General features: G+C 67.1%; 101 protein-coding genes, 4 tRNA genes and 1 riboswitch (2 of these 106 only partly in view). Of the genes, 67 read left to right on the top strand and 38 right to left on the bottom strand.

Going from position 1 to position 114433, the window contains the following annotated elements:
• Positions 1-145 carry the beginning of an amino acid permease gene (locus tag AC4EEV_RS03150; RefSeq protein ID WP_491330125.1) on the bottom strand. The gene continues 1253 nt to the left of window position 1, outside the view, so the window shows 145 of its 1398 coding nt (coding positions 1-145); it begins with the start codon at positions 143-145; the stop codon falls past the left edge of the window.
• A gap of 277 nt (positions 146-422) precedes the next feature.
• Between AC4EEV_RS03150 and AC4EEV_RS03145 the strand changes: the two genes are divergently transcribed.
• Genes AC4EEV_RS03145 through AC4EEV_RS03125 form a run of 5 tightly spaced genes read left to right on the top strand, consistent with a single transcriptional unit; the run spans position 423 to position 6286 of the window.
• Positions 423-1133 carry an NUDIX hydrolase gene (locus AC4EEV_RS03145; RefSeq protein WP_026264229.1) on the top strand — a complete coding sequence of 237 codons (711 nt, stop codon included), beginning with the start codon at positions 423-425 and terminating at the stop codon, positions 1131-1133.
• Positions 1130-2434: a quinolinate synthase NadA gene (gene nadA, locus AC4EEV_RS03140; protein ID WP_018760075.1), complete on the top strand. Its 1305-nt coding sequence runs from the start codon at positions 1130-1132 to the stop codon at positions 2432-2434. The genes AC4EEV_RS03145 and nadA overlap by 4 nt, the downstream gene beginning before the upstream one ends.
• Positions 2434-4209 (top strand): L-aspartate oxidase, encoded by a 1776-nt coding sequence (gene nadB, locus AC4EEV_RS03135; RefSeq protein WP_491330124.1) that lies wholly within the window; start codon positions 2434-2436, stop codon positions 4207-4209. The genes nadA and nadB overlap by 1 nt, the downstream gene beginning before the upstream one ends.
• A complete protein-coding gene (gene nadC, locus AC4EEV_RS03130) occupies positions 4202-5116 on the top strand; it encodes a carboxylating nicotinate-nucleotide diphosphorylase (protein ID WP_491330123.1) in 915 nt (304 codons plus the stop codon). The genes nadB and nadC overlap by 8 nt, the downstream gene beginning before the upstream one ends.
• Before the next feature lie 3 nt (positions 5117-5119).
• A complete protein-coding gene (locus tag AC4EEV_RS03125; RefSeq protein WP_491330122.1) occupies positions 5120-6286 on the top strand; it encodes a cysteine desulfurase family protein in 1167 nt (388 codons plus the stop codon).
• Positions 6287-6304: 18 nt separating this feature from the next.
• Here the strand turns inward: AC4EEV_RS03125 and AC4EEV_RS03120 are convergent, their stop codons facing one another.
• Together AC4EEV_RS03120 and AC4EEV_RS03115 are read right to left on the bottom strand one after the other, a co-directional pair.
• The gene (locus AC4EEV_RS03120) at positions 6305-6793 is read right to left on the bottom strand and encodes a GtrA family protein (RefSeq protein WP_018760071.1); all 489 of its coding nucleotides are present in this window, start codon (positions 6791-6793) and stop codon (positions 6305-6307) included.
• 100 nt (positions 6794-6893) lie between these two features.
• Positions 6894-7556: a DUF1684 domain-containing protein gene (locus AC4EEV_RS03115; protein ID WP_491330121.1), complete on the bottom strand. Its 663-nt coding sequence runs from the start codon at positions 7554-7556 to the stop codon at positions 6894-6896.
• Positions 7557-7703: 147 nt separating this feature from the next.
• Between AC4EEV_RS03115 and AC4EEV_RS03110 the strand changes: the two genes are divergently transcribed.
• Positions 7704-8510, top strand: a complete 807-nt coding sequence (locus AC4EEV_RS03110) for a hypothetical protein (RefSeq protein WP_491330120.1) — start codon at positions 7704-7706, stop codon at positions 8508-8510.
• Between the two features lie 71 nt (positions 8511-8581).
• Positions 8582-9388: a transglutaminase-like domain-containing protein gene (locus AC4EEV_RS03105; RefSeq protein ID WP_491330119.1), complete on the top strand. Its 807-nt coding sequence runs from the start codon at positions 8582-8584 to the stop codon at positions 9386-9388.
• A gap of 28 nt (positions 9389-9416) precedes the next feature.
• Here AC4EEV_RS03105 and AC4EEV_RS03100 read toward each other — a convergent pair whose 3' ends face one another.
• From AC4EEV_RS03100 to bcp, 8 genes are all read right to left on the bottom strand, one after another.
• Complete coding sequence (locus AC4EEV_RS03100) at positions 9417-9884, bottom strand: MarR family winged helix-turn-helix transcriptional regulator (protein ID WP_491330118.1); 468 nt, start codon at positions 9882-9884, stop codon at positions 9417-9419.
• Positions 9884-10993, bottom strand: coding sequence for an LLM class flavin-dependent oxidoreductase (locus AC4EEV_RS03095; RefSeq protein ID WP_285319898.1), 1110 nt, complete (start codon positions 10991-10993; stop codon positions 9884-9886). The genes AC4EEV_RS03100 and AC4EEV_RS03095 overlap by 1 nt, the downstream gene beginning before the upstream one ends.
• 187 nt (positions 10994-11180) lie before the next feature.
• On the bottom strand, positions 11181-14414 hold the full coding sequence (locus AC4EEV_RS03090; protein ID WP_491330117.1) for an efflux RND transporter permease subunit: 3234 nt from the start codon (positions 14412-14414) through the stop codon (positions 11181-11183).
• A 66-nt stretch (positions 14415-14480) separates the two neighbouring features.
• Positions 14481-15983 (bottom strand): malate:quinone oxidoreductase, encoded by a 1503-nt coding sequence (locus AC4EEV_RS03085; RefSeq protein ID WP_018760064.1) that lies wholly within the window; start codon positions 15981-15983, stop codon positions 14481-14483.
• 79 nt (positions 15984-16062) lie between these two features.
• Entirely contained in the window at positions 16063-17730 is a 1668-nt protein-coding gene (locus tag AC4EEV_RS03080; RefSeq protein WP_240617732.1) for an ABC transporter substrate-binding protein, read from the bottom strand.
• 163 nt (positions 17731-17893) lie between these two features.
• On the bottom strand, positions 17894-18586 hold the full coding sequence (locus AC4EEV_RS03075) for a fasciclin domain-containing protein (RefSeq protein WP_109045029.1): 693 nt from the start codon (positions 18584-18586) through the stop codon (positions 17894-17896).
• A gap of 231 nt (positions 18587-18817) precedes the next feature.
• Positions 18818-18899, bottom strand: a tRNA-Leu gene (locus AC4EEV_RS03070).
• A 96-nt stretch (positions 18900-18995) separates the two neighbouring features.
• Positions 18996-19469 carry a thioredoxin-dependent thiol peroxidase gene (gene bcp / locus AC4EEV_RS03065; RefSeq protein WP_491330116.1) on the bottom strand — a complete coding sequence of 158 codons (474 nt, stop codon included), beginning with the start codon at positions 19467-19469 and terminating at the stop codon, positions 18996-18998.
• A 96-nt stretch (positions 19470-19565) separates the two neighbouring features.
• On the opposite strand from bcp, the gene AC4EEV_RS03060 reads away from it, so the two are divergent.
• A complete protein-coding gene (locus AC4EEV_RS03060) occupies positions 19566-20021 on the top strand; it encodes a MarR family winged helix-turn-helix transcriptional regulator (protein ID WP_018760060.1) in 456 nt (151 codons plus the stop codon).
• 135 nt (positions 20022-20156) lie between these two features.
• Here the strand turns inward: AC4EEV_RS03060 and AC4EEV_RS03055 are convergent, their stop codons facing one another.
• The 4 genes from AC4EEV_RS03055 to AC4EEV_RS03040 form a co-directional block, all read right to left on the bottom strand.
• Positions 20157-20786: a hypothetical protein gene (locus tag AC4EEV_RS03055; protein ID WP_491330115.1), complete on the bottom strand. Its 630-nt coding sequence runs from the start codon at positions 20784-20786 to the stop codon at positions 20157-20159.
• Positions 20787-21132: 346 nt separating this feature from the next.
• Positions 21133-21208: transfer RNA gene (locus AC4EEV_RS03050), tRNA-Lys, on the bottom strand.
• A gap of 115 nt (positions 21209-21323) precedes the next feature.
• Positions 21324-22397 carry a PQQ-dependent sugar dehydrogenase gene (locus AC4EEV_RS03045; RefSeq protein WP_491330114.1) on the bottom strand — a complete coding sequence of 358 codons (1074 nt, stop codon included), beginning with the start codon at positions 22395-22397 and terminating at the stop codon, positions 21324-21326.
• Positions 22398-22416: 19 nt separating this feature from the next.
• Positions 22417-23406: a sunset domain-containing protein gene (locus tag AC4EEV_RS03040; RefSeq protein WP_020608496.1), complete on the bottom strand. Its 990-nt coding sequence runs from the start codon at positions 23404-23406 to the stop codon at positions 22417-22419.
• A gap of 257 nt (positions 23407-23663) precedes the next feature.
• Between AC4EEV_RS03040 and ilvD the strand changes: the two genes are divergently transcribed.
• The 8 genes from ilvD (at position 23664) to metG (ending at position 36283) form a co-directional block, all read left to right on the top strand.
• On the top strand, positions 23664-25382 hold the full coding sequence (gene ilvD, locus AC4EEV_RS03035; RefSeq protein ID WP_109045024.1) for a dihydroxy-acid dehydratase: 1719 nt from the start codon (positions 23664-23666) through the stop codon (positions 25380-25382).
• Positions 25383-25674: 292 nt separating this feature from the next.
• Positions 25675-27582 (top strand): acetolactate synthase large subunit, encoded by a 1908-nt coding sequence (locus AC4EEV_RS03030; protein WP_018760056.1) that lies wholly within the window; start codon positions 25675-25677, stop codon positions 27580-27582.
• A 2-nt stretch (positions 27583-27584) separates the two neighbouring features.
• Positions 27585-28097, top strand: a complete 513-nt coding sequence (ilvN, locus tag AC4EEV_RS03025; RefSeq protein WP_018760055.1) for an acetolactate synthase small subunit — start codon at positions 27585-27587, stop codon at positions 28095-28097.
• 83 nt (positions 28098-28180) lie between these two features.
• The gene (gene ilvC / locus AC4EEV_RS03020) at positions 28181-29206 is read left to right on the top strand and encodes a ketol-acid reductoisomerase (RefSeq protein ID WP_026264226.1); all 1026 of its coding nucleotides are present in this window, start codon (positions 28181-28183) and stop codon (positions 29204-29206) included.
• 125 nt (positions 29207-29331) lie between these two features.
• Positions 29332-30921: a phosphoglycerate dehydrogenase gene (gene serA / locus AC4EEV_RS03015; protein WP_109045023.1), complete on the top strand. Its 1590-nt coding sequence runs from the start codon at positions 29332-29334 to the stop codon at positions 30919-30921.
• 216 nt (positions 30922-31137) lie between these two features.
• On the top strand, positions 31138-33936 hold the full coding sequence (locus tag AC4EEV_RS03010; RefSeq protein WP_491330113.1) for an ABC transporter permease: 2799 nt from the start codon (positions 31138-31140) through the stop codon (positions 33934-33936).
• The gene (locus AC4EEV_RS03005) at positions 33933-34688 is read left to right on the top strand and encodes an ABC transporter ATP-binding protein (RefSeq protein WP_018760051.1); all 756 of its coding nucleotides are present in this window, start codon (positions 33933-33935) and stop codon (positions 34686-34688) included. Before AC4EEV_RS03010 ends, AC4EEV_RS03005 begins: the two co-directional genes overlap by 4 nt.
• 35 nt (positions 34689-34723) lie before the next feature.
• Positions 34724-36283, top strand: coding sequence for a methionine--tRNA ligase (gene metG, locus AC4EEV_RS03000; protein WP_491330112.1), 1560 nt, complete (start codon positions 34724-34726; stop codon positions 36281-36283).
• A gap of 86 nt (positions 36284-36369) precedes the next feature.
• On the opposite strand, the gene AC4EEV_RS02995 is transcribed toward metG, so the two are convergent.
• The 4 genes from AC4EEV_RS02995 to AC4EEV_RS02980 all read right to left on the bottom strand — a co-directional run bounded on the left by AC4EEV_RS02995 (position 36370) and on the right by AC4EEV_RS02980 (position 41703).
• Entirely contained in the window at positions 36370-38898 is a 2529-nt protein-coding gene (locus tag AC4EEV_RS02995) for an FtsX-like permease family protein (RefSeq protein WP_491330111.1), read from the bottom strand.
• Positions 38899-38900: 2 nt separating this feature from the next.
• On the bottom strand, positions 38901-39677 hold the full coding sequence (locus AC4EEV_RS02990; protein ID WP_026264225.1) for an ABC transporter ATP-binding protein: 777 nt from the start codon (positions 39675-39677) through the stop codon (positions 38901-38903).
• Between the two features lie 101 nt (positions 39678-39778).
• Complete coding sequence (locus AC4EEV_RS02985; protein WP_285247618.1) at positions 39779-40507, bottom strand: response regulator; 729 nt, start codon at positions 40505-40507, stop codon at positions 39779-39781.
• A gap of 2 nt (positions 40508-40509) precedes the next feature.
• A complete protein-coding gene (locus tag AC4EEV_RS02980) occupies positions 40510-41703 on the bottom strand; it encodes a sensor histidine kinase (protein WP_109045019.1) in 1194 nt (397 codons plus the stop codon).
• A gap of 142 nt (positions 41704-41845) precedes the next feature.
• Here AC4EEV_RS02980 and AC4EEV_RS02975 point away from each other — a divergent pair, with 142 nt between their 5' ends.
• A complete protein-coding gene (locus AC4EEV_RS02975) occupies positions 41846-42898 on the top strand; it encodes a 3-isopropylmalate dehydrogenase (protein WP_018760045.1) in 1053 nt (350 codons plus the stop codon).
• Positions 42899-43002: 104 nt separating this feature from the next.
• Positions 43003-44115, top strand: a complete 1113-nt coding sequence (locus AC4EEV_RS02970) for a branched-chain amino acid aminotransferase (RefSeq protein ID WP_491330110.1) — start codon at positions 43003-43005, stop codon at positions 44113-44115.
• Positions 44116-44191: 76 nt separating this feature from the next.
• Here the strand turns inward: AC4EEV_RS02970 and AC4EEV_RS02965 are convergent, their stop codons facing one another.
• On the bottom strand, positions 44192-44785 hold the full coding sequence (locus AC4EEV_RS02965) for a hypothetical protein (protein ID WP_491330109.1): 594 nt from the start codon (positions 44783-44785) through the stop codon (positions 44192-44194).
• 138 nt (positions 44786-44923) lie between these two features.
• On the opposite strand from AC4EEV_RS02965, the gene AC4EEV_RS02960 reads away from it, so the two are divergent.
• The 4 genes from AC4EEV_RS02960 to AC4EEV_RS02945 are packed head-to-tail and all read left to right on the top strand — an operon-like array spanning position 44924 to position 48851.
• Positions 44924-45751: an MBL fold metallo-hydrolase gene (locus tag AC4EEV_RS02960; protein ID WP_018760041.1), complete on the top strand. Its 828-nt coding sequence runs from the start codon at positions 44924-44926 to the stop codon at positions 45749-45751.
• A 5-nt stretch (positions 45752-45756) separates the two neighbouring features.
• Complete coding sequence (locus tag AC4EEV_RS02955; protein ID WP_491330108.1) at positions 45757-46533, top strand: fumarylacetoacetate hydrolase family protein; 777 nt, start codon at positions 45757-45759, stop codon at positions 46531-46533.
• A 57-nt stretch (positions 46534-46590) separates the two neighbouring features.
• Positions 46591-48105 carry a glutamate--tRNA ligase gene (gene gltX, locus AC4EEV_RS02950; protein ID WP_491330107.1) on the top strand — a complete coding sequence of 505 codons (1515 nt, stop codon included), beginning with the start codon at positions 46591-46593 and terminating at the stop codon, positions 48103-48105.
• Positions 48105-48851, top strand: coding sequence for an HAD family hydrolase (locus AC4EEV_RS02945; protein ID WP_018760038.1), 747 nt, complete (start codon positions 48105-48107; stop codon positions 48849-48851). Before gltX ends, AC4EEV_RS02945 begins: the two co-directional genes overlap by 1 nt.
• A 22-nt stretch (positions 48852-48873) precedes the next feature.
• Here AC4EEV_RS02945 and AC4EEV_RS02940 read toward each other — a convergent pair whose 3' ends face one another.
• Entirely contained in the window at positions 48874-50433 is a 1560-nt protein-coding gene (locus AC4EEV_RS02940) for a hypothetical protein (RefSeq protein ID WP_491330106.1), read from the bottom strand.
• A 299-nt stretch (positions 50434-50732) separates the two neighbouring features.
• Here AC4EEV_RS02940 and AC4EEV_RS02935 point away from each other — a divergent pair.
• Both AC4EEV_RS02935 and AC4EEV_RS02930 read left to right on the top strand, forming a co-directional pair.
• Positions 50733-50804 (top strand) — tRNA-Gln (locus tag AC4EEV_RS02935).
• A gap of 128 nt (positions 50805-50932) precedes the next feature.
• Positions 50933-51008: transfer RNA gene (locus tag AC4EEV_RS02930), tRNA-Glu, on the top strand.
• 141 nt (positions 51009-51149) lie between these two features.
• On the opposite strand, the gene AC4EEV_RS02925 is transcribed toward AC4EEV_RS02930, so the two are convergent.
• Together AC4EEV_RS02925 and AC4EEV_RS02920 are read right to left on the bottom strand one after the other, a co-directional pair.
• Positions 51150-51698, bottom strand: a complete 549-nt coding sequence (locus tag AC4EEV_RS02925) for a DUF1697 domain-containing protein (RefSeq protein ID WP_109045014.1) — start codon at positions 51696-51698, stop codon at positions 51150-51152.
• 55 nt (positions 51699-51753) lie between these two features.
• On the bottom strand, positions 51754-52473 hold the full coding sequence (locus AC4EEV_RS02920) for an IclR family transcriptional regulator (protein ID WP_009356552.1): 720 nt from the start codon (positions 52471-52473) through the stop codon (positions 51754-51756).
• Between the two features lie 113 nt (positions 52474-52586).
• Between AC4EEV_RS02920 and leuC the strand changes: the two genes are divergently transcribed.
• From leuC to AC4EEV_RS02890, 6 genes are all read left to right on the top strand, one after another.
• Complete coding sequence (leuC, locus tag AC4EEV_RS02915; protein ID WP_491330105.1) at positions 52587-54059, top strand: 3-isopropylmalate dehydratase large subunit; 1473 nt, start codon at positions 52587-52589, stop codon at positions 54057-54059.
• Between the two features lie 9 nt (positions 54060-54068).
• Positions 54069-54671 (top strand): 3-isopropylmalate dehydratase small subunit, encoded by a 603-nt coding sequence (leuD, locus tag AC4EEV_RS02910; RefSeq protein ID WP_018760034.1) that lies wholly within the window; start codon positions 54069-54071, stop codon positions 54669-54671.
• 147 nt (positions 54672-54818) lie between these two features.
• Complete coding sequence (murA, locus tag AC4EEV_RS02905) at positions 54819-56144, top strand: UDP-N-acetylglucosamine 1-carboxyvinyltransferase (RefSeq protein ID WP_026264222.1); 1326 nt, start codon at positions 54819-54821, stop codon at positions 56142-56144.
• 9 nt (positions 56145-56153) lie between these two features.
• A complete protein-coding gene (locus AC4EEV_RS02900; protein ID WP_026264221.1) occupies positions 56154-56921 on the top strand; it encodes a lysophospholipid acyltransferase family protein in 768 nt (255 codons plus the stop codon).
• On the top strand, positions 56918-57967 hold the full coding sequence (locus AC4EEV_RS02895; protein ID WP_018760031.1) for an NAD(P)H-dependent glycerol-3-phosphate dehydrogenase: 1050 nt from the start codon (positions 56918-56920) through the stop codon (positions 57965-57967). Before AC4EEV_RS02900 ends, AC4EEV_RS02895 begins: the two co-directional genes overlap by 4 nt.
• A gap of 2 nt (positions 57968-57969) precedes the next feature.
• Positions 57970-59118, top strand: a complete 1149-nt coding sequence (locus AC4EEV_RS02890; protein ID WP_491330104.1) for a D-alanine--D-alanine ligase family protein — start codon at positions 57970-57972, stop codon at positions 59116-59118.
• Between the two features lie 49 nt (positions 59119-59167).
• Here AC4EEV_RS02890 and AC4EEV_RS02885 read toward each other — a convergent pair whose 3' ends face one another.
• Complete coding sequence (locus AC4EEV_RS02885) at positions 59168-59671, bottom strand: DUF3515 domain-containing protein (protein ID WP_018760029.1); 504 nt, start codon at positions 59669-59671, stop codon at positions 59168-59170.
• Between the two features lie 69 nt (positions 59672-59740).
• Between AC4EEV_RS02885 and thiL the strand changes: the two genes are divergently transcribed.
• Genes thiL through rsmD form a run of 4 tightly spaced genes read left to right on the top strand, consistent with a single transcriptional unit; the run spans position 59741 to position 64713 of the window.
• Positions 59741-60787, top strand: coding sequence for a thiamine-phosphate kinase (gene thiL, locus AC4EEV_RS02880; protein WP_018760028.1), 1047 nt, complete (start codon positions 59741-59743; stop codon positions 60785-60787).
• 22 nt (positions 60788-60809) lie between these two features.
• Entirely contained in the window at positions 60810-61796 is a 987-nt protein-coding gene (locus AC4EEV_RS02875; protein WP_018760027.1) for a DAK2 domain-containing protein, read from the top strand.
• The gene (locus tag AC4EEV_RS02870; RefSeq protein WP_133830856.1) at positions 61786-64056 is read left to right on the top strand and encodes an ATP-dependent DNA helicase RecG; all 2271 of its coding nucleotides are present in this window, start codon (positions 61786-61788) and stop codon (positions 64054-64056) included. Before AC4EEV_RS02875 ends, AC4EEV_RS02870 begins: the two co-directional genes overlap by 11 nt.
• A 42-nt stretch (positions 64057-64098) precedes the next feature.
• Positions 64099-64713 carry a 16S rRNA (guanine(966)-N(2))-methyltransferase RsmD gene (gene rsmD / locus AC4EEV_RS02865; protein ID WP_018760025.1) on the top strand — a complete coding sequence of 205 codons (615 nt, stop codon included), beginning with the start codon at positions 64099-64101 and terminating at the stop codon, positions 64711-64713.
• A gap of 9 nt (positions 64714-64722) precedes the next feature.
• Here rsmD and AC4EEV_RS02860 read toward each other — a convergent pair whose 3' ends face one another.
• Both AC4EEV_RS02860 and AC4EEV_RS02855 read right to left on the bottom strand, forming a co-directional pair.
• Entirely contained in the window at positions 64723-65511 is a 789-nt protein-coding gene (locus AC4EEV_RS02860) for a spermidine synthase (RefSeq protein ID WP_018760024.1), read from the bottom strand.
• Positions 65511-66740 (bottom strand): aminotransferase class I/II-fold pyridoxal phosphate-dependent enzyme, encoded by a 1230-nt coding sequence (locus AC4EEV_RS02855; RefSeq protein ID WP_206073903.1) that lies wholly within the window; start codon positions 66738-66740, stop codon positions 65511-65513. Before AC4EEV_RS02855 ends, AC4EEV_RS02860 begins: the two co-directional genes overlap by 1 nt.
• Positions 66741-66783: 43 nt before the next feature.
• On the opposite strand from AC4EEV_RS02855, the gene coaD reads away from it, so the two are divergent.
• From coaD to AC4EEV_RS02820, 7 genes are all read left to right on the top strand, one after another.
• Positions 66784-67284, top strand: coding sequence for a pantetheine-phosphate adenylyltransferase (gene coaD / locus AC4EEV_RS02850; protein WP_026264218.1), 501 nt, complete (start codon positions 66784-66786; stop codon positions 67282-67284).
• A 122-nt stretch (positions 67285-67406) separates the two neighbouring features.
• Entirely contained in the window at positions 67407-67931 is a 525-nt protein-coding gene (locus tag AC4EEV_RS02845; RefSeq protein ID WP_081624091.1) for a YceD family protein, read from the top strand.
• A gap of 36 nt (positions 67932-67967) precedes the next feature.
• Entirely contained in the window at positions 67968-68171 is a 204-nt protein-coding gene (gene rpmF / locus AC4EEV_RS02840; protein ID WP_009356569.1) for a 50S ribosomal protein L32, read from the top strand.
• 20 nt (positions 68172-68191) lie between these two features.
• Positions 68192-68920: a ribonuclease III gene (rnc, locus tag AC4EEV_RS02835; protein ID WP_109045009.1), complete on the top strand. Its 729-nt coding sequence runs from the start codon at positions 68192-68194 to the stop codon at positions 68918-68920.
• A gap of 5 nt (positions 68921-68925) precedes the next feature.
• Positions 68926-69894 (top strand): bifunctional DNA-formamidopyrimidine glycosylase/DNA-(apurinic or apyrimidinic site) lyase, encoded by a 969-nt coding sequence (gene mutM / locus AC4EEV_RS02830; RefSeq protein ID WP_491330103.1) that lies wholly within the window; start codon positions 68926-68928, stop codon positions 69892-69894.
• Between the two features lie 130 nt (positions 69895-70024).
• Positions 70025-71308, top strand: a complete 1284-nt coding sequence (locus tag AC4EEV_RS02825; RefSeq protein ID WP_491330102.1) for an MFS transporter — start codon at positions 70025-70027, stop codon at positions 71306-71308.
• Positions 71305-72315 carry a TolB-like translocation protein gene (locus AC4EEV_RS02820; RefSeq protein ID WP_285247642.1) on the top strand — a complete coding sequence of 337 codons (1011 nt, stop codon included), beginning with the start codon at positions 71305-71307 and terminating at the stop codon, positions 72313-72315. The genes AC4EEV_RS02825 and AC4EEV_RS02820 overlap by 4 nt, the downstream gene beginning before the upstream one ends.
• Positions 72316-72334: 19 nt before the next feature.
• On the opposite strand, the gene AC4EEV_RS02815 is transcribed toward AC4EEV_RS02820, so the two are convergent.
• The 3 genes from AC4EEV_RS02815 to AC4EEV_RS02805 are packed head-to-tail and all read right to left on the bottom strand — an operon-like array spanning position 72335 to position 77051.
• Complete coding sequence (locus AC4EEV_RS02815; protein ID WP_491330101.1) at positions 72335-73330, bottom strand: NAD-dependent epimerase/dehydratase family protein; 996 nt, start codon at positions 73328-73330, stop codon at positions 72335-72337.
• Positions 73327-76035, bottom strand: a complete 2709-nt coding sequence (locus AC4EEV_RS02810) for an alpha/beta fold hydrolase (protein ID WP_491330839.1) — start codon at positions 76033-76035, stop codon at positions 73327-73329. The genes AC4EEV_RS02815 and AC4EEV_RS02810 overlap by 4 nt, the downstream gene beginning before the upstream one ends.
• Complete coding sequence (locus AC4EEV_RS02805) at positions 76029-77051, bottom strand: 3-oxoacyl-ACP synthase III (RefSeq protein ID WP_026264216.1); 1023 nt, start codon at positions 77049-77051, stop codon at positions 76029-76031. The genes AC4EEV_RS02810 and AC4EEV_RS02805 overlap by 7 nt, the downstream gene beginning before the upstream one ends.
• Positions 77052-77278: 227 nt before the next feature.
• Here AC4EEV_RS02805 and smc point away from each other — a divergent pair, with 227 nt between their 5' ends.
• The gene (gene smc / locus AC4EEV_RS02800) at positions 77279-80866 is read left to right on the top strand and encodes a chromosome segregation protein SMC (protein ID WP_491330100.1); all 3588 of its coding nucleotides are present in this window, start codon (positions 77279-77281) and stop codon (positions 80864-80866) included.
• 83 nt (positions 80867-80949) lie between these two features.
• Complete coding sequence (gene ftsY, locus AC4EEV_RS02795) at positions 80950-82155, top strand: signal recognition particle-docking protein FtsY (RefSeq protein WP_491330099.1); 1206 nt, start codon at positions 80950-80952, stop codon at positions 82153-82155.
• A gap of 63 nt (positions 82156-82218) precedes the next feature.
• Here ftsY and AC4EEV_RS02790 read toward each other — a convergent pair whose 3' ends face one another.
• Entirely contained in the window at positions 82219-83460 is a 1242-nt protein-coding gene (locus AC4EEV_RS02790; protein WP_285319862.1) for an MFS transporter, read from the bottom strand.
• Between the two features lie 225 nt (positions 83461-83685).
• Here AC4EEV_RS02790 and AC4EEV_RS02785 point away from each other — a divergent pair, with 225 nt between their 5' ends.
• Both AC4EEV_RS02785 and AC4EEV_RS02780 read left to right on the top strand, forming a co-directional pair.
• Positions 83686-85041 carry an ammonium transporter gene (locus AC4EEV_RS02785; protein WP_491330098.1) on the top strand — a complete coding sequence of 452 codons (1356 nt, stop codon included), beginning with the start codon at positions 83686-83688 and terminating at the stop codon, positions 85039-85041.
• Positions 85038-85376: a P-II family nitrogen regulator gene (locus AC4EEV_RS02780; RefSeq protein ID WP_018760008.1), complete on the top strand. Its 339-nt coding sequence runs from the start codon at positions 85038-85040 to the stop codon at positions 85374-85376. Before AC4EEV_RS02785 ends, AC4EEV_RS02780 begins: the two co-directional genes overlap by 4 nt.
• 112 nt (positions 85377-85488) lie before the next feature.
• Here the strand turns inward: AC4EEV_RS02780 and AC4EEV_RS02775 are convergent, their stop codons facing one another.
• Positions 85489-86907 carry a glucose-6-phosphate dehydrogenase gene (locus AC4EEV_RS02775; protein ID WP_491330097.1) on the bottom strand — a complete coding sequence of 473 codons (1419 nt, stop codon included), beginning with the start codon at positions 86905-86907 and terminating at the stop codon, positions 85489-85491.
• Positions 86908-86991: 84 nt separating this feature from the next.
• Here AC4EEV_RS02775 and ffh point away from each other — a divergent pair, with 84 nt between their 5' ends.
• Both ffh and AC4EEV_RS02765 read left to right on the top strand, forming a co-directional pair.
• Positions 86992-88575 carry a signal recognition particle protein gene (gene ffh, locus AC4EEV_RS02770; protein WP_018760006.1) on the top strand — a complete coding sequence of 528 codons (1584 nt, stop codon included), beginning with the start codon at positions 86992-86994 and terminating at the stop codon, positions 88573-88575.
• Positions 88576-88617: 42 nt separating this feature from the next.
• Positions 88618-89352 carry an alpha/beta hydrolase gene (locus tag AC4EEV_RS02765; protein WP_018760005.1) on the top strand — a complete coding sequence of 245 codons (735 nt, stop codon included), beginning with the start codon at positions 88618-88620 and terminating at the stop codon, positions 89350-89352.
• Here the strand turns inward: AC4EEV_RS02765 and thiC are convergent.
• Positions 89349-91199: a phosphomethylpyrimidine synthase ThiC gene (gene thiC, locus AC4EEV_RS02760; RefSeq protein ID WP_491330096.1), complete on the bottom strand. Its 1851-nt coding sequence runs from the start codon at positions 91197-91199 to the stop codon at positions 89349-89351. The genes AC4EEV_RS02765 and thiC overlap by 4 nt on opposite strands.
• Positions 91195-91302, bottom strand: a riboswitch (TPP riboswitch). Its footprint overlaps the gene before it by 5 nt.
• An 80-nt stretch (positions 91303-91382) precedes the next feature.
• Between thiC and AC4EEV_RS02755 the strand changes: the two genes are divergently transcribed.
• The 17 genes from AC4EEV_RS02755 to AC4EEV_RS02675 all read left to right on the top strand — a co-directional run bounded on the left by AC4EEV_RS02755 (position 91383) and on the right by AC4EEV_RS02675 (position 104743).
• Entirely contained in the window at positions 91383-92465 is a 1083-nt protein-coding gene (locus tag AC4EEV_RS02755) for an amidohydrolase family protein (protein ID WP_491330095.1), read from the top strand.
• 100 nt (positions 92466-92565) lie between these two features.
• Entirely contained in the window at positions 92566-93441 is an 876-nt protein-coding gene (locus AC4EEV_RS02750) for a VOC family protein (protein WP_491330094.1), read from the top strand.
• Between the two features lie 162 nt (positions 93442-93603).
• Positions 93604-94059, top strand: a complete 456-nt coding sequence (locus AC4EEV_RS02745; RefSeq protein ID WP_018760001.1) for a hypothetical protein — start codon at positions 93604-93606, stop codon at positions 94057-94059.
• A gap of 219 nt (positions 94060-94278) precedes the next feature.
• Positions 94279-94701: a 30S ribosomal protein S16 gene (gene rpsP, locus AC4EEV_RS02740; RefSeq protein ID WP_018760000.1), complete on the top strand. Its 423-nt coding sequence runs from the start codon at positions 94279-94281 to the stop codon at positions 94699-94701.
• Between the two features lies 1 nt (position 94702).
• A complete protein-coding gene (locus AC4EEV_RS02735) occupies positions 94703-94945 on the top strand; it encodes an RNA-binding protein (RefSeq protein WP_018759999.1) in 243 nt (80 codons plus the stop codon).
• A 119-nt stretch (positions 94946-95064) separates the two neighbouring features.
• Positions 95065-95610, top strand: coding sequence for a ribosome maturation factor RimM (rimM, locus tag AC4EEV_RS02730; protein WP_133830843.1), 546 nt, complete (start codon positions 95065-95067; stop codon positions 95608-95610).
• Positions 95611-96423, top strand: coding sequence for a tRNA (guanosine(37)-N1)-methyltransferase TrmD (gene trmD, locus AC4EEV_RS02725; protein ID WP_133830842.1), 813 nt, complete (start codon positions 95611-95613; stop codon positions 96421-96423). It abuts the gene before it with no gap.
• 244 nt (positions 96424-96667) lie between these two features.
• Positions 96668-97027, top strand: a complete 360-nt coding sequence (rplS, locus tag AC4EEV_RS02720) for a 50S ribosomal protein L19 (RefSeq protein ID WP_018759996.1) — start codon at positions 96668-96670, stop codon at positions 97025-97027.
• An 84-nt stretch (positions 97028-97111) separates the two neighbouring features.
• On the top strand, positions 97112-97789 hold the full coding sequence (gene lepB, locus AC4EEV_RS02715) for a signal peptidase I (RefSeq protein ID WP_109044994.1): 678 nt from the start codon (positions 97112-97114) through the stop codon (positions 97787-97789).
• A complete protein-coding gene (lepB, locus tag AC4EEV_RS02710) occupies positions 97790-98617 on the top strand; it encodes a signal peptidase I (protein ID WP_491330093.1) in 828 nt (275 codons plus the stop codon).
• 2 nt (positions 98618-98619) lie between these two features.
• Positions 98620-99408, top strand: coding sequence for a ribonuclease HII (gene rnhB, locus AC4EEV_RS02705; protein ID WP_240617729.1), 789 nt, complete (start codon positions 98620-98622; stop codon positions 99406-99408).
• A gap of 48 nt (positions 99409-99456) precedes the next feature.
• Positions 99457-99783: a DUF2469 domain-containing protein gene (locus AC4EEV_RS02700; RefSeq protein ID WP_018759992.1), complete on the top strand. Its 327-nt coding sequence runs from the start codon at positions 99457-99459 to the stop codon at positions 99781-99783.
• Between the two features lie 102 nt (positions 99784-99885).
• Positions 99886-100242: a YraN family protein gene (locus tag AC4EEV_RS02695; protein WP_018759991.1), complete on the top strand. Its 357-nt coding sequence runs from the start codon at positions 99886-99888 to the stop codon at positions 100240-100242.
• Positions 100242-101786 (top strand): YifB family Mg chelatase-like AAA ATPase, encoded by a 1545-nt coding sequence (locus tag AC4EEV_RS02690; protein ID WP_018759990.1) that lies wholly within the window; start codon positions 100242-100244, stop codon positions 101784-101786. The genes AC4EEV_RS02695 and AC4EEV_RS02690 overlap by 1 nt, the downstream gene beginning before the upstream one ends.
• A gap of 110 nt (positions 101787-101896) precedes the next feature.
• Positions 101897-103030: a DNA-processing protein DprA gene (gene dprA / locus AC4EEV_RS02685; protein WP_491330838.1), complete on the top strand. Its 1134-nt coding sequence runs from the start codon at positions 101897-101899 to the stop codon at positions 103028-103030.
• A 47-nt stretch (positions 103031-103077) separates the two neighbouring features.
• Complete coding sequence (locus AC4EEV_RS02680) at positions 103078-104004, top strand: tyrosine recombinase XerC (RefSeq protein ID WP_491330092.1); 927 nt, start codon at positions 103078-103080, stop codon at positions 104002-104004.
• A 235-nt stretch (positions 104005-104239) separates the two neighbouring features.
• On the top strand, positions 104240-104743 hold the full coding sequence (locus AC4EEV_RS02675) for a DUF3145 domain-containing protein (protein WP_026264214.1): 504 nt from the start codon (positions 104240-104242) through the stop codon (positions 104741-104743).
• Between the two features lie 111 nt (positions 104744-104854).
• On the opposite strand, the gene fabF is transcribed toward AC4EEV_RS02675, so the two are convergent.
• The 6 genes from fabF to aceE all read right to left on the bottom strand — a co-directional run bounded on the left by fabF (position 104855) and on the right by aceE (position 112802).
• Entirely contained in the window at positions 104855-106090 is a 1236-nt protein-coding gene (gene fabF, locus AC4EEV_RS02670; protein ID WP_285247744.1) for a beta-ketoacyl-ACP synthase II, read from the bottom strand.
• 172 nt (positions 106091-106262) lie between these two features.
• Positions 106263-106508, bottom strand: a complete 246-nt coding sequence (locus tag AC4EEV_RS02665; RefSeq protein WP_009359314.1) for an acyl carrier protein — start codon at positions 106506-106508, stop codon at positions 106263-106265.
• 76 nt (positions 106509-106584) lie between these two features.
• Positions 106585-107646, bottom strand: coding sequence for a beta-ketoacyl-ACP synthase III (locus AC4EEV_RS02660; protein ID WP_018759985.1), 1062 nt, complete (start codon positions 107644-107646; stop codon positions 106585-106587).
• Complete coding sequence (locus AC4EEV_RS02655; RefSeq protein ID WP_206073900.1) at positions 107643-108572, bottom strand: ACP S-malonyltransferase; 930 nt, start codon at positions 108570-108572, stop codon at positions 107643-107645. Before AC4EEV_RS02655 ends, AC4EEV_RS02660 begins: the two co-directional genes overlap by 4 nt.
• An 88-nt stretch (positions 108573-108660) precedes the next feature.
• Positions 108661-109905, bottom strand: coding sequence for a PucR family transcriptional regulator (locus AC4EEV_RS02650; protein ID WP_491330091.1), 1245 nt, complete (start codon positions 109903-109905; stop codon positions 108661-108663).
• 155 nt (positions 109906-110060) lie between these two features.
• A complete protein-coding gene (aceE, locus tag AC4EEV_RS02645) occupies positions 110061-112802 on the bottom strand; it encodes a pyruvate dehydrogenase (acetyl-transferring), homodimeric type (RefSeq protein WP_491330090.1) in 2742 nt (913 codons plus the stop codon).
• Positions 112803-113227: 425 nt separating this feature from the next.
• On the opposite strand from aceE, the gene AC4EEV_RS02640 reads away from it, so the two are divergent.
• The 3 genes in view from AC4EEV_RS02640 to AC4EEV_RS02630 are tightly spaced (at most 5 nt apart) and all read left to right on the top strand, a layout consistent with a single transcriptional unit that may run on beyond the window.
• Complete coding sequence (locus tag AC4EEV_RS02640; RefSeq protein ID WP_026265207.1) at positions 113228-113647, top strand: DUF3052 domain-containing protein; 420 nt, start codon at positions 113228-113230, stop codon at positions 113645-113647.
• Positions 113644-114138: a peroxiredoxin gene (locus tag AC4EEV_RS02635; protein ID WP_018763968.1), complete on the top strand. Its 495-nt coding sequence runs from the start codon at positions 113644-113646 to the stop codon at positions 114136-114138. Before AC4EEV_RS02640 ends, AC4EEV_RS02635 begins: the two co-directional genes overlap by 4 nt.
• Before the next feature lie 5 nt (positions 114139-114143).
• Positions 114144-114433 carry the 5' portion of an NAD-dependent protein deacetylase gene (locus tag AC4EEV_RS02630; protein ID WP_133832861.1) on the top strand. The gene runs 631 nt beyond the window's last position, so only the first 290 of its 921 coding nucleotides appear in the window; it begins with the start codon at positions 114144-114146; the stop codon falls past the right edge of the window.

The following is a 114433-nucleotide window of genomic DNA, read 5'->3' as shown; positions in this document are numbered from 1 at the left end:
CGCCGGCGCCCGATCCCAGGAACAATCCGGCACCGATGGCGCTGCCCAGCCCCATCATGGTGAGCTGGCGCGGCTTCATGCTGTGGCCTGCCGGAGCCTTGGGTGGCGCTGTGGTGGATGTGGTCGGGGCGGACTTCATCGTCATGGGGCGGTAAACCTTCTTGGGGTTGGTTCGGGGTCCGGTCCCGTGGGCCGGAGGTCCTTGTGGGACCACTTGAATTTACCGCTTCCGGCAGCCGGCCAAAAACGCGCGCCCCGTCCCTGCACCAGGTTGCGGCTTCCCGGGGACGCGGCGGCGCCTGGGCTGCCGGCGCGGAAACATTTCCTTTTCCGTCGGGCTGGCCGTAAAATTAGTTTTGGTCAAAGTGACCATAACTAGGATTTCGGGCCTCGAGAGCGGGGTGGTGGAAGGGGGTGTGACGGTGTACTACAGCTCAGCCAACGTGTCCGAGCGGCAGGCCGCGCCGCCGTCGCTCGCCATTTCCACGGTGATCTTCGCCCTGCGCCCGAGCGCCACCTCGGGCCGTCCCACCTTGTGGCTGCCGCTGGTCCGGCGGATCAGGGAACCCTTCAAAGGCCTGTGGGCGCTGCCGGGCGGGCCCCTGAGCCACGACGAGTCGCTGCAGGACGCCGCATCCAGGAACCTCCGGGAAACCACGGGACTGAGCCCCAGCTACCTCGAGCAGTTGTATGCGTTCGGCGGCCTGCACCGCTCACCCACCCAGCGCGTGGTTTCGATCGTCTACTGGGCCCTGGTCCAGCCCACGGAAGCGGCGCTCGCGGACGAGTCCGAGAACGTCAGGTGGTTCCGGGCCGACCGCCTGGGGGACTTGGCCTTCGACCACAACGCGATCGTCGACTACGCCCTCTGGCGCCTGCGCAACAAGCTCGCCTACGGCTCCATTGCCTACCACCTGCTGGGGGAGTACTTCACCCTGGCCCAGGTCCGCGAAGTCTACGAAGCCGTCCTGGACCGCCAGCTGGATCCTGCCAACTTCCGCCGCCAACTCAAGTCCACCCCGGAAATCGAAGAAACCGGGGAATACCTCCAGGGCGGCAAGCACCGTCCGCCACGCCTCTACCGCTACACCGGCCGGCCAGGCCTTGACCCAGACAACAGGAGCACACCATGAGCAGCGTCAATACGGCAATCCAGCTGATCACGCGCGAACAAGCCGAAAAGGGCGCCGCCGCGGACCGCAGCACTTGCAGCCCGGCACTGGCGAAAGGTCCCTGGGACTACGACCTCGCCGAGGCGCTTGCAGGCATCCCGGCATACGGCCCGGGCGCATCAAGCGCCGACCCCGCTCCCGCTTCCACGCCACGCCAAGGCCAGCTGCCGGAGGAATACAAGCTGGCCGGCGATGCCGAACTGGGTGAACGGATCAGGGCGGCCAAAGCCACCTTGGGTGAGCGTGCCGTCATCCTGGGCCACTTCTACCAGCGCGACGAGGTGGTCCAGTACGCCGATTTCGTCGGTGACTCGTTCCAGCTCGCCAACGCAGCCCTGACCCGGCCGGAGGCGGAAGCGATCATCTTCTGCGGGGTCCACTTCATGGCCGAGACGGCGGACATCCTGTCCACCCCGGAACAGGCCGTCATCCTGCCCAACCTCGCGGCCGGCTGCTCCATGGCGGACATGGCGGACGAAGACTCCGTGGAGGAATGCTGGGAGCAGCTGGCAGAAATCTTCGGCACCGAGCCCGACGCCGAGGGCCGGGTTCCGGTCATCCCCGTCACCTATATGAATTCCTCCGCAGCCCTGAAAGCGTTCTGCGGCGAACACGGCGGCATCGTCTGCACCTCCTCCAACGCCAGGACCGTCCTGGAGTGGGCGTTCCAGCGCGGGCAGCGGGTGCTGTTCTTCCCCGACCAGCACCTGGGCCGCAACACCGCCAAGGCGCTCGGCGTTCCCCTGGACCAGATGCCCATGTGGAACCCGCGCAAGGACCTCGGCGGCAACGACGAACAGGCACTGCTCGATTCCCGGGTGATCCTCTGGCACGGCTTCTGCTCCGTGCACAAGCGGTTCAACGTGGCGCAGATCGAAAAGGCCCGGGCCGACTTCCCGGGCGTGCAGGTCATCGTGCACCCCGAATGCCCCATGGAGGTGGTGGACGCCGCCGATTCAGCCGGCTCCACCGACTTCATCAAGAAAGCCATCGCGGCCGCCACCGAGCCCACCACGTTCGCCATTGGCACCGAAATCAACATGGTGAACCGTCTCGCCGCCGAATACCCGCAGCACACCATCTTCTGCCTGGACCCGGTGATCTGCCCCTGCTCCACCATGTACCGCATCCACCCCGGCTACCTAGCCTGGGTCCTGGAGGAACTGGTCGCCGGCCGAATCGTCAACCGCATCACCGTGGACGAGGATGTGCAGGCCAACGCCAGGACGGCACTCGAGCGCATGCTCGCTGCGAGGCCGTAATGACCCGCGAGCCCGGCACGCCTGCGGGTCGCCTCGCCGTCGTGGGAAGCGGCATCGCCGGCCTCTACGCTGCGCTGCTCGCCGCCGACGCCGGTACGGACGTGGTGCTGCTGACCAAAGGCGCCCTGGAAGACAGCAACACCTGGTACGCCCAGGGCGGTATCTCGGCGGTGCTCGCCGAACCGTCGCCCGGGGACACCGTTGCCGCGCATATCGCCGACACCCTCCGCGCCGGGGCAGGGCACTGCAACGAGGCCGCCGTCCGGCTGATGTGCACCCAGGCGCGCGGGGACATCGCCGGGCTCCAGCGGTACGGTGTCCGCTTTGACGCCGCGCACGACGACGGCCCGGCGCTTGGGCTCGAAGCCGCACACAGTGCCCCGCGCATCCTGCATGCGGGCGGGGACGCCACGGGTGCGCGGGTGGCCGCTGCGCTCATCCAGGCGGTCCGGGACCGGCGTGACCGGGGCACGCTCCGCATTCTTTCCCAAGCCCAGGCAACCGCCCTGGTCATCTCAAGCGGCAGCGTCAGCGGAGTCGAATACCTCCAGGCGGGCCGGCCGGCCGTCCTGGCGGCCGATGCCGTGCTGCTGGCCAGCGGGGGAGCAGGCCAGCTGTTCGCCCAAACCACCAACCCGGCCGTGGCCACGGCGGACGGGCTGGCGCTCGCCGTCCGCGCCGGCGCAGCCGTGAAAGACCTCGAATTCTTCCAGTTCCACCCCACCTGCCTCGTCAGTTCCGCCACCGCCCACCCCGGCCGGCTGGACGGTCCGCTGCTGATCTCCGAGGCGGTCCGCGGCGAAGGGGCCACCCTGCTGGACGCCGGAGGCAGGCGCTTCATGCAGGCCTACCATCCCGACGCCGAGCTCGCGCCCCGCGACGTCGTCTCCCGCAGCATCGCCCTGCACCTGGCCAAGCTCGGCGACGCCAACGGCCACGTCTACCTTGACGCCCGCGCCATCGAGCAGGCCAAGGGCGAGGGCTTCCTCCGCCGGCGGTTCCCCACCCTCACCAGGAAAACCCTTGAGGCCGGCATCGATTGGACCCGCGAACTGGTCCCCGTCGCCCCCGCCGCCCACTACTGGATGGGCGGGGTGGCCACCGACCTCAACGCCCGCACCAGTGTCCCCGGCCTCTACGCCGCCGGCGAGGTTGCGTGCACGGGCGTCCAAGGTGCTAACCGGCTGGCGTCCAACTCGCTCCTTGAGGGACTCGTCTTCGGCCGCCGCGCTGTTGAAGACTTCCTCTTCGGTGACCTCGGCTGGGACGCGCCCCGCGGCAGCGATGCTCCGCGTGCTGCCTCGGCCGCGGGCGGCCTCCGCTTGACGCACGCTTCCGCAGCCCTGCCGCGAAACGCGAGTCCGCGTGTCACCGTCCCTGCTGCTTTAGAAGGCGCGGCGGATCGCTCAGGTGGGCCAGGCGGAAATAGGCCGTCCAGCTTCGGCGGGGCTGGGGAGGTGGGGGAGCCCTTTTCGCGGGGCGCTCTTCGCCGCCTCATGACGTCCCATGCCGGCGTGCTGCGCTCCGGGCATCTGTTGCGGGAGGCTGCCGCCACGCTCGAGTCCTGGGCCGCCGTCGTCCGTCCTGATGCCGGCTCCTCCTCTGCTGACCCCGTGGTGCCTGAGGACCGGAACCTTCTGCTGGCCGCACGGCTGCTGGTGGCTGCCGCGCTGGACCGCACCGAATCGCTGGGCGCCCACTACCGCAGCGATGAAGCCGCCGAACCTGAGAACACCTGCCCTCCGCGCCCGAAAGCGAGCCTGCTCCATGACTGAACCCGCCGTAATCGACCACGCCCCTGCCGTGCGTCCCCTCGACCTGACCCTTCCGGCGGCCCCCGTACGGGAGATCCTGGAACGGGCCTTCGCCGAGGACGCACCCTCCGGGGACATCACCTCCCAACTCCTGATCCCTGCCGGAGCGCGCGCCACCGCCGTCCTCAACGCCCGCGTCCCCGGCATCCTCAGCGGAGCCACCGTCTTCCGGGACGCCATGGAGCTCGTGGACCCTGCCACCCGGGTGGAACTGCTCCTGGCGGACGGCCAGGCTTTCGACGCCGGCACCCACCTGGCCCGGGTCAGCGGATCAGCGCGTTCGGTGCTGCTGGCCGAACGCGTGGCGCTCAACCTGGTCCAGCGGATGTCCGCGATCGCCACCAAGACCGCCGGGTTCGTCCGGCTCACGGAAGGCACCCGCGCCCGCATCACCGACACCCGCAAGACCACCCCCGGCCTGCGCGTCCTGGAACGATTCGCCGTCCGGTGCGGCGGCGGCTCCAACCACCGGTACAGCCTCTCGGACGCCGTCCTGGCCAAGGACAACCACCTGGCCGTGATGACGGGCGGAGACCCTGCCAAACTCACCGGGCTCCTGCTGGCAGCCAAGGCACAGCTGGGACACACCACCCACTTCGAAGTGGAAGTCGACCGGGTGGACCAGATCGAGCCCGTCCTCGCGGCAGGGGTGGACACCATCATGCTGGACAACTTCACGGTGCCGGAACTGCAGGCCGGAGTGGCCCTGGTTGCCGGACGTGCCTTGGTGGAGGCCAGCGGCAACGTCAACCTCGAGACTGTCGCGGCGATCGCCGCCACCGGCGTGGACGTCATCTCGGTGGGGGCCCTCACGCACACCGTGGCCGCCCTGGACCTGGGCCTGGACGTCGAACTGACTGCCGGGTGACCCGTGATCTTCCTTGATGCCGCCGCCACCACGCCCGTCCGCCGCGAGGTGCTGGACGCCATGTGGCCGTACCTCACCGGCGGGTTTGGGAACCCCTCCAGCCACCACACGCTCGGCGAGGCTGCGGCGGCGGCACTGGCCGGGGCACGGTCCGCCGCGGCCGCCGTCCTGGGCTGCCGTCCGGGGGAAGTGGTCTTCACCTCCGGCGGGACGGAAGCGGACAACCTTGCCGTCAAAGGAATCGCGCTCGCCCGGCAGGCCGCAAACCCGCGACTGGACCGGGTGGTGATCAGCGCCGTCGAGCACCCCGCCGTGGAAGAATCCGCCCGTTACCTTGAGCGGTTCCACGGGTTTACGGTGGACGTGGTGCCGGTGGACACGTCCGGCCGGGTCAGCCCGGATGCCCTCGCCGCGCTGCTCGGACTGCGAACAGCCCTGGTCAGCGTCATGTACGCCAACAACGAGGTCGGTACCGTGCAGCCCATCAAGGCCTTGGCGGAACTGGCCCGCAGCCAGGGCATCCCGTTCCACACCGATGCCGTCCAGGCAGCCGGCTGGCTGCCGCTGGACACCAAGGCCCTGGGTGTGGACGCAATGAGCATCTCGGGGCACAAGCTGGGTGCTCCCAAAGGGTGCGGGATGCTCTACGTCCGCAGCCGCACCAGGCTCGAACCGGTGGTCCACGGCGGGGGCCAAGAGCGCGGACGCCGTTCAGGCACGGAGAACGTGGCCGGTGCGGTGGGCCTGGCCACAGCGCTCGCCCTGGCCCAAGCGGGACAACAAAAGCAACGGGAGAGGGTGGCTGCCCTGCGCGACCGGTTCATCGCAGCGGTGCTGGACGCCGTGCCGGACGCCGTCCTCACCGGCCATCCCGCCGAACGGCTGCCGTCGGTGGCATCATTCTGCTTCCCGGGCACCAGCGGCGAATCCGTCCTCCTGGAGCTGGAACGCCGCGGCGTGGTGTGCTCCAGCGGTTCGGCCTGCGCCGCCGGCTCCGATGCTCCCTCGCCGGTCCTCACTGCCCTGGGACTCTCCGCAGAGCTTGCCCAGACCGCCGTCCGCTTCAGTTTCGACGCATCGGTAACCCCGCAGGAACTGGACCAGGCCGCCGCAGCCGTCAGGGGCGCCGTCGCCTGTGTCAAAAACCTCGGCGCGGGCCAGGGACGCTAGCGGATTCGTGCCATCGGGTCAGCGGTGCCGTGCGCGGCGGAAGATCCAGTGCCGCAGCATGCTGAACCGGACGGCGGTGGCCAGGAAGCCGGACAGGGTGGTTGCCACCAGTTCGTCCCCCACGGTGGCGTCCGGGTTGAACCAGTGCAGCACGCCCAGGCTGCTGCCCGTGATTACCAGTGCCACGACGATCACCACCAGGCCGTTGAGGTGGTCGCGGGTGCGCCGCTGTCCACCGGCAATCTTGAACGTCAGCCGCCGGTTCAAGGCCGTGTTCAACAGCGACGTGAGGACCAGGGCCACCGCATTGGCCAACTGCGCGCCCAGCCACGGACGCAGCAGAGCGTACAGCCCAAGTGAGGCGGCGGTGCAGATGATGCCGACCCCTGTGAAGCGGAGCAGTTGCCGGATGACCGGGAAGCGCAGGACTCCGCGGTAGTGCCTGGTGGCGGGAAGACGGCGGGTTGGCGTCTCCTGGACGGCGGGTGCGGATGTACCGTCCCTCACGCGGTCCCACCGGGGGCGCTGTTGGCGCCGGGTTCCGGGGACCGCGGGCTGTCCAGCGGGAACAGGGCATGCCGCATGTACGTGGGGGAGCAAACCATGGTCAGTACAGCTCTCCTACGGGAATTTCCACTGCCAGCCGGTTGGACGGCCCGGGCAGCGGGCAGGCCCAGGCCTCGTTGTAGGCGCAGGAGGGGTTATAGGCGAAGTTGAAGTCGATAACGAACATGGCGTCCGGGCCGGTGCCCTGCACACCATGGAACGCGCCCTTGATGGTGTCCAGCAGGTAGCGGCCGGCCCCGTACGTTCCACCGGGCTGGCCGGCAGTCGCATCCCGGAACGGGACGAAGATGCCGCCGCCGTAGCCGTGGATCTTCCAGACCCCAAGCTGGCCCATCTCGGGCAGGTCGAACGTGCCCAGGCGCACGAAATTGACCACGCCGTCGGTTCCGGTGTCCACGCTCATCTGCCGGCCGGCGCCTTCCTTGGTCAGCGGAACGTGGAACCGGTAGATCGGATCGTAGTCCGCTGTCTTCAGCCCGGAGAAGCGTGCCTTGTCCGCTGCCGTGAGCGCGGACGCAGGGTGGGTGGCAAACATGAGGTCGCGTTGGTGGCGCCAGTACGAGTGCGCCTCGGCCGGGTCCTCCGCAGAGATTCTGCGGACGTTGTCGTAGAGGGCAAAGGTCCTCAGCCGCCAGTCGGCGATGTCGAGGGCGGACATTTCCGCAGGATTCTCTTCGGCTGTGCCGTGCTGCTCTTCCGCCATAGCCTCCAGCCTAGTCCCCGGCCAAGGCAGGTAACGTCCGACGGCGACACGCAGGCCGGGTGCCCGGGTGGTGGAACCGGTCGGTGGCCCGGAAACACCTGCCGCGCCAGCCACGGAAGGCGGCACGGCACGGTTAGGCTGGCTGCCATGACAGGCAAGGCACCATTGACCGTTCTTTCCCGGATGTCCCTGCTGGCAGCCGCGCTCCTGCTGGCGGGCTGCTCGGGACCCCAGGCCGGCAGTGGACCGGGCTGGACGGCGCAGCCGGACGCCTCGGGAACCACCGGATCAGCGGCGGCAACGGCATCGCCGGGCGCGTCAGGCAGCGCCTCCGCTCCTTCGTCCGCCACCCCCTCCGAACCCCAGGGCGCCGCCACGGCGTCCTCCTGGAAGACCTTCTCGGACCCGGCGAAGACCGTGAGCTTCGACCTGCCGCAGGACTGGATCGCCCAGTCGGTGGCGCCGGAGGAAGGCGTGCTCCCCGGCGGCCTGAAAATCGAGGTCAAGAAGCCCGACGGGACGTATGTCGCCGCACTGCGGACGGGACTGCCGCCGTCTTCCGGCGCTTGCCCGGACAACGCCAGGCACCCCTACACGGTGATCAGCAGCGTGCCCTTCGACCTCGCCGTCCAGGGCGGGGAAGGAACCATCCCGCCCCGGATGGTCTACCGGGTGATCCAGGGCTACCGCTACTTTGGCTCCTACGGCATCACCAACCTGGTGGGCGGAAGCGACGGGCAGGCGTGCGAGCTGCGCAACGTGGTGCGCGGACCGGCTGGGAAAGGCGACTACTCGTTTGGCGACGTGGTGTCGTTGAAGGCCTTCGCGCCGGACGAGAAAGTGGCCCCGGCGATGCCGTTCGACACCCTCGCCCAGGCCGCCCAGTATGTCAATGACAGTTCCGACTTCGCCAACGTACAGCGGATGCTAATGTCGCTGAAGGTCAAAAACTAGTCCCGCTGCCCGCACTCACCCGGTGTCGGGGACCGCGACTTGCCGTCCACCCCCAACACCCCCGGAGAGACATGGAACGCTCTGTTTCCGCACGCCTGGCCTTCAGGACCACCGCCCATACCAAAGTGGCCATGGCCATTGCCGCGGCGAGGAACAGCGGCTATTCGTCCTTTGCGGAATCCTTGTCCGTCACGGCCGGCGGTGCGGACGTGCCGCTCACGGAGGTGTCCGACCACCACGGCGGCCGGTTCCACTACATGGAGTTCGACGAACCCACCGAGGTTGCTGTGGAATATGCCGCCACGGTGTCCGGACGCGCCGTTCCCGAAGAAGCGGAGCTGGCCGACCGGATCCGTTACGTCCGCCCCAGCCGCTACGCGGAATCCGACCGGCTGCTGCCCACCGCCTACGCCGAATTCGGCGGGATCCATGGGGCCGCCCTGCTGCATGCGGTCCGGAACTGGGTCAACGGCGAGCTGCGCTACATCAGCGGTTCCTCCCGGGGCACGGACGGGGCAGTGGAGACCCTGCTGAGCCGCCGCGGCGTGTGCCGGGACTTCGCGCACCTGGCCATCGCCCTGCTCCGTTCCAAGGACATCCCCGCCCGCCTTGCGGCGGTCTACGCCCCAGGCCTCAGCCCCATGGATTTCCATGCGGTGGCGGAAGCCTACGTGGAGGGTGCCTGGCATGTCATCGACCCCACGGGGCTTGCCCCGCGGGAATCAATGCTCCGGATCACCGCGGGCCGGGACTCGTCGGACACGGCGTTCCTGTCCACCGTGGGCGGCAGCCTGACCCTGACCCAGCTGCGCATCACGGCCGTGGTCAACGGCGAGCTGCCGGTTGAAGACCCGACCCGGCTGGTGGCGCTGGGCTGACGCCGGACCCGGCTGCCCGGCGTCGGGATTACCGGGGATGGGTACCCAAGGAGGCCCGCAGCTTGTCGGTGAGCCGCCTGAGTTCCTTTTGCTCTGCCGCCGTCAGCGCGGGAGCCACCAGTGCCGAGATGTCGCGGACGTGCTCGCGGCCGATCTCCTTCTGCAGCTCCCGCCCTTCGTCCGTGAGCTTGAGCAGCACTCCGCGGCCGTCCTCGGGCGCCGGCATCCGTGCCACCAGGCCGCGCTTCTCGAGCCGCTCCACCAGCCTGCTGAGGCTGGACTGGCTCAACAGGACGTTGTCGTTGAGCTCGTTGAGCCGCAGCCAGCCGGAGGGACAGCGGGAGAGCGTGAACAGCACGTCATATTCGTTCAGTGCCAGTTTCCGGAACGCCGGCCCGGACTGGAGCTTGCGCATCACCGCAACCTGCGCCCGGAACAGTGACTCCCAGGTTTCGGCCGCCAGCCGGACCGGCGAGTCGGATCCTTGCCCGGCCATCATGCCTCCGAGGTGGCTTTTTCGGCGTCCTGGGCGGCCAGCAGCGCGGCGACCCGCCCGGCATGGGTGGGCGGCTCGGGAACATGTGCGGGCTTGCGTGCTGCATATTCCTTACGCAGCGTAGGCAGGACCTCCTCGCCGAACAGGTCCAGCTGCTCCAGCACGGTCTTCAGCGGCAAGCCGGCGTGGTCGATCAGGAACAGCTGGCGCTGGTAGTCGCCGAAGTACTCGCGGAAGGTCAGGGTCTTCTCGATGACTTCCTGCGGGCTGCCCACGGTCAGCGGAGTCTGCGAGGTGAAGTCCTCCAGCGAAGGTCCGTGGCCATACACTGGAGCGTTGTCGAAGTATGGGCGGAACTCCTTTACGGCGTCCTGGGAGTTCTTCCGCATGAAGAACTGGCCGCCCAGGCCAACGATCGCCTGGTCTGCCGTGCCGTGGCCGTAGTGCTCGTAACGCTCGCGGTAGAGGCCGATCAGCTGCTGGTAGTGCTCCTTGGGCCAGAAGATGTTGTTGGCGAAGAAACCGTCACCGAAGTAGGCGGCCACCTCTGCGATCTGCGGCGTCCGGATGGAGCCGTGCCACACGAAGGGCGCCACACCGTCCAGCGGCCGGGGCGTGGACGTGAAGTTCTGCAAAGGGGTACGGAACTTGCCGGACCAGTTCACGGTGTCCTCGTCCCAGAGTTTACGCAGGAGGCTGTAGTTCTCGATGGCCAGCTCCACGCCGTCCTGGATGTTCTTGCCGAACCAGGGATAGACGGGGGCGGTGTTGCCCCGGCCCAGGACGAGGTCCACGCGTCCATCGGACAGGTGCTGGAGCATGGCGAAGTCTTCGGCGATTTTTACGGGATCGTTCGTGGTGATCAGCGTGGTGGCCGTCGAGAGGATGATGCGGTTGGTCTGCGCTGCGATGTAGGCCAGCGTTGTGGTGGGTGAGGAGGAGAAGAAGGGTCGGTTGTGGTGCTCGCCCAGGGCGTAGACATCCATGCCGATCTCCTCGACCTTCTTGGCGATGGCCACCGAGGCCTTGATGCGTTCTTGCTCGGTGGGGGTGCGGCCCGTTGTGGGGTCCGTGGTGATGTCGCTGACGCTGAAAACACCGATCTGCATGATGTGCCCTTCCGTTGCTGGACTTTCCGGCTTGGTTTAAGTGTAAACCAATTTAGATGCATTTGCATCTATCGCCTCCTGTAACGCCCCGACGCGGAGAATATTCCCGCGTGCGTTCGCAGGCGGGCATTCAAAAGCTGATGCCCGCACCGCTGGGCGGTACGGGCATCAGGAAGGGACGCTGTTGCTACTCGGCGCCCCCGGGGGCGGCGCGGCGGCCGCTGAGTTTGGGCATCTGCCCGGTGGTCCAGTCCTTGAACCCGGCATCGACGTCGGACCCCGGGCCGCGTTCAGGCCGGGCCTGAAGATCCTTCAGCAACGCCTTCTTTTCGCGGCGACCCTCCACCAGCCGGTACAGCACGGGGACCAGGATGAGGGTCAGTGCAGTGGAGGACACCAGGCCGCCGATGACCACAACGGCAAGCGGCTGCGAGATGAAACCGCCCCCGCCCGTGAGGCCCAGGGCCATGGGAGTCAGGGCAAAGACTGTGGCGAGTGCCGTCATCAGGATGGGGCGCAGGCGCTGCCGGGCACCGTTGGTAATGGCATCCGCCACGTTCATGCCCGGCCGGCCGTCACGCGGCTGGCGGTACTGGTTGATCAGGTCGATCAGCACAATGGCATTGGTCACCACGATGCCCACCAGCATGAGCATGCCGATCAGCGACGGCAGGCCCAGCGGAACTCCCGTGACCAGCAGCAGGGCCACGGCACCGGTGGCCGCGAAGGGAACCGATACCAGCAGGATCAGCGGCTGGATGAGGGATTTGAACGTGGCCACCATGATCACATACACGATGGCAATGGCAGCCAGCAGGGCCAGGCCCAACTGCCGGAAGGAGTCCGCCTGCTGGGTGGTGGCCCCGCCGATCGTCGCGGTGACGCCGGCAGGCAGCTGGACGTCCGCCAGGCGCTTTTGGACCTCGGTGTTCACGGCACCCAGGTTGGAGCCCGACGGCGTGATGGACACCTTGGCGGTGCGCTCACCGTTGCTGGCGGTGATGGAGACGGGGACGTCCACCTGCTCCACGGAGGCAATGCTTCCCAGCGTTACCGGCTTGCCGCCAGCCGGCAGCGGGATGTTGCGGACGGCGTCAATGCTGGTGAATTTTGTGCCCTGGCCGATCCGCACCGGGAAATCATTGGTGTCGATGCGGACCGTCCCCGCGGGAATGGGGCTGATGGTGGAAGCCAGGACCCCGGCAACCTGTTGCTCGTTCAGTCCTGCGGCCACCGCCTTTGCCCTGTCCACCTTCACCTGCACCACGGGGTTGCTGGCCGCCAGGTTGCTGGCCACCTCGCTGGTGCCGGGAACGCCGGACATGGCGGCAACCATGGTGTCGCTGGCGGACTGCAGGTCGGCGCTGGTGGCGGCCTTCAGCGTGATGTCCACGGTGGACGAGGTACCGAAGCCGCCCTGCTGGGTGCCAACGGAGATCTTGCCGGAATCAGGCACCTTGGCCAGCTCGGTCCGGACGGTGTCCTGGAGCCGTTCCTGGTTGGCCTTCTCGTCAGTGACCACGGTGAAAGTGGAGTTCGAGGACCCGGTGGAGGTCAGTGCGGCGAACCCGGCCTGCGCATTGCCCGACGTCACCTGGACGTCTTTGATGCCGTCGATGCCGCGCAGGACCTCCTCGAGCCGGATGGCGGCGGCGCTGGTGTCCGCGAGGCTGGTTCCGGCAGGCAGCACCTGGCGCACGGTCAGGCTGTTCTGTCCCGAGTTCCCCAGCAGGTTGGTAGCCAGCAGTGGCGTCATGGCGCCCGTGGCGACGAGCACCAGGACGGCGGCCACCAGGGTGATGACCGGGTGTTTCTGGGTGGACCGGAGGATGGGCAGGTAGCCGCGCTGCAGGCGGCTGCGCTGCTCGGCGTCGTGCGCCTTGGCTCGGGCTTCCGCGGCAATCCGGCGGGCCTCGGCGGAACCGGCCGGTGCTCCGTCCGGGGCGCCCTTGGGGTTTTTGAGGAACCAGTAGGCGAGCACCGGAACGATGGTCAGGGACACCAGCAGCGACGCCAGCAGCGCCATGGTGACGGTCAGGGCAAACGGCCGGAACAGTTCGCCGGCCAGATCGCCGACGAAGGCAATCGGCAGGAACACGGCCACCGTCGTCAGCGTGGAGGCTGTGATGGCACCGGCCACCTCCCTGATGGCGGTGAGGATCGCCGTCGACTTTTCTTCGCCGTAGCTGAGGTGCCTCTTGATGTTCTCGATGACCACGATCGAGTCGTCCACCACGCGTCCGATCGCGATGGTGAGTGCGCCGAGGGTCAGGATGTTCAGCGAATAGCCCGTGCCCGAAAGACCGATGAACGTGATGAGCAGCGACAGCGGGATGGAGACGGCGGTGACCAGCGTGGAACGCGCCGACATCAGGAACAGCAGGATGACCGCGACCGCGAATCCCAGCCCCAGCAGGCCTTCCGTGGTGAGGTCCTTGATGGACTTTTCGATGAACGGTGCCTGGTCAAAGACAGGTGTGAACTTTGCGTTCGAGCCCAGCTCCGCCTGGAGATCCTGCAGGGAGTCCCGCACCGCATGGGAAATCCCCACCGTGTCACCCTCGGGTTTCTTGGTGACGGAAACAGCCAGGGTCTCGGCCCCATTGGTGCGGGTGATGGAAGTGCGTTCGTCGTCCTTGAGCGAGACGTCGGCCACCGAGCCGACGGTCGCTGCGTTCTTCGCCCCGGCCAGCGGAAGGGCCTTGATGGCGTCAAGGGAATCCACCGGGCTGCCGATCTGCAGGGAGAGGGTCTTTCCCTGGTCCTCGAGGGTTCCGGCCGGGACCAGGGCTCCGTTGTTGGAAAGGGCGTCCTTTATCGCGGTCACGCCCACGCCCGCGGCGGCGAGGGCATCGGTGCGTGGCAGGATCTCGATGTGCTGGGACGCGCCACCGGTCACGTCGGCGCTGCGGACGCCGTCGATCTTCTGCAGCCGGGGCACGGTCAGGCGCTGCAGGTCAGCGTTCAGGTCACTCAGGGACTTGTCCGAGGACACCGCGAGGAACACGATGGGGAAATCGCTGATGCTCCCGGCGATGGCCTGCGGCTGGACATCGCTGGGAAGCGTCCGTTTGGCGTTGGAGATCGCCCGGTCGATCTGGTTCCGGGCCCGGTCAAGGTTGGAACCATAGGTGAACACCAAGGTGATCTGCGAGACGCCGGTGCGTGACGTGGAGGAGGTGGATTCCAGCCCCTCCACGCCGTTCAGTGCCTTCTCCAGCGGGCCGCTGACCTGCTTGTCCACGACCTCGGGCGACGCGCCCGGCATGGAGCTGAGCACGGTGATCTGCGGGAACTCAATGGACGGGATGAGCTCCTGCTTCAACGAGGACATGGTGATCACGCCGAAGACCGAAGCAAAGACAGTGATCAGCGCGATCAGGGCCCTGTTGGCAAGGGAAAGGTGCGCCAGCCGGAACATGGATGCTCTCCTGGGGGTTTAGTGACTGGTACATGCCCTGGGTGCCAGCCGCTGGCCCCGGCAGGGTCAATGGCTGGCGGAAACGCTCTCCAGCTGGAGGGACTTGGCCGTGGCCCGTTCCAGCTCCGCGGCCAGGTCCGGATTTTCATCCAGCTTGACCCCGTAACCGGGCATCATGTCCTTGAGCTTGGACTGCCAGCCCTTGAAATTCCGGGGGAACGTCTTCTGCAGCAGTTCAATCATGATGGGGACAGCGGTCGAAGCCCCGGGCGACGCGCCCAGGAGCGCGCCGATGGAGCCGTCGCGGCCGGCGATCACTTCGGTTCCGAACTGAAGGATGCCGCCCTTTTGCGGATCTTTCTTGATGATCTGCACACGCTGGCCGGCGGTGATAAGTTCCCAGTCGCCGCCCTTTGCCTCGGGGTAGTACTCGCGCAGGGCCTCGACCTTCTGGTCGTGCCGCTTTGCAACCTCCTTGATGAGGTACGCGGTGAGGTCCATGTTGTCCTTGGCCACGGCGAGCATCGGGATGATGTTGCCCGGGCGGATGGACAGCGGCAGGTCCAGGTAGGAGCCGTTCTTGAGGAAGTTCGTGGAGAAGCCGGCGTAGGGTCCGAACAGGAGCGAGCGCTTGCCGTTGACGTAGCGGGTATCCAAGTGCGGTACGGACATGGGCGGGGCGCCAACCGAGGCCTGGCCATAGACCTTTGCGCTGTGCTGGGCGGCGATGGTCTCGTCCGTGCAGCGGAAGAACTGCCCGGAGACGGGGAAGCCGCCGTAACCCTTGCTTTCGGGGATGCCCGAGGCCTGGAGGAGGTGCAGCGCGCCGCCGCCGGCGCCGACGAAGACGAACTTGGCGTGGATCTTGCCGTGCTCTCCGGAACGCGGGTGCTTCAGCGTCAGGTCCCAGCCGCCGTCGGACGCCCGGGAGATGCCGGTGACGTCATGGCCATAGTTGATTTCGACGCCGTTGTTCCCCAGGTAGCCGGTGAGCTCACGGGTCAGCGCGCCGAAGTCGACGTCAGTTCCTTCAGCTGCCCGGGTAGCCGCGACACGCTGCTTGGGGTCGCGGCCCTTGACGATCAGTGGCGCCCACTTGGCAATCTGTGCGTGGTCCTCGGAGTACTCCATGGACCGGAAAAGGGTGTGCGGCTTCAGGGCCTCGTAGCGCGTCTTCAGGAACCGGGTGTGGTCCTCGCCAATCACAAAGCTCATGTGCGGGACGGTGTTGATGAAACCCTTGGGGGAGCCAATCAGGTTGTTGTCCACCAAGTGGGACCAGAACTGGCGGGAAAGCTGGAACTGTTCATTGATGAGCAGCGCCTTGTTGGGGCTTACCGAGCCGTCCTTGGCTGCGGGGGAGTAGTTCAGTTCGCAGAGGGCCGCATGGCCCGTCCCCGCGTTGTTCCAGGGATCTGAGCTCTCGAGCCCCGGCTGGTCCAGCCGTTCGAACAGCGAGATGGTCCAGTCCGGCTCCAGCTGCTTGAGGAATGCCCCCAGCGTCGCGCTCATGATGCCGCCGCCTATCAGGACAACGTCGGCATGTGGGGTCTTGGAAATGAAAGTCACGATCAGTCTCCGATTGCAGCGGCTCTGGCTGTCACAGAATATCCCCGGGCAGCCGACATACTGAAATTGGACCGGCCCGTCAAGGCTTTAGTTGGACCTTCGTAAAAACTTCATTTAAGACCGGGGACGCCGGGTAGCTCAGGACCCGGTCCGAAAGGGCAAGGGCGGAGATGGGAAAGGCGATGGGAACGGCCGGCACCGTCGCCGCAATCTGGGTGTTGATGGTGTGATACAAGTCATCGCGCTCCTTGCCGTCCGGCAGGCCGCGGGCCCTGTTGATTTTCGAGAACACCTGCGGATCCTGGTACCCGAATTCGCCGTTCTTCTCGCCGAACAGCGGGCCGACAAAGTTGTCGGCATCCGAGTACGAGCCGTTCCAGCCGAGGATGTGCAGGGCATGGTCGCCGGGGGACTGGACTTTCTGGAGATAGCCATCGGCCCAGTCCACCGGGACGGGCCGGATGTTGAAGCCGACGGCGGTGAGCTGGCGGCTGAGCTCGGCGTAGACCTTTTCGGGGGTCGGGAGGTAGGGCCGGGTGACGTTCAGGGGGTAGTAGAACTTGAGTTCCTCGCCGGCGTAGCCGGCGTCCTTGAGGTAGCTCTTGGCCTTTTCCGGGTCATGGCCCAGTGCCGGGGCATCGTTGTTGAATCCGCTGATCTTGGGCGGGACGAACTGCGTCGCTTTGGCGGTGTTGTCGATGAAGAACTTCCGGATCAGCGTTTCCTTGTCGATCGCAAGCTCCACCGCCTGCCGGATCTTTTGGTTTTGCAGCACCGGGATGTCCTGGTTCATGCCCACGTACATCACGGAGAACGGGTCGCGCTGGACGATCTGCTTGCCTCGCTTGACCAGCTGGTCGAAGTTCCCCACGGTCACGGCGTCGTAGCCGTCGATCTTGCCGTCCAGGAGGGCCTGGAGGCGGGTTTGCGGGTAGTTGTAGGCGAGGAAGTTGATGGTGGCGATCTGCCCGCGGTCGCCCCAGTAGGTCTTGTTGCTGGACAGGGTCACGTTGTCGCTGCCCCAGGCAGCGAGTGTGAAGGGGCCGGTGCCGACCGGGTTGGTGGCGAAAACGGACAAGGCCTGGCCGCCACGGTTTTGGTCCAGCACGTCGGCTTTGCCGGCAGCGAGGGCGGCGGGGGAGGCCATCGCAAAGGCGGGCAATGTCAATGCCTGCAGGAACGCCGTGAAGCGCTGCGTGAGGTCGATCTGCACTGTGTCCGCGGCCACGGCGGTGCAACTCTTGAAGATTGAGAGGCTGGCTTCGTCCGAGTGGGCCTTGAAGACCCCCTTGAAGGAACTGCCCGGTGCCTGCTTCCGCAGTTCGGCGGAGAAGGCGAACCAGCGGTTGAAGTTGGTGCAGACGGCGTCGGCATTAAACGGGGTCCCGTCCTGGAAGGTAACGCCGGTACGAAGCTTGAAGGTGTAGGTGCGGCCCTCGTTGGATTCGTTCCATTCGGTGGCCAGCAGGGGCGTGGGCTTTCCCGTGGTCTGGTCAACTCCCACGAGGCCTTCCATGATTTGCCGCGTGATGCGCTGGGACTCGACGTCGTTGGACAATGCCGGGTCAAGGCCCAGTGGCTGGGCGGCGGTTCCGAAGCTGAAGGTGGCTGCCGGTTCCGCGGGCGTGGAGTTGTCCTGGCCGGGCGTGGGAGAGGGAACCGGTGTGCCTGTGCATGATGTCACGCCCAGCGCCATGAGGACGGCGCCGGCCTTGAGGGCAGTCCGCCGCGATGTACTGCTGGGCACTCGTTTATCACCTCTGGATCCTGCCGGCTCCGCCGGTTGCGGGCCGGGATCCAGTCTAATGGACACGACCCGGGCACTGCCCGGATCCGGACACGCCAATGCCGGGCCCCTGGATAACCAGTGGAACCCGGCTTGGTCGAAGAACGCTTGTTGCCTGTGAGGGCTACTTGGGCATCAGCACCGAGTCGATCAGGTAGACCGTGGCGTTCTTGGTCTTGACGCCGCCGCAGATGACGTTGGCGTTGTCCACCTTGAGGTTGTTGCCGCTGCCGGTGACGGTGACGGAGCCGCCCTCGACGGTGGCGTGGGTGCCGGCGATCTTGTCAGGGGTGATCTGGCCGGGAACAACGTGGTAGGTCAGGATCTTGCTCAGCAGGGCATCGTCCGTCTTCAGGGTGTCGATGGTGGCGGCGTCAATCTTCTTGAAGGCGTCATCCACCGGTGCGAAGACAGTGAATTCGCCGCCGTTGAGGGTGTCCACCAGGTTGACCTTGGGGTTGAGCTTGCCGGATACCGACGCGGTCAGCGTGGTGAGGATGGGGTTGTTGGAGGCGGCGACGGCCACCGGATCCAGGGCCATGCCGGCTACGGAGCCTGCGCCGGTGGGAACCTGCTGGGCGTAAGCGGCGCAGCCGGGGCCGACCAGGTTTGCTGCCGGGTCCATGCTGCCGGCCGAGGAGCTGGCCATGGCGCTGGATGACGGTGAGGCCATGCTGGAGCTGGGGGCGGAGGACATCGGCGCCGAAGATGCCGAGGACCCGGAGGTGCTGCCCGAACCGCCACACGCGGTGAGGCTGAGCAGAGCGGCCGCTGCAACGCCTGCGACGGTGAAAGTGGTGCGCTTGAAGGTCTGCATTTCAGTACTCCTTGGATCGTTGAGCCTGCTGCCCGTGGAGCGGTGTCCGTGGCGTGCAGTCTGACTTGGGGGTAAGCACCGGCCCTTGGCTGGTGTCTCAATGGCTATTCGGCCGGTGGGCGGAAGTGGATGGGTGGATCCGTGGAGTTTTTCTATTCGGGGCACGAACCGGCATGGGGGAGACGGCTTAAAACAAAGGATCCCCCGGCCAAAGCCGGGGGATCCGCGGTGTGCGCAAGGGGGGACTTGAACCCCCACGCCCGAAGGCACAGGAACCTAAATCCTGCGTGTCTGCCAATTTCACCACTCGCGCGCAGGCTTCCCCCAGGAACGCAGGGCATTCGACGGCGGGATGCCAGTGTCCATTGTAGCGTCGCGCCGGCGGGGTGGTCCGGCAGGTGCGGCGTGGTCAGGCGTCCAGGTTGAGGTCCCGCCGCAACTTGGCCACATGTCCGGTCGCCCGGACGTTGTACTGTGCGAGGGAAACCTTGCCGTCGGGATCCACCACGATGGTGGAGCGGATCAGGCCTTGGTACGTCTTGCCGTAGTTCTTCTTTTCGCCCCAGGCGCCGTATGCCTCGGCCACTGCGTGGTCCGCATCGGAGAGCAGGGGGAACGTCAGGGCTTCATTCGCCGCAAATTTTGCCAGTTTTTCGACGGGGTCGGGCGAGATGCCCAGGACGTCGTATCCGGAGGCCTGCAGGGAGGCAAGGCTGTCGCGGAAGTCGCAGGCTTCCTTGGTACACCCGGGCGTGGACGCTGCCGGATAGAAGTAGACAATGGTGGAGCGGCCGGAGGCCGGGTCCAGGCTGACCTCCTTCCCGCGTGAGTCCTGCAAGGTAAATGCGGGTGCTTTGTCGCCGGTAACGAGTCTTTCAGCCATTGTTTTTCTCCTTGTTGCGGGCGGGACACAACAGCCTAGTAAGCGGGTGGGGCGAGTGCTAATCGGCACTTGGTTATACTGGCTGCTATGCCTGATATGGATCACTGGCCCACAGGGCGCCTCCTGTCCACTGCTGCGCGCCTCGTTGAACACTCCTGGAACGAAAAACTTGGCGCCATCGGACTCACGCACGCCGGTGTTATCGCCATAGAGGTGCTGGCTGCGCAAGGCCCCATGACCCAGGCCCAGCTCGCCCAGTATGTCCGCGTCCAGGCCCAGACCATGGGCAAGACGCTCAGCCGGCTTGAGTCCCACGGCCATATCGCCCGGGTGCGGAGCACCTCGGACCGCAGGAGCCATGTGGTCTCGCTGACTGAGCGCGGCAAGGAAGCGGTAGCCCAGGCCGTGGAGATGGAGCGTTCGGTGTTGGCTTCCTCTTCGATCGACCCCGAGGTCCTGCGCCAGGAGCTCAAGGCTGTGGTCCGTGAACTCGCCAGCCAGTTCGCCACGACGCCGAGCAACGCCTCTGCGCTGGTGGACTCCGCCAAGTAACCGGCTTTTCATAACGCCTTCAAAGCGTGGCCCCGGCAACGACTGCCGGGGCCACGCTTTTTTGTGTCCGGCGGCCACACTGTTATGTGCGCGCGGAGCACATGGGGGTCTTGTTGGCGGCCGCCGGTGAGGGGGCTACAGCTCTGCCGGAAAGGTGAACGTGGCGGGGACCGGGACTGGCGCCGCGCCGTGGAACAGGACGACCTCGTCGTGGGCTTTTAGGACCACATCGGAGATCTTCCCGCCGTGCGGAACTCCGTTGACGGCCACGCTCCAGCCGTCCTGGGCGGAGTGTGGCGTTCCTGGCGTTGGGTCGGTGCCGTCCAGGACACCCCATTCGGTGAGGAACTGCCCGAGCGTGTAGGTGGCGCCGGCGGTTGGTGCTTCGATGTGGATAATCCCGGATTTGTCATGGCTGTGCAGCGCGGAGATCCCGTTGGGCTGGCCGGCCGGGGTGAAGCTGAAGCCGATGTCCGCCGGAACGGCGACCGGCTTGCCGTCCACGAGGACGTCCAGGTGCGCGTGGAAATGCTCTGCAGCGCCTTCGGCGTTGAGGACCTGCAACCCGGCTGCCTGGATCCGGTCACCGCCCCCCTGTGGCTTCAGTTCCCATCCGGTGGATGCCTGGGAGGACGCGGTGGGCGGAGCTGTCATGCCGGGGGTGGGGGCGGCGGTGCCAGGGCCGGAGGTGGCGGTCGCGGAGCATCCTGCGACGGCCAGGGTGATCCCGGCGAGGGCAGCGGTGACGGCGAGCTGTTTTTTCAACTGGGACTACTTTCAATGAGGAAACGGGTACCCCGGTCATATGTGCGGGACCCCGGGTCCCGGCTTAACCCGGTTGCAGCCCGGGCAGGCCGCGGTCGCACCCTGACAGGACATCATGGCAACCTGCAAAAAGACCAGACACAGCTTCGCCGGGCCCACCGATCTCGTCCGGCGGCGTGCCGGGTTCACCCGGGCAGCATACCGACTACCTTCGGGAAGCCACCAGGCAGATTCGGAGGCATTGGATGTGAACCTCTGGGTCGCCGTGCGGCACACCATCCATTGCAAGCGCAAAACGAAACCCCGCCTTTACGTGGCCTCTCGGCCAGTAAAGACGGGGTTTCTTTGGTGCACCCCCCGGGACTTGAACCCGGAACCCATTGATTAAGAGTCAATTGCTCTGCCAATTGAGCTAGAGGTGCATCTTCTTTGCTTCAATCTTTCGGGCTTTTTCTTTCCCGTTGATCTCCGCAACGACATGAAACTCTACACGAACTTCCGGTGCAAGTGAAATCGGCGCCCGCGGAGGAGGTGCCGTCACCGCCGGAGCCCCAAAACCAGCACGAAATCAGGGTTTTCGTTGTTCGTCATCAGCCACAATCCACCGTTCGGGGTCCGGACCACGTCCCTGATCCGCCCGTACATTCCTGTGAAATAGGCCACAGGATTACCTGCCTCGGTGCCTTGAAGGGGGACGGCCCACAGCCGCTCCCCGCGAAGCGCGCCCAGGTACGCGGTGCCGCCGTCTATTTCCAGGCCGCTGGGCGATGATTCGCTGGTGGAGGGCCACACGACCTTTGCATCCTGGAATTCCGGCCGGTGGGGTGCGCCCGTCACTTCGGGCCATCCGTAGTTGGCGCCCGGAAGGATCAGATTGAGCTCGTCATTGACGTCGGGGCCGAATTCACTGGCCCACAGCCTGCCCTCGGCGTCCCAGGCCAGTCCCTGGACGTTCCGGTGACCCAGGCTGTAGACGGCATTGCCGAACGGGTTCCCGGGTGCCGGACTGCCGTCCGGGGCGAGCCGGAGGATCTTGCCGCCCAGGGCGTCCGGATCCTGGGGCTGTTCCCGGCGCTGGGCGTCGCCGGTGCCAACGTAGAGGAAGCCGTCCGGGCCGAACCGGATCCTCCCGCCGTTGTGCGTCGTTGCTTTCGGTATGCCGGCAAAGACGGTCTGCGGTGGACCGGGGGAGAGTGCGCCGTCGGCGTCCCTTTGCAGCGTCAGCCGGACCACCCGGTTGTCCTCCTGCCCTGTCACGTAGGCATAGAGGTAGCGGTCAACGTCGAAATGCGGTGACAGCGCCAGGCCCAGCAGGCCCCCTTCACCGGCGGGCACCACCCCCGGGACCTTGCCCACGGTGGTGGCCTGTCCATCGTGGACCGCCTTCAACAACGCCGTTCCCCGCTCGGAGATGATTGCCGTGCCGTCCGGAAGGAAGACGGCCGCCCAGGGGACGGCCAGCTTCAGTTCCAGCTTTTCCTGCACCTCGGGTACGGAGACGGGCGGCTCGGCCGTGGTGCCGGAGCCCGTGCCAGGTGTTGGGCCGGGCGAGCCGGTGCACGCTGCCAGCAGGAAGAGCAGGCAGGCCATCCAGTAGGGGCGTAGCGTCATAAGGAGGCCCCGCCTCCGGCTAGGGCCGTTTGCGGCGCGGAGCGCGGAAACCGGCAGCCTCGGCGTGCGCGGCAGACTCAAACCAGACATCCGCCCGGATGTGCTCATGGTCGGGATGTCCTTCTTCGTAGTAGACCATCGCAGTGGCGTCTCCCTTGACGCTGTAGTCCGCCGGACCGCTTCCATCGGCGGCCGGCGATGCCGAGCCTGCCCCGTACGGTTCCTTTGCCGCAAGGTGCCCGGCTGGTTCTCCCGCCGCTTCGCTGTGCCCCGGGGCGGCGTCGTGGTGGCCTGATGCTTCTTCCGTCGGGGCGGAGGCCTCCGCATGCTCCGTCGCCTCGGATGCTGCCGTCTCCTCCCCGGCGGCCGTCTCGGCGCCGGGCAGCGTCGGGGCGTGGGCTGCGGTGTATTCGTCGTGATGGACAGGATGGGCAGGTGCGGGGGAGCTGTGCGCCCGGGATTCCTGCCGCCCGGCGCCGTCGTCCGCCGCGTCGGCCTCGGCCCCTGCGGCGGGCGGGGCTGCCTGTGACGCTGCGGCCGTTGCCGCTGCATCGTTGGTGGCGGACGGGGCGGGACGTGGCCCGGACGGCCCGGCCTCCGACCACTGGGTTTCCCACTCGGCTTCATCCTGCAGCCTGCGCTCATCTTCCCGGGCGCCGACGGAGCCGGGTGCAGCCATGCCGTCATCGGCGCCGGAAGGGCCCTGGACCGGGTTGTCGGTGGCCTCGGCAGCCGCGGGTGTCGCCGTCCGTGGCATCGCCGATGAATCCGCCGGTTCCTCAGCCGTTGGCGGGGCTGCCGGTTCGGCGGCGCGGCCGAAGCCCGCTGCCGTGGGTATCCCGGTGGTCGCGGCAGCCTCGGCCGAGGCAGCGGCGCTGCCTCCCTCCAGGGCGCCGTCCGATCTGGTGCCGGAGGCGCCAGGGGTACTGGTTGACCTGTTGCGCTTCAGCAGCCACCAAACGACTGCCGCGAGAACAACGATGAGAATGATCCAGAAAAGAATGTCCATGGCAGGCCTCTCGATCCGGGCGGCGGGGGTGTCCTGTCCCCGACGCTACGTCGGGCAGGCACTGCTGTCCAGAGAAGCCGGGGGCCGCAGGCTGGCGTCCTCCCCGGTTGTGCGGGTGGCCGGACGGAGCCTCGACCACCATCGACGTCTCATTATGTGAGACATGAGTCCACTATTTGGCTAATTTTTCCCGTTATTTCAACATGAAGCTGATGTGACGGTCGTCCGGCAGCGGTGCGCGCCCTAGACTTTCCCCTATGAGTGACGCCCAGACCGCAACCGCAAACACGCCTGATATCAAGCCCCGCAGCCGCGTCGTCACCGATGGGATCCATGCGGCGCCCGCGCGCGGCATGTTTCGGGCTGTCGGCATGGGCGATGACGACTTCGCCAAGCCCCAGATTGGCGTGGCGAGCTCATGGAACGAGATCACTCCCTGCAACCTCTCCCTGAACCGCCTCGCGCAGGGCGCCAAGGAAGGCGTCCACGCAGGCGGCGGGTTCCCCATGCAATTCGGCACTATTTCGGTTTCGGACGGCATCTCCATGGGCCACGAGGGAATGCACTTCTCCCTGGTCTCCCGTGAAGTCATCGCCGACTCCGTGGAGACCGTCATGCAGGCGGAGCGGATCGACGGCTCGGTCCTGCTGGCCGGCTGCGACAAGTCCCTGCCCGGCATGCTGATGGCGGCCGCCCGCCTGGATTTGGCCAGCGTCTTCCTTTACGCCGGGTCCATCATGCCCGGCTGGGTGAAGCTCGAGGACGGCTCCGAAAAGGAAGTCACGCTCATCGACGCCTTTGAAGCGGTGGGTGCCTGCGCCGCGGGCAAGATGAGCATGGAAGACCTCACCCGGATCGAAAAGGCCATCTGCCCCGGCGAAGGCGCCTGCGGCGGTATGTACACGGCCAACACCATGGCTTGCATCGGCGAGGCGCTGGGCATGTCCCTCCCCGGCTCGGCCGCCCCGCCCTCGGCAGACCGCCGTCGTGATGAATTCGCCCGCAAGTCCGGCGAAGCGGTGGTCAATCTCCTGCGCAAGGGCATCACCGCCCGGGACATCATGACCAAGAAAGCGTTCGAGAATGCCATCGCCGTCACCATGGCCTTCGGCGGCTCCACCAACGCCGTGCTGCACCTGCTGGCCATCGCCCGGGAAGCCGAGGTTGAGCTCACCCTCGACGACTTCAACCGCATCGGCGACAGGATCCCGCACCTGGGCGACCTCAAGCCCTTCGGCCGCTACGTCATGACCGACGTCGACAGGATCGGCGGCGTTCCCGTCATCATGAAGGCCCTGCTCGACGCCGGCCTGCTGCACGGCGACTGCCTCACCGTCACGGGCAAGACCGTCGCCGAAAACCTCGACGCGATCAACCCGCCGGACGTTGACGGCAAGATTCTTCGCGCACTGGACAATCCGATCCACAAAACCGGCGGCATCACCATCCTGCACGGCTCAATGGCGCCGGAAGGCGCCGTCGTCAAGAGCGCCGGCTTCGACGCCGACGTCTTCGAGGGCTCTGCCCGGGTCTTCGAGCGCGAGAAGGGGGCGCTGGACGCACTCGACAACGGCGAGATCAAGGCCGGCGACGTCGTGGTCATCCGGTATGAAGGTCCCAAGGGCGGCCCCGGCATGCGGGAAATGCTGGCGATCACCGGCGCCATCAAGGGTGCCGGGCTGGGCAAGGACGTCCTCCTGCTGACGGACGGCCGCTTCTCCGGCGGAACCACCGGCTTGTGCATCGGCCACGTTGCGCCGGAAGCGGTCGACGGCGGCCCGATCGCCTTCGTCAAGGACGGCGACCGGATCAGGGTGGACATCGCCGCCCGCACGTTCGACCTGCTGGTGGACGACGCGGAACTTGAGGCCCGCAAAGTGGACTGGCAGCCGCTTCCGGCCCGCTACACCAAGGGAGTGCTTGCCAAGTACGCCAAGCTGGTACACAGCGCCAGCCAGGGTGCCTACACCGGCTGACGTCCGGTTTTAGGCTGGTCCTTCCGAGATAGGATCAAAGAGTGGACAGTGTTGTCCACATGGTGAGATAGGGTTGTTGCTCGTTGACACCCATCACACCAGAGGGAAAACTGAACGCATGACTTTCGTTACCGGCATCGTCGTCGTCCTTACCAAGCGCGTGGCACATTAGCCCTGGTAACGAACCGTCACGCGCGAACCCCTCACAGAGCCACCAGGCTGAGGGGTTTTTTTATTTCCCGCCTTTCCAGTCACATTCGAACACCAGAGAAGATCCACAAGGAAGAGTCCGATGAGCAAAGGATCGCCCATCAGCCCCTCGCTGATGGCCACCAAGTCCGCTGGAGCCGCCAAGGCTCCGGAACGCGCCGACCGGACGGCTGACCATGCCGCCGTCGTCGCCGACCTTGCTGCCGTCTCTCCTGTCCTTGGGCCGAACAACGTCGTACCCCCGACGGTGATGACCGGCTCGCAAGCAATCGTCCGTTCGCTCGAAGAACTCGGCGTCGACGACATTTTCGGTTTGCCTGGTGGCGCGATCCTGCCCACCTACGACCCCTTGATGGCCTCCACCATGAACCACGTGCTGGTCCGTCACGAACAGGGAGCCGGCCACGCCGCGCAAGGCTACGCCATGGTTACCGGGCGGGTTGGCGTCTGCATCGCCACCTCGGGTCCCGGCGCCACCAACCTCGTTACCGCCATCATGGATGCCCACATGGACTCCGTGCCCCTGGTGGCCATCACCGGCCAGGTCGCCAGCGGCGTCATTGGCACCGATGCGTTCCAGGAAGCCGACATCGTGGGCATCACCATGCCGATCACCAAGCACTCGTTCCTGGTGACCGACCCCAACGACATCCCCCACGTCATGGCCGAGGCCTTCCATCTGGCCTCCACCGGCCGTCCCGGGCCCGTCCTGGTGGACGTTGCCAAGGATGCCCAGGTGGGACAGATGACGTTCTCGTGGCCGCCGCGGATCGACCTGCCCGGGTACCGGCCGGTCACCCGGGGCCACAACAAGCAGGTGCGCGAGGCGGCGAAACTCATCGCCGCCGCCTCCAAGCCGGTCCTGTACGTCGGTGGCGGCGTGGTGAAGGCGCACGCCTCCGCTGAACTGCGCGCCCTCGCCGAGGCCACGGGAGCACCCGTGGTGACCACCCTGATGGCGAAAGGCGCCTTCCCGGATTCCCACCCGCAGCACGTGGGCATGCCGGGCATGCACGGCAGCGTTTCCGCCGTCACGGCCCTTCAGCAGTCGGACCTCCTGATCACCCTCGGCGCCCGTTTCGATGACCGCGTGACCGGCGTGCTGCGCACCTTCGCACCGCATGCCAAGGTCATCCACGCCGACATCGACCCCGCCGAGATCTCCAAGAACCGCACCGCCGATGTCCCCATAGTGGGCTCGGTCAAGGAGATCATTCCGGAACTGACAGAGGCCGTCCGCAGCCAGTTCGAGGCTTCCGGCACGCCTGACCTGACCACCTGGTGGGCCTTCCTGAACAACCTCAAGGAAACCTACCCGCTGGGCTGGACGGAACCGGACGACGGCCTGATCGCCCCGCAGAAGGTCATCGAGCGGATCGGCCAGCTGACCGGCCCCGAAGGGGTGTACGTGGCGGGTGTTGGGCAGCACCAGATGTGGGCTGCCCAGTTCATCAAGTACGAGCGCCCGCACGCCTGGCTGAACTCCGGCGGCGCCGGCACCATGGGCTATGCCGTTCCCGCGGCCATGGGCGCCAAAGTGGGCGAGCCTGACCGGGTGGTCTGGGCCATCGACGGCGACGGCTGCTTCCAGATGACCAACCAGGAGCTGGCCACCTGCGCCATCAACAACATTCCCATCAAGGTTGCCGTCATCAACAACTCCTCGCTGGGCATGGTGCGGCAGTGGCAGACCCTCTTCTACGAGGGCCGCTACTCCAACACGGACCTCAACACCGGCCACGACACCGTCCGCATCCCGGACTTCGTCAAGCTGGGCGAGGCCTACGGCTGCGCCTCGTTCCGCTGCGAGCGGGAAGAGGACATCGACGCCACCATCCAGAAGGCACTCGAAATCAATGACCGCCCCGTGGTCATCGACTTCGTGGTGAGCCCCAACTCCATGGTGTGGCCGATGGTGCCCTCCGGAGTGAGCAACGACCAGATCCAGGTTGCCCGAAACATGACCCCGGAATGGGAAGAGGAAGACTGAGCATGAGCCGCCACACACTTTCCGTCCTGGTCGAGGACAAGCCCGGCGTCCTGACCCGCGTGGCGAGCCTGTTCGCCCGCCGCGCCTTCAACATCAACTCCTTGGCCGTCGGCCCCACCGAAGTGCCGGGCGTGTCCCGCATGACCGTGGTGGTCGACGCCGACGGCGACCTCATCGAGCAGGTCACCAAACAGCTCAACAAGCTGGTCAACGTGATCAAGATCGTTGAGCTGACCCCAGAAACTTCCGTACAGCGCGACCACATCCTGGTCAAGGTACGGGCGGATGCCGCAACACGCCTGCAGGTAACCCAGGCCGCAGACCTGTTCCGCGCCTCAGTGGTGGACGTGTCCACCGACTCGGTCGTCATTGAGGCCACCGGCCATCCGGAAAAGCTCACAGCCCTGCTATCAGTGCTGGAGCCCTTCGGCATCCGAGAAATCGTGCAGTCCGGCACCCTGGCCGTTGGACGGGGATCCCGCTCCATGAGTGACCGGGCCCTCCGTTCCGCCTAGGCACCAGCCCCGGCGGGAATTGGCGCCCGTAACCGCAGCACCGCAAGACCACTATCTACAACCACTCAAGAGGAGTTACGCAAGTGACTGAAATGTTCTACGACGACGACGCCGACCTTTCCATCATCCAGGGCCGCAAAGTTGCCATTGTCGGCTACGGCTCGCAGGGCCACGCCCACGCGCTGAACCTGCGCGATTCCGGCGTCGAGGTCGTCATCGCCTTGAAGGAAGGCTCCAAGTCGACCGCCAAGGCCGAGGACGCCGGCTTCACGGTCAAGAACGTTGCCGACGCCGCCGAATGGGCCGACGTCATCATGATCCTGGCGCCGGACCAGCACCAGCGCGCGATCTACAACGACTCCATCAAGGACAAGCTGACCCCCGGCAAGGCCCTCGCCTTCGCCCACGGCTTCAACATCCGCTTCGGTTACATCCAGGCCCCCGAGGGCGTTGACGTCATCCTGATCGCCCCGAAGGCGCCGGGCCACACCGTCCGCCGCGAGTTCGAAGCCGGCCGCGGCATCCCGGACATCATCGCCGTCGAGCAGGACGCCTCCGGGTCCGCCTGGGAGCTGGCAAAGTCCTACGCCAAGGCCATCGGCGGCACCCGCGCCGGCGTCATCAAGACCACCTTCACCGAGGAAACCGAAACCGACCTCTTCGGCGAGCAGTCCGTGCTCTGCGGCGGGGTGTCCCAGCTGATCCAGTACGGTTTCGAAACCCTCACCGAAGCCGGCTACCAGCCGCAGATTGCCTACTTCGAGGTGCTGCACGAGCTCAAGCTCATCGTTGACCTCATGTGGGAGGGCGGCATCGCCAAGCAGCGCTGGAGCGTCTCCGACACCGCCGAGTACGGCGACTACGTCTCCGGCCCCCGCGTCATCACCCCCGAGGTGAAGGAAAACATGAAGGCCGTCCTGGCCGACATCCAGTCCGGCGCCTTTGCCAAGCGCTTCATCGAAGACCAGGACAACGGCGGCGTCGAGTTCAAGGAACTGCGCGCCAAGGCTGAACAGCACCCCATCGAGGCCGTGGGCCGCGAACTGCGTTCCCTGTTCTCCTGGCAGCAGCAGGACGTGGACTACGTGGAAGGCTCCGCAGCCCGCTAAGGCCGCCAGCCCAACCACGCAGACCGCAGCGGTGAGGCCGGGTTCACACTTAACAATGTGAGCCCGGCCTTTCCGTCGGCCTAGACTTGTTTCCATCCCCAGGACTGCAACGCAGAGGATCAGCCGTGTCAAAACCCGTAGTACTGCTCGCCGAAGAACTTTCCCCCGCCACCGTCGAGGCCCTCGGCCCGGACTTTGAAATCCGCCAGACTGACGGCGCAGACCGTTCCCAGCTGCTCTCGGCAATCAGTGACGTAGACGCCATCCTGGTCCGCTCCGCCACCCAGGTGGACGCCGAAGCCATCGCCGCCGCCAAGAACCTGAAGGTTATCGCCCGTGCCGGCGTGGGCCTGGACAACGTGGACATCAAGGCGGCCACGCAGGCCGGCGTCATGGTGGTCAACGCCCCCACGTCCAACATCGTCTCTGCCGCCGAGCTGACCGTGGGCCACATCCTCAGCCTGGCCCGCCACATCCCGCAGGCCAGCGCCGCCCTCAAGGATGGCGAGTGGAAGCGCTCCAAGTACACCGGCATCGAGCTGTTCGAGAAAAAGATCGGCATCATCGGACTCGGCCGGATCGGCGCCCTCGTGGCAGCCCGCCTCAAGGGCTTTGACACCAAGATCCTGGCCTACGACCCCTACATCACGTCCGCCCGCGCGGCGCAGCTGGGCGTGCAGCTGGTCACCCTGGATGAGCTCCTGGCCCAGTCCGACTTCATCACCATCCACATGCCCAAGACGCCGGAGACCGTGGGCATGCTCGGCGCTGACGCCTTCAAGAAGATGAAGAGCACCGCCTACGTGGTGAACGTCGCCCGCGGTGGCCTCGTGGACGAGGAAGCCCTCTTCACGGCCCTGCAGGACGGCGAGATCGCCGGAGCCGGCGTCGACGTCTTCGCCAAGGAACCCAGCACCGACCTGCCGTTCTTCAAGCTCGACAACGTGGTGGTTACCCCGCACCTGGGTGCCTCGACCGATGAAGCCCAGGAAAAGGCCGGCGTCTCCGTGGCCAAGTCCGTCCGCCTGGCCCTGGCCGGCGAACTGGTGCCGGACGCCGTCAACGTGGCCGGCGGCGTCATCGCCCCCGACGTCCGCCCGGGCATCCCGCTGATCGAGAAGCTGGGCCGCATCTTCACTGCGCTGACCCACGCTTCCCTGACCCAGTTCGACGTCGAAGTGGCCGGCGAAATCTCCTCCCTCGACGTCAAGGTCCTGGAGCTGGCTGCGCTGAAGGGCATCTTCGCCGACATCGTGACCGAACAGGTGTCCTATGTCAATGCACCCGTCATCGCCGAGCAGCGCGGCATCAACGTCCGCCTGATCACCACCCCCGACACCGAGTCTTACCGTAACGTCCTGACGCTCCGCGGCGCCCTGAGCGACGGCAGCCAGATCTCCGTGGCCGGGACCCTGACCGGCCCCAAGCAGGTGGAGAAGCTGGTGGGCATCAACGGCTTCGAAGTCGAAATCCCCATCAGCGAGCACCTGGTGGTGGTGGCCTACACCGACCGCCCCGGCGTCATCGGCACCATCGGCCACATCCTCGGCATGAACAACATCAACATCGCCGGCATGCAGGTGGCCCGCTCCGACGAAGGCGGCCAGGTCCTGGCCCTGCTGACCATCGACAGCTCCGTGCCCCAGCAGGTGCTGGACGCCATCAAGGCCGGCATCGGCGCTGAAATGGTCCGGGAAGTGGACCTGGAAGACTAACGCGACACACCGGCCGAAACGCCGAAGCCGCTCCTCCGCGCAGGCACGCCCGGGCGGAGCCACGTATGATTGGCCGGTCTGCTTAAAATGGCTTGGTCCTGGTTCAGGACCATAGCCGGCAGGCCGGCCAATACCTTTTGCACATCCGTCCGCCATCGCCCACGTCTGCCCGGCGGTTGGAAGTGCGCGCACGCAATCCAGGTTTCAGGGAGTTCCATGAACGCCGTCCAGAGGTTCATCAGAAGCAGGGTGCTGCTGTTGACCGCGGCCATCTTGATCGCAGCAATGTGCTTGTCGGTCGTCGTCCAGAGCCAGTCACAGGCCGCGCTCAACCGGACAATCGACGAAAATTCGAGGGGGCTCTACGACATCCTGGTCCAGGCCAAGGCGCCCTCCGGAGCACTCCTGCAGCCCGAGATCGCCAATGGCGCCGGCGGCATTGGGTTCGACCAGCTGGACTCCATCCGGAAACTCTCCGGCACGTCCGTGGCCGCACCCATCAGCCTGGTCTCGCGGGTAACGCAGAACCTTGAGACGCCCCGGCTCGACGCCATGGACTACCTCGGCTACAACGCCGGGCTCGCCGGCACCGCCACCGCCGACCAGGCCGCAGGGGCCACCGCCCCGAACCAGTGGCCGGCAGCCGAATCCGTCCTCAGCGACACTGCAAAGAAGTACCGGCTGACTGCCAGCGCCGTGAGCTCCGACGGAAACTCCGAGCAGACCCTCTTCAAGACCACCGCCGAAGGCACCCTGGGCAAGGCGCGGCTCGTCGAAGAGAAGGCCCAGGGCGGCAGCAGCATCCGCATCGCCGCACCGGCGGGGGAGACCGGCATCAAATTCCCCAACCCTGCCGGCGGGTCCGAGCACAACCTCTTCAACCTCTCCGTGGCGCTGCCGCTCGCCCCCGAGGTCACCGAATCCGTCGTGGCAGTGGACCCGGCGGCCGAGCGCGCCCTCCTGGGCTCCGCAGGCGACTTCCTGGCCCCGCTGGAAAAGGCTCCCCCCGCCGACGCCCGTGACGCCGGCGCCGTGGGACGGTACCTGGAAGGCCTCTTCACCAACGGCATCAGCATGGACCAGCTCAAGGAAGGCCCCGACTTCCTCGGCGTCAAGCTCAAGTACTGGGCACCCCTGATGACCCAGTACCAGCAGGCCAAGCGCAGCGGCCAGCTCAGCGGCGGCTCACAGGCCGTGCCGCTGATCGTCCGGTCGGGCACGTCGCTGGACCTGAAGTACAACGTCAAGATCGAGGAAATCGACGACGCCGGCAAGGTGGTCAAGGACGTCGGCACGGTGTCCAAGTCGTTGGGCAAGGATTACCTGCCGTTCGTGTCCAAGGACCCCTTCGTGCTCTCCTGGCCCGGCTCCACCGACCACTCGTCCCTGCTGGGGAACAACGGCAACTTCAACCAAGGCCTCTACACCCCCGCCAAGTGGAGCACCAACTTTGCCGGCGCCCCCAAGTACACCGACGGCGACACCGCCGCCAACGGTGCCGTGGACAAGACCGCAGTTCCCGGTGACTGGGTCACCGTGAACCGGCTGCCGGACAAGGCCGCCAGCGGCGCCCCCGTGGACCAGACCCAGCGCGACCCGGTAGACGAGCGCTCGTACCGGGACAACCTGTCCACCGGCCAGCAGCAGCCGGCCCAGCCGCTGCCCATGGTCTACGGCACGTTCGACCCCGCTGCCGTTGCCGCCGCCTCGGGTGACGTCAACAAGCTTCCGCTGGGCGGCTACGACCCCACGCCGTTCACCCTGGTCAAGGACGCCGCAGGCAAGGATGTCCCCGCCGCGGAACTGAAGCCTTCCCTCAGCGCCACCGGACTGGCGAGCCAGTCCGCCGGTGCGATCACCGACTACTACGGCCTGGCGGCTGCCCGCGGCTACAAGCAGAACGCCGCGGTCATCGACGCCGTCCGCGTCCGGGCCAAGGCTCCGGGCAGCTGGAAGGAAGCCCAGCCCGAGGTGGAGAAGCTTGCCGCCGAAATCCGGGACATGGGCCTGGACGCCACCATCGTGGCCGGTTCGGCCCGCGAGGACACCAGCATCGCCGTCCCCGGCTACTCAAAGGACGGGGCGGGCAAGGAATCCGCGCTGGGCACGGTCCAGCAGTCCTGGGTCCGGCAGAACGCCGCCGACGCCGTGGCAGGATCCCTGTCCGGAACAAACGTCACCCTGCTGTTCCTTACCCTCTGCGGTGCGGCCCTGCTGACCGGCGCGTCAACCGTCAGCTACATCCGGAAACGCCGGAGCGAGGCCGGAACACTGCGGGCCATGGGCTGGACCCAACGGCGGATCCGCACCTGGGTCCTTGAGGAGTTCGGCGTCGGCGCCGTCCTCCTCGCTGCCGCAGGGATCCTGCTGAGCCTCCTGAGCTGGAGCCTGCCGACCGCCCTGGTGTGCGCCGCCGTCGTGGTCCTCTACTGCGGCGCGGCACTGTTCGCCGCGCAACAACTCCGCCACCGCGACGTGATCGACCAGGAACCGCAGCATGACGAGCGGCTCATCCCCGTCGACTCGCCGCTGACCTTCGCCAACCGGCAGCTGGGCACCAACAAGTTCAACACCCTGTCCCTGGCCGTGGCGGTAGGTGTCTTCGGCGCCGCCGTCGGCGGCCTGATCGCCCTGCTGATCGACATTCCGCGGGCCGCAGGTGCCAGCGCCCTGAGCGGACTTGCAGCGGCCAGCGTGACGCTGCCCAGCATCCTGCTGGCAGTGGCCGGCGTGGCCGTGGGGCTGGTGCTCACCCTGGTCACCGGACGCTTCGAGCTCAACTCCAAGCGCCAATACCTGGGCATCCTCCAGGCCATGGGCTGGAACCCGGACATGCTTCGCCAGGTGCGTTTGTTCGAGAACGCGCTGGTGGGAACCGTGGCCTTGCCGCTGGGCGTGCTGGGCGCCCTGGGCATCGGCCTGCTGCTGGCACCCTACGCGGCCATCTGGGCCGCCGTGGCCGGGCTGGTGGCCGTACTTTGCTGGATACCGATTGCAACGAAAGTGGTCCAATGACAAACCCGACGAATGTCCAGCGCAGCCGCCGGAGCGGCTCCACTGAGGTCCCCCTGCAGACCCGGGCCAACACCATCGTCAAGTCTGCCGATCACGCCACCCCGCTGGAGATGCGCGACATCACCATCCGTTACGGTGGCGGAAAGGGCGGCGCCGAGGCGGTCAGCGTGGTGGAGGGCTTCGACCTGACCCTGCACGCGGGGGAGATGCACTGCGTCGCCGGCCGAAGCGGTTCGGGCAAGACCAGCATCCTGACCGTTGGCGCGGGGCTGACCCTGCCGACGTCGGGCCGTGTCTTCTGGGAAGGCGACTCGCTCGAAAGCATGGGCGACGACGAAATCGCCGACCGCCGCCGTGCGCTCATCGGCTACGTGGACCAGGGCGGTGCACTGATCGACGGCATGAGTGCCCTCGAAAACGTGCTGCTGCCCGCCGTGCCCGACGGCGAAGTGGAGCAGCGGCGCGACATGGCCAAGGACCTGCTGGACCTGGTGGGACTTGGCCGCCGCATGCGCCACCGCCCGGCCCAGCTCTCCGGTGGTGAACGGCAGCGCGTGGCCATCGCCAGGGCCCTGATCCTGGGCACCCGCGTCCTGGTGGTGGACGAACCCACCGCCAGCCTGGACCGCGCCTCCGCCAACCGCATCATCAGCATCCTGAAGGACACCACCTCCGACGGCATCGCCGTCCTGGTGGCTTCGCACGACCACGAACTGGTCCGGCTCAGCGATACCCTGACAGAACTGATCTAGCCCACCCACTCACGCACCGAAGGTAACGTCCGACCGTGACTGCTTCAGAGAAAACGCCGTTCTACATCACCACGGCCATCACCTACCCCAACGGCGTGCCGCACATCGGCCACGCCTACGAGTACATAGCCACCGACGCCATGGCGCGCTTCAAGCGGCTGGACGGCTACGACGTGATGTTCCTGACCGGCACGGACGAGCACGGCATGAAGATCGCCCAGGCCGCGGAGAAGGAAGGCATCACGCCCAAGGAACTGGTGACCCGGAACGCCGAGATCTACAAGGCGGCACACGCTGCCTTGGGCGTCAGCTACGACCGGTTTATCCGGACCACGGACGAGGACCACTACGCCGCATCCCAGGCCATCTGGAAGAAGATGGAAGCCAACGGCGACATCTACCTCTCCAAGTACGAAGGCTGGTACTCCGTCCGGGACGAGGCCTTCTACGGCGAAGATGACACGGTGGTGAAGGACGACGGCGTGCGCTACTCGAAAGAGACGGACACCGAGGTGACGTGGACGGCGGAGGAGAGCTACTTCTTCCGGCTGTCCGCCTACCAGGACAAACTGCTGGCGCTCTACGAGGCGCACCCCGAATTTGGCGCCCCGCAGTACCGGTTCAACGAGGTCATCAGCTTCGTCAAGCGCGGCCTGGAGGACCTCTCCATCAGCCGGACCACGTTCGACTGGGGTGTCCCCGTCCCCGGCAACGACAAGCACGTCATGTACGTGTGGGTGGATGCGCTGACCAACTACCTCACCGGCGTGGGATACCCGGATGTCGAGTCCGAAAAGTTCCGGAAGTACTGGCCCGCCGACGTGCACATCATCGGCAAGGACATTTCACGCTTCCACGCGATCTACTGGCCGGCGTTCCTGATGAGCGCCGGGCTGGAACTGCCCAAGCGCGTCATGATCCACGGCTTCCTGAACAACAACGGGGTCAAGATGTCCAAGTCACTGGGCAACGTGGTGGCTCCCGCCGACTTCGTGGCCCGCTACGGCCTGGACCAGGTGCGCTTCTTCTTCCTGCGCGAAGTCCCGTTCGGGGCCGACGGCAGCTACAACCATGAGGCCATCGTGGGCCGGATGAACGCGGACCTGGCGAACAACTTCGGCAACCTCGCCCAGCGCTCCCTGTCCATGGTGGCCAAGAACTGCGGCGCCGCCGTACCCGTCCCCGGCGAGCTCACAGCCGCCGACACTGCCATCCTGGCCCAGGCCAACGGCCTGCTCGACGCCGCTCGGGCCGCGTTCGACAAGCAGGAGTTCAGCCGCGCCCTGGAGGCCATCTGGGCCGTGCTGGGGGACACCAACGCCTACTTCGCCGAGCAGGCGCCCTGGGTGCTCCGGAAGACCGACGTCGGGCGCATGAACACGGTGCTGTACGTGACGCTGGAGGTGCTCCGGATAGTGGCGATCCTCGCCCAGCCGGTCATGCCCGGCGCCACCGCGAAGCTCCTGGACGCCCTGGGCCAGCCTGAGGGGGACGCACGCCAGTTCACCGCGATCGCAACCCCGATCGTTCCCGGTACGGCGCTGCCCGCCCCGGTTCCCGTCTTCCCCAAATTCGAGGAACCGGCCGAAGCCTGAGGTTCCGGTGCGGATGAGGGCAGGTGGCGCGGACTTCCGCGCCACCTGCCCTTTCCCATTGCAGGCGCACTGGCCCGCCGTCACGGCTATGCGGTGGCAAGTCCCTCGACGGGTGACAGCCGTGCCGCGCGCCGGGCAGGAATGACCGACGCCAGCAGGCCGGCGACGACGGCCACCCCCAGCACGCCCAGCAACTGCAGCCAGGGGACGGAGGGGGTGACCTCGGCCAGGCTGCCGAGGGCCGACCGCGCGCCCAGCCAGCCGTAGATGCTGCCCAGGGCAGCACCAATCAATGCGGCGACGCCGGCCACCAGGGCTGCCTCGAGGGCCAGCATGCCCCGCAGCTGGCCCTTGGTAAGACCCAGCGCCCGGAGCAGGGAGTTTTCCCTGGTCCGTTCGAGGACGGACAGCGAGAGTGTATTGGCCACGCCGATCAGCGCGATCAGCACCGCCACCCCCAACAGGCCCGTGACCACCAAGAGCAGTACGTCGATGACCTCATTGAAGGTGACCCGCTCGATGGCGGCGCCGCTGACCGCACCCGCGGACACGCCTGCTGCCGCAGCAACAGCGGACTGGATGTCCTTGATCCGGTCCGCGGACAGGGAGCCGCCGGGAGCGTCGGCCAGGCGCAGCCACACGGCACTGGCAGCAGGACCGGTGCCATCTGTCGGCGCACTGTCTGTTGGGGCAACGCCACCGCCCGTCAGGCCCGACTGGCGGGCGGTGTCGGTGGAGACCAGTGCCGGGATGTTGCGGGTCCGCAAGACCACCGCTTCCAGGGAGGCCGGCCCGGCCGGCCCGGTGACCTCAACAGGTCCGGCCGTGGAGCCTTCCGGAAGGTAGATCCTGCCCGGCTCAAGGGTGAGCGCGGTGTCGCGGAGCAGCCGGCCGGCCTCTGCCGCGTCGAGGGCATAGACGGGGCTGCCCATCCCTTCGCCGGCCAAGGTGCCCGCTGCTGGCAGCAAAGCCGCGGTTGCGACGCCGTCCACCCGTGCCACTGCGTCACGCTCGGCGGCTGTCAGGGCATCCCCGGTGATCACCATATCCACGGGGTAGGTGCCGGCGAGGGCGTCATCGAACGCCTGCCGGGCAGTGGCAGCCCCGGTCATCATCAGGGACACCAGCGTGACGCCGATCAAGAGGGCGGCAGCAGTGACGGAGGTCCGGGCCGGGTTGCGGACGGCATTGAGGGCGGCCAGCTTCCCGGGGACGCCGGCAGGAGAGGCCAACCGTCCCGCCAGGCCCACCAGCCGCGGCACGAACAGGGTGGCGCAGAGCAGGACGCCCACGAAGGAGAGCACGCCGCCGGCGAAGGCCACCACCAGCATCACGCCCGCGGCGCCGAGGGCCAGCAACGGAACCCCGAGGGCAAGGGCGGCAAGGCCCAGCACCAGCCGCACGCGGCCCCGCCGGTTCCCGATTCCGGCATCGTCAACCGGCCGCAGGGCAGCAAGCGGAGCCACGGCCGTGGCAGCTTTCGCGGGAACCAGGGCGGCGCCCAGGGTCAGGAGTGTGCCTGCCGCCAGCCCCGCAATGACGGACGACGGCGGGACGGCCATGGTGGCAAAAGCCATGTCCGGCTGCGTCCCGGCCCAGCCGATGAGGGCAGCCATCAGGGCGACGGCGGCGAGCACACCGGCGGCGGAGGAGACCAGGCCCACCACCAGGGCTTCGGCCAGGACCGAGTTGCGCACCTGGTTCCGGCCCGCCCCCAGGCACCTGAGCAGCGCCAGTTCCCTGGTGCGTTGGGCCACCAGCACCGCGAAGGTGTTGGTCACCACCAGTCCGGAGACAATCAGGGCGACCCCGGCGAATGCCAGCAGGATGATCGTCAGTTCATCCTGGCCTCCGGTCATCATCGCCACCTGGGCGGTGACTTGTTCGTCTGCTGTCTTCACCTGCACCCCGGCGCCGGCACCGGTGAGCGCCGCCGCCACGTTCTTGCTGGTTGCGGCGGCGTCGGAGCCCGAAGCCAGGGCCAGCTGGATGCTTCCGTAGCCAGCGGCGCCGGTACCACCTTGAGCGTCCCGGGCGCCGGCGGCCAGGGCACTGACGGCCGGTGTCCCGGCGAGGATCTGCGGGAGGGCAGAGGCGAAGGGGTCGTTGCTGCCGCGCAGGATCCCGGTGACGGTCATGGCCACTGTTGTGGCGGCGTCGGGGGCCTTGAGGGTCAGGGAGTCGCCGACGCGCAGCCCGTAGCGGGCGGCGGTAGCCCCGTCCACGGCGACGCCGTCAGCCCTCTCCGGGAGGGTGCCGTCGGTCACGGTCGCGGTTTCCAAGGCCATCGGCGCCAGGTTCCGGGCTTGCGCCAACACCTCCTGGCCGCCTGCGGTGAACTCGGCGTACGCCTGCATCCGGCCATAGGCCTCGGTCACGCCGGGCACCGCACGGGCTGCTGCCAGCGCGGCATCGTTGAAGGTTCCCGTGTCCGGGGTGGCGATGAGGCCGGCCTTGCTGTAGGCCTCCCCGAGGCTGGCACCCAGCGAAGCACGGGTACTCGCCCCGACCATCAGGGTGGTGGACAGGAACGCCACGGAGAGCATGACTGCCAGGCCGACGGCTATGAAGCGGCGGCTGTGGGACTGGAATTGCGAGAAGGCAACGCGCAGCACGCTCAGCCTCCCAGCTTGCCGAGGGCGGCCAGGACGGACCCGGCGGTGGGCTCGGCGATCTCGCCCACCAGGCCGCCGTCGTTCATCAGGACCACCCGGTCGGCGTAGCTGGCCGCCACCGGATCGTGGGTGACCATGATGATGGTCTGGCCCATTTCCCGGCTGCTGCGGCGCAGCAGTGCGAGGACTTCGCCGCCAGCGGTCGAATCAAGGTTGCCGGTGGGTTCGTCCCCGAACACCACGTCGGGACGGGTCAGCAGGGCCCGGGCTACGGCGACCCGCTGCTGCTGGCCGCCGGAGAGCTCATGCGGCCGGTGCCGGAGCCTGTCCTTGAGGCCGAGCGTGGCCACCACCGTGTCGAACCAGGCCGCGTCCGTGGCTTTGTTCGCCAGCGCCAGCGGCAATGTGATGTTCTGTTCGGCGGTCAGTGTGGGCACCAGGTTGAAGGCCTGGAACACGAATCCGATCCGGTCGCGGCGAAGCGCTGTCAGCTGTTTGTCATTGAGGGCCGTAATGTCTGTTCCGCCAACCAGGATCTGGCCGGAGTCGGCACTGTCGAGTCCAGCGAGGCAGTGCATCAGGGTGGACTTTCCGGAGCCGGAAGGGCCCATTATTGCGGTGAAGCGGCCGGCATCGAACGTGACGCTGACCTCGCGCAGGGCGCTGACGCGGGTGGCGCCGCGGCCGTACGTCTTGGCCAGGGAGAGGGCCTGCACGGCGGGAGCGGATGGGATATTTTGCCTGTTCAAAGCAGTATGGGCATGCGCGGAAGTTGTCATGTTTCCACGCTATGGCCGGGCCCGGCGCCCGGGAATCGGCCGGTGGTCTGGTCCTGCCGGGGCCGGACTCATACCCAGGTCTGACACCACCGTGCCGGGCGTCAGCCTCCGGGAGTGACCACCCCGGTCTCGTAGGCGATCACGACTGCCTGGACCCGGTCGCGTGCCCCAAGCTTGGCCAGGATGTGCCCTACGTGCGTTTTGACGGTTGCTTCGGAGACAAACAGGTCTGCCCCGATCTCAGGGTTGGACCGACCTTGGGCCATGAGGGTGAAGACTTCGCGCTCGCGGGCTGTGAGCCGTTCGACGGCCTCCTGGTCCTCGGGCCGTTCGTTGCCCTGTGCGCGCAGCAGCGGAGCTACATGGTCCAGGAGCCGGCGGGTGGTGGAGGGGGCGATGACGGCGTCCCCGCGGTGCACTGTGCGGATGGCGTCCAGCAGTTCCTCCGGTGGTGCGTCCTTCAGGAGGAAACCGCTGGCTCCGGCTTCGATGGCCGCCAGTGCGTACTCGTCCAGGTCGAAGGTCGTGAGCACGACGATGCGAAGTTCAGCCCTGGCAGACCCGGCCGGGGCGGAAGCGGCGCGTTCGATGAGCCTGCGGGTGGCCTCGATGCCGTCCATTCCCGGCATGCGCACGTCCATCAGGACGACGTCCGCGGCTGCTGCTCCGAGGGCCTGGAGTGCCTCGAGCCCGTTCCCGGCCTCGACCACGACGTCAAGGTCCGGCTGGGAGTTGATCAGCATGCTGAATCCCGAGCGCACCAGTTGCTGGTCATCGACCAGCGCCACGCGGATAGGAGCGGTGCTGTCGCGGTCTAGTGGCAAAGTCATGCTCAAGCCTCGGTGTAGGGAAGGAAGGCCGAAACCTGGAAGCCCCCGCCCGCGGCCGGGCCGGCCGCCAACGAACCATCGTAAAGGCTGATCCGCTCCCTCATGCCCCGCAGCCCGTTACCGCCGCCTTCCCCGGCTCCGACTGCCGGATGGGCAGAAGCGCCCCGGCCGTCGTCGTGCACCTCAAGCTGCAGCCCGCGCGGCTGCCACCGCACCAAGACCCGGGCCCGGGCTTGCGGACCTGCATGCTTGAGGACGTTCGTCAGGGATTCCTGGAGGACCCGGTATGCGGTGAGTTCGGCGCCCGGAGGCAGGGTGCGCCGCGGAGACCCCAGCTGTTCGACGTCCAGCGGAAGGCCTGCCGCACGGAACCCCAGGAACAGTTCATCGAGGTCCGCAAGTCCGGGCAACGGGCGGGTGGTGGACTCATCGCCGTGCCGCAGCACACCCAGGAGGCGGCGCATTTCGGCCAGTGACGTCCGTGCCGTGGCGGCAACCGTGGCCAGCGTCTCCGTGGCCACGGCGGGGTCGGCAGCCGCGGCGTACCGCGCACCGTCAGATTGCGTGATGATCACGGACAGGGAATGCGCCACGATGTCATGCATCTCACGGGCAATGTGCGCCCGTTCATCGGCTGCCGCCAGGGAGCGTTCCTGCTGCTGTTCGATTTCGAGCCGGCGGGCACGGTCCGCCAGGGTCTGCAGTTGCTGCCGGCGCACGCGCGTCAGGTCTCCGAGGGTCCAGCTGAACAGCACCAGCATCCAGATCAGGACCGTGTAGACAGCGCTGATGGTCAGGCCCAGCACGCCTGTCTCAGCCGTGCTGCTGAGATTGCGGGTTGTCAGCAGCACGCCGCCCAGCAGTCCCAGTCCCAGGACCGTACGGCTGGCCCGGGCAGGACCGTACGCGGCAACGGCATAGATAATCAGCGGAACAGCCAGCAGCCCGGCCAGCGGCTCCAGCCCTGTTGCCCACAAGACCAGGCACGCCAGTACGGTGGCGCCGGCCGCGTGCACCGGCCTGGTGCGCCGCCACGCCAGCGGCACCACCAGGGCGCACGACAGCAGGAAGTGCCAGGGACGGTCCGCCATGAGGTAAACGGGACCGCACATCAGCAGGACCGCCAGCATGAGGACCAGGTCAACCCGGAAAGTGTTGACCCGGATCCAGTGATAAACCTTGTGCCGTAATTCCACCCCGGAACTCTATGCTGTCGTGGTGGCGAGTGCCTCATCCCTGGGGCTGATCCTTCTCCGGCCGCCGCGCCGCCCGCAGACGCCGTGTCCGAAATGTGGGACGGCTTGCCCACCATATGGATGACTTGGCTACCCTGAAAACATGAGCGCATCCTCCATCGATCTTGCAGTTATTCCCGGCGACGGCATCGGCCCCGAAGTCATTGCCGAGGCCCTCAAAGTCCTCGAGAAGGCCGTGGCCGCGGAGGGCGTGCAGCTCAAGCCGACACATTACGAACTCGGCGCCGAGCACTGGCTCGCCACCGGCGAAACCCTGCCGGACCACGTCCTGGCGGACCTGAAGACGCGCGACGCGATCCTCTTCGGTGCCGTCGGCGCCGCCCCGGGCGACACCCGCATCCCCTCCGGAATCATCGAACGCGAACTGCTCCTCAAGCTCCGCTTCAGCCTGGACCACTTCGTCAACCTGCGGCCGTCGCGGCTTTACGGGACGGTCGGCAGCCCGCTGGCCAACCCCGGGACCATCGACTTCATCGTGGTGCGTGAGGGAACCGAGGGGCCGTACGTGGGAAACGGCGGCACGCTGCGTGCCGGAACCCCGCACGAGGTCGCCACGGAAGTCTCCCTGAACACCGCACACGGTGTGGAGCGCGTGGTCCGCGACGCCTTCCGCCGCGCCAGCCTCCGCGAACGCAAGCACGTCACCCTGGTCCACAAGCACAACGTCCTGGTCTTCGCCGGGCATCTCTGGAAGCGCACCGTCGAGGCTGTCGCCCAGGAATTCCCGGGCGTCACCCACGACTACCTGCACGTTGATGCCGCCACCATCTTCATGGTCACGGACCCGTCCCGCTTCGACGTCATCGTCACCGACAACCTGTTCGGCGATATCATCACCGACCTCGCTGCCGCCGTCACCGGCGGCATCGGCCTGGCGGCGTCCGGCAACATCAACATGGACCGCACGGCGCCTTCCATGTTCGAGCCGGTCCACGGTTCGGCGCCGGACATCGCCGGCCAGGGCAAGGCCGACCCCACCGCGGCCATCCTCTCCGCGGCACTCCTGCTGGACCACCTGGGGTACGCGGAAGCCGCACGCCGGATCGAAGCCGCTGTGGTTGCCGACGTCGAACAACGCGACGGAACCGCCCGCAGCACCAGCGCCGTCGGCGACGCCATCGCCGCCGGACTCTAGCCCACGCCGGGGGCTCCGGCTTCGGGCGTAAGCTTGACTCGAATCACCAAATGCCGCCTCGCTGTTCAGCGCTGAACCCCGGGGCGGCCGATCGTGGAGGAACCATGACTCAGACCGCCCATGGCGTCGAATTCACCCGGCAGCTTTCGGAGAACCCGAAGTCCGCCGAAGAGCGTGCAGCCATCCTGGCAAACCCGGGATTCGGCAACTACTTCACCGACCACACCGCCATCGTCGACTACAGCGTTGACGCGGACGGCAACGGCGGCTGGCACGATGCCCGGATCGAGCCCTACGGCCCGATCGTCCTTGACCCGTCCGCCGCCGTGTTCCACTACGGCCAGGAAATCTTCGAGGGACTCAAGGCGTACCGGCACGCTGACGGCTCCGTCTGGACGTTCCGGCCCGAGGCGAACGCGGCCCGGCTGAACAAGTCGGCCCGCCGGCTGGCCTTGCCCGAACTGCCGGCCGAATACTTCCTCGGCGCCATCCGCGAACTGGTGGCTGCCGACAAGGAATGGGTTCCTTCCGGCGACGGCGAAGCCCTCTACCTGCGCCCCTTCATGATCGCCACCGAGGCCTTCCTGGGTGTCCGCGCCGCCCGCGAGGTGTCCTTCCGGGTGATCGCCTCTCCGGCCGGCAACTACTTCGGCGGCGAACTCAAGCCGGTCTCCATCTGGATCTCGCGCCAGTACGCCCGCGCCGGCCGCGGCGGCACCGGCGACGCCAAGTGCGGCGGGAACTACGCCGCCTCGCTCATCGCGCAGCAGGAGGCCGAGACCAACGGCTGCAAGCAGGTCCTGTTCCTCGACCAGGCCAATGACAACGCCGTGGAAGAGCTGGGCGGCATGAACGTCTTTTTCGTCATGAAGGACGGCTCCCTGGTCACGCCCGCCCTCACCGGCACCATCCTGGAAGGCGTCACCCGGATGTCCGTGATCCAGGTGGCCAAGGACATGGGCCGTGACGTGGCGGAGCGGAAGATCACCCTTGACGAGTGGCGCGACGGCGTGGCCTCGGGCGATATTGCCGAAGTGTTCGCATGTGGCACAGCTGCCGTGATCACCCCCATCGGGGTGCTGAAGGACGCCACCGAGTTCATTGGTTCCGAGGACGCCAAAGCCGGCGAAACCACCATGGCCATCCGCGAAAAGCTCCTGGGCATCCAGACCGGCGCCGAACCGGACACGCACGGCTGGCTGACACGCCTGGCCTAGGTTCTGCCCTGACGACGGCGCCTCCCGGACTTGGGTCCGGCAGGCGCCGTTTTGCGTTGCCGCAGGGGGTGCCGGGTCAGCGGCGTGCGGCTTTCCGGGCAGCGTTCTTCATCGCTTTGCGGGACACGGGCTTGAGTGCCTTGCGGGCAGCTTCTTCCGCCAGGGCGCGGTTGCGCCGGGCGTCGATCAGGTCGTTCCAGAGCGTGGTGGCAAAGACGCCGCCGTCCTGGGCATAGACGTCGTAGGGATAGCCGGCGAAGACGGCGGGGGTGGGGCCGCTGGTGAACAGGTCCTTGCCGCCGGCCTGGGCCACTGCGTCGCCGACAGCCCAGGTCCGGGTCAGGTGGCGGATGAGGTTTTCCTGGACAAAGACGGCGGCGTCAGCGGAGCGGGAGGCCTGGTCCAGCAGCGCTTCCAGGTCCTCGGCGATCAGGGCGGCGCCGGCCTGGTCAGCGGGCGCGGAGGCGGCGGACAGTTCCGCCGTGATGCCGGTGACGGCGTCCGTCCAGTCGGTTGTCTCACGGAACTTCCTCCAGGTGGGAAACCAGATGATGCTGCCGGTCGCGTGGTTGTGGATGTGCAGGAGGCCGGTGGCCTTTTCGGTCGCCGAATGGTCGTGGCCGTCCGCGTCCGCGCGGGCGAGAAGGTCGGCGAGTGAAGGTGTGCTCATGGGGCGGTGTCCGGCTTCCTGGTGGGGATCGTTGTGCTGTCACAGGTTGCCAACCCCCGCGGGCGGCCGATCTATTCCGCCGCTGCCCTCCGGGACAAGGGGGTGGGGGAGTGCGGGGCTTGATGCAAGGATGGATCAGTGACCCCACTTACCGGCCCCGGCCTGCAGCGCAGCTCCGGCCTCACCCAGTTCCTCCTGGCACCCAACCCGGGCCCCATGAGCCTGGACGGCACCAACTCCTACCTCCTGCGCGTCCCCGGCCGGTCCGCCGTCGTGGTGGTTGACCCGGGACCCAACGATGAACCGCACCTGGAGGCACTGTCGGGCGCCGGCGTCGTCGAACTGATCCTGGTCACGCACCGGCATGCGGACCATACTGCCGGTTCGGCCCGCCTGCACGAACTCACCGGAGCGCCGGTACGGGCAGCGGACCCAGGCCACTGCCATGGCGGCGGAGCGCCGCTGGCCGGCGGCGAACTGATCCAGGCAGCGGGACTGGATATCACGGTGCTGGCTGCCCCCGGCCACACTTCGGATTCCGTGTGCTTCCACCTGCCGGCCGACGGGCAGCACGGCTCGGTGCTGACCGGGGACACCGTCCTGGGCCGGGGCACCACCGTCCTGGACTTCCCTGACGGCACGCTGGGAGACTACCTCGCCACCCTGGACCGGTTGGAGGCCCTGGGGAACGCGACCGTGCTGCCGGCCCACGGCCCGGTATTGCCGTCCCTGCGGGACATCGTCCGGGAGTACCGCCGGCACCGCGAGGAGCGGCTGGCCCAGATCCGTGCCGCGCTCCGCGGCCTCGGCGGGGACGCATCCGTACCTGAGGTGGCGGACGCCGTCTATGCCGGCGTCGACCCTTCCGTCCGGCGCGCCGCCGAATTGTCCGTGGCCGCACAGCTTTCCTACCTTCGCGGGCACGAAGGCGGCAGGCAGGACGGCGCCGTCGAAACGGTAGGGTAGGAGCCATGCGTATTGCGAGGTTTGTTGTCGATTCCGATCCCCTGTACGGCGTTGTGGAAGGTGATAGCGGCAGTGAGGAAATCACTGTCATCCACGGCGACCCTTTCTTCAACGGTGTGGAGCGCACTTCCGTGCGCCACAAGCTGGAGGATGTCCGGCTGCTGGCGCCCATCATCCCGCGGAGCAAGGTCATCGGGGTGGGCAGGAACTTCGTGGAGCACGCACATGAGCTGGGCAACGAGGTGCCCGCCCAGCCGCTGCTGTTCCTGAAGCCCAACACCGCGGTGGTAGGTCCGAACGACCCCGTGGTCCTGCCGGAGTTTTCCGAAGAAGTCTCCTTTGAAGCCGAACTGTGCGTGGTGATCGGCCGGATCTGCAAGGACGTCCCCGAAGACCGCGTTGACGATGTCATCTTTGGCTACACGTGCGGCAACGACCTCACTGCCCGCGATGTCCAGAAGACGGACCTGCAGTGGACCCGCGCCAAGGGCTTCGACACCTCCGCTCCGCTGGGCCCGTGGATCGAGACGGACCTGGACACCGAGGACCTGCAGATCCAGGGCTGGCTCAACGGGGAAATCCGCCAGGACGGCAGCACCAGCCAGATGATCCGCGGCGTCCGGGAGCTCGTGTCCGTCGTCTCGCACGCGTTCACCCTACTGCCCGGCGACGTGATCATGACCGGAACACCGGCCGGCGTGGGACTGGTCAAGGAAGGCGACCGCTTCGAGGTGGAAATCGAAGGCATCGGCCGGCTCTCCAACCCGATCGTCCGCCGCTGACCCCGGCTGCCGCGCGGAAGGCCGGAGGGCGGCCAGGCGGGTAAAGTTGAAGCCACTATGACTATCGCTTCTTCGTCGCTTGCCGCCTCCATTCCGCCCGTCACCGCCGAGACCCCCGTTCGCGTCCGGTTTTGCCCCTCGCCCACGGGGACCCCGCACGTCGGACTGATCCGGACCGCGCTCTTCAACTGGGCCTACGCCCGCCACACCAAGGGCACCCTGGTGTTCCGGATCGAGGACACGGACGCGGCCCGGGACAGCGAGGAAAGCTACCACCAGCTGCTGGACGCACTGAAGTGGCTGGGCATCGACTGGGACGAGGGAGTCGAGGTTGGCGGCCCGCACGAACCGTACCGGCAGTCCCAGCGCGGCGACATCTACCAGGACGTCATCAAGCGCCTGCACGACGCCGGATTCATTTACGAGTCCTTTTCCACCCCTGAGGAGATCGAGGCACGCCACCGCGCCGCCGGCCGGGACCCGAAGCTGGGCTACGACGGCTTCGACCGTCACCTGACCGAGGAACAGCTGGCACAGTACCGGGCCGAGGGCCGGCAGGCCGTCCTGCGCCTGCGCATGCCGGACGAGGACATCACGTTCACCGACCTGGTCCGCGGCGAAATTACGTTCAAGGCCGGATCGGTGCCCGACTTCGCCGTGGTGCGTGCCAACGGTGCCCCGTTGTACACCTTGGTCAACCCCGTGGACGACGCCCTGATGGGGATCACGCACGTGCTCCGCGGCGAAGACCTGCTCAGCTCCACGCCGCGCCAGGTCGCCCTCTACCGGGCCCTCTACGCCATCGGCGTCGCCGAGTACATGCCGGAGTTCGGCCACCTGCCGTACGTCATGGGCCAGGGCAACAAGAAGCTCTCCAAGCGGGACCCCGAGTCCAGCCTCTTCCTGCACCGCGAGCGGGGCTTCATCCCGGAAGGGCTGCTGAACTACCTTTCCCTGCTTGGCTGGTCGCTGAGCGCCGACGAAGACATCTTTACCGTCGAGCAGCTCGTTGAGCACTTCGACATCCACGACGTCCTGGGCAACCCCGCGCGTTTCGACCTGAAGAAGGCCGAGGCCATCAACGGCACGCACGTCCGGATGCTTGAGCCCAAGGTCTTCCGCGACCGGGTGGCGCACTACCTGCGCGACGCAGGCTTGGTGGGGGAGATCCTCACTGACCGCGAGGAAGAAATCCTCACCGAAGCCGCGCCGCTGATCCAGGAGCGCATCACGCTGCTGGGCGAGGCGCCGCACATGCTGGCTTTCCTGTTCAAGGCGGACGACGCCGTCGACGTCGCAGATGACGCCCGCAAGGGCCTTCCCGAGAACCTTTCCGAGGTGCTGGATGCCGCGCTTGCCGCGCTGGAACCGGTGGCAGACTGGACAGCGGAGAGCATCCAGGCAGCCCTGAAGCAGGCCCTGGTGGAGGACCTTGGCATCAAACCGCGGCTCGCTTTCGGGCCGGTACGGACGGCTGTTTCCGGCCGGCGGATCTCCCCGCCCCTGTTCGAATCGATGGTCATCCTGGGCAAGGAGTCCTCCCTGCGCAGGCTCCGCGCCTTCCGCGGCTGATGACGGCACCGAGCGAAGCCCGGTCGGGTGCCCGGCATACGCCCTGGGGAGTGGTCAGGGGCGTCCTGTTCGACATCGACGACACCCTGGTGGACCTTGAGTACTCGATGACCACCGCCTTGCGCGAGGTCAGTGAACACCTCCTGCCCGGCCTGGACCAGGCCGGCTGGGAGCGGTTCGGCCGGATCTTCACCCATGAGACCACGCACTACTACGACCGCTACCTGGCCGGCGAGCTGACGTTCAACGAACAGCGCCTCCTCCGGGGCCGCGCCGCACTGGGCCACTTTGGCGTTGAACTGGGCGACGGCGATGAATCGCACCGCTGGCTGGCCGCGTACGTGGAAAAGCAGCCGTCCTACGTGAAGCCGTTCCCGGATGTTTCGCCGCTTCTTGACGTCTTGGACGCTGCCGGGATCCCGTACGGCGCCGTCAGCAACAACGTCCACGATTACCAGCGCGCCAAGCTGGACGGCGCCGGCCTTGAACGCGTGAAGCACCTCGTCGGAACTGACACCCTGGGCGTGGCCAAGCCGGATCCCGCCATCTACCTGGAAGGCGTCCGGCTCTTGGGCACCGTCCCGGCCGAGACGATGTACGTGGGCGATAACCGGCTGCTGGACGCGGAAGGCTCGACGGCGGCCGGACTGGTTGGCGTCTGGCTCAACCGGAACGCCGAGACCGCGGCCCACTTTGGTGGAACCGCGGTCACCACGTTGGCGGATCTCCTCCCGCTCTTCGCCTAAGTCCTGTCCGGGCGGTCGTCCATCAGGCGGCCTTAATCCGGGCGGCGCGGCGAAGGAGGAGATATCCGCCAACGGCGGCTCCCACCAGCAGGGCGATCAGCAGCAATGCCGTGACGGGGCTGTCCAGCCAGGACGACGGCGACACGGCGGCCACCTTCGTGTGCAGTTCCTGCGTTCCGGCCGCGATCCTGGCATTGCCCTCGGCAAGCGTGCCGGCACCGTCCGCCAACTGGCCCGAACCGTCATCAAGCTTGCCGTTGCCGTCGGCGAGTTTCCCGGTTCCATCCGCCAGCTGGGCGGATCCCGACTGCAATTGTCCCGTGCCTTGGCTCAGCGCGGTGGTGCCCTCCGACAACGCCTCGGTCCCGGCCAGGAGTCCCGGGTTGGCAGGATCGCCGCCGCCGTTGACGCCGGCACTGAGCTTGGTGGTGCCGTCCTGGAGGTTGTTGGCGGCGTAGATCAGGCCGGGGCTGTCCGGATCGCCGGGGACGCCATCCATGCCGGTCCGGATCTTCGCCGTGCCATCCGCCAACATCGAGGTACCCAGCACCACGCCGGGGTTTTGGGGGTCGGTGGCGTTGAGCATCTCCGCCAGGGTGGCGAAGCCCGCCTTCAGCCGGCCCGCCCCGTCATCCAGCTGGGCGGCTCCCGCGGTCAGACTGCCGGTTCCGGCCTTGAGCTGCCCGGCTCCGTCGTTCAGCTTTGCTGCTCCCGCATCGAGCTGCCCCGCTCCCGCGTAGGCGCGTCGGCCGCCGTCGGCCAACTTGGCGATCTGGTCCTTGATGAGGGCCAGGGGAACCAGGCCCTGGGGCCCGTTCGCCGCTGCTTCCAGCTGGTCCAGCCCCTGGCTGAGCGCGGCCAGCCCGTCTCCCTTGGTTGGATCGTTCCCCGCGCCGGGGTAGCCCGTCAGCTGCGCTGTTCCGTTCTTCAACGCCGCTGTTCCTGCGCTCAGGCTGCTGGCGCCGGCGTCGAGCTGACCTGCGCCGGCCGCGAGCCGGCCCGTTCCCGCCGCCAGCTGTCCGGCGCCGTCGGCAAGGTTGTTGGGGGCGTTGCCGCCCGCGGTGGGGGTGAGCGCGGCGGACAGCGCGACGGCGCCGGCCTGGAGCTTCCGGGCTCCGTCATCCACCTGGTAGACGCCAGGGACGAGTTTGTTCAGGACGTCATTTTGCAGCTTGGTGGTGCCGGCATGAAGCTTGTCCACGCCGGGGGCGAGCTGGTCCCTGACACCTGAGTAGATCTTGCCCGCACCCGATTGCAGGGCGAGGGCTCCGTTGTTGAGTTGGGTGGTGCCGTCCTTGACCTTGAGCGATCCGTCCTGCACTTGCGCTGCGCCCTTGTTCGCTGCGCCTGCGCCCGCTGCCAGCCGGCCCGAGCCGTCCTTGAGCTGGGCGGCGCCCGCTGCGGCTTGTTCCGCCCCGTCCATCAGCTGGGCAGAGCCGTTGGCGATCTGGCCCGTGAGGTAGGTATAGAAGGCGAGGAAGAGGACGAGCAGGAGGGAGAGGGCCATGATGGCGATGAATTGTGGCCGGGGTTTGCGGGTTGCGGCTGCAATGGCTGCTGTACGGGTTGTCAACGCTGACACTTCCTAACTTCCGCCGGACAGCGGTGTCCGGTGGCGAAACCGTGGTTGGCAGGGCGGTCCCTTGACCTCGTGGGTGCCCGTGGAAACAGGGCAGGGGGCTTGTTACTGATCGGTAACTTACTCGAGGGTAACCATAACGGTGGATGCCGGGCAAGGGTTTGGACGGTTCGCTTTCGCGAAGCCCGGAGGCGCAGGCCGCGCCGGATTTGTGCGAGCCCCAAGTCTCGGGTAAAGTAATTTCTCGTGCTGAGGCGCACGGAGCAGGGAAAACGCCCTGGAATCCGGCCCGAAAGTGCCATTGGGATATGGTGTAATTGGCAACACTACGGTTTCTGGTACCGTCATTCTAGGTTCGAGTCCTGGTATCCCAGCTCTGGTTTGAAGCCCATTCGGGCAGGCAAAACAGAAGGTTTCCACTCGGTTCGCCGATTTGAAACCACGGCAAAGTGTGTGAAATACTCACTGAGCCGAGCAGCGGAAACGCTGCCGGAAAGTACGCGGCCCCATCGTATAGCGGCCTAGTACGCCGCCCTCTCACGGCGGTAACGCGGGTTCGAATCCCGCTGGGGTCACCATGGAATGGTCCCGGGCATCAGCCCGGGACCATTTTTTATTTGCCCGAAATTCGCTGGCGGACAATCCCCGCTCAATGGACTGAACCCCGCGCCGCCCGGCGGGGAGTGGTCCTCCGTGCGGGGAGTCTTCCGCGGAGCCGCTTAGGAGTCCGCCTCCAATGCGGCCGCTGCATCCCGGACCTTGATCAGGGTGCGCAGGTTGCGGGTGGTGGTAGCGGCCTTGAACCTGGACTTCGAGCTGACCTTGCTGAAGGGGCTGTCCAGGGTGCCCCCCACCGGGGCCAGCCACGCCAGCGCTTCAGGTCCAAGGCGCTTCTGGTCCTGGCCCTCTATGGCTGCGCCGGCCGCTTCCAGTTCGTCCAGGACGGCGGTATCCGACGAGAAGGTGATGTAGGTGTGGGTGGATTTGTCATCCTCCGGATAAGGGCAGGCATCCACCAGTTCGGCCACTCGTCCGCCGTCCACGACGACCACCCAGGCTTCATAACCGAACGCTGCCCGGAGGCATTCTTCGGCTTCGCGTTTGACGCCGGTTGCATCCAGGCTGCTGGTCAGCACCACGTTCCCGCTGGCCAGCAGAGTCCTGGCATCGGCGAAGCCCGAAGCTTTCAGTGCGTCCCGGAGGTCCGCCATTTTGATGTTGATTCCGCCAACATTGATTCCACGGAGGAAGACTGCGTAGCTGCCCATGGCCACAGCCTAGTGGCCGCGCCGTCCGCAGGAGCGGACAACGCGGCGGATCCCCTTAGTCGTTGTTCTTGCGCAGGGCTTCGGTGAGGATGCGGCCGGCGTTGCAGACCACCTCTGCGTGCAGGCGCCCCGGCTGGCGGGTCAGCCGCTCGATCGGGCCGGAAATTGAGACGGCGGCGATCACCCGGCCGGACGGTCCCCGCACCGGCGCGGAGACGGAGGCGACACCGGGCTCACGTTCGCCGAGGCTCTGTCCCCAGCCGCGTCGTCGTACGCCTGCCAGGACGGTGGGCGTGAAGCGAGCTGACTGCAGGCCCTCGAGCAGCCGGTCGTGGTCCTCCCAGGCGAGAAGCACCTGGGCGGCGGAGCCGGCCTTCATGGACAGCTGCGTGCCCACCGGGATGGTGTCGCGCAGGCCGATGGGGCGCTCGGCGGAGGCAACGCACACGCGCCAGTCGCCCTGCCGGCGGAAGATCTGGGCGCTTTCGCCCGTGGCGTCCCGCAGTTGCATGAGGACGGGGCCGGCGGAGGCGATCAGGCGGTCCTCGCCCGCGGCCGAGGCCAGTTCCACCAGCCGGCTGCCAAGGACGAACCGGCCCTGGATATCGCGGCTCACCAGCCGGTGGTGGACGAGTGCCAGCGCGAGCCGGTGAACCGTGGGCCGGGCCAGCCCGGTGGCGGCCACAAGCTGTGCCAGCGTGGTGGGGCCGGCCTCGAGTGCATCGAGCACCTGGGCTGCTTTATCAATGACGCCGACTCCACTAGAATTGTCCATGTAATGATATTGCCGTCTCAATATCTGAGATGCAAATCTTTCGGCTGGCGCAGTGCGGAGCCGTCCTGATTCAGTTGGACTCAACAGCCAAACAGCAGTGAAGGGAGATGGCCATGGCAAAGACATTGGCCGAGAAAGTCTGGGACGCGCACGTGGTGCGCAAAGGCGACGGCGAAGGAGCCAACGCCCAGCCCGACCTCCTCTTTATTGATCTCCACCTGGTCCACGAAGTTACCTCCCCGCAGGCCTTCGAAGGGCTGCGGCTCGCCGGCCGCCCGCTGCGCCGGCCGGACCTGACCATTGCCACCGAGGACCACAACACCCCCACGCTGGACATCGACAAGCCGATTGCCGACCTCACCAGCCGGACCCAGATCCAGACCCTGCGCAACAACTGCGCCGAGTTCGGCGTCCGCCTGCACAGCCTCGGCGACGCCGAACAGGGCATCGTCCACGTGGTCGGCCCGCAACTCGGCCTGACCCAACCCGGCATGACGGTGGTCTGCGGCGACTCGCACACCTCCACGCACGGCGCCTTCGGCGCGCTGGCCATGGGTATCGGCACCTCCGAGGTGGAGCACGTCATGGCCACCCAGACCCTGTCCCTGAAGCCCTTCAAGACCATGGCCATCAACGTCGAGGGCACGTTGCGCCCGGGCGTTACTGCCAAGGACATCATCCTCGCCGTGATCGCCAAGATCGGCACCGGCGGCGGCCAGGGCTACGTCCTGGAATACCGCGGCTCCGCCATCCGCGCGCTCTCCATGGAAGCCCGGATGACCATCTGCAATATGTCCATCGAGGCCGGCGCCCGGGCCGGTATGGTGGCCCCGGACGAGACCACCTACGAGTACATGAAGGGCCGCCCCCACGCGCCTGAAGGCGCGGACTGGGACGCCGCCGTCGAGTACTGGAACACGCTGCGTACCGACGACGACGCCACCTTCGACGTGCAGGTGGACCTGGACGCCAACACGCTTGAGCCGTTCGTCACCTGGGGCACCAACCCGGGCCAGGGTGTGTCCCTGTCCGGGTCCGTCCCGTCACCGGAGGACTTCGGCGACGAAAACGCCAAGGCCGCTGCCGAGCGCGCCCTGCAGTACATGGGACTCGAAGCCGGCACGCCCATGAAGGACATCCGCGTGGACACCGTCTTCCTGGGCTCCTGCACCAACTCCCGGATGGAGGACCTGCGCGCCGCTGCCGACATCATCCGCGGCCGGCAAAAGGACCCCAACATCCGGATGCTGGTGGTCCCGGGCTCCGCCCGCGTCCGGCTCGAAGCGGAAGCCGAGGGGCTGGACAAGGTCTTCAAGGACTTTGGTGCCGAGTGGCGCTTTGCCGGCTGCTCCATGTGCCTGGGCATGAACCCGGACCAGCTGGAAGTGGGGGAGCGTTGCGCCTCAACCTCCAACCGCAACTTCGAGGGCCGGCAGGGCAAGGGCGGCCGCACCCACCTGGTTTCCCCGGTGGTGGCAGCAGCCACGGCCGTCCGGGGCACGCTCAGCTCGCCGTCGGACCTTGACCCGGCTCCCGAGCCGGCGGTTCAGCCTGTCGAAACCCCATCCGCAAGCCACGCAGCCTAGGACAGCACCATGGAAAAGTTCACCAAGCACACCGGCGTTGGCGTCCCGCTGCGCCAGAGCAACGTCGACACCGACCAGATCATCCCGGCAGTGTACCTCAAGCGCATCACCCGGACCGGGTTCGAGGACGCCCTGTTCTCCGCCTGGCGGAAAGACCCCTCGTTCATCCTGAACCAGGAGCCCTACACTACCGGTTCGGTGCTCGTGGCAGGCCCGGACTTTGGCACCGGTTCCTCCCGCGAACACGCCGTCTGGGCGCTGAAGGACTACGGTTTCAAGGCCGTCCTGTCTTCCCGCTTCGCCGACATCTTCCGCGGCAATTCCGGCAAGCAGGGCCTGCTGGCCGCCCAGGTGGCCCAGGATGACATTGAACTGATCTGGAAAGAGCTGGAAAACGCGCCCGGAACCGAAGTCACGGTGGACCTTGAGTCAAAGACCGTCGTGTGCGGCCCCATCGTGGCGCCTTTCGAGATCGACGACTACACCCGTTGGCGGCTGCTGGAAGGCCTGGACGACATCGGGCTGACCCTCCAGCATGAAGCCGACATCACGGCCTACGAGGCCACCCGGCCCAGCTTCAAGCCGAAGACGCTTCCCGCCCGGCTGTCCTAGCACGCAGGAACGGGCCCGGCGGCAGGAAATACCCCGCCACGGACTGCCGCCGGTGCCCGCTTATTTCGGTTCGGTAACACGACCTCCTATGCTTGGTTGGAGCCTTTGCAAGGATTTGTGGGCTAGTGATCGTGAGGAAACCGGTATATGAGTAGTGTTCTGACAATCCGCGGCGGAGTCCCGCTTACAGGCCGCGTCAGCGTCCGCGGGGCAAAGAATCTTGTACCGAAGGCCATGGTGGCAGCACTGCTGGGCAACGAACCCTCGGTGTTGCGCAACGTGCCGGAGATCAAGGACGTCGAGGTCGTCACGTCCCTGCTGAAGCTGCATGGCGTGACCGTGGAGAAGGACCCGGTCAGCGGAGACCTTACCCTCGATCCGACGTCGGCGAAGACGGCCTCAAGCACCGCCATCGATGCGCACGCCGGCGATTCCCGGATCCCCATCCTGCTGTGCGGCCCCCTGATCCACGCCATTGGGGAAGCGTTTATCCCCGACCTCGGCGGCTGCAAGATCGGCGACCGCCCCATCGACTACCACCTGGACGTCCTGCGCCAGTTTGGCGCCGTCGTGGAAAAGCGCCCCGGCGGGATCCACATCTCGGCACCCAAGGGACTGCACGGAGCCAAGATCTCGCTGCCGTACCCGTCCGTCGGAGCCACCGAGCAGGTCCTCCTCAGCGCCACCCGCGCGGAAGGCATCACGGAACTCTCCGGTGCCGCCACCGAGCCCGAGGTCATCGACCTGATCGCCGTGCTGCAGAAGATGGGCGCCATCATCAGCGTCCAGACGGACCGGACCATCCGCATTGAGGGCGTCCGCGATCTGGGCGGCTACAACCACCGGGCGCTCTCGGACCGCAACGAGTCCGCGTCCTGGGCCTCGGCCGCCCTGGTTACCCGCGGCGACATCTTCGTTGAAGGCGCATCCCAGCGCGACATGATGACCTTCCTGAACACCTACCGCAAAGTGGGCGGCGGAATGGACATCGGCGAGGACGGCATCCGGTTCTACCACAAGGGCGGCAAGCTCAACCCGCTGGTCCTTGAAACAGACGTGCACCCCGGGTTCATGACGGACTGGCAGCAGCCGCTGGTGGTCGCGTTGACCCAGGCCGAGGGCGTATCAATCGTCCACGAAACGGTATACGAGAACCGCTTCGGCTTCACCGACGCCCTCATCCGCATGGGCGCCAGCATCCAGGTCCACCGGGAGTGCCTCGGCAGCGTCCCGTGCCGGTTCGGCCAGCGCAACTTCCTGCACTCGGCCGTTATCTCCGGTCCCACCCAGCTCAAGGGAACGGATATCGACGTGCCGGACCTGCGCGGCGGGTTCAGCCATCTCATCGCCGCCCTGGCCGCCACCGGAACTTCCCGGGTCACGGGCATCGACATCATCAACCGCGGCTACGAGCGCTTCACCGAAAAGCTCGCCGGCCTCGGTGCCGACTTCGACATCGCCACCACGAAGTAGCGGCGGACCGTGAAGGAAACTGCCAAAAGCAGGGCCACGTTTGTGTTCATCGCCGGGATCGCCCGCCCGCTGCTGAACCTCATGATGGCCAAGAAATGGGAAGGCACCGAGAAACTGCCTGCCGGCGGCTTCATTGCCGCGCCCAACCACTGCACCGAGATCGATCCCCTGGTTGTGGGCCACATGCTTTACAACCAAGGGCGTGCCCCGCACTTCCTGGCCAAGGCCGGCCTGTTCAAAGTCCCCGGCCTGGGCTGGCTCCTGAACGCGACCAAGCAGGTCCCCGTTGAGCGTTCGACGACGGGCGCGAACCGGTCGCTGCAGGTGGCCCAGGAGATCGTGGCCGAGGGCGGAGCAATCATCATCTATCCGGAGGGCACATTGACCCGCGACCCCGCACTCTGGCCCATGAAAGGCCATACGGGTGCGGCCAGGCTCGCCCTTGAAGGCGGAATTCCCGTCGTCCCGATCGCCCACTGGGGCGCCCACGAGGTGTTCCCCCGCTACGGCAAGCGGTTCCACGTGTTCCCGCGGAAGCTCTCCCGGGTAGTGGTGGGGGACCCGGTGGACCTCAGCGCCTTCAGCGGCCGCCCGTTGGACAAAGCGACGCTGACCGAAGCCACCGAGGTCATCATGGCCGCGATCACCGGCCTGCTGGCGGGCCTCCGCGGCGAACAGCCGCCGGCCGAACGCTGGGATCCGGCCAAGCAGCAACAAGCCAAGCACGGACGGTTCATCGACCGCGGACAGCCCGGCCCGGAAACGGAAGCACAGTGACCGTTGACCGAAAGCCGGGATCGGCCCGGACCGTGGCTGTCCTGGGCGCCGGTTCGTGGGGGACCACCTTCGCCAAGATCCTCGCAGACGCAGCCGGGGCCGCCGGCAGCCCGCGCGGGATCAAGGTGTGGGGCAGGCGCGCCGAGGTGGTGGACCAGATCAACCGGGACCACCGCAACAGCGACTACCTCAAGGACATCGTCCTGCCCGCCAGCATCACCGCTTCCACCGACGTCCGGGAGGTGCTGGCCGGGGCCGATCTTGTGGTGGTGGCCGTCCCTGCCCAATCCCTCCGCCCGCAGCTGCGGGAGTGGAAGGACATGATCGAGCCCGGAGCCGTCGTCGTATCCCTCATGAAGGGCCTCGAACTTGGCACGGATGCCCGCATGAGCGAGGTCATCAGCCAGGAACTGGGCCTGCCGCCCGAACGCATCGCCGTGGTCTCCGGACCCAACCTGGCCATGGAAATCGCGCGCGAAGAGCCGACGGCGTCGGTAGTGGCCTGCACGGATTCCGCGACCGCCGGATGGCTCGCACGGACCTGCACGGCACCGTACTTCCGTCCCTACACCACGTCGGACGTCGTCGGGGTCGAAATCGGCGGCATCGTCAAGAACGTGATCGCGCTGGCCGTGGGCATCTGCGAAGGCAAGGAAATGGGAGACAACACCAAAGCCTCGGTCATTACCCGCGGCCTGGCGGAGACCTCCCGCCTTGCGCTGGCCCTCGGCGGCGAAGCCAAGACCATGGCCGGCCTTGCCGGGCTCGGGGATCTGGTGGCGACCTGCTCATCCGCGTTGTCCCGCAACCACACCGCCGGCCGGCTCCTCGGCCAGGGGCTGACCCTGGAGGAGGTGGGCCGCAAAATGACCCAGACCGCCGAAGGCATCAAGTCCGGCCAGGCCGTGCACGAACTTGCCGGTAAGCTCGGCGTCGAAATGCCTATCACCGCCGCCGTCGTCGCGGTGCTGGCAGGCAAGCTGTCCGTTGACCAACTGGGGCCTGTCCTGCTGTCCCGGGAATTGAAACCTGAAGGCGATCACTGACCATGTCCCAAGACACACCCACCACAGGGGAAACGGCGAGCAGCAGGAAACCGCGGGTAGCCGTGCTGTTCGGCGGCCGTTCCAGCGAGCACGCCGTAAGTTGCGTGACGGCAGCCGGCGTGCTCGGCGCCATCGACAGGGACAAGTACGAGGTCATCCCGATCGGGATCGCCAAGACCGGGCAATGGGTCCTGGCACCGGCCGATACCGCGAAGTGGTCCCTGGCGGCCTCATCGTTGCCGGAAGTTTCGCCGTCTGCCCAGACCGTGACCCTGGCCGAGATCGGCGGCGAACACCAGTTGATTGTCGCTTCCCCCAACGAAGTACCCCAGGAACTGGGTGCCGTGGACGTCGTCTTCCCGCTCCTGCACGGACCCTTCGGCGAAGACGGCACCATTCAGGGGCTCCTGGAATTGTCGGACACCCGCTACGTCGGCGCCGGTGTCCTGGCTTCCGCCGTCGGCATGGACAAGCACTACATGAAAGTGGTCTTCGAAGCCGCCGGGCTCCGCGTTGGCCCCTACCTGGCGGTCACCGACAGGCAATGGCGCAATGACCCCGAATCCGTCCGCAAACAGGTGGACCGGCTGGGCTTCCCCGTTTTCGTCAAGCCCGCACGCGCTGGCTCATCCATGGGCATTTCCAAAGTGGACTCCCTCGACGAGCTCGACGCCGCGATTGAGGAAGCACGCCGGCACGACCTCAAACTGGTCATCGAGGCCGGAATCGGGGGACGCGAAATTGAGTGTGCGGTCTTGGAAGGCAGGGGAACGGACGCTCCCCGGACCTCCATGCCGGGGGAGATATCAGTCGCCGGCGGCACCCACGAGTTCTATGATTTCAACGCCAAGTACGTCGAGGACGATGCCGCCGCGCTGAGTTGCCCGGCGGACATTCCGGCGGAAGCCATCTCGAGGGTCCGTGAGCTCGCTGCGCTGGCCTTCGAAGCCGTGGGCGCTGAGGGCTTGAGCCGGGTCGACTTCTTCTACACCCCCGACGGCGAGCTGATCATCAATGAGATCAACACCATGCCCGGGTTCACGCCCAAGAGCATGTACCCGCAAATGTGGGCGGCCTCGGGACTTGGCTACGCAGACCTGATCGATGAGCTCATCCACCTGGCGCTGCACCGGAAGACCGGCCTCCGCTGAGGCCTCGGGCTGGACTGCGGGCCCATCCCGGTGGGTGGGCCCGCAGAACCTACTTGCTCTGCGGGAGGTTCTGCAGGTCTTCCTGGCCCACGCAGTTCCGCACCGACGGGACCTTCGCGGCGGCGCCCGCGAGGTCCGCAAGGACGGTTGCGGAGCTGATCTTGTCCGGGTCCATGAGGATCTCGGTGGCCGGTTCCCGGCCGTAAGTGGTCAGCGTCCACACCGGGTCGCCTTCCTTGATGACCCAGTCGACGCCGTTGACGGTCACACAGCGGTCCGTCGTCGGACCCGGTACGTTGACGCCGCAGCGGAGGATGACCAGCGACGGATCACCCCACGCGGCAGTTGCCTGGCTGTTGGTCTTTCGCAGCCGGGAATCGCCGATCGCATCCGGCAGGGCCACCATCATGGGCGCGCAGGCAGGGTTTGCCGCGTCCTTGGCGGCGGTAACGTCGACTGCGGGGGAGCACGCAGTCATGGACAGGGCAACGACTGCCCCAAAAACTGCCATCCTGGTGGCGCGGGCGGTCAGGGGAAGCTGGGGATGGTGCATGGTTCCAGCCTATCGCCGCCGGCGCCCCCGCCAGGACACGATGTCGGCCGGTCGCGGTAGCGTAGTGGCGTGCCTGAAGACCTCCGAAACCGCGTTGACCGCCAGCCCACCGTCGCGGGCCTTTCCGAATCAGACCTGCTGGCCCGGATCTTCCCGCGCCTGCGGATGGCGGGCTCCCACACGGCAAGCACGCTGCTGGGCCCTGGAGACGATGCCGCCATCGTCGCTGCCCCGGACGGCAGGGCCGTGGTCAGCATCGACACCCAAGTCCAGGACCAGGATTTCCGCCTCCTCTGGCCCAACGGCTACCGCACCACAGGATTCGACGTCGGGTGGAAAGCCGCCGCACAGAACCTCAGCGACATCAACGCGATGGGTGCCACCGCCACCTCGATGGTGGTCAGCCTCACCCTGCCGGTGGACACGCCTGTCAGCTGGGTGGAAGACCTGGCGGACGGCCTGAGAGCCGGAATCCAGGCCCTCGGAGCCACCGGGTGTTCCGTTGCCGGCGGGGACCTGGGCCGAGGCCGCGAAATTTCCGTGACGGTCGCCGTCCTGGGATCGCTCGACGGCGGCCGGGCTGTCCTGCGTTCCGGGGCCCGGCCGGGAGACATCCTGGCCTTGGCGGGAACCGTCGGGCACGCCGCTGCCGGCCTGGCCCTGCTGGAATCCGGCATCGCCGCGGACACCCTCGGCCCCGCCGAACGGATCTACCCCGAGCTGCAGTGCCGGCCCCGGCCGCCCCTGTGGGCGGGACCGGCTGCACGGGCGGCGGGGGCGACTGCCATGCTTGATATCTCGGACGGACTCCTGCGGGACGGGCACCGGCTGGCGGCCGCCAGCAACGTCGCCGTTGACCTCGATCCCGCCCGGCTGGCGCACCTTGCCGAACTGCTGCGCCCGGCCGCGACCCTCCTGGACGCGGACCCGGCACCCTGGGTGCTGGCCGGCGGCGAGGACCACGGCCTGCTGGCCACTTTCCCGGCCGGTATTCAGCTGCCACCCGGATTCACTGCGATAGGCTCGGTACATGCACTCGGAACCGACGAAGGCCCGGGCGTCCTGATAGCGGGCCGGGCCGCGGACACCGGGGGATGGGATCACTTTGCACACTAAGGTTGCCGCCAACGCGCTGGCGATGAAGAGGTGGCTGGGCAAGGCGGAAACGGCCCTGGGCAACCACAGCGACCGGCTCAACGCCATCAACATCTTCCCGGTGGCCGACGGCGATACCGGTACCAACCTCTACCTCACCGTTCGCGCCGCAGCCCGCTCGCTGGTGCTCGCCGACGACCAGCCCGCCCCGGTGGACGTCGGTGAAGTCCTCGCCACGGCAGGGCAGGCGGCCATGGAGGAAGCCCGGGGAAACTCCGGCACCCTCTTCTCCGTGTTCCTGTGCGCAGCGGCCGAGCCCCTGGCCGGCCACACCAGGGTGACGTCCACGCTCCTGTCGGCCGCACTGAACCGCGCCCAGATCCGCGCCTGGTCCGCCCTCAGCGATCCCGTCCCCGGAACCATGCTTTCCGTCATGGAAGCAGCCGCCCGCGCCGCGGCCGCCGTGGACGCGGCCCAGGACGGGGACGACAGCAACCACGCGCTGGGCCTTGCCCTGGACGCCGCGGTGGAGGGGGCCCTGGCAGCGGTGATCCACACCGAAGAGCAGCTCGATGCCCTGCAGTCCGCCCACGTCGTCGATGCCGGCGGGGTGGGAATGCTGCTCATCCTGGACTGCCTGCGCTCGGCGGTCCTGGGCGAGGAACTGCAGAACGAACTCCTCGACGGCCTGCACGGCTACGACGTCTCCGATCCCCACATCCACACCGCCATGCCCGACGCCGACGGCGTGGAAGTCATGTGCACCATCAGCCTGTCGCCGCTGGACGCCGCCACCCTCCGGCAGCGCCTGGACGAAATCGGCGAGTCCGTCATCATGAGCCAGGTGGGCGGCGGAGTTGACCCGGACGGGAAGTACCGGTGGCGGGTGCATGTGCACGTGCCGCACCCGGACCAGGCCGTCGCCGTCATCAGGTCCCTGGGCGAGCCGTCCCAGATCAGCGTCAGCGAACTTGCGCTGCCCCGGGACCCGGACATGGACGCAGTGAACACCGGCGGGCATGAACGCTGAGCTCGACCTGGCCCTGGAGCGGCGCATCGGCAAGCGCTCGGCAGCGGTCATTGAGAAACACCTCGGGATCACCACCGTGGACGGACTCCTGAATTACTTCCCGCGCCGTTACATGAGCCGCGGTGAGCTGACCCCCATCAGTGAGCTGCCGCTGGACGAGGACGTCACCCTGATCGCCCGGGTGCTGTCCAGCAGCACGCGCACCATGCAGGCCCGCCGGGGAACCATCACCGACGTCATCGTCTCCGACGACGACGGTCAGCAGGGGCTCCGGCTGGTGGGCGGCCGGGACTTCCGCGGAAAGGTGCCCGGAACCCTCAAAATCAGCTTCTTTAACGGGTACAAAGCCAAAACAGAACTCCTGCAGGGGCGGCGGGCCCTGTTTTCCGGGAAGGTCACCAGTTTCAAGGGACAACTGGGCCTGACAAACCCCGATTTCCAGCTGGTGGACGAAGATCCGTTCACCGACAGTGGCCAGGACCCGGAGAAACTCGCCGCCATGCCCATCCCGGTGTACCCGGCAACCGCCAAGCTTCCCAGCTGGAAGATCCAGAAGACCATCGCCACGCTCCTGGAGACACTCGACCTCGACGCCCTGCCGGACCCGGTGCCAACCGAGGTTTCCGCCCGTGAAGGGTTTCTGCCGGTGTCCCGCGCCTACCGGTTGATCCACGTACCCGAGTCCGCCGACGACTGGCGCAGGGCCCGGGACCGCCTCCGCTACCACGAGGCCTTGGTGCTGCAGTCAGCGCTGGCGCGGCGCCGCGCCCAGCTCGCTGCCGAGGAAGCCACGGCCCGCCGCCCGGTGGGCGACGGCCTCCTGGCCGCCTTCGACGCCAACCTGCCGTTCACGCTCACAGCCGGCCAATCCGCCGTCGGCCAAACCCTCGCCGCGGAACTGGCGCGCGACACCCCCATGAACCGGCTGCTGCAGGGCGAGGTCGGCTCGGGCAAGACCGTCGTGGCGCTGCGTGCCATGCTGCAGGTCATCGACGCCGGCGGGCAGGCCGCGCTCCTGGCCCCTACCGAAGTGCTCGCGGCCCAGCATTATGACTCCATCCGGCGCAGCCTTGGCGCGCTGTCCGGCGACGGCCTGCTGGGCGGTCTGGCCGGCGGAAGCGGCGTTTCCGTGCAGGTCACTCTGCTGACCGGCTCCATGCCCACCGCGGCACGCAGGCAAGCCATGCTGGATGCCGCCTCCGGGACGGCCGGAATCATCATCGGCACCCACGCGCTCCTGGGTGACAACGTCTCCTTCTACGACCTCGGACTCATCGTAGTGGACGAGCAGCACCGTTTCGGCGTGGAGCAGCGCGACGCCCTGCGGGCCAAGGCGCGCAAGCCCCCGCACCTGCTGGTCATGACAGCCACCCCCATCCCGCGGACCGTTGCCATGACGGTTTTCGGGGACCTGGAGACGTCAACCCTCAGCGAACTGCCCAAAGGCCGGGCCCCGATCACCACCCACCTCGTGGGCCTCGCGGAGAATCCCGCCTGGGCGGCGCGGATCTGGGCGCGCGCCCGCGAGGAGATCGATGCCGGGCGCCAGGTGTACGTGGTCTGTCCCAAGATCGGGACAGACGACGACGGCGACTTCAGCCCCGGCGAAGCCGCACCCCCGGGGGCGGAGGGAGAGGAAGGGCGGGAGCTTGCGTCCGTCACCGCTGTCGTGGAGCATTTGCTGGCCGAGCCGTCCCTTGCAGGGGTGCCGCTTGCCCCGCTGCACGGACGCCAGGAGCCGGAGCTGAAGACGGAGACGATGGCCGGCTTCACCGCCAACCGCATCAAGCTGCTCGTCTCCACCACCGTGATCGAAGTGGGCGTGGATGTGCACAACGCCACCCTGATGGTCATCCTGGACGCCGACAGGTTTGGGATCTCGCAGCTGCACCAGCTCCGCGGGCGCGTCGGCCGTGGCGGACTGCCCGGCACCTGCCTGCTGGTCACCGCCCTGGAGCCGGGGCATCCCAGCCGGCGGCGGCTGGAAGCCGTGGTGGCCACCACGGACGGGTTCGTCCTCTCGCAGGAAGACCTCAAGCTGCGCCGCGAAGGCGATATCCTGGGCGCTTCCCAGTCCGGCGGACGTTCCACCCTTAAACTCCTGCGCGTCCTCGAACACGAAGACGTCATCGCCCGGGCAAGGGAAGACGCCCAGCACATCGTCGGCGGGGACCCGTTGCTGGCGGGCCACCCCGAACTCGCCGACGCCATCGAGAAGTACCTCAACCCCGAGAAGGAGGCGTTCCTTGAACGCGGTTAGCACGGCAGGGCCCCAGGGCGCGGACGGACGGCGGCGGCCGCGATGACACGGATAATCTCCGGCGCCGCGGGCGGTACCCCGCTGAACGCGGTCCCGGGTTCCTTGACCCGGCCCACCACCGACCGCGTCAAGGAAGCGCTGTTCTCCCGGCTCGACGCTTTTGGCGTGATCTCGGGAGCCAGGGTTCTGGACCTGTACGCGGGCTCCGGATCCCTGGGGGTGGAAAGTGCCAGCAGGGGAGCGCAGTCCGTGGATTTGGTGGAGTCCGACGCCAAGGCCAGCGCGGTGTGCCAGCGCAATGCGGACCTCATCGACGGCGTGCTTGGCCGCAAGACCGTCAGCGTGCACCGGGCCAGGGTGGAGCCCTTCCTTGACCGCGCGCCCGGCAACGCTGCCTGGGACCTCGTGTTCCTGGACCCGCCCTATCCCCTGGAGGAAGCGGCGCTGGCCGCGGTGCTCCAAAAGCTCGCCGGCCACCTGGCGGCAGGGGCTGTGGTGGTGGTGGAGCGGTCCTCGCGTTCTCCGGAGCCCGAGTGGCCCGATGGGATGGCACGGTTTGCGGACAAGAAGTACGGCGAGACCCGGTTGTGGTTCGCCGAGCCGTCGGTGCCCGATGCCATCTCCGCCGACGACCTGCCGGACGGGACCGAGGGGTAGGGCCTGGCCTTAGGCCGAGAAGGGGTCCAGGTCCACGCCGGACAGGACCCGGGCAGGGTGGGGGCCACGGGCCGCCAGCTCTGTTGTCCACGACCCCGGCCAGGGGCCCTGCGTTCCTGCCAGGATGACGTTTCCCGGGTACCGTGCCTCGAACATTCCGGCTTCCCCGAATGCGGCAACATCGGCCATGGCCTCGCGCATGGCCGCCACCTGGCTCCTGACCAGCGTGAGGGCGGGCTCGTCGCCCACATTGACGATCAGCACCCCGTCCGGGCTCAGCCGTCCCCGCGCCTCCCGGTAGAAACCACTGGACGCGATGTGGGCAGGCGCCTCCGGCCCGGAAAAGATGTCCAGGATGACGACGTCGAATGCCAGTCCCGGGGCCAGCGTGCCTAGTGCCTCCCGGGCATCGCCGATCATCGTGGTCAGGTCCGTGCCTTCGGGCAGGGGCAGGTGCCGCAGGACAAAGTCCAGCAGTTCGCGTTCCAGCTCCACCGCGTACTGCGGTGAGCCGGGCCGGGTGGCCTGGATGTAGCGTGCAAGGGTCAGCGCACCGGCGCCCAAGTGCAGGGCTTTCACCGGTTCCCCTGACGGTGCGGCGAGATCCACCAGGTGGCCGATCCTGCGCAGGTATTCGTAGAAAATCTCGTCGGGCCGGCTGAGGTTGACATGGGACTGTTCCGCCCCGCCGATGCTGAGCACATAGCCGCCGTCCGTGAACGTGTCCGGTTCGATGGTGGCGTGCTGTCCGGTGGTCCGCAGGAACCGGCTCGCAGGTCCCGCGACGCCGCCGGACATCAGAGCCTGCCGCGGAGCGTTGCCAGCCGTGAGGCGGCCTCCTCCAGGACATCGGTCTTCTTGCAGAAGGCGAAGCGCAGCAGGCTTCTTGTCCGTTCCGCACCCTCGGGGTGGCAGAACACGGGGACCGGGATGGCGGCAACTCCCACCAACGCCGGCAGGCGCCGGGCGAGGTCCAGGGCATCGGTGATGCCGAGCGGTGCGGTGTCCACGTTGACGAAGTAGGTGCCGCGGGGCGTGAAGACATCGAACCCGGCGTCCCTGAGTCCCGCGCTGAGGATGTCCCGTTTTTTCTCCAGGGTGGCCGCAATGCCGTGGAAGAAAGCGTCCGGCTGGCCCAGGCCCGTGGCGATTGCCGCCTGGAACGGGGTCCCGGAACTGTAGGTGAGGAATTGCTTCACGGTACGCACCGCGGCCACCAGGTCCTCCGGCCCGGTGAGCCAGCCCACCTTCCATCCCGTCAGTGAGAACGTCTTCCCCGCGGAGGAGATGGTGATGGTGATCCCGGCGGCCCCGGGCAGCGTTGCCACCGGGATATGGGGGACGCCGAACGTCAGGTGCTCGTACACCTCGTCGGTGACGATGATGCTTCCGTGCTTGGCTGCAAGGTCCACGACGCGCTGCAGCACGGCTTCCGGAAAAACGGCGCCGGTGGGATTGTGCGGGTTGTTCAGCAGGACCACCCGGGTGCGGTCGCTGAATGCCGATTCCAGGGCGGAGAGGTCGGGCATGAAGTCCGGCGCGGCCAGCGGCACGGTCACATGGGTGGCGCCCGTGAGGCCGATGACCGCACCGTAGGAGTCATAGAAGGGTTCGAACGTCAGGACTTCGTCGCCGGGCCCGGCGAACGCCAGCAGCGAGGCAGCGATGCCTTCGGTGGCCCCGGTGGTGATGATGACCTCCGTGGCGGGATCGGGCGTCAACCCGTAGAAGCGTTCCTGGTGCGCGGCCACCGCCTCGCGGAGTTCGGGGATGCCTCTGCCGGGTGCGTACTGGTTGGCTCCGGCGGCGATGGCCGCACGCGCCGCCTCCCTGATCTCCAGCGGCCCGTCCTCGTCCGGGAAGCCCTGGCCCAGGTTGATGGCACCGGTCCGGACGGCAAGGGTGGTCATCTCTTCGAAGATGGTGACCCCCAGTCCGCCGTCGGGCGCCAGCAGGTTGGCGCCGAGCGCGGTCCGCTGCCAGGGAGCAGGTGCCAGGGGCGTGGAATGTTCCCGTGGAGGATGCATCCAGTCATGGTATCCCGGCCTTTCCATGGGGTAGGTTCGGAGCATGAGACGCGCTGTGTGCCCCGGATCCTTCGACCCCATCCACAACGGCCATCTCGAAGTCATTGCCAGGGCTGCCGGCCTTTTTGATGAGGTCATCGTGGCCATCTCCACCAACTACGCCAAGAAGTACATGTTCACCTTGGAAGAGCGGCTGGACATGGCGCGTGAGACGTTGGCTTCGCTCAAGGGGATCGTGGTGGAGCCTGTCGGCGCGGGACTCCTGGCGGAATACTGCCGCCACCGTGGGGTGTCCGCCATCGTCAAAGGGCTGCGCTCGTCGTCGGATTTTGACTACGAGCTGCCCATGGCGACGATGAACCGGCAGCTGAGCGGGGTGGAAACGGTGTTCCTCCCGGCGGAAGCCAGCTACGTCCACTTGTCGTCCACCCTGATCAAGGAGGTGGCGGCACTGGGCGGGAGCGTCTCCGATTACGTGCCCCGCTCGGTGCACCGCCGCCTGGTGACCGGCGAGCCTGGCCCGGATCAGCAGCCAAGACGGTAGGCTGGATGGGTACTTCGGCGCCGCCGCATGCCGGTTTGAGTCACCATGGCTCTTCAGGCTAAGATGGTACGTCGGTCATATGTTCAACAGGAGTTCTCATTAAAAGAGATGCTGGTTCGCCCCTGGCGTTCGACGTCAAGGACCTCGGGCGCAGCCCGGGAAGCATGCGGACACTGAAGGAACATGTACCCGCACCGGGTGATCTTGGTGTGGCGCTCATTGGTGTTCAGGAAGGCTCGGATGTCGAGCTCGACCTGAGGCTTGAGGCCGTACACGAAGGAATTCTGGTATCAGGAACTGCAGCCGTCGAAGTAACCGGCGAATGCGGCCGATGCCTGGATCCCCTTGCGTATGACCTTGAGGTCAATGTGCAAGAACTTTTCTTCTATGAAGGCGCTGAGCTTTCGGACGGAGAAGAAGATGAAGAGCAACGTCGAGTCGAGCACGATGTAATCGATCTTGAACCGGTGTTGCGGGACGCGGTTGTCACCAACCTGCCGTTCCAGCCGGTGTGCCGGGAAGACTGCCAGGGCCTTTGCTCCGAATGCGGAGTTCGCCTGGAAGACGAGCCGGGGCACCACCACGAGGTCCTGGATCCTCGCTGGGCTGCCCTAGCTGATATGGCTAAGCCTGACCGGCAAAATTGATTTGTACGTGTTTGTCTAGAGAGAAATGAGTTAGCCGTGGCTGTTCCCAAGCGGAAAATGTCTCGCTCGAATACCCGCGCCCGCCGCTCGCAGTGGAAGGCGACCGCCCCCCACCTGGTGAAGACCGTTGAGAACGGCCAGGTCACCTACAGCCTGCCGCACCAGGCAAAGGTCGTTACCGACTCTGCTGGCACCGCGCTGTTCCTTGAGTACAAGGGCCGCAAGGTCGCTGACGTCTAATCGGCCCAACAGGCTGACTGATGTCGTCAACTGAAGAGCTTCTGAAGCGTCTCGGTGTCTCTATTGACGCCGGGACGCTTCGTCTTGCGCTCACCCACCGTTCGTATGCCTACGAGAATGGCGGCATACCCACCAACGAGCGGCTCGAGTTCCTGGGGGACTCCATCCTGGGCTTCTCCGTGACCGATGCCCTGTACCGGGACAACCCGGACCTGCCCGAAGGCGAGCTCGCCAAGCGCCGGTCCGCCGTCGTCAGCACCCGTGCCCTGGCCGGCATTGGACGCAGCCTGGGCATTGGCGAATACATCTACCTGGGGCAGGGCGAAAAGCTCACCCACGGGAAGAACAAGGCCTCTATCCTCGCGGACACCATGGAGGCCCTGATCGGCGCCACCTACGTCTCCAACGATATCGAGACCGCCCGCCAGCTGGTTATGCGGCTGATCGGCCCGATGCTGAAGGATGCCGCCGTCCTGGGCGCCGGAACCGACTGGAAAACCAGCATCCAGGAACTGGCTGCCAGCCGGCAGCTCGGAAGCATCCACTACGCCGTGGACGGCTCGGGTCCGGACCACGCCCGCACGTTCACTGCCGTCCTGAACATCGGCGGCAACGCCTACGGCAAGGGCTCCGGGCACTCCAAAAAGGAAGCCGAGCAGGAAGCGGCGGCCGACGCCTGGCGGGTGCTTTCCGGGGCTGAAGCCCACGATGCCGCTGGTACGTCCGCCGGCTCCGCAGCTGCGAAGTAGACTCCGTGCCGGAACTGCCCGAGGTTGAGGTGGTGCGCCGCGGACTGGTTCGCTGGGTCCGCGGCAGGACCATCCAAACCGTCGACGTCCTGGACCCGCGCTCCATCCGCCGGCACGCCCTTGGGGCCGGGGACTTCATCGGCAACCTTGAGGGCGCCACAGTGTCCGACGTCGTCCGACGCGGCAAATTCCTGTGGCTGCCGCTGACGGACAACGACATGGCCGGGCCGGGACACGCCGAACAGCACCAGGCACCGGCGGTGGCACTGATGGCCCACTTGGGGATGAGCGGCCAGCTGTTGATGCAGGGCCCCGGCGTTCCCGACGAAAAACACCTCAAAGTACGGCTGGGGCTCAGTCCACGTGAGGGTATGCCGGACCAGCTGCGGTTCGTTGACCAACGGATCTTCGGCGGCCTTTTTGTTACTGCCCTGGTGCCTACGGAGGACGGCGGCCCCGGCGGTCTCGCCGAATCGCCGCTTCCGTTGATCGCAGCGGAGGCAGCCCATATTGCCCGGGACCCGCTGGACCCCGCATTCTCCTTCGACCTCTTCTACCAACGCCTCCGGAAACGCAAAACCGGGCTCAAACGGGCACTCCTGGATCAGGGGCTGGTGTCCGGGATCGGCAACATCTACGCCGACGAAGCCCTGTGGCGCGCAAAACTTCACTACGCGCGGGCCACCGACACGCTCCGCCGCGCCGAGGCCCAGCGGGTCCTGGACAGCGCCCGGGAGGTGATGCTGGACGCCCTGGCGGCCGGGGGCACCAGCTTCGACTCCCTGTACGTCAACGTCAACGGAGCCTCCGGCTACTTCGACAGGTCCCTCAACGCTTACGGACGCCAGGGCGAGCCCTGCAAACGCTGTGCCGCAGCGGGAATCCAGTCGATCATCCGGCGCGAGCAGTTCATGAACCGCTCGTCCCACACGTGCCCGGTCTGCCAGCCCCGGCCGCGGAACGGCCGCTGGTAGGTTTCCACAACAGGTCTGCGGATTCTTCGGTACCCGCGGCTGCGGGCCGGCTGCAAGACTGTCTGCACGAACTTCGGGTGGGGCCCGCTGCACGCGCACCGCTTCCCGCCCCGGGAAGGACAGGCAGCCCTTGTACATCTCGATCTCGGACCGCAAAGGCGGCCAACAGGACCAGGCCGGCGCCGGTCCTGCCTCGGTCCACCCGGCTTTCCGGTTGTCCCCGGTGATCATCTGGCTGGGCGTGGTCAGCATGATGACGGACATATCGTCCGAGTCCGTCGCCGCCATCCTCCCGCTCTACGTCACGGGCTACCTGGGGCTGTCCACCATCGCATTCGGTGTCATCGACGGAATAAACCAGGGCGCCAGCGCCATCGTGCGGATCGGCGCGGGCTGGGTGTCCGACCGCACCGGCCATCCCAAGTACGTGGCAGCTGCCGGCTACGGGCTGTCCATGCTGGCGCGGGCGGGGTTCCTCGTGGCCGGGGGCTTCTGGGCCCTTGCCGGCATCGTCACCGGCGACAGGATCGGCAAAGGAATCCGCACGGCGCCACGGGATGCCATGATCGCGGCGGAGGCCCAGCCGGAGTACCTGGCGCGCTCCTTCGGCATCCACCGGATGCTGGACAACATCGGGGCGGCCGCCGGCCCGCTCATCGCGTTCCTGGTCCTGATGCTGATCCCCAATGGCTTCAGCACCGTCTTTGGCGTCTCACTCGCCTTCGCCGTGATCGGCGTCGCGGTGCTTCTCCTGGTGGTGCCGGGCCGGCTCCAGCGGCGGCGGCAACACCCCGGCCGGTCCAGGCCGGTCGTCAGCTGGAATCTGTTGCGGTGGTCGCGCCTGCGGGAACCGGGCCTGGCCCGCCCCATGGCCGCCGCCGGCTTGTTGGGCGTCCTCACCATCGGCGACGGCTTCATCTACCTCCTCCTCCAGCACCGTGAGTCCTTCGCCATCCAGTGGTTCCCGCTGCTGTTCGTGGGCACCAACGCCGCCTTCCTGCTGTTCGCCGTGCCGGTCGGCAGGATCGCGGACCGGTGGGGGAGAGTACCGGTCTTCCTGGCCGGCCACGGTGCCTTGTTGGCCTGCTACCTGCTGGCCGGGCTGCCAACTGCAGGGATCCCCGCCACCATCGGTTGTTTGCTGCTCCTGGGGCTCTTCTACGCGGCAACTGACGGTGTCCTGGCGGCGCTTGTCAGCCAGCTGGCACCACCCGAAAGGCTGGGCACCGCCCTGGGCACCGCACAGACGGTGGTGGCCGTCAGCCGGATGGCGGCCGCATCCGGATTTGGCGTCCTCTGGTTCGCGGCCGGGCCGGGCATGGCCGTTGCCATCGCGACTGCGTTGCTGGCGGCAGCCATCGCGGGAGCAGCGTTGCTGTTCCGCGGCAGCACCGCAGCGGTGCCCGCCTCGTGAGGAAGCGGCTGCTCTTTCTTCTTGCGGTCGTCATAGCCACACTTGGCGCCGCAGGTGCCCAGGCGTTCACCGCCTACCAGCAGTCAAGCGCGAGCCGGCAGGCCGCCCCGGACGTGCAGGTTGCCTCCGCCGGTGCGTTGCCGTCCGGCCCCTTCGTGCTGTTCAGGAACACGGCCCCCGGCCAAGGGTTCGGGGAGGCAGCCACGGCGGCCCTGTCTGAACCAAACGGCCGGCGGACCCTCCTGGGCAAGGCCTGCGACAGGGTCTACGCGGCCCGGAACCTGGTCAGCTGCCTGGAGACCAGGAACGGGATGCCCACCTCCTTCGAGGCTTCAACCTATGACAGGTCGCTGGTGCAGCAGGGGACGTGGGCACTCGGCGGGATTCCCAACAGGACACGGGTCAGTGCGGATGGTTCCCTGGTGGCAACCACCGTCTTCGTCTCCGGCCATTCCTATGCGTCGTCGAGTTTTTCAACGCAAACGCTGATTGGCCCGGCGGACGGAAGCAGCCATACCAACCTCGAGGACTACGCCCTGATGGACCATGGCGCACGGATCAAGGCCACCGACAGGAATATTTGGGGCGTGACCTTCAGCCCTGGCAAGCCGAATGAGTTCTATGCCACCGCCTCGTCGCAGGGCAATATCTGGCTGGTCCACGGGGATATCGCCGCCCGGACGCTCACCATCGCCGCCTCCGGCGTCGAGTGCCCTTCGGTCTCTCCCGACGGGCAACGGATCGCCTTCAAGAAGAGCACATCGGGAACCCTGGCAGGAGCCCGGCAGCCCGCCGTCCTCGAGCTGGCCACCGGGAACGTCACCGTCCTGGGTGAGCAACGGGACCTGGACGACCAAATCGAGTGGCTTGACAACGGCACCATCCTGTACGGGATGCCCAGGGAAGGGGCGGGCCCGGACAGCGATATCTGGTCGCTGTCCCTGGAACCCGGTGCGGCACCCCGGCTGTTCATCGAGCATGCCTGGTCGCCCGCCGTCGTCCGCTGACAAGGCGGCTCCGCGGCCCTCAGGTGCGCCGCGGGCCGGCCGTTGAACCTGGCTGGTAGTAGCCGGCCAGCCGCGCCAGACCCTCGTCCAGCGATACCTCCGGGGTCCAGTCCAGGAGCCTCCGGGTTCCTCGCTGGTCGAACCAGTGGGCCGTGGACAGCTGCTCGGCAAGGAAGGCCGTCATGGGAGGTTCCTCCTGGCGGCCAAACCGGAGCCAGGCCCGTTCCACCACCGAGCCGGCAATCCGCGCAAGCCTGCCGGGCACGGACCACGACGGAGCCGGCACTCCGCCGGCAGCGCAGATGCCTGCCAGCAGCTCCCCGACAGGCCGGGGTTCCCCGTTCGTGACCACCAGGGCCTTGCCGTGGACGTGCCCCATGCGGTCCAGTGCCGCCACGATGGCGGCCGCCGCATTGTCAATGAACGTGGTGTCGATCAGGGCAGCGCCGGCATCGAGCAGTGGCAGCCGGCCCCGCGCGGCCCGCTCCAGCACACGCTCCACCAACTGGGTGTCTCCCGGACCCCATACGACGTGCGGGCGCACCGCGGTGGTGCGGAAGTCCTGGGTGTCCGCTGCGAGGGCCAGCAGTTCGGCGCGGGCCTTGGTGCGCGCGTAGTTCCCATGCGCGTGCCCGGGGTCCGCCGGTTCGGCGCCCTGCCCGGCGATTGCGGCGCCCGTGTTGGCCACGGAGGGGGATGACACGTACACCAGGTCCCGCACCCCGGCTTCGCGGGCGGCGTCAAGCAGGCGCCGGGTTCCCTGGACGTTCACCTCGTCAAAGTCCGCTGCACGGCCGGTGAAGGAAACCTTGGCGGCAAGGTGGACCACCGCGGCCATGTCCCGTACCGCGTCCCGGACCGCTGCATCGTCGGTGAGGGAGCCGCAACGGTCCTCGGCGCCGTCGACCCTGGAGGGACGCCGCTGGAAGGTGGCCACGGCGTGGCCCCGGCGTACCAGCAAAGCGGCCACCTCCCGGCCCAGGAGCCCGCTCGCGCCGGTGACCAGGACCTTCATGGCGTTCCCGGACGGCCGCCGGCGAGCACCTTCGCCGCCCAGAGGGACAGGCGGGTCCGGTCGATTTTGGCGTTGTGGCGGATATCTGTGGGCTGGGCGGGCACCACCAGGACGGCTGCAACGGACACGCCGGCTGCGGCCGCCGCCGCACGCACCCGTGCGGCCAGGTGGGGATCAGCGGGACCGGCCTTGCGGACGGCCGGCACGGTTTCCACGACCGCGACGACGGCCTGGGTCCCCACCGGTCCCACTCCCACGACGGCGGCCATTCGGACACTGTCCAGGGATTCGATGGCCTGTTCGGGGCCCACCGGCGTTACCACCGACCCCGGAGCCGTCACGATGTGTGCCAGGCGCCCTTCCACCCACAGCCGGCCCTCGGCGTCGAAGTGCCCCACGTCCCCGGTGCGGTGCCAGCCGGCCGCGGCCGCGCTCGCCTGCTGGGTGAGCCAGAGCCGGTCGTAGGACTCCTTGACATGCGGGGCGCTGACCAGGATCTCCCCGGTGACACAGGGCGCCGTCACGGGCTCGGCCCCGGGACTGGTGCCGTCGCCGGGAACGGTGCCGTCCGCGGCCAGCGGGAGGATGGCAACCCGGGCGCCATGGACGGGCAGGCCCACGCAAACCCCGTTGCCGGCCCCCGCTACGTTCCCGGTACCGGCGGCGCGGATTTGTTCGAGGCTGATGTCGGTGACGGGAAGGGCTTCGGTCATTCCGTACGGCGTGTGCAGCGAGGCCCGGGGCAGCAGCCGCTGCACCCCGGCGAGCAGGGGTTCCGGAACCGGGGCGCCGGCGGAGAGCAGCAGTTCGACGCGGGACAACGCCGCGGCGTCGCCGGTGGTGAGGCCGTCTTGGGTGGCCAGGACGTTGCGCAGTGCCGCAGGGGAGGCGAAGACCACCGTTGCGTCAACAGCCGCGGCCGCTCGGGCGAGGGCACGTGCCGTCAAGGTTCGGGGGGCCGTGACGTCCATGGCGGGCGTCACCGAGACGGCGCCCAGGGCCGGCCCCAGCAGGGCGAACGGTGCGAAGCCCGCCACCAGCCGGTCACCCGGATGGATCCCGAAGGTTTCCGTCACGGTGTCGCGCATCGCTGCCAGCTGCCGGTGCGTGTAGACGACGCCTTTTGCGGGTCCGGTGGAACCGGACGTGAACAGGACGGCTGCGGGCTGGTCCGGGTCCGGCCCGTCGGCGGTGCGGTGTCCACTGCGGGCACCTGCCCGTGCCAAGGCGGTGAGGGACGTTTCCACCCCAAGGATGCGGCGGCGCGCGGCGGGCAGGTCGTGCACGCTGACGAGCCTGGCAGCCCAGCCGAGGGCGCGGGCTGCCGCCAGTGCCCTGTCGATCCCGACCAGGACATCCGGGGTGGCACCCTTTACGGCACGGCTGAGCCCCCTGGTGCCCAGGCCGGCGTCGGCCACCACCACCACGGCTCCCAGGCGCAGGCAGGCATAGAGCGCCACCGTGAGGTCCACGCCGGGAGGGACCATCAGGCTCACGCGGCTTCCGCTGCCGACGCCCATACCGGCGAGCCCGGCCGATACGTCGGCAACGTTTTTTTCCAGTTCTGCCCAGGTGAGCGAGCGGCCGGCGCTGCCGTCGGGCGCCATCTCGGAAATGGCGGTCCCGGTACCGGAAGGACCGGCTGACAGTTCACCGAGGAGTGCCCAGAGGGGGCGGAACGTGTCCTGCGCGGCGGGGACGGGGTGGCCCTGTCCGGTGCCCTGCGTCCCGGCACTGCCGGCCGCCCCGGTTCCGTCCGTCCCGGCACCGCTGCCGGCGATGTTGGCGGTGAGCCAGTCGAAGACGGCCGGTGCGATGTCCCGGTCTTCCGCGAGCAGGTGTCCGGCGCCCTCGTAGCGGTGCACCTTGGCTGCGGGTATCCGTTGGATGAGGTCCTTGAGGTACCGGTCGGAGAAGATCGGGTCCCGCGGGCCCCACAACATCAGGACGGGGACGTCCAGGCCGCGCAGGCCCTCGGCCACACGCGCCAGCTCCGGATGGCTGGGATGGGATGCGTCCACGGGGATATCGGCGACGAAGTTTCCCACGCCCTCACGGCGGGAAGCCCCACGGTAGGGGGCCATGTAGGCATCGCGGATGTCCGCGGGCAGCGGCGGGCTGGCGAGCGAGTGCGTCACCCGCAGGAAAGCGTCCGACGTCGTGGTTCCCCACTTGTGCACGGCGGGGTGAAGCGCCAGGCGCAGGGCGGCCGGGATCCGGGAACTGCCGGGTTGGTGGACGGCGGTGTTGGTGAGGACCACGCCGGCGAGCTGGTGCTGGTGGGCCAGGGCCCATCCGAGGCTGATCACGCCGCCCCAGTCGTGGCCGGCGGTGACCACCGGACCGTGCAGGCCCAGCGCATCGGTGAGGTCGCCGAGGTCCCTGATCCTGTCGGCGAGGCGGCGGAACACACCGGTGCGTTCGGAGAAGCCCATATCCAGTTGGTCCACCGCCACCACGCGCCAGGGATGGACCGGATCGGTTCCGGCGGCCAGGAAACTCCGCCAGAGGTAGGACCAGGTGGGGTTGCCGTGCACGCACAGCAGGGTTCCGGCCGGGGCCAGGCCCAGCCGCTCCAGTTGCGGGCCGTTATCGAGCACATGCCAGCGGCGTACCGTGCCTGCCGGGTCCGCGGCCGCGGTGGACGGAACGTCGATCAGGCGCGACCATTCGGCGTCCACGCCCGGCCAGGCCGCGGTCACCAGACGATTTCCAGCATTGCGGTGTTCAGGCCCGAACCGACGCCCATGCACAGGACCCGGTCACCGCTTCCCAGGGTCTGCGTCTCGGCGGCCAGCGTCATCGGCAACGACGCGGGGCCCACGTTGCCCCAGTGCGGGAAGGTGATGGGTACCTTGTCCGGATCAAGGTCGATCGCGTTGATGATCGCCTGGGTATAGGCGTTGCTCACCTGGTGCGTGACGTAGCGGTCCATCTCCGCCCAGTCCCACTCCGGCTGGGCCTCATGCCAGGCATCGACCACCAGTTGCAGGCCGCCGTCGAGCAAGCCCTTGGTGTCGGTGGCCATGCCGTCGATGCCGCCCACGCAGAGTTCGTGGTGCTCGGTGCCGGCCCGCATTACGCCGCCCACGATCCGGTGGGCGCCCGGGTGCTGGTCCGCCGGACCCAGGACGGCGGCGGCCGCCCCGGAACCGAGCGTCAGGGTGGCGAATTCCCGGTTGAAATCGTCACGCGTCGTTTCGGGGCGCTGCAGCCGGGCAAGCGTGGCTTCCTGGGTCAGCTGGGCATCCTCGCCGTTAACGATCACTGCGTACCGGATCTGGCCGGAATCGATCATGTTGGCGGCCAGGGTCAGGGCGTTGACGAACCCCAGGCAGGCATTGGCGAGGTCGAAGTTCATGGCCGACGACGGCAGGCTGAGTCCGTGATGGATCTTCACCGCAACGGATGGTTCCAGGTTCCGCCGCGTCACTGACGTGTTGATCAGCAGGCCCACCTCCGACGCTTCGATGCCCGCCTCGGCCAAAGCTTTGGCGCCGGCTTCGATGGCAGCATCATCGAAGGAGGTCCCCGCGGCCCACCAGCGGCGGTGCGTGATACCGGCCACGCGCTCGAGCAGCCGCGGCGGAAACTTCAGCCTCTGCAGGGTGGAGGCCAGTTTGCGGTCGAAATCCGTGGAGCTGACGATCCGCGGAGCCTCGACGCTGCTTACGGAAAGCAGCGCGGTATTGCTGTGCCGGAAGGTTGCGTTACCTGCCAATTCAAGCCCCTCTTCGTTTTTGTCCTGCAGCCACGCGGTGACTGTACCCACATCAGTGCAGGCCCAAGAGCTTAACTATGCCTTTGCTGCGCCCGATCATGCATATTGGCCGGGGGCGCCGCCGCCGGCCGCGGAGTGCTGGACGGGAAATGTCGCTCCTGCGCAGTAGATTATAGGGAGCCGGTTCCAGCATCGTTCCCTACCCCCGCCAGGAGACCAGGAAAGCCTTGCACCTCAAAAGCCTCACCGTCCGGGGGTTCAAGTCCTTTGCGTCGGCCACCACCTTCGACTTCGAACCCGGCGTCACCGCCGTCGTGGGTCCCAACGGCTCCGGCAAGTCCAACGTGGTTGATGCCCTGGCCTGGGTGATGGGCGAGCAAGGGGCCAAGACGCTTCGCGGCGGCAAGATGGAGGACGTTATCTTCGCCGGGACGTCCGGCCGGCCGCCGCTGGGACGCGCCCACGTCTCGCTGACCATCGACAACACCGACGGCGCCCTGCCCATCGAATACAGCGAAGTGACCATTTCGCGGACCCTGTTCCGGACGGGAGGTTCCGAGTACGCCATCAACGGAGCCGGTTGCCGGTTGCTGGACATCCAGGAATTGCTGTCCGATTCCGGGCTGGGCCGGGAAATGCACGTCATTGTGGGCCAAGGGCAGCTGGACCGGGTCCTGTACGCCACCCCGGAGGACCGGCGCGGATTTATCGAAGAGGCGGCCGGCATCCTCAAGCACCGGCGGCGCAAGGAGCGGACGGTCCGCAAACTGGAGGCGATGCAGGCCAACCTCCAGCGGCTGACGGACCTCACAGGGGAGATCCGGCGCCAGCTCACGCCGCTTGGCAAGCAGGCGGAAGTGGCCCGCCGCGCCCAGCGTGTCCAGTTCGATGTCCGGGACGCCCGGGCACGCCTCCTGGCCGATGACCTTGTCCAGCTCCAGCAGGCCCTGGAACAGGACGTGGCCGACGAAGCCGCGCTCAAGGCCCGGCGGACCGCCGTCGAACAGGAACTTGAAGCCGGCCGCAGGCAGCAGGCCGCGCTGGAACAGCTTGCAGCGGAGGCCACCCCCCGGCTCAACGCTGCCCGCGACACCTGGTACCGGCTCTCCACCGCCCGGGAACGGCTCCGTTCCTTGGGTACCCTGGCCACCGAACGGAGCCGCCTGCTGGGCTCCGACGACGCCCCGGCACCGTCCGGGCGGGACCCGGAACAACTGGAACGCCAAGCCGCGCGGGTGCGGCAGGAGGTGGCCGAACTCGAAGCGGACATCGTGCGCCGTCGCGGAGTCCTGGACGCCGCAAGCACGGCGAAGGCCGACGCCGAACAGGCTGCGCGCGCCGAGGACCAGCGGCTCACCGCGCAGTTGAGGGCGGCCGCTGACCGCCGGGAAGGCCTGGCGCGCCTCGCCGGGCAGGTCGCAGCGGCACGGTCCCGGGTGGAGTCAGCCCAGGCGGAGCTGGGCCGGCTCCGCGAATCCCTTGCCGCCGGCACCGAACGGCGTGCCAAGGCACAATCCGAATTCACGGCCCTGGAAAACCAGGTGGCGGGAGTGGAGGAGGGAGAGGAGTCCCTCGACGCCGAGTACGAGGCCGCCAGTGACGTGCTCGATGCGGTGCTGGGCGACATCGCCGGCCTCAAGACCGCAGTCAACGAAGGAATTCGCAAACGCGATGCCCTCGTCGCGCGCCTGGACGCCCTGAAACTCGGCCTTGACCGCAAGGACGGCGCCCGGCACGCGCTGGAGTCCGGTCTTCCGGGCATCCGGGGCAGCCTCGCCGCCGCACTCACCGTGCACGCCGGGTTCGAGGCCGCGATCGCTGCTGCACTGGGGCAGGCGTCGGATGCTGTCCTCGTCCACGACGCCGGCACGGCGGCCGCGGTCCTGCAGGCCCTAAAAGACGACGACGGCGGCCGCGCGGCCCTCCTCCTGGCGTCCGCGGACGTGGACCAGCCACAAGACGCCCCGGACCTGGAGCTTCCCGGCGAGGCCCGGTGGGCTGCCGGACTGGTGGACGGCCCGGCGGTGGAGGTCTCCCTGGTACGGCACCTGCTGTCCGGAACCGTCGTCGTCCCCGGCATGGACGCGGCGGCGGCGCTCGTGGCCTCCCAGCCCGGCCTGACGGCCGTCACCCGGGAGGGCGACGTGTTCACCGCCGTCTCGGCCACTGGCGGTTCGGCCAAAGCACCATCCCTCCTGGAGGTTCAGGCGGCCGTAGACGACGCCGGGCGTGAGCTGTCGGCCGTGACGGCGGACCTGGAGCGGAACAGGTTCGCCCTGGCCGCCGCCGAGGCCCGGCGCGCCGCGGCGCAGGAGGCTGCGGACGCTGCCCTGGACCGGCTGCATGAATCCGATGCCCGGCTCGCCGCCGTCGCCGAACGCCTGGGGCACCTCAATTCGGTCCTGCGCAGCGCCGTCGGAGAAAGCGACCGACTGGCAGCCTCCCTGGCCCGCGCCGAAGAGAACGTGGCCGCCGAGGAAGAGGCGCTCGCAGCCATCACCGCCCGGCTCGCGGCGGCCCAGGAAGCTCCCGTCGAGCAGGAACCCTCCACCGAACACCGCGATGAGCTGGCGGGAGCCGCGTCGGCCGCCCGCGCCGCCGAGGTTGAAGCACGGTTGTCCCTGCGCAGCGCCGAGGAGCAACTTGCAGCCACCGGCAACCGGGCAGCCTCCCTGGACCGCGCGGCCGCCACGGAGCGCCGGGCACGGGAGGAAGCGGCCGAACGCGCGCGGCGCCGCCGCATCCAGGCCCGGCGGGCCGCAGCCGTTTCCGCGGGCGTGGAGATGGCCCTTGGCTATGTGGATGTCTCCGTCGAGCTCGCCAGGCACGAACGCGACCTCGCAGAGGAGAACCGGGAGCTGCGGGACCGCGGGCTCCGGGACATCCGCGAATCCAACGACGCCCTGGCCCTCGAACTGGCGGACCTCACAGACAATGTGCACCGCGACGAACTTGCCCGGGCCCAGCAGCGGGCCAGGATCGAGGCGGTGGAAACCCGTTCCGTGGACGAACTGGGCATCACGCCGGAGGCCTTGGTCGCGGAGTTCGGACCGCACGTCCCCGTGCCGGTCCCGGCGGAAGAGTCCGGCGACAAATGGGCTGCCCTTCGTGCTCCTGTCGATGCCGGTGGCGAGGAGATCCGCGAAGGCAAACCCTACGTGCGGCAGGAACAGGAGAAGCGGCTGCGGAGGGCCGAACGGGACCTCGCAAGCCTGGGCAAGGTCAACCCGCTGGCGCTGGAGGAGTTCGCGGCGCTGGAGGAGCGGCACCAGTTCCTCAGCACCCAGCTGGAAGACCTCAAAGCGTCCCGCCGGGACCTGCTCGATATCATCAAAGAGGTGGATGACCGGGTGCAACGGGTGTTCGCGGAAGCCTTCGAGGACACCCAGGCCCAGTTCGTCAGGGTCTTCGAGCGGCTGTTCCCGGGCGGCGAGGGGCGCCTGGTCCTCACCGACCCCGCCGACATGCTGACCACCGGCATTGACGTGGAGGCCCGTCCGGCCGGCAAGAAGATCAAGCGGCTCTCCCTGCTCTCCGGCGGCGAACGCTCACTCACCGCGGTGGCCCTGTTGGTGGCCATTTTCAAGGCCCGGCCGTCCCCGTTCTACGTCATGGACGAGGTGGAGGCGGCGCTGGACGACACCAACCTGGGGCGCCTGATCACCATCTTCGAGGAGCTCCGGGAGTCCAGCCAGCTGATCGTCATCACCCACCAAAAGCGGACCATGGAAGTGGCGGACGCGCTCTACGGCGTCACCATGAGGGGCGACGGCGTCTCCACCGTCATCAGCCAGCGGCTCGGGGCCGAGGTATAGCAGCCGCACCTCCGGCATCAGAGCAGGTCAGGCGCCCTGCCGGGGGCCCGGACCGGGCGGACCCTGTATGAGAAGCTAGGGGAGTGAATGACATCCTTCCCATTGTCCTATCCATCCTTGCTGCCGTGGTGGTCATCGGCGCGCTGATCCCGGTCCTGATCAAGACGCGGAGGAACATCACCCGCTACCCGGACACCCGGGACGCGAACGATCCCGAGGTCCGCTCCGGGGGCGGCACGGCAGTGGATGACAGCACCGGAACCATCGAACGCGGGACCCCCGGCGGTGCCGGCACCGACGTTGTTGACACCACCACCGTCCCGGACGATGCCGCCGGACTCGAAACCATTCCGGTCGAAACACCGCTGCCGGTCGCAGGGCGCCTTACCCGGCTGCGGGAACGGCTGGTCCGCTCCAACAACATCATGGGTAAGGGCCTGCTGGCACTGCTGTCCAGCGACCGGATCGACGAGAGCGTTTGGGACGAGGTGGAGGAAACACTCCTGCTCGCTGACCTGGGCACCGAACCCACCATGCAGCTGGTGGATGCACTCCGCGAGCGGGTCAAGGTCCTCGGCACCAGGACCCCCGAACACGTCAAAGCCATGCTCCGCGAAGAACTCATCAAACTGGTCGACCCCACCATGGACCGCAGCCTGAACGTGGAGCGGCATGGGGACAAGCCCGCCGTCATGATGGTGGTGGGCGTCAACGGCGTCGGAAAGACCACCACCGTAGGCAAGCTCGCGCGGGTCCTGGTGGCCGAGGACAAGGACGTCCTGCTCGGCGCAGCGGACACCTTCCGGGCCGCCGCCGCCGAGCAGTTGGCAACCTGGGGCCAGCGGGTGGGCGTTCCCACCGTGAAGTCCGACATCGACGGCGCCGATCCTGCGTCGGTCGCCTACGAAGCGGTGAAGGCAGGCATCGAGCAGGAAGTCGACGTTGTCATGATCGATACCGCCGGGCGCCTGCAGAACAAGGTGGGCCTGATGGACGAACTGGGCAAGGTCAAGCGCGTGGTGGAGAAGCTGGCCGAGGTGGACGAGGTCCTGCTGGTGCTGGACGCCACCACCGGCCAGAACGGCCTGAACCAGGCCAGGGTCTTCTCCGAGGTGGTCAACATCACCGGCATCGTGCTGACCAAACTGGATGGAACAGCCAAGGGCGGCATCGTCGTCGCCATCCAGCGGGCGCTCGGCGTGCCCGTCAAACTCGTGGGCCTGGGCGAAGGCGCCGACGACCTCGCCCCGTTCGATACCGAAAGCTTTGTTGACGCCCTGCTGAACTAGCTGCCCGCCCACTGGCTCGCATTTGTTGTCGTTTTGAGGGCTCACAACGACAACAAATGCGAGTCAGTTGGGTTTAACCCGGAGGGTTTCCCGGGTGGGCAACCAGCCGCCGGCCGCCAGCAGCAGCATGGCGCCGGTGACCGCGAACGCCCAGCCGAAACCCAAGCCGTCCGCCAGCAGGCCCGCCACGACCGGTCCCACGATCGCCCCGACGTCGGACGTCATCTGGTAGGCGGCCAGCACCTTTCCGCCGGAACGCCCGTTGCCGATCACGTCCGCCACGGCGGCCTGCTGCGCAGGACCGAAAAGACCGGATCCGACGCCGGCCAGCGTCGATGCCGCGAGGAACCAGGGCAGATCGTGGGTGATACCGATCGACGCGGTTGACAGGCCGGCCACCAGCAGCCCGGAAATCATCATGGGCTTGCGCCCCAGGGAATCAGCGAGCCGGCCCGAGAAGGCCAGGGCGGCCGCGTTCCCGGCCGCGAACACGGCCAGCGCCAGGCCTGCCGCCTGCGGCCCCGCCCCAAAAGCGGCCGCGGCGAACAGCGGCACCGTTGCCATCCGGACGCCGAAGGTGGCCCAACCGTTCGCGAAGCTGGACAGGAGCGCCGACCGGTAGGTTCCGGTTGACAGGGCATCGCCGAAACGCATGTCCGGTGCGCGTTCCCGGGCCTCGCCGGTGCCACGGCGCTGATGGCTCAACTGGGTCTGCACCACGAAGGCTGCCACGAGCAGGGCCCCCGCGTACGCCAGGAACGGGACCCGCAGGCCCAACCCCGCCAGCAGCCCGCCCACGATCGGGCCGCAGACGTTTCCGATCAGGAACGCCGACGCATAGGCGCCCGACACCCGGCCCCTGCTTTCCGGGGGCGCCAACCGGATCACCAGGGCCATCGAGGCAACGGTGAACATTACCGAGCCGGCGCCGCCCAGGCCGCGGAACAGCAGGAGTTGCCAGTAGTCCTGGGCGAACGCGCACGCCGCAGTGGACAGCGCCACGATCAACAGGCCTGCGACGTAAACGGGGCGTTCGCCGCGTTTGCCGATCAGCGCACCCCCGGCAGGGGCGAACGCAAGGCGCATGAACGCGAAGATCGCCACAATGACGGCGGCCTCGGTGTTTCCTACCCCAAAGGTTGTTGCGAATTGCGGCAATACGGGGGCAACAAGGCCGAATCCCAGGGCGATGAGGAACGCTGCGGCAAGCATCACCTTGATGTCCCGCGGAAGCTTCTCCCGTTGCGGCCTCAGGCGGGCCCAAATCCTTGCGGTGGCGCCGTTTACCGGGGGTGGTGCCGTCATGGTGCTGAAGTCCTTGCTGGAAAGGGAGCCGGGTGGCTGCGCGAGTGCGGAAACATAACCGTAACAAGGCGGATATGCACCATTTACTTCCTAGAGGTTGTTGTAACAGGCCCGCAATCTAAATCCTCCGCGGCCGAAACACGCCACCCACAAACTCATTACAGGACGCAAAAAGGCGTTGGCAGGCGGACAAGTCCGCACCGAAAGCAAGAGAGGACGTAGGCCATGGAACTCACCGCAGGTCTCGTTTGGCTCCTGGTTGCGGCAGCACTCGTGCTGTTCATGACCCCGGGCCTGGCATTCTTTTATGGCGGCATGACGCGCGCCAAGTCGGCACTGAACATGATGATGATGAGCTTCGTCGCCATCGGAACGGTCGGCATCACGTGGGTGCTGTGGGGCGCCTCCATGTCCACGAGCAACGAGGACAACTTCTTCCAGATCTTCGCCAACCCGTTCAGCCACTTCGGCCTGCACAACTTCACGGATCCGGCGGACCTGCTGAAGGTGGGCTACGCCGCAACGTTCGCGATCATCACCGTCGCCCTGATCTCCGGCGCCGTCGCGGACCGCGCAAAGTTCTCGGCCTGGGTGATCTTCACGCCGATCTGGGCCACGCTGGTCTACGCGCCGCTGGCCTTCATGGTGTGGGGCGGCGGCCTGTTCTCCAAGGACGGCTGGTTCGGCCAGACCTTCGCTCCGGTCATCGACTTCGCCGGAGGCACCGTGGTGCACATCAACGCCGGTGTTGCCGGCCTGGTGCTGGTGCTGATCATTGGTAACCGGAAGGGCTTCGGCAAGGACCCGAACCACCGCCCGCACAACATCCCGTTCGTCATGCTCGGCGCAGCCATCCTGTGGTTCGGCTGGTTCGGCTTCAACGCCGGCGCCGCCGCCACCGTGGAACAGGCCGGCCTGATCTGGATCAACACCCTGGCAGCCCCGGCCGCCGCGATGCTGGGCTGGCTCGCTGTGGAACGCATCCGGGACGGGCACCCCACCTCGCTCGGCGCTGCTTCAGGCGTGGTGGCCGGCCTCGTCGCCATCACCCCGGCCTGCGCCAACGTCTCCCCGCTCGGCGCGATTGCCCTGGGCGTCGTCGCCGGTATCGCCTCTGCCCTGGCGGTCGGCCTGAAGTTCAAGCTCGGTTATGACGACTCCCTGGATGTTGTGGGCGTCCACCTCGTCGCAGGTGTCATCGGCACCGTTGCCATCGGCTTCCTCGCCACCCCGGACCAGGGGGCTGCCGGCCTGTTCTACGGCGGCGGCGCCACCCAGCTGGTGGCACAGGTCCTGGCAGCGCTGCTCTCCATCGCCTTCACCGCGGTGATGACCCTGATCATCGCCTACCCCATCCACAAGACCATGGGCTTCCGCATCTCCGAGCACCAGGAAATCGCCGGCGCAGACCTCAGCCTGCACGCCGAGACCGCCTACGAGTTCGGCGTCGGCGGCCACGGTGGCAGCTTCCAGCCGCTGCACGACATGGTGACGGGCAAGAACCAGGCGGAAAGCCGGGAATCCGCAGCCGGAGCACAGCAGGCACAGCCGGCAACAGGCAAGGAAAGTGTGGGGGCATGAAACTGATCACTGCAATCGTCAGGCCGGAAAAGCTCGAAACCATCCGGGAAGGACTGGAAGCTTACGGGGTCCAAGGACTGACCGTCAGCGCGGCCAGCGGATATGGACGCCAGCGCGGCTACACCGAGGTGTACCGAGGAGCCGAATACAATGTGGACCTGCTTCCCAAGATCCGCGTTGAAGTCCTGGCCACCGACGAACAGTCAGACGACATCCTGGACGTGATCATCGCCAGCTCCAACACCGGCCGGGCCGGGGACGGCAAGGTCTGGACCATCGACGTCCATGAAGCAGTGCGCGTCCGGACCGGGGAACGCGGAGTAGCCGCCATCTAGGCAGGCCACACCGGCCCTGGGGCCAGGAACAACAGGACGAAACAGCACAGCGGGCGGGAACCGAAAGGTTCCCGCCCGCTGTGCTGTTTCCTGTGCTGGTGCCCTTCCCTTATCAGTCGCCGCCGCCCGCGCCCGTTTCGCGGTTGGTGGGCCACGATGCCGGGCCGGCCGAACCGGCGTCGTACTCCTCCAACGGGACCTCACCCTTCGCCCACGCCGTGAGCACCGGCTCCACGATCCGCCAGCAGTCCTCCGCGGTATCGCCGCGGACAGACAGCAACGGGTCTCCGGTCAGGACGCCCTCCAGCACCTCCCCGTACGGCAGCAGGTCTGAGGCACTCAACTCCGCCTCCAAGGTGACCCGGCCCAGGCTGAAAATGTTCCCCGGGCCGTTGACGTCGACGTCGAACTCCAGCGTGTCCGGACCAAACCCGATCCGCAGCTGGTTGGGGGAGTCCACCCCCGTGAATCCCCGCGGCAGGTGGGGTACGGGAAGGAAGGTGACCACCGCCTCCTTGCGCTTGTCGCCCAGCGCCTTTCCGGAACGCAGGATGAACGGCACTCCCCGCCAGCGCCAGTTGTCGATGTCCACCTGGATCTCCGCAAGCGTCTCCGTTCCTCGGCCGGGATCCACTCCCTCCTCCTTTGCGTAGTCGGGGACGGCCTTCCCTGCAATCGATCCCGCCGTATAGCGCGCCCGGCGGGTAGTGCCGGTGAACGGTGTACGGACGCTGCTGGCCCGCAGCACGCTGGATACCGCGTCGCGGAGGTCGCGCTCGCCGATAGTGGCTGGAGGTTCGATGGCCATGAGGGCCATGACCTCCAGCAAGTGGCTCTGGATCATGTCGCGGAGCGCGCCGGCACCGTCGTAGTAGCGGGCCCGGCCCTCAAGGGCAAGGTCCTCATCGAAGAAGATCTCCACCTTCTCCACGTGCTGCCGGTTCCACACCGGCTCCAGGAAGTTGTTGGCAAACCGCAGGCCCAGGATGTTAAGCACTGTCGCCTTGCCCAGGAAGTGGTCCACGCGGTGGATGTGGTCCTCCGGAACCAGTCGGGCGAGCGTACGGTTCAAGGAGCGCGCCGACTCCTCGCTGGAACCGAACGGCTTCTCCATGACCAGCCGGGTGCCCTCGGGAACCTCCTCCGGCTGGAGTGTCTCGCAGGCCTGCTGGCTGATGCGGGGCGGAAGTGCAAAGTAGACGGCCACAGGGCCCTTGAGCCCTGCCAGCAGGGACGCCAGGGCACCCTTGGCCGTGACATCCACCTGGTGGTACGCCGTTTCCTGCTGCAGTGCTTCGAGGGCTTCCTTCCCCGGGCCGTCCCCTGCGCCGGCTGCGGCGGCGAAGGACGAGCGGACCCGGTCCTGCCACTGTTCCTTGGTCCAGGGATCCGATCCGGCACCCACCAGCCGGAGCCCTTCCGCCCGGCCCGCCGCCGCCAGCCGGGCAAGGCCGGGAAGGAGGAGCCGGCCGGTGAGGTCGCCGGAGGCGCCGAGGATGAGCAAGGTCTGCACAGATGTTTGGCTCGTCATTTTGCCAGCATGCCATCTGACGTGGCTGACTTGATACCCTAGGTAGTCGAGTCCCGATCATCTCTTGAAAGAAGTTCACGGCGCGTGTTCAATTCACTCTCTGACCGGTTGACAGCAACCTTCAAAAATCTCCGCGGCAAGGGCCGCCTCACCGAGGCCGATGTCGATGCCACGGTCCGCGAGATCCGCCGTGCCCTGCTGGACGCAGACGTCGCCGTTCCGGTGGTCCGCGAGTTCACCGGGAAGGTCCGCGAACGTGCCCTCGGCGCCGAGGTCTCGGCTGCCCTGAATCCCAGCCAGCAGATCGTCAAGATCGTCAACGAGGAACTCGTGGAGATCCTGGGCGGCGAAACCCGCAGGATCCGGCTGGCCAAGAGCGGACCCACCATCATCATGCTGGCCGGCCTCCAGGGTGCAGGCAAGACCACCCTGGCCGGCAAGCTGTCCAAGTGGCTGAAGGCCCAGGGCCACAGCCCCATGCTGGTGGCCTGCGACCTCCAGCGCCCCAACGCCGTCACCCAGCTCCAGGTGGTGGGCCAGCGCGCCAACGTGCCCGTTTTCGCCCCGCACCCCGGCGCCACGTCCACCGAGCTGGACCACCCTGCCGGTGACCCGGTCGCCGTCGCCCGTGCCGGCGTCGAGGAAGCCAAGCGCACCCTGCACGACGTCGTGATCGTGGACACCGCCGGCCGCCTGGGCGTCGACGCGGACATGATGGAGCAGGCCCGCCAGATCCGCCGCGCCATCGTCCCGAACGAAGTCCTCTTCGTGATCGACTCCATGATCGGCCAGGACGCGGTCAACACGGCCCTCGCCTTCGATGAGGGCGTCAACTTCACCGGCATCGTGTTGTCCAAGCTCGACGGCGATGCGCGCGGCGGTGCCGCACTGTCGGTCGCCTCGGTGACCGGGAAGCCGGTCATGTTCGCCTCCACCGGCGAAGGCCTGGACGACTTCGAACTCTTCCACCCGGACCGGATGGCCTCGCGCATCCTGGACATGGGCGACATCCTCACCCTCATCGAGCAGGCCGAGAAGTCCTGGGACAAGGACGAAGCAGCCCGGATGGCGAAGAAGTTCGCCGACCAGGAAGACTTCACCCTCGAGGACTTCCTCGCCCAAATGCAGCAGATCCGCAACATGGGCTCCATGAAGAAGATGCTCATGATGATGCCGGGCGCGCAGAACATCCGGCAGCAGCTGGAGCAGTTCGACGAGCGCGAAATCGACCGCGTCGAGGCAATCGTCCGGTCCATGACGCCGCACGAGCGCCTCGCCCCGAAGATCATCAACGGCTCCCGCCGGGCGCGCATCGCCCGCGGCTCCGGCGTCCACGTTTCCGAGGTCAACGGCCTGCTGGAACGCTTTGCGCAGGCCCAGAAGATGATGAAGAAGATGGCCCAGGGCGGCATGCCGGGAATGCCCGGGATGCCGGGTATGCCCGGTGCCGGTGGGGGTGCGCGCAAGAACGCCAAGAACGCGCCGAAGAAGAAGGCGAAGTCCGGCAATCCGGCCAAGGCTGCGCAGGAACGCAAGGAGGCCGAGGCCCGGCGCGCCAATGCGGGCAAGGCGCTGCCCACCGGTGCCGCGTTCGGCCAGCAGGGCGGCGACTTCGATCCGTCGCAGTTGAACCTCCCCAAGGGCTTCGACAAGTTCCTGGGCAAGTAGCGGTTCCCCACGGATGTCGGTGCCGTGGAATAGGGTTGGGTCATGTTCAAGCAGCGGGTAGTTTTCGTGCACGGCGCCGGTGCTTTCGGCGCCGCCGCGTGGCCCCGCCAGCACGGCATGGCGCTGTCCTTCGACGCCCTGTTCCTTCGCCGCCAGGGCTATGACGCCGTCGCGGAGCCGGTGGAATCATCATTTGCCGAGGACACTGCCATCGTGCTGCGGTCCCTGGCCGATGATGGCCGCGGCGCCGCCGGCGGACACGTGGTGGCGCACTCCCAGGGAGCCATTCCTGCCATGATGGCGGCCGTCGAACGCCCCGACCTCGTCTACTCCCTGACCCTGGTGGAACCGGCGTGCCTCTCCCTGACCGCGGAGCTGCCGGCCACGGCGGCACACATCAGCCTGATGAAGCCGCTTCTCGAGGTCCGCCACCAGCTCAGTGATGAGGACTTCCAACGGGAGTTCGTCCGGCGGGTCTATGCCACGGACCTGCAGCAGCCTGCCACCGCGGAGGAGAAACGGTCCGCGCGCCGGCTGCGGCTCCAAGTCCCGTCGTGGGAAGCGCCCCTGCATATTGTTCCCGGGGTCCCCACTCTGGTCCTGACCGGGGGCTGGGAGCCGCTGTACGAGGAGATTGCCGGTTACCTGCGGGAGACCGGTGCCCTGCACCGCGTTGCCGCGGGCGGGCACCGGCCCCATGATTCGGTGGAAGGCGACCGGACCATCAGGCAGTTCATCGGCGAGGTCAGCCGCAGCGAGCCGGCCCGGGCCTCCTAACTGCCGGCGGGCACCTGCAACTCCGGAAGGTAGACCTTGCCGCCGGCGGCCAGGAACTCCTGGCTCTTCGCCCGCATCCCCGACGCCGCCTCAGTGAGCGCCGCCTGCGCCTCAGCCGAGCCGTATTCATTCCGGATGTCCTGGCTGATCCGCATCGAGCAGAACTTGGGTCCGCACATGGAGCAGAAGTGCGCTGTCTTGGCGGGTTCGGCCGGCAACGTCTCATCGTGGAACGATTCCGCCGTCTCCGGGTCCAGCGACAGCGCGAACTGGTCGCGCCAGCGGAATTCGAACCGTGCCTTGGACAAAGCATCGTCCCGCTCGCGCGCCCCCGGGTGGCCCTTGGCCAGGTCCGCTGCATGGGCCGCAATCTTGTACGTGATGACGCCGGTCTTCACGTCGTCTTTGTTGGGCAGGCCCAGGTGTTCCTTGGGCGTGACGTAGCAGAGCATGGCGGTGCCGTACCGTGCGATTTCAGTGGCCCCGATTGCCGAGGTGATGTGGTCGTAGCCGGGCGCGACATCGGTCACCAGCGGACCGAGCGTGTAGAACGGCGCACCCTTGCACAGCTCCTGCTGCCGCTCCACGTTCTCCCGGACCAGGTGGAACGGCACGTGCCCTGGGCCTTCGACCATCACCTGGACGTCGTACTCCCACGCGCGCTGCGTCAGCTCGGCCAGCGTATCCAGTTCAGCGAACTGCGCCGCGTCGTTGGCGTCCGCCGTGGAGCCGGGCCGCAACCCGTCCCCCAGGGAGAACGCGACGTCGTACTTCGCGAAGATTTCGCAAAGTTCGTCAAAATGCGTGTACAGGAAGTTCTCCTGGTGGTGGGCCAGGCACCAGCCGGCCATAATGGAACCACCGCGCGAGACGATGCCCGTCACCCGGTTGGCGGTGAGCGGGACGTACCGCAGCAGGACACCGGCGTGGATGGTCATGTAGTCCACACCTTGCTCGCACTGCTCAATGACGGTGTCCCGGAAGATTTCCCAGGTCAGCGCGTTGGCTTCGCCGTTGACCTTTTCCAGTGCCTGGTAGATCGGAACCGTTCCGATCGGGACAGGGGAGTTGCGGATGATCCATTCCCTGGTGGTGTGGATGTCGTCCCCCGTGGACAGGTCCATCACCGTGTCGGCACCCCATTGGGTGGCCCACTGCAGCTTGTCCACCTCTTCGGCGATGGAGCTCGTCACGGCAGAATTACCGATGTTGGCGTTGATTTTCACCAGGAACGCCTTGCCGATGATCATGGGCTCGGACTCTGGGTGGTTGATGTTGTTCGGGATGATGGCCCGACCGGCGGCTACCTCGCTCCTGACCAGTTCCACGTCGCAGTTTTCCCGCAGCGCCACGAAACGCATTTCCTGCGTGATGGTGCCCTGCCGGGCGTAGTGCATCTGGGTCACCGTATGGCCGTCGACGGCGCGGCGGGGCACCGGCCGGGCGCCCTTCCACTCCGCGGAGGCAGCGCCCCGGCGCACGGCCGAGCGGCCGTCGTCGAGCAGGTTGCGTTCCCTGCCGGTGTAGGCCTCGGTGTCCCCGCGCGCCACGATCCATTCGGCACGGAAGGGCTCCAGGCCGCGGACGGGGTCGCTTCCCGGTCCGGCCGTCCGGTAGGTCCGGAAAGGTGCGTTCGGCTGCCCGTTGGGTGATGGCTCCAGCGCGATCTCGGTGACCGGGACCCGGATGCCGGAACCGGCGTCGTCGATGTAAGCCAGTGAATGCGACTTCAGCGACTGCGTCACCTGGACGTGGGATTCGCCACTGGATCCGGTGCCGGGACCGTTGGCCGCATCGGAACCGGACGGCACCAGGGCAGGGTTCAACTGGGTGTTTTGTGTACTCAAGGGAATACTCACTTCCTTCGCCGGCATTACCCGGACAGGTTCAACGGTCGCAGGCTGCGGCAGCCCGATCTCAGCCCCTGCAGGGGCACCCGTGTGGTCAGCAACGAAGCTACCACAGCCCTCCGGAAGCCCGTTGTAACAATCGATGATGCTAGCCTGACCGGGCAACGAAAGGATGCCCGGATGGCAGGAATAATTCACTTTCGCGGACCCGTCCTGGCTGCACCGGACAGCCTGCGGCAGGGACTCTGGTCCGTGGGCGGCAAGCTCACGTTCCGCCGGCCCGCACAGCCACCCGACCGGGTACTCGACGGCTGGGTACTGCCGGGCTTCGTGGACGCCCATTGCCATATCGGGCTGGGGCCGGCCGGTCCGGTGGAGGCCGCCGTAGCGCAGGAACAGGCGCTTGCGGACCTCAACGCCGGAACCCTCCTGGTCCGTGATGCGGGTTCGCCCGCCGATACGCGCTGGATGCAGGGCGGCGCGGACTTCCCGGTGTTGATCCGCGCCGGCCGGCACATTGCCCGGACCCGGCGTTACCTGCGCGGTTTCGCCCACGAGGTCGAACCCGAGGACCTCGTTGAGGCCGTGCGCAAGCAGGCCCGGGACGGGGACGGCTGGGTCAAACTGGTGGGGGACTGGATCGACCGGGGCGCCGGTGACCTGGCGCCGTCCTTTCCTGCCGCCGTCGTCCGCGACGCGGTCCAGGCTGCACACGACGAAGGTGCCCGGGTGACGGCCCACTGCTTCGCCGAAGACACCCTGGACCAGATGCTCGACGCCGGCATCGACTGCATCGAGCACGCCACCGGGCTGCTGCCACGGCACCTGCCCCGGTTCGCCGGGCAGGGCGTGCCGATCGTGCCCACCCTCATCAACATCGCCACCTTCCCGGACATTGCCGCCCAAGCGGAGCCGAAGTTTCCACGGTACGCAGCCCACATGCGGTCCCTCTGGGAGCGGAGGCTGGAGCGCGTGGCCGAGGCCCACGCAGCGGGGGTGCGCATCTTCGCCGGAACAGACGCCGGCAGCGTCATCGGCCACGGCAGCATCGCGGACGAAATCCTCGCCCTGCACGGTGCGGGCCTGCCGATGACTGCAGCACTGGATGCAGCGTGCTGGGCAGCCCGCCGCTGGCTCGGAGCGCACGGCCTGGAAGAAGGCGCACGCGCCGATGTGATCGTCTGTCGTGAGGATCCACGGGCGGTCCCGGAGACCATCGGCAGGCTGGAACACGTCGTGCTGGGCGGCCGCATTATCCGTTGACCCAACGTGGCGCCCGGGACTTGGAATAAATTGAAGCTTCAAGTAATTTTAAGAAGTGACAGGCCGCCATCGGGACGGCCGCCAATCCAAGGAGCCTCCAATGACCGCATCAGCCAACAGCCAGGACCTGCTTCCTGCCGACCTCGCCATGGGCACGGTGATGCTCAAAGTGGGGGACATGAAGGTCATGACCGACTACTACCAGCGCGCACTCGGCCTGGAGGTGGTGGCCGAGCAGGACGGCGGACTGTACCTCGGCCGCCTTGGCCGCCCCCTGGTGCACCTGGCCCCGGCCCCCGGGCTGAACCTGCCCGGCAGGGGAGAGGCCGGACTCTTCCACACCGCGCTGCTGTTTGAAGACCAGGCCTCCCTTGCCGCCACCATCGCCACCGCGGCCCAATGCGAGCCGATGTCCTTCACCGGCAGCGCCGACCACCTGGTCAGCGAAGCCTTCTACTTCACCGATCCGGAAGGCAACGGCATCGAACTGTACTGGGACCGGCCACGCAGCAGTTGGTCCTGGAACGGGACGGACGTGGTGATGGACAGCCTCGCCCTGCCCCCGCAGCGCTACCTGGAGCAGCACCTCACCGAGGAATCGCTTGAGGGCCAGCGCGTGACGGCCGCAGGCGTGGGGCACGTCCACCTCCAGGTGGGAGACGTCCAGACGGCGCGCGACTTCTACGTGGGCACCCTCGGTTTCGAAAAGACGGCGGGCTGGCACAGGCAGGCGTTGTTCGTTTCCGCCGGGCGGTACCACCACCACATGGCGATGAACGTCTGGAACAGCCGCGGGGCCGGCCCCCGCAAGGACACCCTTGGGCTGGGCGAAGTCCTCATCGAAGTTCCTTCAGGGGACGACGTCGGCGCCTTGGCTGACCGCCTCAAGGTCGCCGGAGTGACCGCGCACCACACCGGCGCCGAACTCCGGTTCGAGGATCCGTGGCGCAACCGGCTGCGGGTGGCCGTCCGCTGAGCTGCGCTGCCGGCGGAGGCCGGCCAGTGCCGAGAACTGTCCCGTGCGGCCCGGCCCGGCGCGTGCGCCTGCCGGTGCCCAGCTACTAGGCTGATTTAGTACGGCCGGGACGCGGGCAGCGCCCGGCGCGCAGTTCCGCCAACGGAAGAAGGGCAAACAGCCATGGGCTTCACCGAGATCTTTGTTGCCACCCATGACGCCGCGCTCAAACGCGCCGGCCTCCTTGATGCAGGGAGCGCGCCCGCGGCGAACGTCGGTCCTGGCAGCCAAGCCGTGCGGATCGAGGGAGTCAGCGACTTCGAAATCGAACAGCTCGGCGACCTCGCCGGGACTGCTGTCCACGCCGGTGGTGCCGACTATGAGCTGACCATGGTGGACGTCGCCAGTGACTCCCTCCTGGCAGTTCCGCCTGCCATGGTCCGTGCGCTGGCCGACCTCCTGTCCTACGAGACCGAAGGCGAGGGCAACGTCCTCGAAGACGTCGCCGAGCAGTGGGCCGCGCAGGACGACATGCCCTTCGGCGCGGCCCAGGCCCGGACCTACGTGGAGCAGCTCGCCAGGCTCGCGGCCGGGTTGGACGACGCCGAGCGGACCGGGCTGTACGTCTGGTCCGCCTGACCGGCGCCGCAGGGCGGATCCCGCGGCCGGTGCCGGCGCGAAGCGCGTCAACGCCGAGTCGAAATAAGTTCGCTGATCTGGCACAATAAACAGGTACTCGATCTGCGTGGCCCCTCTCTCCGCGTCCGGATCCTGTCCTTCGAACCCGCAAGTACGGCCCGCCCCACGGGTGCAGAACGCCGGGTTCACCCCTTTTCTGAAACAGGAGTGACCACAAAAGTGGCCGTAAAGATTCGCCTTAAGCGCTTCGGCAAGATGCGCGCCCCGTACTACCGCATCGTCGTCGCGGACTCACGCACCAAGCGTGACGGCCGCGCCATCGAGGAGATCGGCAAGTACCACCCCACCGAAGAGCCCTCGTTCATCGAGGTCAACTCCGAGCGTGCCCAGTACTGGCTGTCCGTCGGCGCCCAGCCGTCCGAGCAGGTTGCCGCCATCCTGAAGATCACCGGTGACTGGCAGAAGTTCAAGGGCCTCCCGGGCCAGGAAGGCACCCTCAAGACCAAGGTCGCGAAGGACGCTTTCGTAGCTCCCGAGAAGGGCTCGGTCATCATCCCGGAAGCCATCACCAAAAAGGCCTCCAAGTCTGACGCTGCCGAGGCCCCGGCCGACGCCGAAGCTGAGACCACCGAGGCTGAGTAGATTGCTGGCAGAAGCGCTGGAGCACCTGGTCCGTGGAATCGTTGATTCCCCGGACGACGTCAAGGTCAGTTCGAAGAACAACCGCCGCGGGGACACCCTCGAGGTGCGGGTTCACCAGGATGACCTCGGACGGGTGATTGGCCGCCAGGGCCGCACCGCACGCGCACTGCGCACCGTGGTGGCAGCACTGGCCGGCGGCGAACCGGTCAGGGTCGACGTCGTCGATACCGACCGCCGCCGCTGAGCGCTCGGCAACTTTCAGTTTTGGTCCGGCCCCTCCACCACCTGGTGGAGGGGCCGGACTGCTTTGATCAACACAGTGCTTTCACCCCACACCAACCACAACCCGGAACAGAGGAACAGATGCAGCTTCAGGTGGCGCGGATCGGCAAGCCGCACGGCATTCGCGGGGAAGTCACGGTCCAGGTGCTGACCGATGCCCCCGACGACAGGTTTGTCCCCGGCACGGAGTTCGTCGTTGAACCCGCCGCGTCCGGGCCCTTGACGCTGGACAGTGCGCGCTGGAACAAGGACATCCTGCTCCTGGGCTTCGCGGAAGTGAAGGACCGGAACCAGGCCGAAACCCTCCGCGGCGCCAAGCTCTTCATCGAGACGGAAGAACTCGAGGAAGATGACGACGAAGGCTGGTACGAGCACGAACTCGTCGGCCTCCAGGCGCGGGTCGGCTCACAGGTGGTGGGAAAGGTGACAGCCCTGGCCACCATGCCCGTCCAGGACCTGTTGACCGTGACCACCCCGGCGGGCGAAGAGATCCTGGTCCCCTTCGTGGAGCAGATTGTGCCCGAGGTCAACCTTGAGGAGGGCTTCGTCCTGCTCACCCCGCCGGACGGCCTCTTTGAACTGAACGCCGGCGACGCCGCATCCCCGGAACCCGAAGGCCGGGAATAGATGCGGATCGACGTCGTCAGCATCTTCCCCGAATACCTTGCCCCGCTGGAGCTCTCGCTGATCGGCAAGGCCCGCCAGGACGGGATCCTGGACCTGCATGTCCACGACCTCCGCAGCTTCACCACCGACAAGCACCGTTCCGTGGACGACACTCCGTACGGCGGAGGCGCGGGGATGGTCATGAAGCCCGAACCGTGGGCGCAGGCCCTCTCAGCGGTGGCCCAGGGCCGTCCCGATCCGCAGCACAAACCTGTCCTGATCGTTCCATCTCCCGCCGGCGAGAGGTTCACGCAGGCTCTGGCTTATGAACTGGCAGAGGAAGAGCACCTTGCTTTCGCCTGTGGCCGCTATGAAGGCATCGACGAGCGCGTCATCGAGTGGGCGCAGGAGCACTTCACCGTCCGCCCCGTAAGCCTTGGCGACTACGTGCTCAACGGCGGGGAAGTCGCTGTCCTGGCCATGGTCGAGGCCATCGGCAGGCTCCTGCCGGGTGTGGTGGGCAACCCTGAGTCCTTGGTTGAGGAGTCCCACTCCGACGGCCTGCTGGAATATCCGGTCTACACCAAGCCGTCCGTGTGGCGGGACCGCGAGGTCCCCGCGGTCCTGCTCAGCGGAAACCACGGCAAGATCGCGCAGTGGCGCCGGCACGAGCAATACCGGAGGACGGCCGAACGCCGCCCGGACCTCCTGGAGGCGTTCGACGCCGGCAATCTTCCGCGTGCCGACCGTACCGAACTGCACGACCTGGGGTATGACATCGTGGCCGGGAGGTTGGCCCGCCGCCCGGACGCCGGGCCGGGGGTACAGGAATAGCTTCCGCGCCGGACCCAAGTTGGCGTAACCCCTGCACTGTGGCAAAATTGGTCTTTGTGTCTGCTGGGTCCGCACCTGCCACAGGGGGTAGCGCGGCCAACAGCCGGACAACCGGCCTCATCAACCATTGAAGCGGCCGGACCCCTTTACTTCGGCGGCAACAATCCGGCCCGCTTTTCGGCGGCCGGACCTGCCTGCCGTGACCCAAAGTGAATGACCTGTGGCGTTCACCAGGAGTGCAACCATGCATATTCTCGATTCCCTCGATGCAGCTTCGCTGCGCAACGATGTTCCCGAGTTCCGCGCGGGCGATACCCTCAAGGTCCACGTGAACATCATCGAAGGCAAGAACTCCCGTGTCCAGGTGTTCCAGGGCTTCGTCCTGGGCCGCCAGGGCGATGGCGTCCGCGAAACCTTCACGGTCCGCAAGGTTTCCTTCGGTGTCGGCGTGGAGCGTACCTTCCCGGTGCACTCCCCGATCATCGAAAAGATCGAGGTCGTTACCAAGGGTGACGTCCGTCGCGCCAAGCTTTACTACATGCGCGCACTGCGCGGTAAGGCTGCGAAGATCAAGGAAAAGCGCGACTTCGCCACCGGCAAGTAAGTTCCTTTCGGACTTGCCACTCGGCTGGGACGCGGCCGTGACCGGCCAGCGCCGGAGCAATCCACCAGCGCCAGGATACGGACCATGCACCAGACAAAACGCCAGCCCCGCACCATGGGCTGGCGTTTTGTGTTCCTGGCCCTGGTCCTTGCCGTCACCATCAGCGGCGTGGTGCGCTCCTTGTGGATCGATGTCTACTACATTCCCTCCGAGTCCATGGAGCCGCTACTCCAAGGCGGTGACCGGATCCTGGTCTCGCGCACCGATTTCCAGGCCGACCCCATCAGGCGCGGGGACATCGTCGTCTTTGACGGACGCGGTACGTTCGCGCCCCTGAACAGCGGCAGGGGTCCGCTGATGGACGCAGCGGGCGGCCTCGCCCAGTGGCTGGGCCTCACCGGGAGCGACACCACCTACGTCAAGCGGGTCATAGGCCTCCCAGGCGATACGGTGGTCTGCTGCGACGCGGGCGGCAAGGTCACCGTGAACGGGGTACCGCTGGATGAGCCGTACATCTTTCCCGGAGAGGTCCCGAGCACGCAGAAGTTCAACTCGGTGGTCCCCGAGGGCAGGTTGTGGCTGATGGGGGACCACCGGTCGGTATCCGCCGATTCGCGCAGCCTGCTGGGAGCTCCAGGAGGCGGCATGGTCCCGCTGGAGCGCGTCGTCGGCCGGCCGGTCCAGATCCTGTGGCCCCTTGATAGATTTGCTCCAGTAGAGCGGCCGCCAGTGGTGGGGCCGACAACACAGAACGGACGGTAAATGCCCGAGAACCCAGCGCGGAATCCTGAACCGCGCCATGACGGCGCCGCAGGGAACCAGGGCGTTCCAACCCCCGCAGAGCCGGGCGACAGTCCCGAGGCCGGCACGAACTCCCACCGGAAGGGCGGCTCCCGCTCCAAACCGGCCGGAAAGGCCACGGGCAACCCTTTGCTCGGGTGGCTCAAGGAGATTGCCACCGTCGTGGTCATCGCCGTTGTGCTGTCCTTCCTCATCAAGACTTTCCTCTTCCGGGCGTTCTTCATCCCGTCCGAGTCCATGGTGAACACCCTTGATGTGGACGACCGGATCTTCGTCAATCTCCTCGTCCCGGAGCCGTTTGCGCTCAGCCGAGGGGACGTGGTGGTGTTCCGCGACACCAAGGGCTGGCTGCCGCCAACAGCAGCAAAAACCCAGGGGCCGTTCACCTGGGTTCAGGACGGCCTGACGTTTGTGGGGTTGCTGCCCGACAACACCGACCAGCACCTGGTCAAGCGGGTCATCGGGCTGCCCGGCGACCACGTGGTGTGCTGCGACGCCGGCGGTAAACTGACCATCAACGGAACAGCCGTGGACGAGACCTACATCAACCCCGCCGAAGTCCCGCAGGTCCGTAACTTTGACGTCACCGTTCCGGAGGGCAAAGTGTGGGTGATGGGCGATAACCGTAACCATTCGGCGGATTCCCGGTCACACATGGAAAACGACGGCGGCTTCATCGACCTCAAGGACCTTGAGGGCAAGGCCGCCGTCATAGCGTGGCCGCTGAACCGGATCAAGACCCTGGACAACTACCCGGACGTGTTCCGCAACGTCCCGGCGGCCCGCTGACCATGCCGTCCGCCACCCGCACCGTCCCCGCAGCAGCGCCGCGCAGAAGCGTCGGAGCCACGCCGGCGCGCGGGGCCAAGGCGCCCACCTTGCGGCACGAGCGTACGTTCAAGGCCCAGGGCGTGCGGCTCCTGGCCGGCGTTGACGAGGTGGGCCGCGGTGCGCTTGCCGGGCCGGTCAGCGTGGGAATTGCTGTCGTGGACCTGGAGCGCCAAAAACCGCTGGCGGGCGTGCGGGACAGCAAGCTCCTCAGCCCGGCCGAGCGCGAGCGGCTGGAACCGTTGGTGCGGCGCTGGAGCGTTGCGTCGGCGGTTGGCCATGCGACCGCCGCCGAGATCGATTCGCTCGGCATCATTGCAGCCCTGCGGCTGGCAGGAACCCGTGCCTGGGGGGCCATCCTGGGAGCCGGAATCATTCCGGAAGCGGTGCTGCTGGATGGAAGCCACAACTGGCTTTCCCCGGCAGAGCAGCTTTCCTTGTTCGACCAGCCGGTGGTGGAAGCCGCCTGTGAAGCGCCCGTCCACACCAAGGTCAAAGCGGACATGCAGTGCCTGAGTGTGGCCGCAGCGAGCGTCATCGCCAAAGTGGAGCGTGACCGGATGATGCGAGAATTGCACCTCGAGTACCCGGATTACGGCTGGGACATCAACAAGGGTTACGCCACCGCAGCCCACCGTGATGTCCTGCGCGCAGCCGGACCGACTCCCTACCACCGGGTCAGTTGGCGGCTGCTTGGCGGCGAGTTGCAGGGCACCGAATCTCCTGACGAAGACGCGCGGGACGAAGCCTGAGTCCTGCTCCCGGCGCCGGCGCCCCCGGACATGGTGCAAGATGGAAGCATGAGTGCCGAGGATCTTGAGAACTATGAAACCGACATGGAGCTTCAGCTCTACCGTGAATACCGCGACGTCGTCGGCCTGTTCACCTACGTTGTCGAGACCGAGCGGCGTTTCTACCTCGCCAACCACGTGGACCTGCAGGCCCGCAGCGCCGACGGCGAGGTCTACTTCGACCTGACCCTCCAGGACGCCTGGGTCTGGGACGTTTACCGCTCAGCGCGCTTCGTCAAGAGCGTCAGGGTCCTGACCTTCAAGGATGTCAACGTCGAAGAACTGCCACGAAACGAGGAGCTGGCCCTGCCCAAGGACGTGGACCTGGGCAACTAGCAGCGCTCCGACTCTTCCTCCACAGAAAGGCCCTGTCCACATACGGCAGGGCCTTTCTGTGCCCTGCAGCGGTTCGCCGCCAAGCTGGTTCCGGAGGTAGACATGAAATCGAAGGACCTGCTGGGCCGGCGCGGCGAAGACCTCGCCACCGGTTATCTGGAAACGCTGGGAATGCTGGTGGTGGAGCGCAACTGGCGATGCACCGAGGGCGAGATCGACATCGTGGCCCTTGACGGTGACGCGCTGGTCATCGCAGAAGTCAAAACACGCCGCTCCCTGGACTTTGGCCATCCCTTCGAAGCCGTGGGGCCGGAGAAGCTGGCACGCCTGCACCGGCTCGGCGCCGCCTGGTGCCGCGACCGGGAATTGCGGATGCCCCTGCGCCGCGTGGACGTTATCGCCGTGGTGGACGACGGCGGCGGCCACCCTGTGGTGGAGCACCTCAAGGGGGTTGGGTGATGGCCCTGGGGCGGACTTACTCCATCGCCCTGGTAGGCCTGAACGGGTACGTGGTCGAAGTGGAGGCCGACATTGGCCAAACACTGCCGGCTTTCGTCATCCTCGGGCTCCCGGACGCGGCCCTCAACGAAGCCAAGGAACGGATCCGTTCTGCCGCGAAGAACTCCGGCATCCCGCTCAGCCGCCGGAAGATCACCGCCAACCTCATCCCGGCGTCGCTGCCTAAACGTGGTTCGGGTTTCGACCTCGCGGTCACCATGGCCGTGCTGAGGGCATCGAACGATGTCAAAGCCACCGGACGTACCGTCTTCATTGCCGAGCTCGGCCTCGACGGACGGCTGCGGCCGGTGCGGGGAATCCTGCCTGCCGTAATGGCCGCGGTACAAGCCGGCTATCCGGACGTCGTGGTGGCGCAGGCAAACCTTGCCGAGGCATCGCTCGTGCCTGGCGCCAGTGTCCGCGGCTACCGCACGCTGGCGCGCCTGGCCCTGGACTTCGGGGCGGATCCGCAGGAGCTCGCCTTGGACTTTGAACCGGACGACGCCGACGATGTTGACGATGGACACCCGGCGGCCGGGCCGTGTCCGGACATGGCCGATGTTGCCGGCCAGTCCGAGGCACGCCAGGCGTTGGAAGTGGCTGCCGCAGGGGCACACCACCTGCTCCTCACGGGGCCGCCCGGGGCAGGTAAAACCATGCTTGCGGAACGGTTGCCGGGCCTTTTGCCGGATCTTGGTGACCATGAGTCCATGGAGGTCACGGCCATCCACTCGCTGTGCGGCCTGCCGGCGTCCGCGGTCCAGCTTCTGCGCCGGCCACCCTTTGAAAACCCGCACCACTCAGCCACTGCGGCGGCCATCATCGGAGGCGGTTCAGGACTTCCGCGGCCGGGGGCGGCATCCCGCGCCCACCGCGGCGTGCTGTTCCTTGACGAGGCCCCGGAATATGAACGCCGGGTTCTCGATGCCTTGCGTCAGCCCCTGGAGAGCGGTGAGCTGGTGATCCACCGGGCGGCCGGGACTGCCGCCTACCCGGCCCGCTTCCAGCTGGTGCTGGCCGCAAACCCCTGCCCGTGCGGGAAGGCCTCCGGCAAAGGCCTGGACTGCACGTGTACCCCCGTGATGCGCCGCCGTTACCTCGCCAGGATGTCCGGCCCACTCCTGGACCGGGTGGACATCCAGTTGCAGGTGGAAAGGGTCTCCCTGGCCGAGTTCGGGCAGGCCGGCCGGGAGGAAGATACCGCAACGGTCGCACTGCGGGTCAGGGCAGCACGTGAGCGGCAGGGAGAGCGGTTGCGGTGCTTTGGCCTGGAAACGAACTCGCAGGTCCCGGGGCGCATCCTGCGCGGTGACTTGCGACTCGCTCCGGCAGCCACCCGGATCCTGGACCAGGCCTTGGAGCGCGGGGTCCTGACCGCCCGCGGCTATGACCGCGTCCTCCGGCTGGCATGGACCTTGGCCGACCTGGGCCGGCGGGACCTGCCGGACGCCAACGACATCGGGCAGGCGCTTGGCTTACGGCAGGCTGCCGCGGCGGTGGCGTGAGGAGGACGGCAAACGTGAACGAACTAAAGGAACTGCGCGTGGCAAACGATTCGGCAAACCATCCAGCAAAGGTTGACGAGCGGTTGGCCCGGGCAGCGTTGTCCCGCCTCATGGAGCCCCAGGACGCCGCAGGCCTGGCCCTCGTGCATGTTGCGGGGGCAACGGATGCCCTTCGGATTGCCACCGGTCGGGTCACGGCCGGGGCTGACCTGGAGCGTGAAATCACCTCGTTGCTGGCTGACAGCGGGGCGAGCAGCTGGGCGGGAATGGCTGCAGCCTTGAAGCGCTGGCAGCCGCGGATCCCTGACCTGGCTCCGGAACGTGACCTGGCCACGATGGCACGGCTGGGTGGCCGCCTGATCATTCCCACGGACGAGCTGTGGCCCTCCCAGCTGGCCGACCTCGGCATCCAGGAGCCCCTGTGCCTCTGGTGGCGGGGTCAGGAACACCCGCTGCCGGACGCAGCCATGTCCATCGCCCTGGTAGGTTCCCGCGACAGCACCAGCTACGGGGCTGCGGTAACAGGGGATCTGGCATACTCGCTGGCGCAACGGGGCTTCACGATAGTGTCGGGCGGCGCCTACGGCATCGATGCACACGCGCACCGTGCCGCCCTCGCGGGAGGATCCTCGGCCGTCCCGACCATCGCTGTGATGGCCGGCGGAGTGGACCGGTTCTATCCGTCGGGAAACGAGGACCTGCTCCGGGCCGTGGCCAACCAAGGCGCGGTCCTGGCGGAGGTACCGCCGGGATCGGCTCCCACGCGGTACCGGTTCCTGCAGCGGAACCGGCTGATTGCTGCGCTTTCGTCAGTGACAGTGGTGGTGGAAGCGCGGTGGCGCTCCGGTGCGCTGAACACAGCCCACCACGCCGAAACCCTGGGGCGGGCAGTGGGGGCGGTCCCCGGATCAGTCCACAGTGCCAACTCGGCCGGCTGCCACCGGCTCCTGCGGGACGGTGGCGCGGTCTGCGTCACCGATGCCGCGGAAGTGGCCGAACTCGCCGCGCCCAGCGGAGCGGGGCTGCCCGAACAACGGCCAGGTGCAGCCGCCGTGCAGGACGGGCTGACCCTGGAGGACTTGATCCTGCTGGATGCACTTCCGCTGCGCTCCACCACGTCGGTGGAAAAGCTCTCGGCGGTGGCCGGCTTGGGACAGGACTCGGTGCGCGCCGGCCTCGGCCGGCTGGGGCTGCTCGGACTGGCCGTCTCTGAACGCGGCGGCTGGAAACGAGGCAAGGTATGACCGTGTCCGGCTGCGGTGAACGAGGGCAAGCCTGAGACAGTGTAGGAGTGGACCATGACGAACTGCCCAAGGAGCTCGGCTCGGCACTGGACGCATTTGCCGCCTACCTGTCGGGGGAGCGGGCCGTGTCGGAGCATACCCGGCGTGCCTACCTGGGGGACCTGCGGAGCCTCCTGGCGCACGCCGCATCCGAGGGCGCGACCGGGCTGAAGGACCTTGAACTAGGAACCTTCCGCCGTTGGCTCGGCAGCCAGAGCTCGGCGGGTGCCGCACGCTCAACGCTGGCGCGCCGGTCCGCTACGGCCAGGGCATTCACTGCCTGGGCCCTCCGGGAAGAACTTCTGGAGACGGACCCCGCCCTGCGCCTGAAAGCCCCCAAGCGCGAAGGATCATTGCCGGGAGTACTCCAGGCCTCCCAGCTGGCGCGAATGCTGGAAGGGCTCGAAAACTCGGCACTGGACGGTGACCCGCTGGCCGTCAGGAACCGTGCCATCGTGGAACTCCTCTACGCCACGGGCATCAGGGTAGGTGAACTTGCCGGGTTGGACGTCGACAACCTGGACCCGGACCGCCGGACGCTGCGGGTCATTGGCAAAGGCAACAAGGAACGTACCGTGCCCTACGGTGTGCCGGCCGCCCTCGCTGTTGACGATTGGCTGCGGCGGGGCCGCCCTGCCCTGGCGACGGGCACCAGCGGGCCGGCGCTGTTCCTGGGTGCCCGCGGTGGCCGGGTTGACCAACGCCAGGTCCGCACCCTGGTCAACGTTCTTTTCGGTGCCCTCGGTGACACTTCCGTGTCCGGGCCCCACGCCTTGCGGCATTCCGCTGCAACCCATTTGCTCGACGGCGGCGCGGACCTGCGTGCCGTGCAGGAGATCCTTGGCCACAGCAGCCTCGCCACGACCCAGATCTATACGCACGTCTCGGTTGACCGCCTGCGGAAGAGCTACCAGCAGGCTCACCCCCGGGCCTGACGGTGTGGCTCATCGCACTGGCGTAATTCCACGGGGTACGGCACAATGAGAGTCACGTCCGGCAACTTTCAAGTCCCGCTTGAAGCTCCCTGAGCTTCATGCGGCTCGGCAAGTCCGGACACAGCTTAGTCTGATACACCTGAATATCGGGAACCACCGCCGCAGTGCAGGGCACGGCAGTTCCATCCGGGCAGAGGTCGTTGGGGAAGACGTACCTAGAGCTATGGAGGATGGAATGTCTGTTGCAATGACCCGCGGTGTGCTGTTTGTTCACTCAGCCCCTACAGCCCTGTGCCCCCATGTCGAGTGGGCAATCGGGGCTGTGGTGGATAAGCGGACGGACCTTGAGTGGACCCCGCAGCCTGCCGCGCCCGGAATGTTCCGTGCGGAGCTTTCCTGGACCGGAACCCCCGGCACGGGATCCAAGCTGGCGTCCTGCCTCCGTGGCTGGGCGCATCTGCGCTATGAGGTGACCGAGGAGCCTACCCAGGGCGTGGACGGCGGCCGGTGGTCGCACACGCCAGAGCTGGGGATCTTCCATGCCGTCACCGACGTGCATGGCAACATCATGGTGTCGGAGGACCGCATCCGCTACGCCTACGAATCAGGTGCGGGCGATCCCGCTGCCGTCTATCACGAACTCTCGCTGGCCCTGGGCGAGGCGTGGGACGAGGAACTGGAGCCGTTCCGCCACGCTGCCGAAGGCGCCCCCGTGCGCTGGCTGCACCAGGTGGGCTGACCGCCGTCGTCCGCCCGGGCGGCCAAACGAGTACTAATCCATAGCACAAGAGGAGGCCCCGCCAGCCGGCGGGGCCTCCTTTTGCTGTCCAGGCGTTCTGCCGGACGGGGGCTAGATGCTGCGGATGGCCACGACGGCGTTGTGGCCGCCGAACCCGAAGGAATTGCTCAGCGCCACGATGTTCCCGGCAGGCAGGTCGCGGGCCGAGGTGACAACGTCAAGCGGGATCTCAGGGTCCTGGTTCTCGAGGTTGATGGTGACCGGAGCCTTGCGCTCGTGGACGGCCAGGACGGTCAGGACCGCCTCCACCGCGCCGGACGCGCCCAGGAGGTGCCCCATCTGCGACTTGGTGGCGGAAACCGCCACGTTGTCCACGTGGCTGCCCAGGGCGGCACGCAGTGCCGTGTATTCCGGCTTGTCGCCTACGGGGGTCGACGTCGCGTGGGCGTTGACGTGCACCACGTCCTCGGCCTGGATACGGCCGTCGAACATCGCTGCCTTGAGCGCGCGGGTGGCGCCGAGGCCTTGGGGATCCGGAGCGGTGATGTGGTACGCGTCTGCAGTGACGGACGTACCGGCGAGCTCGGCGTAAATGCGTGCTCCACGGGCCAGGGCGTGCTCCTCGGCCTCCAGGACCAGCGCTCCGGCCCCTTCGCCCATCACGAAGCCGTCACGGTCGGTGTCGTAGGGACGGGAGGCGCGCTCGGGCTCGTCATTCCTGCGCGACAGTGCCTGCATGGATGCGAAGGCCGCCAACGGCATGGGGTGGATTGCGGCTTCTGCGCCGCCGCACATCACTACGTCCGCCTTGCCGGAGCGGATGAGTTCGAGGCCGAGGTGCATGGCTTCGGTGCCTGAGGCGCATGCGGAAACCGGGGTGTGGGCGCCGGCTCGGGCGCCCAGGTCCAGGCTGACGGCCGCGGCCACGCCATTGGGCATCAGCATGGGAACGGTCATGGGCAGGACCCGGCGCGGGCCCTTCTCCTTGAGGGTGTCCCAGGCATCCAGCAGGGTCCAGACCCCGCCAATGCCGGTGGCGAACGCAACAGCCAACCGGTCCTGGTCGAATTCGGTGATGCCGGAGTCGGCCCAGGCCTCACGGGCCGCAATGACGCCGAACTGCGTGGATGGGTCCATCCGCTTTGCTTCAACCCGGCTCAGGACGTCCAGCGCGGGTGTGCTGCAGCGGGCAGCGAAATGGACGGGGAGCTCGTACTTGGCTACCCAGTCGTCCTCCAGGGTGCGGGCACCGGAGACCCCCTTGAGGGCGTTGTTCCACATGGTGGGTACATCGCCGCCGATGGGCGTGGTGGCACCCAGACCGGTAATGACTACTTTGCGCGTCATGGGATCACTCTTTCGTCGGTGGGGAATCCGCCTGCGCCAACCGCAGGGTCCCGCACATTTGATGATCGGCCAGTCCCGGTCGGGGCACTGTGCCGGTTAGATGCGGCGGGCTGCCGATCCGGTCAATCCGGATCGGCAGCCCAGCCAAGCCGTGAGACGGCGGTAGCCTGGATTAGGCCTGTGCTCCGGCAATGAAGCTGACGGCGTCGCCGACGGTCTTGAGGTTCTTGACCTCTTCGTCCGGAATGCGTACGCCGAACTTTTCCTCGGCGTTGACCACGATGGTCATCATGGAGATGGAGTCGATGTCCAGGTCCTCGGTGAAGGACTTGTCCAGCTCGACGGCCTCCGGGGCCAGGCCGGTCTCTTCGTTGACGATTTCAGCCAAGCCGGCCAGGATCTCTTCGTTGCTAGCCATTGGTGGCTCCTTTTCTTGTATTGCCGGCAGGGGCTGCCGGAAACGGTCGGGTCGCGGTCGCGGCCCTTGGGCGTATCTAGGGAAGGACAATTACCTGCGCGCCGAAGACCAGCCCGGCGCCGAAACCGATCTGCAGCGCCAGCCCGCCGCTCAGCCCGGGGTTCTCCTGCAGGAGACGGTGCGTTGCCAACGGGATGGAGGCCGCGGACGTGTTGCCGGCGTCGGCAATGTCCCGTGCCACTGTAACCGTCTCGGGCAGCTTCAGCTTCTTCACCATCTCGTCGATGATGCGCATGTTCGCCTGGTGCGGGATGAAGGCAACCAAGTCTTCCGCCTCGATGCCGGCAGCGTCGAGCGCCTGCTGGGCAACTTTCGCCATCTCCCACACGGCCCAGCGGAACACGGTCTGGCCGTCCTGCCGGAGCGTGGGGTAAAGTTCCTGCGCTTCTTCAAGGAGGGCAAGGTCGCCGGTGGAATCGGACTGCCGGGCCGCCATGCCGAGATCGCGGACGTCCAGCAGGGAACGGGTCATGCCGATCGCATCCCATTTACTGCCGTCCGAACCCCACACCGACGGGGCGATGCCGGGAGTGTCGGAGGGACCCACGACGACGGCGCCGGCGCCGTCCCCGAGCAGGAAGGAGATGGTGCGTTCCCGGTTGTCGATGACGTCCGAGAGCTTTTCCGCGCCCACCACCAGGACGTACTTGGCAGCGCCGGAACGGACCAGGGCGTCGGCCTGGGCAATGCCGTAGCAGTAACCGGCGCAGGCTGCGGAGATGTCGAAGGCCGGTGCCGGCGTAGCGCCGATGCGGTCCGCCAGGCTGGCAGCGGCTGAGGGTGTCGCGTACGGGTGCGTCACGGTGGACACGATGACGGCGCCGAGCTGCGAAGGCTCGATCCCGGCCTTCTGCATGGCCTCGCGGGCAGCGCCCTCAGCCATGTCGATCACGCTCACGTCCGCGGCCGCACGGTGCCGGGTCACGATGCCGGTGCGCTGGCGGATCCACTCATCGGAGGAGTCGATCCACTGGCACACGTCTTCATTCGTGACGATGACGTCCGGACGGTACGCCCCCAGTCCGAGGATGCGGGTGTGCTCATGGATGGGAGCCTGCTTCAGCGTGGGGACGCTCATGCGTTCCCCTCCAGTTCTGCGAACAGTGCCAGGGCGGCAGAGAGGTCTTCGGGAGTCTTGACCGCTACCGTCTTGACGCCGGGCATGCCTCGCTTGGCGAGTCCGGCCAGGGTGCCTGCGGGGGCGAGTTCGATGAGTCCGGTGACACCGCGCTTGACCATCGCGTCCATGCAGAGGTCCCACCGCACCGGGCGGGAAACCTGGGCGATGAGGCTCTCGACGGCGGCACCGCCGTCGGTGACCTCGCCGCCGTCGTAGTTGGACAGCAGGGGCACCTTGGGGGCTGCCGGGTTCAGCTGCGGCGCCAGCGCCTTAAGCGCGTCAACGGCCGGTGCCATGTGGCTGGTGTGGAACGCACCGGCCACCTTCAACGGAATCACCCGGGCCTTGGCAGGCGGGTTCGCGGCCAGCGCCTTCAGCTGGTCGAAGGTTCCGGCCGCAACGGTCTGGCCGGCGCCGTTGACGTTCGCGGGGGCCGTGCCGGCTGACTCAATGGCAGCCAGCACCTCGGCGGGGTCGCCGCCCACGACGGCGCTCATGCCGGTGGGCGTGACGGCAGCCGCGGCGGCCATGCTGTTGGCCCGTTCGCGGACAAAGGTCATGGCTTCCTGCTCGGTCAGCACGCCGGCGAGGGCGGCAGCAGTGATTTCGCCCACCGAATGGCCGGCGAGGATAACCGGAAGGGAATTGAGCTCCACGTCGAAGAGGGAAGCCGCCGTGACCAGGCCTGCGGCAACGATCAGGGGCTGCGCAACGGCAGTGTCCTTGATGGTTTCCTCGTCGGAGGTGGTCCCGTGGGCGATCAGGTCGATCCCCGCGATGTCGCTCAGGGCGGCCAGCTGGCCTGCCACCGAAGGTAGTTCCAGCCAAGGGGCCAGAAAACCCGGGGTCTGCGAGCCCTGTCCAGGGCAGACTATTGCAAGCACGTAACCAGCTTTCCAAATTACTGTGTGATCCAGCGGTGTTTCACCGCACCAAGCTCACGGGGTCAGGTTGTAGGAAGTCTACAATGACTCACACTTGGTTCCGGGACGACTGCCGCTCCGTGGCGGCCTTTGGCGGGGCAGAAAGGCGGCCCACCACGAGCGCTGCCTGGAGCACAAACGCCTCCCTGGGCAGCAGCGGGTCCCAGCCGGTGACGTCGCAAACGCGCTTCAACCGGTACCGGACGGTGTTGGCGTGGACGAAGAGTTCCCGTGCCGTTGCCTCCAGCGAATGTCCCAGCTCAAGGTAGGTTCCCAGGGTTTCCACCAGGCCGTTGGACGCTGCCACGAGGGGCCGGTAGATATTCTTGACCAAGGAACGCCGTGCGGCATCATCGCCGGAAATCACCCGTTCCGGCAGCAAATCGTCGGCCGCTACCGGCCGAGGCGCCGACGGCCACGCCCGGGCGGCAGTGAGGCCGGCAAACGCCGATTGCGCCGATCCGCTGGCCTCCAGCAGGGAACCGGCCTCGGGGCCGTAGACCACGGGGCCGGGTGCGAACATTTCGCTCAGCTTCACATAGGCCGATTCGCGGTCCTGCACCCCGCCCAGGATGAGGATCAACCGGTCGCCCTGGATCCCCACCAGTGCGTCCTCTGCGAAACGCCCGGCCATCCGCCGCAGTTCGCTCACGTAGCTGGCGCTGGGTTCGGACGGCGAGTTTCCCACCATGACCGTGAAACGCTCCTGCGCCTTCCAGCCGAGGGCCGCGATGCGGGAGCGGAGCGCATCTGTGTTTTCACCCCGAAGGATCGCATCCACGATCAGGGCTTCCAGCCGGGTGTCCCAGGATCCCCGCGATTCGGCGGCCCGGGCGTAGACATCGGCTGCGGCGAACGCGACTTCACGCGAGTACCGAAGGACTGCTTCGCGCAGGGACGGCTGGTCTGCCTCCGGCGCAATGACGGGAACCTGGTCCTCGACAACCTCCACCACGATCCTGATCAGCTGCAACGCCTTCTGCAGGCTGATGGAGCGGGTCAGTTCCGTGGGCGCCGTCCCAAACACATCCGTCAGGATCCACGACGGAGAGCTTGGACGCTCGTACCAGGTGACGAATGCCGCGATCCCGTTCTGGGCCACCATGCCCAGGGCCGACCTCTCGTCGGAGCTGAGCCGGCTGTACCAGGGCAGCGACTGCTCAAGCTTGCGCATGGTGGTTGTGGAAAGCTGGCCGACGTTGGCCCGCAGCTGCTTTAGGGTTTCGGACTTCTCCGGTGTGACCTTCGGCGGGCTCGGTTTCCGTTTGGCGGACGGGCTGGCTGGTGCTGGCATTCTTTGAGCATACGGCCCCCACCGCGCAAGCTCCATTTGTGCGAAGGCTACAATCCGCTTTGCGCTCCGTCACAGCAGGCAGGCACCCCGGAACGGACAACGGCGGCCCCCTCCGTGATGGAGGGGGCCGCCGTTGGTGCTGCTGCGAAAGGCTGTCAGGCCTCCCCGCCGGCATTGCCGGTGGTGCCGGCATTGACGTTGAGCAGCTTGTACTTCTCGATGGCCTTGACCGGGGCGTCAACATCCACCTCGCCACGGCGCGCCAGCATTTCAAGGGCACGCACCACGATGGAGTGGGTGTCGTTTTTGAAGTAGCGGCGGGCTGCTGCGCGGGTGTCGGAGAAGCCGAAGCCGTCGGCGCCGAGGGTGGCGAATTCGTTGGGGACGAATTGCCGGATCTGGTCGGGGACGGCTTTCATGTAGTCGGTGACGGCGACGATGGGGCCGGTGGCGCCTTCGAGTTGCTGGGTGACGAACGGGGTGCGGGCGGGTTGGCCGGGGTTGAGGAAGGCTTCTTCTTCGGCGGCGAGGCCGTCGCGGCGCAGTTCGTTCCAGGAGGTGACGGACCAGACGTCGGCGGAGACGTTCCAGTCGTCGGCGAGGATGCGTTGGGCGTCGATGGCCCAGGGCACGGAGACGCCGGAGGCGAGGATCTGGGTGCGGGGACCGTCGATCTTTGCCGGGGCGAGCAGGTAGATGCCCTTGATGAGGCCTTCGATGTCGAGGTTTTCGGGTTCGGCGGGTTGGACGATGGGTTCGTTGTACACGGTGAGGTAGTACATGAGGTTTTTGTCCGTGGAGTCCGGCCCGTACATGCGTTCGAGGCCGGAGCGGATGATGTGTCCGATTTCGTAGCCGTAGGCGGGGTCGTAGGTGAGGACGGCGGGGTTGGTGGAGGCCAGCAGGGGAGAGTGGCCGTCGGCGTGCTGGAGTCCTTCGCCGGTGAGGGTGGTCCGCCCTGCGGTGGCGCCGATGATGAAGCCGCGGGTCATTTGGTCTGCTGCGGCCCAGAAGGCGTCGCCGGTGCGTTGGAAGCCGAACATGGAGTAGAACACGTAGACCGGGACCAGCGGCACGCCGTGGGTGGCGTAGGCGGTTCCGGCGGCGGTGAAGGCTGCCACGGCGCCGGCTTCGTTGATGCCGGGGTGGATGAGTTGGCCTGCGGGGGACTCTTTGTAGGCCAGGACGAGGTCGCGGTCTACGGAGAGGTAGTTCTGGCCCTTGGGGTTGTAGATCTTCGCGGTCGGGAAGAACGCGTCCATGCCGAACGTCCGGGCTTCGTCGGGAATGATCGGGGCGATGTGCTTGCCGAAGTTCTTATCCCGCATCAGGTCCTTGAGCAGGCGCACGAATGCCATGGTGGTGGCAGCCTGCTGCTTGCCCGAACCGCGCTTGGCCACCTCGTAGGACTTTGCGTCCGGCAAGGTGATCTCGGAGTGCTTGCTGCGCCGCTCGGGCACGGAGCCGCCCAGTGCTGCACGGCGTTCCATCATGTACTTGATTTCCGGCGCGTCATTACCGGGGTGGTAGTACGGCGGCCGGTACGAATCCTTCTCGAGCTGTTCGTCGGTGATTGGGATCCGGAGGTGGTCGCGGAACTTCTTCAAGTCATCCAGGGTCAGTTTCTTCATCTGGTGGGTCGCGTTGCGGCCCTCGAAGTGTGGTCCGAGTCCGTAGCCTTTGACGGTGTGGGCGAGGATGACGGTGGGTTTGCCCTTGAATTCGGTGGCGGCTTTGTAGGCGGCGTAGACCTTGCGGTAGTCGTGTCCGCCGCGTTTGAGGTTCCAGATCTGGTCGTCGGTGAGGTCCGCGACGAGGTCTTTGGTTTGCGGGGTTTTGCCGAAGAAGTGTTCGCGGACGAAGCCGCCGGATTCGGCTTTGTAGGTCTGGTAGTCGCCGTCGACGGTTTCGTTCATGATTTTCACGAGCGAGCCGTCGGTGTCGCGGGTGAGCAGGTCATCCCATTCCCGGCCCCAGACGACCTTGATGACGTTCCAGCCCGCGCCGCGGAAGAACGCTTCGAGTTCCTGCATGATCTTCCCGTTGCCCCGGACCGGGCCGTCGAGGCGCTGGAGGTTGCAGTTGATCACGAAGTTCAGGTTGTCCAGGTTCTCGTTCGCGGCGAGCTGGAGCAGTCCGCGGGACTCGGGCTCGTCCATTTCCCCGTCGCCCAGGAACGCCCAGACCTGCTGGTCCGAGGTGTCTTTCAGGCCCCGGTTGTGCAGGTAGCGGTTGTTCTGGGCCTGGTAGATCGCGTTCATCGGCCCGATGCCCATGGACACGGTGGGGAATTCCCAGAAGTCCGGCATCAGCCGCGGGTGCGGGTAGGAGGACAGGGCGTGGCCGGCGCGGGACTTTTCCTGCCGGAACCCGTCGAGGTCTTCCTCGGAGAGGCGTCCTTCCATGAACGCCCGGGCGTACATGCCGGGGGAGGCGTGGCCCTGGAAGAAGACCTGGTCCCCGCCGCCGGGGTGGTCCTTGCCGCGGAAGAAGTGGTTGAACCCGACCTCGTACAGGGTCGCGGCCCCGGCGTAGGTGGAGATATGCCCGCCGACGCCGATCTCGGGCCGCTGCGCCCGGTGCACCATCACCGCGGCGTTCCACCGCATGTACGCCCGGTACCGGCGCTCGAATTCCTCGTTGCCCGGGAACTCCGCTTCCTGGTCCACCGGGATGGTGTTCACGTAATCGGTGGTGGTCACCATCGGCACCCCGACGCTCTGCGCGCCCGCGCGCTGCAGCAGGCTCCGCATGATGTATTGGGCACGCTCAGTGCCCTGTTCCCTGATCAACGCATCCAGGGACTCAACCCACTCGGCAGTCTCTTCCGGATCACGATCAGGCAGCTGGTTAGTCAACCCGCTGAGGATATGGGAGGTATCTTCTCCTGCAGCCACGTCCAACCTCTCTTTGCGCGCATGAATCGGCGCACTCAGGCCAGGCAGGGTGACTGCCCGGCGTATATACGCCGTGTGCGACGTATCGGTTACAACAGCCCGGTCATGTGTGCCGGGCAGCTTCCTAGCGCTCCTATGCCTGTCCGGAGTCACAGGGGTGTCGTCCCGCGGGCATAGTTGTCACCAGCCACTCTAGCCCTGACGGCAACGCGATGCGTAGCTGCGGTCCAGGTGCTGCTGTTGTATTTCGTTCGTCATACTGGTTGTGTGGCCAATACCCTTGCCGGGCGCAGCCGCAGCTGGATGTGACGCAGAATATGCGCACTCCCGGGGGCGGCAGCTTGAAGCGCAGGCGCAAAGGGTGTTGGCTTGGGAGTAATGGAAATCACTATGCACAACGCATTAATGACGTATTGGAGGAACACGTGAGCGAGGCCGACGCCGCCACTTCGGTAAATGTGGCGGAAAAATTGGGTTTCAAAAATGGGGATCTGATTCAGGAGTTCGGTTACGACGACGACGTCGATTTCGACTTGCGTGACGATATTGAAGACCTCACCGGTTCGGAGTTGCTGGACGAGGACGACCACGAGGTGGCGGACGCTGTCATCCTTTGGTGGCGCGACGGGGACGGAGACCTCGTCGACAGCCTGATGGATTCCCTCACTACCCTGAGCGAAAACGGGGTTGTCTGGGTCCTGACCCCCAAGTCGGGCAGGGACGGTTACGTTTCGCCGGCAGACATCCAGGAAGCCGCACCAACGGCCGGCCTGCATGTCACCACCTCTGCCGGTGTCTCAAAGGATTGGAGCGCGGCGCGCCTGGTCAGCAGGAAGAACAAATGACGGCAGCGGTCGAGGCCGCTTCCGCAGTTGTTCCCGCAGTGGGCACAACCGCGCCCGACTTTGAGCTGGCCAACCAGTACGGTGAGCCGGTGCGCCTCTCGTCCTTCCGCGGACAGAACGTGGCCTTGGTGTTCTACCCGTTTGCCTTCTCGGGGATCTGCACCGGCGAGCTCTGCGAGATACGTGACAACCTTGCCACGTTCGAGGATTCGAATGCCGTCGTTCTGGCAGTGTCCGCTGACAGCAAGTTCAGCCTTCGCGCCTACGCGGCCCAGGAAGGGTACGGCTTCGACCTGCTGGCTGATTTCTGGCCGCACGGGGCCGTGGCAGGCGCCTACGGCGTGTTCGACGCCGGCAGCGGCATGGCCAAACGGGCCACCTTCATCATCGATGCAGAGGGCACGGTCCGGTACAGCGTGGTGAACCCACGGGGCCAAGCCCGCGACTTCGGTGAGTACCGGGCGGCTTTGGCGGATTTGAAGCAGGCCTGAGGCGGATGGCTGAGCAGCGGCGGGGGACAGGCCTGACGGGCTTTGCCAGCATGCCGCCGGTGGCCCCGGCCCCGCCCTCGGGTGCGGATCTTGAGGTGTTGGTCCGGATCCGTGACCTGCTCGCGGGGGTTCGTTTCGCCCTGCTGACCGGGGCCGGGCTCAGCACGGATTCCGGGATCCCCGACTACCGCGGCCCGGACTCGCCGCCCCGTTCACCCATGACCTACCAGGAGTTTGTCCGCGACGCCGCCAACCGGCGCCGATACTGGGCCAGGAACCACATCGGCTGGTCGCA

It is taken from the genome of Pseudarthrobacter sp. MOO14 (assembly GCF_058267675.1).
Note: the sequence above shows the minus strand (reverse complement) of the source record. Positions and strands in the feature narration are given on the sequence as shown.

What these genes read in the sequence shown, in the direction of transcription:
- nadA (WP_018760075.1), top strand. Translation starts at nt 1,130, where the DNA reads ATGAGCAGCGTCAATACGGCAATCCAGCTGATCACGCGCGAACAAGCC.
- nadB (WP_491330124.1), top strand. Translation starts at nt 2,434, where the DNA reads ATGACCCGCGAGCCCGGCACGCCTGCGGGTCGCCTCGCCGTCGTGGGA.
- nadC (WP_491330123.1), top strand. Translation starts at nt 4,202, where the DNA reads ATGACTGAACCCGCCGTAATCGACCACGCCCCTGCCGTGCGTCCCCTC.
- AC4EEV_RS03115 (WP_491330121.1), bottom strand. Translation starts at nt 7,556, where the DNA reads ATGGCGGAAGAGCAGCACGGCACAGCCGAAGAGAATCCTGCGGAAATG.
- AC4EEV_RS03110 (WP_491330120.1), top strand. Translation starts at nt 7,704, where the DNA reads ATGACAGGCAAGGCACCATTGACCGTTCTTTCCCGGATGTCCCTGCTG.
- AC4EEV_RS03105 (WP_491330119.1), top strand. Translation starts at nt 8,582, where the DNA reads ATGGAACGCTCTGTTTCCGCACGCCTGGCCTTCAGGACCACCGCCCAT.
- AC4EEV_RS03100 (WP_491330118.1), bottom strand. Translation starts at nt 9,884, where the DNA reads ATGGCCGGGCAAGGATCCGACTCGCCGGTCCGGCTGGCGGCCGAAACC.
- AC4EEV_RS03095 (WP_285319898.1), bottom strand. Translation starts at nt 10,993, where the DNA reads ATGCAGATCGGTGTTTTCAGCGTCAGCGACATCACCACGGACCCCACA.
- AC4EEV_RS03090 (WP_491330117.1), bottom strand. Translation starts at nt 14,414, where the DNA reads ATGTTCCGGCTGGCGCACCTTTCCCTTGCCAACAGGGCCCTGATCGCG.
- AC4EEV_RS03075 (WP_109045029.1), bottom strand. Translation starts at nt 18,586, where the DNA reads ATGCAGACCTTCAAGCGCACCACTTTCACCGTCGCAGGCGTTGCAGCG.
- bcp (WP_491330116.1), bottom strand. Translation starts at nt 19,469, where the DNA reads ATGGCTGAAAGACTCGTTACCGGCGACAAAGCACCCGCATTTACCTTG.
- AC4EEV_RS03060 (WP_018760060.1), top strand. Translation starts at nt 19,566, where the DNA reads ATGGATCACTGGCCCACAGGGCGCCTCCTGTCCACTGCTGCGCGCCTC.
- AC4EEV_RS03045 (WP_491330114.1), bottom strand. Translation starts at nt 22,397, where the DNA reads ATGACGCTACGCCCCTACTGGATGGCCTGCCTGCTCTTCCTGCTGGCA.
- AC4EEV_RS03040 (WP_020608496.1), bottom strand. Translation starts at nt 23,406, where the DNA reads ATGGACATTCTTTTCTGGATCATTCTCATCGTTGTTCTCGCGGCAGTC.
- ilvD (WP_109045024.1), top strand. Translation starts at nt 23,664, where the DNA reads ATGAGTGACGCCCAGACCGCAACCGCAAACACGCCTGATATCAAGCCC.
- AC4EEV_RS03030 (WP_018760056.1), top strand. Translation starts at nt 25,675, where the DNA reads ATGAGCAAAGGATCGCCCATCAGCCCCTCGCTGATGGCCACCAAGTCC.
- ilvN (WP_018760055.1), top strand. Translation starts at nt 27,585, where the DNA reads ATGAGCCGCCACACACTTTCCGTCCTGGTCGAGGACAAGCCCGGCGTC.
- AC4EEV_RS03010 (WP_491330113.1), top strand. Translation starts at nt 31,138, where the DNA reads ATGAACGCCGTCCAGAGGTTCATCAGAAGCAGGGTGCTGCTGTTGACC.
- AC4EEV_RS03005 (WP_018760051.1), top strand. Translation starts at nt 33,933, where the DNA reads ATGACAAACCCGACGAATGTCCAGCGCAGCCGCCGGAGCGGCTCCACT.
- AC4EEV_RS02990 (WP_026264225.1), bottom strand. Translation starts at nt 39,677, where the DNA reads ATGACAACTTCCGCGCATGCCCATACTGCTTTGAACAGGCAAAATATC.
- AC4EEV_RS02985 (WP_285247618.1), bottom strand. Translation starts at nt 40,507, where the DNA reads ATGACTTTGCCACTAGACCGCGACAGCACCGCTCCTATCCGCGTGGCG.
- AC4EEV_RS02975 (WP_018760045.1), top strand. Translation starts at nt 41,846, where the DNA reads ATGAGCGCATCCTCCATCGATCTTGCAGTTATTCCCGGCGACGGCATC.
- AC4EEV_RS02970 (WP_491330110.1), top strand. Translation starts at nt 43,003, where the DNA reads ATGACTCAGACCGCCCATGGCGTCGAATTCACCCGGCAGCTTTCGGAG.
- AC4EEV_RS02965 (WP_491330109.1), bottom strand. Translation starts at nt 44,785, where the DNA reads ATGAGCACACCTTCACTCGCCGACCTTCTCGCCCGCGCGGACGCGGAC.
- AC4EEV_RS02955 (WP_491330108.1), top strand. Translation starts at nt 45,757, where the DNA reads ATGCGTATTGCGAGGTTTGTTGTCGATTCCGATCCCCTGTACGGCGTT.
- gltX (WP_491330107.1), top strand. Translation starts at nt 46,591, where the DNA reads ATGACTATCGCTTCTTCGTCGCTTGCCGCCTCCATTCCGCCCGTCACC.
- AC4EEV_RS02945 (WP_018760038.1), top strand. Translation starts at nt 48,105, where the DNA reads ATGACGGCACCGAGCGAAGCCCGGTCGGGTGCCCGGCATACGCCCTGG.
- AC4EEV_RS02925 (WP_109045014.1), bottom strand. Translation starts at nt 51,698, where the DNA reads ATGGGCAGCTACGCAGTCTTCCTCCGTGGAATCAATGTTGGCGGAATC.
- AC4EEV_RS02920 (WP_009356552.1), bottom strand. Translation starts at nt 52,473, where the DNA reads ATGGACAATTCTAGTGGAGTCGGCGTCATTGATAAAGCAGCCCAGGTG.
- leuC (WP_491330105.1), top strand. Translation starts at nt 52,587, where the DNA reads ATGGCAAAGACATTGGCCGAGAAAGTCTGGGACGCGCACGTGGTGCGC.
- leuD (WP_018760034.1), top strand. Translation starts at nt 54,069, where the DNA reads ATGGAAAAGTTCACCAAGCACACCGGCGTTGGCGTCCCGCTGCGCCAG.
- murA (WP_026264222.1), top strand. Translation starts at nt 54,819, where the DNA reads ATGAGTAGTGTTCTGACAATCCGCGGCGGAGTCCCGCTTACAGGCCGC.
- AC4EEV_RS02890 (WP_491330104.1), top strand. Translation starts at nt 57,970, where the DNA reads ATGTCCCAAGACACACCCACCACAGGGGAAACGGCGAGCAGCAGGAAA.
- AC4EEV_RS02885 (WP_018760029.1), bottom strand. Translation starts at nt 59,671, where the DNA reads ATGCACCATCCCCAGCTTCCCCTGACCGCCCGCGCCACCAGGATGGCA.
- AC4EEV_RS02875 (WP_018760027.1), top strand. Translation starts at nt 60,810, where the DNA reads ATGAAGAGGTGGCTGGGCAAGGCGGAAACGGCCCTGGGCAACCACAGC.
- AC4EEV_RS02870 (WP_133830856.1), top strand. Translation starts at nt 61,786, where the DNA reads ATGAACGCTGAGCTCGACCTGGCCCTGGAGCGGCGCATCGGCAAGCGC.
- rsmD (WP_018760025.1), top strand. Translation starts at nt 64,099, where the DNA reads ATGACACGGATAATCTCCGGCGCCGCGGGCGGTACCCCGCTGAACGCG.
- AC4EEV_RS02860 (WP_018760024.1), bottom strand. Translation starts at nt 65,511, where the DNA reads ATGTCCGGCGGCGTCGCGGGACCTGCGAGCCGGTTCCTGCGGACCACC.
- AC4EEV_RS02855 (WP_206073903.1), bottom strand. Translation starts at nt 66,740, where the DNA reads ATGCATCCTCCACGGGAACATTCCACGCCCCTGGCACCTGCTCCCTGG.
- coaD (WP_026264218.1), top strand. Translation starts at nt 66,784, where the DNA reads ATGAGACGCGCTGTGTGCCCCGGATCCTTCGACCCCATCCACAACGGC.
- rnc (WP_109045009.1), top strand. Translation starts at nt 68,192, where the DNA reads ATGTCGTCAACTGAAGAGCTTCTGAAGCGTCTCGGTGTCTCTATTGAC.
- AC4EEV_RS02815 (WP_491330101.1), bottom strand. Translation starts at nt 73,330, where the DNA reads ATGAAGGTCCTGGTCACCGGCGCGAGCGGGCTCCTGGGCCGGGAGGTG.
- AC4EEV_RS02790 (WP_285319862.1), bottom strand. Translation starts at nt 83,460, where the DNA reads ATGACGGCACCACCCCCGGTAAACGGCGCCACCGCAAGGATTTGGGCC.
- AC4EEV_RS02785 (WP_491330098.1), top strand. Translation starts at nt 83,686, where the DNA reads ATGGAACTCACCGCAGGTCTCGTTTGGCTCCTGGTTGCGGCAGCACTC.
- AC4EEV_RS02780 (WP_018760008.1), top strand. Translation starts at nt 85,038, where the DNA reads ATGAAACTGATCACTGCAATCGTCAGGCCGGAAAAGCTCGAAACCATC.
- AC4EEV_RS02775 (WP_491330097.1), bottom strand. Translation starts at nt 86,907, where the DNA reads ATGACGAGCCAAACATCTGTGCAGACCTTGCTCATCCTCGGCGCCTCC.
- AC4EEV_RS02765 (WP_018760005.1), top strand. Translation starts at nt 88,618, where the DNA reads ATGTTCAAGCAGCGGGTAGTTTTCGTGCACGGCGCCGGTGCTTTCGGC.
- AC4EEV_RS02755 (WP_491330095.1), top strand. Translation starts at nt 91,383, where the DNA reads ATGGCAGGAATAATTCACTTTCGCGGACCCGTCCTGGCTGCACCGGAC.
- AC4EEV_RS02750 (WP_491330094.1), top strand. Translation starts at nt 92,566, where the DNA reads ATGACCGCATCAGCCAACAGCCAGGACCTGCTTCCTGCCGACCTCGCC.
- AC4EEV_RS02745 (WP_018760001.1), top strand. Translation starts at nt 93,604, where the DNA reads ATGGGCTTCACCGAGATCTTTGTTGCCACCCATGACGCCGCGCTCAAA.
- rimM (WP_133830843.1), top strand. Translation starts at nt 95,065, where the DNA reads ATGCAGCTTCAGGTGGCGCGGATCGGCAAGCCGCACGGCATTCGCGGG.
- trmD (WP_133830842.1), top strand. Translation starts at nt 95,611, where the DNA reads ATGCGGATCGACGTCGTCAGCATCTTCCCCGAATACCTTGCCCCGCTG.
- rplS (WP_018759996.1), top strand. Translation starts at nt 96,668, where the DNA reads ATGCATATTCTCGATTCCCTCGATGCAGCTTCGCTGCGCAACGATGTT.
- lepB (WP_109044994.1), top strand. Translation starts at nt 97,112, where the DNA reads ATGCACCAGACAAAACGCCAGCCCCGCACCATGGGCTGGCGTTTTGTG.
- lepB (WP_491330093.1), top strand. Translation starts at nt 97,790, where the DNA reads ATGCCCGAGAACCCAGCGCGGAATCCTGAACCGCGCCATGACGGCGCC.
- rnhB (WP_240617729.1), top strand. Translation starts at nt 98,620, where the DNA reads ATGCCGTCCGCCACCCGCACCGTCCCCGCAGCAGCGCCGCGCAGAAGC.
- AC4EEV_RS02700 (WP_018759992.1), top strand. Translation starts at nt 99,457, where the DNA reads ATGAGTGCCGAGGATCTTGAGAACTATGAAACCGACATGGAGCTTCAG.
- AC4EEV_RS02695 (WP_018759991.1), top strand. Translation starts at nt 99,886, where the DNA reads ATGAAATCGAAGGACCTGCTGGGCCGGCGCGGCGAAGACCTCGCCACC.
- AC4EEV_RS02690 (WP_018759990.1), top strand. Translation starts at nt 100,242, where the DNA reads ATGGCCCTGGGGCGGACTTACTCCATCGCCCTGGTAGGCCTGAACGGG.
- dprA (WP_491330838.1), top strand. Translation starts at nt 101,897, where the DNA reads ATGGAGCCCCAGGACGCCGCAGGCCTGGCCCTCGTGCATGTTGCGGGG.
- AC4EEV_RS02675 (WP_026264214.1), top strand. Translation starts at nt 104,240, where the DNA reads ATGTCTGTTGCAATGACCCGCGGTGTGCTGTTTGTTCACTCAGCCCCT.
- fabF (WP_285247744.1), bottom strand. Translation starts at nt 106,090, where the DNA reads ATGACGCGCAAAGTAGTCATTACCGGTCTGGGTGCCACCACGCCCATC.
- AC4EEV_RS02665 (WP_009359314.1), bottom strand. Translation starts at nt 106,508, where the DNA reads ATGGCTAGCAACGAAGAGATCCTGGCCGGCTTGGCTGAAATCGTCAAC.
- AC4EEV_RS02660 (WP_018759985.1), bottom strand. Translation starts at nt 107,646, where the DNA reads ATGAGCGTCCCCACGCTGAAGCAGGCTCCCATCCATGAGCACACCCGC.
- AC4EEV_RS02650 (WP_491330091.1), bottom strand. Translation starts at nt 109,905, where the DNA reads ATGCCAGCACCAGCCAGCCCGTCCGCCAAACGGAAACCGAGCCCGCCG.
- AC4EEV_RS02635 (WP_018763968.1), top strand. Translation starts at nt 113,644, where the DNA reads ATGACGGCAGCGGTCGAGGCCGCTTCCGCAGTTGTTCCCGCAGTGGGC.